The following is a 115,343-nucleotide window of genomic DNA, read 5'->3' on the forward strand; positions in this document are numbered from 1 at the left end:
AAAAAGAGTGGGCAGAATACCTATTCAAAGATGGCTCTATGATTGGTCTGAACAAAGACATTCTTTGCCAATACGTTGAATACATTACCAACATACGTATGCAAGCGGTTGGTCTAGGTACTGCTTATCCAGAAGCAACATCGAACCCAATCCCATGGATCAACGCATGGTTATCTTCAGATAACGTACAAGTTGCTCCACAAGAAGCTGAAATCAGTTCTTACCTAGTTGGTCAAATCGACAACGAAGTAAAAGCTGACGACTTTGAAGGATTTGAGCTGTAATGCCAACAATCAAAATCAACAAGCTGACTTCGATTGAATCTAACCCGTCGAACACTCTATTGGAAACAATGGAACAAGCGGGCTTAGAACCAGAATACAACTGCCGAGATGGGCACTGTGGCGCTTGTCGTTGCACGTTGGATTCTGGTGAAGTTGAGTACGTTGGTTTTGCTATGGCTTACACACAAGGCGATGAAATTTTGCCATGCATCTGCAAAGCAAAAACCGACTTGTCGCTGAGTAACGTGATTCATAGAAGTAAGAACAAGCGCGCCTAACCCACTCGACTTGTTTCGAATCGCGTGAATTCTACGGGCAATTCGAAAGCTTAACGAAGTACAGACTGAAAAGGGGCCGCCTCCTCTAAGAGTGCAGCCCCTTTTTTACTTGTTCTGTATTAACCTTGGTCAAATAGAGTTTGGTTAACAACAAGAGCGTCTTACGTGATGTTAGCTGAAGGGATGAACATATCCTTCATGCGTTTTAATGAAGAGTAGTCGCCAAACATAGGTTTATTGTCTAGGTGTCTTCTCAGCATATCTGCCGCAACGGTTTTGATTATAGTTCGTGCGTCTTCACGATTGTACTGGCGATAGAACTCAAGCACTTGGCCCCACTCACCCGCTTCGCTCGACAGTGCAATGCTGAATGTATTACCTTCTAACTTGCCCGTCACCAAAGCTAATTCAGTGCCACACTTTTCTCTTGTTGCGCCCGCCAATGCAAACGTAGCGGCTAATGGGTCACTCTTTTCGAGTTCATTATCTTTTGGTTCCGCCATGACCCAAGAGTGCCCAAAACAATCTTCAACCTGTTCATTCGATTGTAGCCAAGCCGACAATGCGCCTTTGGTCGACACTTCAGACACAGATAACGTCTTCTTTTTCTCAGCCATGATGTGTCCAATATGGTCAATCATCGGCTCATCAACGCTCACTACATTACTCTCTAACAGCTTGTACACCATTTGTAGCAGCTTAACGCGCGTTTCTAAGCTTGACTTAGGCCCAAACAATTTAATCTCAATGAACGGCAAGTAAGAGCGATAACCCAACTCATAGCCTTCAGGCAGTTTCAATTGATCCAACACATCAGAGATACCCGACTCAGATAAGCCAAAGGTAAATAACCGACTGCATTCAGAGGCAACCACTTGAGGATAAGCACGCGACAGATCAGGCAGGATTTCAAAGGTCACCATACGCTTGAATTCACTCGGAACACCCGGCGTAAAATAGAACGTCGCATCGTTGATCTTCAGCTTGAAGCCACATGCAGTGCCAACAGGGTTATCAACAATCTCGGAGCTTGCTGGCAACAAGGCTTGTTTAAGGTTGCTGTCGGGCATCGGCATACCACGTCCAGAAAACATCTCTTCCAGGCGATCTAGCCATTCAGAGAATATGACTAATTTCTGCTCTGACGCTGCTGCTGCGGCCGCCGCACTCATGTCATCCGTTGTCGGGCCTAAACCACCATTAACAATAACCACATCATAGTTAAAGCTCAGCATCAGCAGTTCTTCAACAAGAGAATTCATTTGATCACCCACGGTTGAACGCTTAATAAGCGCAAAACCATGCTGATAAAACTCAGCAGACATCCAAGCTGCGTTTGTATCTACAATGTCTCCATGAAGAACTTCTTCACCTGTGCTTAACATTGCGATTTTCGTCATATTTCTATCCCTTGTTGTAATAAAAAGACACTGCACTATTTACAAACTGGTCTATGGTTGAATTTGCAGCAATTCGTCTTTTCACTAATATTAATAATGTTAAACCTAAGGTTTTCTTAGGAAAAGCTATAAATTATTAATTCCCTAAATCAGGCATTTAATAGATAATTGTGACCCTGATCAATTCCAAACTTTCTCATGGAGACCCTTGTGGCCAAATCACCGCTACTAGCAAAGGTTACTGCCGCATTTTCAATGCTAATGTCAGTTAACTTGGTTGCAAGCCAATACGACTTCGACCAGCCAATCAGCCTTTCTTACTCGGATGAATGTGCACAAGATTACTGTTTTAATGACAACTTGTACACCTATAAGCCTAGTACCAATTACACACTGAGCGAATCGAGTGATGAGTACGACTTCTCAATCCAACAACCAAAACACATGTTGGTGAGTCAGGAGAAAGATTGGGATTACCTAATGGGTCAAACCTACACCATTCTTGGCTTAAGTGTCGCGACGGTGGGTCTAATGACTCTACTCCCTGAGAGTATTACTAAGTGGGATGATGACCAACGTGATATCAGCTCATTAGGTAAAAAGTGGAAAGATAACGTTTCTGAGGGCCCAGTATGGGACCGTGACGAACACTTCCTAAACTACGTAATGCACCCATATTTTGGTGGTGTTTACTACACCGCAGCTCGACACGCAGGTTACGACGAGTTTGAGTCATTCTTATACTCTTGGACTATGTCGACGTTCTTCTGGGAATACGGCGTAGAAGCATTTGCTGAAGTACCTTCATGGCAAGATATCTTCATCACACCTTTCTTCGGTGCGGTTGTCGGTGAAATGATGCTAGAAGCAGAACAAGATATCATAGCTTCAGGTGGCGAAGTGATGGGCTCTCAAACCATGGGTGATGTGTCGCTATTCTTCCTTAACCCTGTTGGCCATATTCACTACTGGGTAAGTGATGCATGGGGCGGTGACGCAGAAGTGAACCTGAATACTAACCCTTGGTGGGATAACAAAGACGCTGCACGTTTTGCTTACGATGCTGGCGCACCATACGATTCTCAGTTTGTTGGTATGAACTTCAAAGTAACGTTCTAAATCGGCTTTCTTATTACTGTTCTCTAAGTTACTGCCCACAAATAATAACGACAACTCTTCTAAAAAACGGCTCTCTAGCCGTTTTTTTTGTGCCCTACTCTTCATTCTCTTTTTTGCATCGAAGCTTAGTTTCAAAAATTGACGTAGGTCAAACATTGTTCGATGTAAACTTCTACACTGAAATTAAAGAATTTTATCGCGTGATATCAAACATTTAATTAGTAACGATTAATAGAGATTTTGGGGGCTGATATGAACAGTACATTTATCGTAAACTTCATCGGAAAAGCATCACCTGCAACAATCAAGCAACTTGCTGCGGTTACTCACGAAAACGACGGGAAATGGCTCATCAGTAAAGTGAACTTTATTGAAGACCAAGTCGCAGGCGTACTCAAGGTTCAACTTCCAGCCATCAACGAATCAATTGTCAAAGAAGCTTTCAGCGCCAATGCTGACTTGATCGTACAGTTTGTTGATTCAGACCATACTCACAACGCACAAGACACAATACATCACCTACGACTCGACTCTAACGACCGAGCTGGTATCGTGAATGAAGTAACACACGTGTTAGACAGACAAGGCATCAGCATTCTAGATATGGATTGTCACCGCGTGTTTATCGCCGGAGGCGGTGGTGTTAGCTCTAGTTTATTTACTTCCAAGATTGCCGTTAAGATACCAATCGAAGTTTTGATTGATGATGTCGTCAACGAATTGGAAACACTAAGCGAAGATACTCGAGTGATGATTGAGAACTAACAGATAGCACTTAACTTCTATCTTTACTGTTTTCTCTGCTGAACAGTTATCTAAAAACAAAAAAGAGCAGCTCATCGGCTGCTCTTTTTATTATTCTGAAACTATGACTCAGTTACTTGACTGACCACTGCGACAGAGAACGCTTGAAGTCTTCATAGCCAAACTCATTCAGCTTTTGAATTTCGCTATTGCTGCGCTCGCAATAGATCGATGGCATCTTCAAACCATTGAACCAGTTCAGTTTCACCATGGTGTAACCTGCACTGTCCAACAGGTGAAGCTTTTGACCAATCTTCAACGGTTCATCAAAGCTTGCTTCGCAGAACTGATCGCCCGCAAGGCATGAACACGAACCAATCACATAGTCATGGTTACCGTTTTCAGAAGCTTCCAATACCGACGCTGGTTCATTGTAGATAAGCGTATCAAGACGGTGTGCTTCAGTTGCTGAATCCACAATCGCCGTTTTCTTCACGTTCTCAACAATATCAACCACTGTCACAACTAAATCAGTTGTTTTAGTAATGATGGCTTCACCCGGCTCAAGGTACATCTGCACGCCGTGCTTTTCAGAGAAGGCTTTCAGCGCAAGACCCAGTTTCTCGATGTCATAACCCGGCCATGTGAAGAACACACCCCCGCCCATGCTCACCCAGTCCAACTTATCTAAGTGCTCACCAAACTGTTCTGAGATTGAATCAAGCAGGCCGGTAAATGCATCGACGTCTTTATTCTCGCAGTTCATGTGGAACATCACACCATTGATCTCATCGAAGATCTCAGGCTTGATGTGGTCAGCTTGCACACCCAAACGAGAATATTGACGTGCTGGATTAGCCAAGTCTTGTCCTGCGTAGCTCACACCCGGATTTAAACGTAAACCCAGCGAAGCCTTACCTTCAACAATATGACGGTACGCCGTGAACTGGCTTTGTGAATTGAAGATCATCTTGTCGCAGATATCCGCTACTTCTCTCACGTCATCTTCGCTGTAACCCACACTGTAAGCGTGCGTTTCACCACCAAAGGTTTCGTGGCCAAGTTTCACTTCGTATGGACCAGAGCTTGTCGTGCCATCGAGGTAAGGTTTGATGATGTCAAACACACCCCATGTCGAGAAACACTTCAGTGCTAATACCAACTTCACACCTGAAATCTCTTTCAGCTGCTTAGCTACCTCTAAATTCGCAATCAACTTGTCTTCATTGATCATGAAATAAGGCGTTTTTAGTTCGTTGTTTTGCATGTTAATACCTTGCGGCCCTCGAGTTCACGAAGGCACATGATAATCGAACAAAGCCGACACTAATGCGTCGGCTGAAATTATACGTTCTTGTCAATCATATGACTTTGGATGCAATTCGCAGAACTTTGCCTTTGTAGCTAGGACATCGCGCGGAGTTTACGAATGTAAATGAGCACGATGGGCAACGCGACAAGAGCAAAGAACCAGAAATTACTTCAAAGTATGGATCAGAGGTAAACCGGCTGTCGGCTCTAGCTCTTGAACATGCCAATCGAGACCGATCTCAGGCATCGTTGCTAGGAACGGGTCTGGGTTTAGCTGTTCCATGTTGAATACGCCTTTATCAGCCCACTCGCCACGGAAGAACTGAAGTGAAGCCGTAATCGCTGGTACACCGGTTGTGTAAGAGATCGCTTGATGCTCTACGTCTTCGTAAGCCACTTCGTGGTTTGCGTTATTGTAGATGAATACGCTGCGCTCTTTACCGTCTTTCTTACCTTGAACCCAAGTACCGATACACGTTAAACCTGTGTAACCCGGAGCTAGAGAGGTTGGATCTGGCAGTAGTGCTTTAAGAACATGAAGAGGCTGAACCACAGTGCCATCGTGCAGTGTTAGCAGATCTGGACTTAGAAGGCCGATATCACGCATGCAGTTGAAGTAGTTCAGGTATGCATCACCAAAGCCCATCCAGAATTCGATACGCTTAGCTGGGATGAATTCCTTCATTGAACGAACTTCATCGTGTGCCATTGAGTACACTTTATGAGATCCACAGTTCGGGAATTCAAACTCAAGCATACGAGAGTGACAAGGGACTTGTTTCCACTCTTCATTTTCCCAGTAGAAAGAGTCACCTTGGATCTCAAGCATGTTAGTTTCTGGGTCAAAGTTTGTCGCAAACTTCTTACCATGGTCGCCAGCATTCACGTCCATTACATCAATTGAGTCAATCTCATCGAACAAGTGCTTAACCGCGTACGCTGCAAAGATTGATACCACACCTGGATCAAAACCAGCACCAAGAATACCTGTGATGCCCGCTTCAGCGAACTTCTCACGGTAGCCCCACTGCCAATCGTAAGCTTGTGGTACTTGTTGGCCTTCAGAACATAGGTCAACGGCTACCGATGTATCTAGGTAAGATACTTTCGATTGGTAACACGCTTCCATGATCGCCATGTTTACCCAAGGTGGACCAGCGTTGATCACTAGATCAGGCTTAACTTCTTTAATCAAAGCAACAAGCGCATCAACATCGTCAGCATCTACTGAACGTGCTTCTAGTTTCTTAGTTGAATCTTTAAGGTTATTTTTACCTCTGATAGATTCGATGATTTTTTCACATTTCGCGATTGTGCGCGAAGCGATTGTGATATCACCCAGTACTTCGTTATTTTGTGCTGCTTTATGTGCAACAACCCAACCAACGCCGCCTGCACCAATTTGTAGAATAGCCATAGTTTTAATTACCCTTGTTGTTCTGCTAGCTCAATAGCTAAAGTTTGAATTTTGTTAATTAAAGATTTGAAGTCTGATGTCGTTAAGCACGGATTCAAGATAGTAAATTTCAACGCGCTTTTACCATCAACGACCGTTTCGCCAAGTACTGCAACGCCACGAGTCAGCGCCTCCAGTCTTAACGTTTGATTCAGTTTGTCTAAATCAATAGCGCAGGTTGCTGATTGCCCATTGCTAGGCACCGAACGGAACAGCACAGTCGAAAGAGACGGCTCAGCAAGTAACTCAAAATCGTCATGCTTCTGAATCAGATCGGCGACCTCAAGCGTCTGCTCTAGAAGATGGTCGTACATATCACCCAGTTGCTTTGCTCCAACACTTTGCATCGTCATGAAGACTTTCAGTGCATCGAAACGCTTGGTGGTAGCGATAGACTTATCGACTAGATTTGGCAGCTCATCGTGCTCGCGATTCAAGTAGTCTGCGTGATGCAGTAGGTACTTAAAGTTCGCTTTGTCTTTTAGCAGCACAGCACCACAACTGATGGTTTGGAAGAACAACTTGTGGAAGTCGACACTCACTGAGTCCGCTTTTTCGATGCCTTTCAGACGAGCTTTATGGCTACTTAAGATAAGTGCGCCACCGTAAGCACTGTCAACATGGAACCAAAGGCCTTGTTGGTTGGCGATGTCAGCAATCGCTTCAAGATCATCAATAGCACCGTGATCGGTAGTACCCGCAGTACCAACCACAGCAAAAGGAATCAACCCTTGAGCTTTAAGTGCTGTCACTTCTGCGTCTAGCAAATCTGGCTTTATGGTGCCATTTGCATTGGTATTAACACAACAAACTGCCGCTTCGCCTAGCCCTAGTAGAGAAGCGGACTTTTGAACCGTGAAGTGAGATTTATTTGAACATAAGATACGAAGCTTACTTGCGTATTCTGGTAAGCCAAACTTTTGGATTGAGTGGCCATTGTGCTGATCTGCAACCCAGTCTCTCGCAAGCAATAAGCCCATTAGGTTACTTTGTGTGCCACCGCTTGTGAAAACACCGTCAGCTTGTTCACCAAGTTGGTATTTCTCACACATCCAATCAACCACTCGCTGTTCAACATAAGTCGCTGCAGATGCTTGGTCCCATGAATCCATTGATTGATTCAACGCCGCAATAATCGATTCCGCAGCTACCGATGCCATAAGAGGAGGAGTATGAAGGTGTGCAATACAGTCTGGGTGTTGCACGAAGATAGAGTTTGCAGCGACAAGGTCAGCAGTGCTATCTACGACGTCAACCAAAGCGTGTTGGTTGTTGTCTAGATCGACAGCCTTGATTGCAGCCTCTAGCACTTTTGGCTCTAGGCCTGAGTATGGCGTTTCAACCTGCTCGAAAACGGCTTTCATCGCCTGAGTGGTTTGGTTCATCACGTTAGCAAACTCGTCGCTACCGCCTAAACCTGTCTGGATGAAATGCTTGTTCCATTCCTGATTTGATTCTTTGCTTTGTGTTTGGTCTTGTTGTAAACCACCACCCGCTGCGATGATGGCTTCTTCCATCACGCACAGTGCAAAGTCTATCTGTTCTAAAGAGATAATCATTGGTGGCAAGAATCGAATCACTGAGCCATCACGACCGCCCTTTTCGACCATCAAGCCGCGCTCTAACGCCGCTCGTTGAACCGCTAGAGTTAGTTCGCCGTCTGACTGCGGCTCGCCAAATTTATTGAGTTCACCATTGGCTTTCTTGATCTCAGCGCCAAGCATAAGCCCTTTACCACGAACTTCAGCAATACAACTCACACGAGATTGAATCTTCTCTAGTCCATGACGTAAATATTGGCCAGCAATGTTTGCGTGCTCAACTAAGCCATCTCGCTCGATGATTTCCAACGCTTTAGCGCCAGACACCATTGCCAACTGGTTACCACGGAAAGTACCCGTGTGCTCACCCGCTTTCCATGTATCGATACTCTTATCGAATACAAGCAGTGACATTGGTAGTCCACCGCCAATCGCTTTAGACAAACATAAGATATCAGGGTTAACGCCTGACTCTTCAAAAGCAAATCGATGACCTGTTTTGCCGACACCACATTGGATTTCATCAAAGATCAGTAGGATGCCGTGTTCATCACAAATGCGACGTAAACCTTGCAACCAAGAAGCAGGCGCCGGAATTACACCGCCCTCACCTTGCACAGGCTCAACGATCATCGCAGCCGGTTTCATGATGCCAGATTCGTCGTCATTCAACATACGTTCGATGTAACGAATGCTTGCGTTGGCACCGGCTTCACCACCAATGCCAAACGGGCAGCGAAGGTTATAAGGGAAAGGCATGAAATGTACGTCAGACATTAAGCCGCTGCGACGTTCTTTAGTGCCAAGGTTACCCATCATGCCCATGGTGCCGTTGGTCATACCATGGTAAGCACCACGGAAAGCAAACATGATGTTTCGACCTGTGGTTTGTTTAGCAAGTTTGATCGCTGCTTCCACAGCATCAGCGCCAGACGGGCCACAGAATTGAAGAACCGAGTTCGTTGAAAAGTCTGTAGGGAGAAACGCTTTAACTCGCTTGATAAACGTCTCTTTTGCTTGAGTCGTTATATCAAGAGTCTGGTATGGCAAACCTGAATCGAGTTGGTCTTTAAGTGCTTGGTTAATTTCAGGGTGGTTGTAACCCAAAGAAAGTGTACCCGCACCGGCTAAGCAATCTAAAAATAGTTGTCCACGAGTATCTTCAACCAAGGCACCACATGCTCGCTTGATAGCAATTGGTAGGCGTCTTGGGTATGAACGAACATCCGATTCGTGCTGCTCTTGCTCAAGCAAAATAGCATCAGGTGTTAGGTCATAGGTACCCTCAACGATAGGAACCATAGTTGAAAATGAATTTGCGATAGTGTTGATATCGACTTCAAAGGCGGTAGTCATAAAAATTCCCTTGAATATGTTCATACTCACCTCTATCAAACGCAAATACGCCCAGCCCTCTTGATTAACAAGAGTTCTTAATGAAATACGCATATTGTCTAGAAATGAGATATAGCTGTACGCCCGCATAAGTCAAACGACGAATACGAAATTAAGCTGCCTTAAGACAGTGAGAAATTGTTAGCGCGAGCTCAAGGTTCAGTAATGCTACTGTTTTGAAGAATTGGACATTTTTGCAGGATCGGGCAGCTGTGAGGAGCTGGGCCCTTTGGAAATGCAGAGCTGATTAGCAATGTTGTAGTTAGTCTGTTCAATGTTGGGTTTCCCATTAGCATGGCGAATTGCGCCATAAGTATCCCGTCTATCAGCTAAAGGCTAGCTGATACCTACCCTACGTAATGTCCCAATCAGCAAGAATGGTCACTACGCGTATCCCCCAGAAGCAATCACGGCTCTTTTTAAGCATCGTCATTCCGAGATTGCGCGGGAAAATAACATAAAGTGAAATGAACGATCAATAGTTTTTAATAATCGCTGGATAAATAGCAGCGGTGACTGACATATTACTGAAAATATCGTCAACTTAATCTTTAGGTAAGGAGCTGGCTCATAAGGATCCCTACATCATGTCGTTGTATTGCTTTATTCAAGAAGTTGTCTGATGTAATAGGTTAAACACTATTTAATCAGCAGACGGTAAGTAGGTCCCCGGCTCGTTCATCCCTCCTCGCCCACGAGGATGACGACGTGGGTATACAAGCGTTGTTAGTGAGGCTTTGAGACCTTAGCATCCTTTCGTCACTTCTTAGTACGAGGAACGAGTTCATAGGGAGCCTCATAGTTAACGCCCCTTAAAAGCGAACAACTTAATAAGATGACAGGCCACTGAGCACAAACGTCATTCCCTAGCGCGAGAGACGAGTTTATAGGCAATCTCGCTTTAAAAAGCTAAGTAATATCAACGAACTTGATAGCGACATTTTGAGATAGAAAGAAAGTTTGGGTGTGCGTTCAAACAGAAAGAGGAATAACTCGTAAAAAGCAGAATAGCAGAAACCAAAAAGCCCGGACATTTCTGTTCGGGCTTTTTAATTTGGAGCGATACATCGGGTTCGAACCGATGACCTCAACCTTGGCAAGGTTGCGCTCTACCAACTGAGCTAGTATCGCATTTGCTACATCCGTTAATGCGTAGACTTTAATAGATGGTGCCCCGGGCCGGACTTGAACCGGCACAGCGCGAACGCCGAGGGATTTTAAATCCCTTGTGTCTACCAATTCCACCACCAGGGCACGCAATTCTTTATTGCGATGCCGATTACTGAAAAGTAAAACACCATCTTAATGCTGACGCCAATCAACATTACAAAATTTGGAGCGATACATCGGGTTCGAACCGATGACCTCAACCTTGGCAAGGTTGCGCTCTACCAACTGAGCTAGTATCGCATTTTCATTACTCTTCTAAACGAAAGATATAATGGAGGCGCCTCCCGGAGTCGAACCGAGGTCCACGGATTTGCAATCCGCTGCATAGCCACTCTGCCAAGGCGCCTTAGTAACTCCAATCAGATCACTTATTGCTATCCTCTTGGGTACGGGATGCATTTTACGGATTCGAGCGTTTGAGTCAATATTATTTTTGTATTTTTAATTCGTTTGAATAGATTTCATACGAAACGGGCTAAATAGCTGACTTTGTGTGCAAAGCACTTTGTGAACAGGCTATTCAAAGGAGATCTATATCACATTAGATACCCACTATTGATAACTTAATCTTAGGTTAAAGACTAAAAAAGCGAGCCTCAGCTCGCTTCTTCATCAATGGTGTTTTTCGTCTAACAAATCATCTTTGGCGGCCATCAAGTATTGCGCCATTGACCAGTAAGTAAGGACAGTTGCAACATAGAGTGCAATGTAACCTACCCACACCATCCAGTCGTCGTATCGCCAGATAAGTACCCAAAGAGCGAACATCTGAGAAACGGTTTTCACTTTACCAACCCAAGATACCGCAACGCTCGCACGTTTGCCGATTTCAGCCATCCATTCACGAAGCGCCGAGATGATAATTTCACGACCAATCATGGTCACCGCAGGAATAGTCACCCAGATCGAGTGGTAGTGCTCGGTAACTAAGATAAGTGCAGTAGCAACCAGCACTTTATCCGCTACAGGGTCAATAAAGGCACCGAAGCGAGACGTTTGCCCGAGTTTACGAGCCAACATGCCATCTAGCCAGTCAGTAAAACCCGCTACCCAAAACACCATAGCAGCAGCAAAAGGAGCCCATTCATAAGGTAGGTAAAAAACAACAACGAATACTGGGATTAAAAATAGTCTCAGTAAGGACAAAATGTTAGGTATATTCAAACGCATATTATTAGGCTCTTATCAATTGCGCTTTAATGGTGCGGGATTTTTACTATTGTTTCAATGCTTGATAAATGTTTTCTGCCAAAGAATGACTAATGCCCGGCACTTTGGCTATTTCTTCGACAGTTGCACGCTTAAGTTCTTGTAAGCCACCCATATATTTCAACAAAGATTGACGACGTTTCGGCCCTACCCCTTCAATTCCTTCTAAAGCGCTGGTTCGGCGAGTTTTACCTCGTTTCGCTCTGTGCCCTGCTATCGCGTGATTATGACTTTCATCACGGATGTGCTGGATAAGGTGCAACGCTGGTGCATCGCTTGGTAAGTTAAATTCCTCACCTTCAAGAGTAACTAAGGTTTCTAAACCCGGCTTACGGGTCACACCTTTCGCGATACCCATCATTCTTGGTCGAAATGGCCAATCCCCCCAATATTGAGAAACAATCTCGTGAGCGCGATTCAGTTGCCCCTTGCCACCATCGATAAAGATGATATCTGGGATCTTATCGACATCGAGTTGTTTGGAATACCGTTTCTCAAGAGCCTGAGCCATCGCCGCGTAATCATCACCTCCAGTAATTCCGGTGATGTTGTAACGACGGTATTCGGGTTTAACAGGGCCTTCCTGATTGAATACCACACAAGACGCTATCGTACTTTCACCCATGGTATGACTGATATCAAAACATTCCATCCGTTTAATCACATCCATCGACAATACTTCTTGCAGCTCTTTGAAGCGCTGATTGATAGTCATCTTATGATTAATCTTGGTGGTAATTGCCGTTAGCGCGTTGGTATTCGACAATTTGAGATAACGCCCTCGAGTGCCAGAAGGATTAGTATTGAAGTGAATCTTACGACCTGCAACTTCACACAAAGCTTCTTGAATCGGAGTGACATCCTCCATCAAATCGGCATTAAGAATTAAACGCGTAGGGATGGTTCTTGCTTCATTATGCGCCAAATAATATTGACTTAAAAAGCTCGAAAAGACCTCTTCTCGCACCGTATTGTTGGGAATTTTAGGGAAATGGCTTCGACTGCCCAAGACTTTACCTTGGCGAATCATCAAGATATGGATACAAGCAACGCCATTCTCTTGGGCAAATCCGAGAACGTCCATATCTTCCATAGAATCGTCAGATACGTACTGTTGCTCTTGTACACGTCGAATCGCTTGGATTTGATCGCGGAAAGCAGCAGCTTGTTCAAAGCGAAGCTCTCGACTTGCCTTGTCCATCTTGTCGATGAGCGTTTCAAGTACGAGTTTATCCTTCCCTTGAAGGAACAAACGAACATAGTCGATAAGCTCGCTGTACTCTTCATCAGAGATAATAGAGCTAACACAAGGCGCAGCACAACGACCAATCTGGTACATCAAACACGGGCGTGTTCTGTTCGCATAAACCGTGTCTTCACACTGACGAGCAGGAAAAATCTTTTGGATGAGGTGTAGCGTCTCACGCACAGCGCCGGAATCAGGGTAAGGACCAAAGTATTCACCCTTTTTCTTCTTAGCACCACGATGCATCGACAGACGAGGATGCTTGTGACCGCTAATAAAAATATAAGGGTACGACTTATCATCACGCAGAAGTACGTTGTATTTCGGTAAGTACTGCTTGATGTAGTTATGCTCAAGGATAAGAGCTTCTGTTTCCGTGTGCGTTACAGTGACATCGATTTTGTCGATATTGCTGACTAAAGCGCGTGTTTTTTCACTGTCGACTTTTTTACGGAAATAACTGGAAAGGCGTTTTTTAAGGTTCTTAGCTTTACCGACATAGATAACAACAGCCTCGGCGTTATACATCCGATAAACGCCGGGCTGTTCTGTTACTGTCTTAAGGAATGAGACTGAGTCAAACAAGTTGGTCACTATAAGATCTCAGAGTTAAAGGGTCTCAGTATCTAACATTCCATGTCTAATCGCTAAATGCGTAAGCTCTACATCACCGCTGATGTCTAGTTTACTGAACAGTCGGTAGCGGTAGCTGTTAACTGTTTTAGGACTTAGATTGAGTTGTTCTGAAATATCCGTCACTTTCTGACCTTTGGTAATCATCATCATGATTTGAAGTTCACGTTCAGATAGATCAGCGAATGGATTCTCAGACGCAGGCGAGAATTGGCTTAAAGCCATCTGCTGCGCAATTTCTGGTGAAATGTATCGTTGGCCACTATTAACCACTCGAATAGCATTTACCATCTCGTCCGGACCTGCACCTTTAGTAAGGTAACCTGCAGCTCCAGCTTGCATCACTTTAGTTGGAAACGGATTTTCCGTATGAACAGTTAAAACGATGATTTTAACATCAGGGTTGAAACGCAAGATTTTCTTGGTTGCTTCTAAGCCACCAATACCAGGCATATTCATATCCATCAAAATAACGTCAGTATTATTAGTACGACACCATTTTGCAGCATCTTCACCGCTTTCAGCTTCCCCTGCTACGTTCATTCCACGGACGTCTTCAATAATACGTCGTATCCCTGTGCGAACCAGCTCGTGATCATCTACAAGGAAAACATTTATCAAACTTGTATCTCCACACTATTAATTGGCTCTGCAACCACTGTGTCGTTTCATCTATTTGAAACAATTAAACAAAGGAACAACGGGTCGCAGCATTGTGTATATCTTAACTCAATTACTAAATAAAATCTCTGTTGAATATGTGTCGAAACACTAACTTTAGCAAGTACTTATTTATAAATAAGCCAACTAAAACAACAAGCTTTAGGTAAAAATCAACTAGTTAAAACAACACCCAATAAAATTACACAAGATAAAGAGATTTTCAATACCATTGAATCTCGATTCATTACAATTTCACTCTTTTGCTTATTAAGTCCCGTTATTCTTCTCCAATTCTCAAAATATAGAGACTATTTTTGTTTGCTGTTGTGCGTGATGAGGCGCTAGATGGTAGTATTCCGCTCTCCATTTCAATAGGTTACTACATTGGATATTCAGCAAGGCTTTGTACTCACAAGACAAGCGCGAGACTTTTCAGGGCGCACACAAATCGACTTGTGGTTAAGCACCCCTAAAGGCCCTACGCTACTGACTATTCAAAACGAAAAGCCTGTCTTTTTTGTTGCTCAATCTGATATCGAAACGTGCCAATCTATTGCCGATAAAGAGGCCATAGATTGTCAGTTTAAGCCTTTAGAGCTAGCAACATTTGACCAAACCCCTTTAGCCGCTTGTTACACTTCCTTATCGAGAAGCAGCTTCGGGTTAGCTCAAGCCTTTAACGGTCAAGAGATCCAAACCTTTGAAAGTGATATTCGACTGGCCGATCGTTTCTTGATGGAGCGCTTTATCAAAGGCAGTATCGAATTCACAGGCTCTATCACCCCAAAAAGACAGCATCGCAGAGTATCGAACGCAAAATGTCGAGCTGGCGATTACTTGCCAAACTTGTCTGTGGTTTCGCTTGATATTGAGTGTTCGGAAAAAGGTGTGCTTTATTCCATCGGCCTAGACAGTCCAATGGATAGCCGAGTGATAATGATTGGCGAACCACAAAAATCAGACACCACTATCCAATGGGTTGCCAACGAGAAAGCGCTGCTTGAAGCTATGATTGCGTGGTTCTCCGAGTTTGACCCGGACATCATCATCGGTTGGAATGTCATTGATTTCGACTTTAGGTTGCTGCACAAACGTTCAGAATGGAACGAAGTGAAACTCAGTATTGGTCGCGACAATCAACCGAGCTTCTTTCGCAGCTCCGCACAAAATCAGCAGGGCTTCATTACCATTCCTGGTCGCGTGGTTTTAGATGGTATCGATATGCTTAAAACAGCAACCTACCATTTCCGGTCATGGTCTCTTGAGTCCGTGTCACAAGAGTTGCTGGGCGAAGGCAAAGACATTCATAATGTTCATGACCGCATGGATGAAATCAATCGAATGTTTAAGTTCGATAAACCTTCACTTGCCAAGTACAACCTTCAAGACTGTGTGCTAGTAAATCGAATCTTCGAACACACTCACCTACTCGATTTTGCTATTGAACGCTCTCGCTTAACTGGGGTTGAACTTGATCGCGTTGGCGGCTCTGTCGCTGCGTTTACTAACTTATACATGCCTCAGATACACCGAGCGGGTTACGTCGCGCCTAATTTAGAGCCCGAAAACTGGATCGCAAGCCCCGGTGGTTATGTGATGGATTCGATTCCCAACCTTTATGACTCGGTTTTGGTGCTCGATTTTAAGAGCCTTTACCCATCGATCATTCGCTCTTTCTTGATTGATCCGATGGGCCTGATTGAAGGGCTAAAATTAGAGTTAGGCTCTGAAGAAGACCAAGCAGTGGCTGGGTTTCGTGGCGGTCAATTCCACCGCTCTAAGCACTTTTTACCAGAGATGATCGAAAACCTCTGGGCAGCGCGTGATGTCGCAAAGAAAAACAACGAGAAAGCTTTTTCTCAGGCGATTAAGATCATCATGAACTCTTTCTATGGCGTGCTAGGTTCTTCTGGTTGTCGTTTCTTTGATACTCGCTTGGCATCCTCTATCACCATGCGTGGGCATGAGATCATGAAGCAAACCAAGGTTCTGATCGAAGATAAAGGGTATCAAGTGATCTACGGGGATACCGATTCAACTTTCGTGTCTCTTAATGGCAGTTTTGAGCAAGAACAAGCAGACGAGATTGGTCACTCCCTTGTGGCTTACATCAACGACTGGTGGACGAATCACCTGAAAGAGGTCTACAACCTCACCTCGATACTTGAATTGGAATACGAGACCCATTACCGCAAGTTTCTAATGCCGACCATTCGAGGCTCTGAGACAGGATCGAAGAAACGTTATGCAGGCTTAATCAATCAAGGTGACCAAGAGAAGATCATTTTTAAAGGCCTTGAAAGTGCACGAACCGATTGGACGCCCCTTGCACAACAGTTCCAACAAACCTTGTATGAGATGGTCTTTCACGACCAAGATCCAAGTGATTATGTTAGACAGTTTGTCGATGAAACATCCGCGGGCAAACACGATGACCTACTGGTTTATCAAAAGCGCTTGCGCCGTAAGTTGCATGAATACCAGAAGAACATTCCGCCACAGGTTCGCGCTGCTAGATTAGCCGATGAGATCAATGCTCAGCTCGGTCGCCCGCTTCAATACCAAAACAAAGGGCGTATTGAATATTTGATTACGCTGAGTGGCCCCGAGCCCAAGGAGTATTTGAAGAGTGGCATCGATTATCAACATTACATCGACAAGCAGATTAAACCGGTCGCAGAAGCTATTTTGCCGTTTATAGGACTGGATTTTGAAAGAGTCAGCGGGCAGCAGCTAGGTCTGTTCTAGATTGAGTCCTCTTTTCGAGGCGACATTAGACTCGAGATATCTATTAAAACTCGAGCCAGACATAAAAACGAAAAAAGCAGAGGAGTGCTTAACTCGCTCTGCTTTTTCATATCAACGGATAGCTTACGAAGCCCTATCCGATTCGAAACTCAGTTTTCTGATACTGCTTAACCAGCCATTCACCAAAGCCATCAAGAATACCTATCACTGAACGTTTTGGAATCGCACGCCCAGACAGCAAAATACCCAACCTTTGAATCTCGACTTCTTTCTCTGGATGATATCTCAAGAACTGTTGACCGCACTCCATAGGTGCGTCGAACCAATTCTTGTCTCGGTACATAACCAAAGAATAACTGGCTCGCAGAAGCTTCTTGGCAATAATCACTTGCGCGGCGACTTGCTGTTCTGGCGTAGTTGCTCGGGCAATCTTATTACGATAAACCGCTAACCAATTTTCAGCGTCCATATTCCAGTGTTTGGCAATTTCCCAACTCGTTTCAAAATCGCCATAACAGTCTGATAAATCTTCACCATGCACACACACAGCTAAATGCTTGAGCATGAAGCCCCACGTAAAGATATTGTCGAAATCAACTATCTCGCTCACCAAGGTGGTTTTGATCGCCACTTGAGTGACCTGAGGGAAGCTCTTTTGGAAGCGCCATTTGATGGTATTCAGCAGCGTGGTTCGTTGATCTGGGAAAGAACGATGGGTAACCACAACCACATCTAGATTCGAGCGACCGACAACGGCTTGCTTGCGTGCCACACTGCCATAAACATAGACACTGTGCAGATTAGAACCTAACCCACCTTTTAGAAAGGTAATCAGATCGTTAACCACAGGTTGAAATTCAGGTTGAAATTCAGGTTGAAATGGCTGTGTTGGGTCAATAACAGGTAGCTGCATAGGTCGTTTCGGTAAATAAAATAATGATTTAACTGTCTCTCTATGATCGCTTAGGTGACTTTATGATTCAAGCTATTCCTATTTATAGCGTCTACGAGATATAATCACCGGATAGACCCAATAAGGACAAACACAAAATGCCTAGAGCAAGTGAGATTAAAAAAGGTTTTGCGATCAATGTTGATGGCAAAACAGTACTCGTTAAAGATATCGAAGTAACAACACCAGGTGGCCGTGGCGGTCAAAAGATTTACCGCTTCCGTGGTCACGATGTAGCAACTGGCGTTAAAACAGAAGTTCGTCACAAGGCTGACGAAATCGTTGAAACGATCGACGTAACCAAGCGTGCAGTAATGTTCTCTTACGTTGATGGCAATGAGTACATCTTCATGGATAACGAAGATTACACACAATTCATCTTCAACGGTGAAATGATCGAAGACGAACTGCTGTTCATCAACGAAGATACGCAAGGTATGTACGCGATTCTTATCGACGGTACTGCGGCGACTCTTGAGCTACCAACTTCAGTTGAGCTAGTAATCGAAGAAACAGACCCTTCAATCAAAGGTGCTTCTGCTTCTGCTCGTACTAAACCAGCTCGTCTGTCTACAGGCCTTACTGTTCAAGTTCCTGAGTACATTGCAACTGGCGACAAAGTTGTTGTGAACACAGCTGAACGTAAATACATGAACCGCGCAAGCTAAGATACTGATTATGACCGAAGCTAACAACCTAATGTCTTACGACGACGCAATTGACACTGCATACGACATCTTTCTAGAGATGGCTGCTGATAATCTTGAACCTGCAGACGTGATCTTATTCACGGCTCAGTTTGAAGATCGTGGCGCTGCAGAACTTGTTGAAACTGGTGACGATTGGGTTGAACATGTTGGCTTTGAAGTCGACAAAGAGATCTACGCTGAAGTACGCATTGGTCTTGTAAATGAAGCTGATGATGTCTTAGATGACGTATTCGCTCGTCTGCTGATCAGCCGTGACCCTGAACACAAGTTCTGTCACATGTTGTGGAAACGCGACTAGGCTCTTCTTAAACCAGCTCAGAGTACTGAGCTGGTTTTCTTACGACTTCATAGCCTCATCACTTTACCAAACTGCAACTCTACAAAATTATGACCAAAGCAAAGACAGATACCCTATCCAAAGGCTATGCCTGTGTTGGATTAGTAAATCCCAAAACCCCTGAAAATGTTGGCTCAGTAATGCGAGCAGCTGGTTGCTATGGAGCAAACTCTGTATTTTATACTGGCACCCGTTATGACCACGCTCGACAGTTTCATACCGACACCAAAGAAAAGCACCTTGAGTTGCCATTAATTGGTGTTGAAGATCTTAAAGATATTATTCCTGTTGGCTGCGTGCCCATCGCGGTTGATTTGATAGAAGGCGCTAAGCCTCTGCCTGATTATAAGCACCCACCTCGTGCTTTTTATATCTTCGGCCCTGAAGATGGGACTCTGAAAAAAGAGATCACTGACTTCTGTCGTGAAACCATCTACGTTCCGACTAATGGCTGCATGAACCTTGCTGCCGCGGTCAATGTTATTTTGTATGACCGCATGGCGAAGGGTGACAACTTCTCGAATCATTTGAAAGTGACCTAATATCAATCGTAGCGAGTCAGCCGATCTGGCTAAGCACTTCCACATGATTTGAACTGCGCCATATTCAAGAATCGAGTAGGAGGAGGCCTCGCAGCCTCCGTCCTCTCACACCACCGTACAAGCGTGGGTCGCATACGGCGGTTCCGAATATACTTTCAGTGACTCGTACCCATCTCTTAATGAGTACAGCCCCAACCCCTCGAACCATTTTATTGGCATGGCGTGATTAACCTGTGGCGTTAAAGCTAGATGCCACCAACCCTTATCTGACATCGCTAGCTTCCACGCATTACGCTCCGTTACACCTTGTCGCTGTAACCATGTCGCTATGCTGTGTCTGCGTTTGCGCTGCTTTAGTCGGTAGCACCTTAGTCTACGCCGTATCCATTCATCTAAGCGCTGCATTGCACTTTTACGAACAGGAAGCTTGAAGTAGTGTTGCCATCCTCTTAGATATTGAGTTAACTCCGTGATTATCACCTGTAACTCTCGTCCTCGATTTCGCTTCGTTATCTGACGTACTCGCTTCTTCATTTGAGCTTGTGCCGTCTTCGATATCCCGATTGTTCCGTCTATCTGGAAGCGATGGCTTAGGTAAGTTCGCTTTGTCACTCTCGTTGCTGCACTTTTCTTACGGTTTACCGTCAGCTTTAGTTTCTGCTCCAAGAACTCCGTTATCGACTCTTTGACTCGATGAGCGGCTTCCTCACTACGCACGTAGATTTGACAGTCATCTGCATATCGACAGAACTTATGCCCTCTACGCTCTAACTCTTTATCCAGTTCATCTAATACAATATTTGATAGTAGCGGAGATAATGGCCCACCCTGGGGTGTGCCTCGTTGTCTCTGCTCAACTAGTCCATGTCGCATTATGCCTACCTGTAGGTATGACCTAATTAGCTTTAACACGCGTTTATCAGCAATATCTTGTGACAGCCTGTGCATTAGCCTATCGTGATTCACTGTATCGAAGTATTTTGCTAGGTCTATATCTACTACATAACCTCGACCCTCTCGGATGTAGCGACTGGCGGCCGCCAATGCATGGTGCGCACTGCGGTTGGGTCTAAACCCGTAACTATTGTCGGAGAACTTCGGCTCATAGATACATGACAGCACTGATGTGATTGCCTGTTGGACTACCCTATCAAGGACTGTTGGGATACCTAATTGCCTTACGCCACCACTAGCTTTGGGGATTTCTACACCAAGAACAGATTGAGGTTGATAGCTTCCATCCAGAAGAATCTGGCGAAGCTCTTGCCCGTTTGATGCCTGTCGAAGTCTTGAGATAGTGGCGTTGATGTCGAGCTTGTCGACTCCTGCACACCCTTTGTTCTTCTTCACGCGTCTAAGAGCTTGATTCAAATTGGTTGAAGAGCAAATTTGCTCCATCAACGAAGTTGAGGTCACCAAGACTCGCCCTCCTGTCTACGCCGACCATGCTTGTCATTCTTCGTATCCATGAGCTTTACTTGCGGTATTGCCCTTTGGGACGTAGAGATGAGTTTCATCTTGCTATGACTCCACATGATTGAGTGTCTAGTGACTGCTTCTTGATATATTCAGTTCAGGCCTTCCTTTGAGTTGTACATTCTCAAAGTACTATGCCTTCTGCTGACTTCTTATTGTCCATCACACAACATCACTGCTGTATTAGTCTCTATTGAGACAAACAATAAGATCTCCCGAGGTAAGGCGTTGTTCTTTCCCTTGGCTGTGCCTGATTTACCACTACACACTTCCCGTCGAGGCATTGGACTATTCTATCTATGGCTAGGTTGCCCAAGTTGTAATGGCCTACTATCAGATTTCTGTTCGTCACAACCAAGTTTTGCCATTTGCTTCCTTCAGATTTCACCTCACGGTGAACACCCTTGCATAGGCTAACGGTTCTCGCTCGACTGAGCCCGTAGAGGACTTTCACCTCCTAGATCAACGCCATGCTCGGCGCACCATAAAAAAAACCTGCTAAATTAGCAGGTTTTTTTGTATTCGAAACGTTGGATTAAGCTTCAGAATCCACGTAATTACTTACGTGATCTTGGCTTAGCCGGTTTAGCCGGGCGTCCGTTGTTCAGTTTAGGCTTTTTGGTAGACTGAGGTTTACCATTGGTCGCTGGAGCACTACGACCTGAATCAGGTGTTGTTGTACCGCGAGTTGCAGGCTTCTTACGCTTAGTCTGGTTACTACGGCCTTTAGGAGCATTTGCGCGCTCTTCGTGACGCTTAACAGCACGACGAATTTTCTGGCTACGAGAACGCTCACGCTTACGAGAAGTGTTTGCAGGATCAAGATCCAACAGAGTCTCTTTTTCTGGTTGAAGTTCAACAAGCTCACGCAAGTAGTTTACTTCTTGAAGATCTAGCTCTTTCCAACCGCCACGAGGCAGTTTCTTATCAAGGTAGATATCACCGTAACGTACACGTTTCAGACGGCTTACTGTTGTTTCTTGTGATTCCCAAAGACGACGAACCTCACGGTTACGACCTTCATTAATTGCTACGTAGAAAGTATGGTTCATACCTTCACCGCCAGCGTAAACCACATCTTCGAAACGAGCCATACCATCTTCAAGTTGAACGCCACGAGTCACGTTCTTAACTTTTTGCTCGGTTACTTCACCAAATACACGTACTAGGTACTCACGCTCAACCTGACGGCTTGGGTGCATTAGGCGGTTAGCTAGTTCACCATCGGTTGTGAACAACAGTAGGCCTGATGTGTTTGCATCAAGACGACCAACTGAAATCCAACGAGAACCACGGATCTTAGGTAGACGATCGAAAACAGTACGGCGACCTTCAGGATCGTGACGAGTACAAAGCTCACCTTCAGGTTTGTAGTAAGCAAGTACACGACAAACCACTTCTTCAGAGGCTTTGCCTGTAATTGTGTGGCCATCGATACGGATCACTGAGTTCTCGTCTTCAAGACGCTCACCCAATTTCGCAACTTGACCGTTAACACTTACACGACCAGATTTGATTAAACCTTCTAGTTCACGACGAGAACCGTGACCAGCTCGCGCTAAAACCTTCTGTAATTTTTCGCTCATTTACTCTTTTCTACCTAATTGTCGTCTTCACAGACGTCGAATGAATTTTTCGCGACCAAATCGCGGTCGCGTATTATCGCAAATAACCTGCCAAAAAGCACTTGTTATTTACTCTGGCAGGTTTGCTGTTTCGTTACAGACTGTTAATCAGTAACGCTATTATTCAAACGGCGCTGGATCACCGGCACCACGACGTAAAACAACGGCGTCATCGTCACTGAAGTCAATAACCGTAGTAGGTTGCTCACCTAAGTAGCCGCCATTCAAAATGACATCAACCGCATGCTCTAAGCTGTCACGAATTTCTTCAGGATCCGATTCAGTTGTCTCGTTACCCGGAAGAATCAGAGACGTCGACATCAATGGCTCGCCCATTGCTTCTAGAAGGTCTAGGGCAATTTTGTTGTCCGGTACACGAATACCGATCGTTTTACGCTTAGCGTTCATCAAACGCTTTGGCACTTCTTTTGTTGCTTTGAAAATAAACGTGTAAGCACCTGGCGTGTGCGCCTTAAGCAGACGGAAAGCCACGTTATCTACTCGTGCATACAGTGACAACTCAGAAAGATCACGGCATAACAAAGTGAAATTGTGCTTATCATCGATTCGACGAATTTTACAGATGCGTTCGAGTGCTTGTTTATTTTCAAGCTGACAACCCAGTGCATAACCTGAATCTGTTGGATAAACCACAACGCCGCCATTGCGAATAATCGCAACCGCTTGAGTAATTAAGCGCGCTTGTGGGTTATCTGGGTGTACATAAAAAAACTGGCTCATTGTTGATCCTCGTTATCGAATCTCTCGACTCTATCATCAGAAGGAGCTGGTTCACCTAAAGACTATTCAGATGGTGAAACCGTTTGAAACTCCCAATCTTTCCATACTTCTTCGACCCCAGAAGGTAGCCAGAGATTACGTCCAAGCTCCATCCATGGGGATGGGTAATGGAAGTCGCTGCCTTGGGAGGCTAATAGTTTGTATTGTATAGCATAATCCGCAAGTGTGCGTCTTTCTTGTTGTGCTTGCTGAGGTTGAGCCACTTCCATAGCGTCACCATTTGCTTCAACAAATGCAGCGAGAAGGCGTTTAACCCACTTGGCGGTAAGGCCATATCGCGCAGGGTGAGCTAATACCGCTTGACCACCAGCCGCATGAATAGCCGTGACAGCATCACTCATTGAGCACCATGTTGGCGGCACATAACCTGGATTGTTGCGCGTAAGAAACTTTTTAAACACCTGCTGCATGGTTTTCGCGTAGCCATTGTCGACTAACCATTTCGCAAAGTGTGCTCGAGTAATTGGTGCATCACCTGCAATCAACTTAACCTCTTCTAACACACCTTCACGGGTCGCTTTCTCAAGACGTTGAGCAATCATCTCTGCACGTCCGACACGGTGTTGCTTCTGTTGTTCAATTAACGCTTTCAATTCTGGTGATTCAGGATCGACGTTTAACCCAACAATATGGATATCTTTGTTTTGCCAAACGGTTGAGATCTCGATGCCGTTAATCAACTGAATAGGAAGATTGTTATCAGCAATATAGCTGCGTGCTTCTGCAAGTCCATCAGTCGTATCATGATCTGTAATCGCTAACGCTTCGATGTTAAAGCCTAGCGCTCGGTCAATCAGTTCAGGTGGAGTAAGTCGGCCATCTGAGGCTGTTGTATGACTATGTAGATCAATTCTCATATATTCTTTTTCATTGTTTTCAATTTTTATCGTTATATTTGTGTCAACGCACTTGACCTGCAAGCGCAAAACTAGTTAACTAGTACACAAATACGAAGTATCACATTTGATAGGTTCACTATGTTACAAGAATTTAACCAAAACCATAAAGATAAAGTTTTAGAACTTTCTTCAGTAGAAGCAAGTTCAGAGCTTAATTGGTGGCGCACTTGGACAAGTTCTTGGTGGGCCAACGTGTACTTCTAATTAAACAGTTTGTTTATAAAAAAGTTATCACTAAGCCCGCTTTCATAGCGGGCTTTTTAATTTGTCGAACATCTCACATTCAACTGACTAACAAATCAACGAATTGACCATATTCTAGATTGGGTGAACGTTATCTTTATGCGACTATGTACGGCAGGAAATTTAAAGAATCATAAAGGAGGTCTTGTGAACAAGGCCATTGAAATCAAAAAGCTGGGAACCATTGAGGTCATCAATTCTTCCGTTCCTTACTCGCAAGATCCAACCAGTGTTTTTCATACTCTGTGTGAAAACAAAACAGACAGTCTGTTGTTGGAATCTGCTGAGATTGAATCTAAACAGAACCTAACAAGCCTACTCCTTATCGACTCTGCTGTTCGCATCGTATGTCGCGGACATGAAGTAACCTTTCAAGCGTTGACTCAAAATGGTCAAGCGCTAATCGAACACCTAGCTCAAAACGTTAAAACAGAGATCAAATCTGACCTTACGGATAACGTATTGACGCTGACTTTTGTCGAACCAAGCAACGAATTAGACGAAGATTCACGTTTAAGAGAAGCGTCTTCATTCGATGCACTGCGTTTGGTTCAACACAGCTTTGAGCAAGACGCGGATAACAAACACGCGTTATTCATGGCTGGCCTATTCGCTTACGACATCGTGGCGAACTTTGAACCGCTAGGCGATGCTGAAGCGACCAACAACTGCCCTGACTTTGTTTTCTACGTTGCCGAGACTCTATTACGTTTCGACCACCAAGAAAACGAGGGCCTACTTCACGCGAGCTTGTTTGCTCAAGATGAAAGCATCAAAGCTCAATTAACTGAGCGCCTAGCCGACATTCAAACACAGTGTCAGTCATTGAAAGCCATCACAGAAGTTACGCCGCTCGACAACGTTGACGCAGTACCAAGCGTTTCAGATGAAGACTTCTGCCAAACGGTTCGTGATTTAAAAGAGTACGTCGTTAAAGGCGATGTGTTCCAAGTAGTTCCTTCACGCCGCTTTACGCTACCTTGCCCTGCTCCACTGGCGGCTTACAAAGAACTCAAGCAAAGTAATCCAAGCCCTTACATGTTCTACATGCAAGACGAGCTGTTTACTCTGTTTGGTGCTTCTCCAGAAAGTGCACTGAAGTACGAAACTGAAACCAACCAAATCGAAATTTACCCAATTGCTGGTACTCGTCGTCGCGGTAAACGCCCGAATGGTCAAATTGATTTCGACCTAGATAGCCGTATCGAACTTGAACTGCGTACCGACAAGAAAGAAAACGCTGAACACATGATGCTGGTAGACCTAGCACGTAACGATGTGGCACGTATTGCAGAAGCTGGCACTCGCCACGTAGCAGACTTGCTGAAAGTTGATCGCTACAGTCATGTGATGCACTTGGTTTCTCGTGTGGTTGGTCAACTACGTGAAGACTTAGATGCCCTACACGCTTACCAAGCTTGTATGAACATGGGTACGCTAACAGGCGCACCAAAAATCCGTGCAATGCAGCTTATTCGTGACGTAGAAAAAACACGTCGTGGTAGCTACGGCGGTGCAGTTGGTTACCTAACTGGTGAAGGCACGTTAGATACTTGTATCGTGATTCGCTCTGCTTACGTTGAAGATGGCGTGGCACAAGTACAAGCGGGCGCAGGTGTGGTATTCGACTCAGACCCACAAGCAGAAGCTGATGAAACTCGCGGCAAAGCTCAAGCGGTCATCTCAGCAATTCAAGCTGCACATACTAAAAACCTAACAAGTAATAAGGAGTCGTAATTATGGCTGATATTGTATTCATCGATAACTTCGACTCGTTCACATACAACCTTGTAGACCAGTTTCGTTCATTAGGTCACAGCGTAAAAATTTACCGTAACAACATTCCTGCAAAGGTCGTTGAAGCGGCGATCAACGAATTAGATAACCCGGTTGCACTGCTTTCACCCGGCCCTGGCGCTCCAGCAGATGCGGGTTGCATGCCAGAGCTGATTCAGCTGCTAAAAGGCAAAGTGCCAATGATTGGTATTTGCTTAGGCCACCAAGCGATTGTTGAAGCCTACGGTGGCACCGTTGCAGGCGCTGGCGAAATCATTCATGGTAAGGTGTCGATGATGGAACACCAAAATCATGCGACTTACCAAGGCTTACCTTCGCCGCTGGCTATCGCTCGCTACCACTCTTTAGTAGCAACGCATGTATCTGATAGCTTAACAGTGACCGCTGAAGTCGATGATTTGGTAATGTCTGTGGTTCAAGAACAAGACAAGGTTTGTGGATTCCAATTCCACCCTGAATCAATTATGACGACCTACGGTGCAACGCTTCTGGCGAACGCTATCGAATGGGCTCTTGAGAAACCTATTCATTTAGAGAAAAGCTCTCCCCTTGAGAAGACAGGAATATAGGAAACGATCATGGAACAGATTAATAAACTTTACGAACAGCAGTCTCTTACTCAAGAAGAAAGCCAACAGTTATTTGATGTGATCATCAAGGGTGAGCTAGACCCAATCTTGATGGCTTCAGCGCTGACTGCACTAAAAATCAAAGGCGAAACGCCTGATGAAATCGCTGGCGCGGCGAAAGCACTGCTTGCAAATGCAAACCCGTTCCCGCGCCCTGATTACGATTTTGCAGACATCGTAGGTACAGGTGGCGACGGTCACAACACCATTAATATCTCGACAACTTCTGCATTTGTTGCCGCAGCGTGTGGTTTAAAAGTCGCGAAGCACGGTAACCGCAGTGTATCGAGCAAATCAGGCTCTTCTGACCTACTGGATTCGTTTGGCATCAACCTAGCGATGACCGCGGAAGACACTCGTACGGCTGTCGATGAGCTTGGCGTAGCATTCCTATTTGCTCCGCAATACCACGGTGGCGTGCGTCACGCGATGCCTGTTCGTCAAACTATGAAAACACGTACTATCTTCAACATCCTTGGCCCACTGATTAACCCTGCTCGCCCTAACATCGAGCTAATGGGTGTTTACAGCAAAGAGCTAGTACGCCCTATCGCGGAAACCATGCTGCAAATGGGCATGAAGCGTGCTGCCGTTGTGCACGGTAGCGGCCTTGATGAAGTGGCTATTCATGGCGAAACCATCGTTGCTGAAATCAAAGACGGCGCAATTCACGAATACACTGTGACACCGGCAGACTTTGGTTTGAACACTCACCCTCTTGAAGCAATCAAGGGCGGCGAGCCAGAAGAGAACAAAGCCATCACAACCGATATCCTAACGGGTAAAGGCACTGAAGCCCAAGTTGGCGCAGTAGCCGTGAACGTTGCTCTATTGATGCGTCTATTTGGTCACGAAGACCTAAAAGTCAACGCACAGCAAGCAATTGACGCGATGAACTCTGGCAAAGCGTACAAGCTTGTGCAAAAGCTTGCTGCACACGCTTAACGAACGACGAATTGAGACAAAGAACATGACACAGACTACCGATAAATTGTCGACCCACGTTTCAGTCAAAGAAGCTGAAATGGCGGAAGTATTAGCAAAAATCGTTCGTGATAAATACCAATGGGTTGAAGAGCGTAAGCAAACTCAACCGTTGGACGAGTTTAAAGCAGCGTTAACCGCAACAGACCGCAGCTTTTATGATGCTCTGAGCGGTGAACAAACGGTTTTCATCACTGAATGTAAGAAGGCATCACCGTCAAAAGGTTTAATCCGTGACGAGTTTGATTTGGACTACATTGCATCGGTTTACAACCACCACGCCAACGCGATTTCAGTGCTGACAGACGAGAAGTACTTCCAAGGTGACTTTGAGTTTTTACCTAAGGTTCGCAGCATTGCTAAGCAGCCTATCCTGTGTAAAGACTTCATGGTTGATACCTACCAAGTTTACTTAGCTCGTCACTACTCAGCTGACGCAATTTTGCTAATGCTATCGGTATTAGATGACGAAGAATACAAAGCACTTGCTGACGTCGCTCACTCGCTAAATATGGGTGTACTAACCGAAGTCAGCAACGAAGAAGAACTTCATCGCGCTGTCGCTTTAAAAGCAAAAGTGATCGGTATTAATAACCGTAACCTACGTGACCTTTCGACTAATTTGAACCGTACCAAAGAGTTGGCTCCGCTGATTCGCGAACTGGCTCCAAACGCAGTCGTGATTTCAGAGTCTGGCATCTACACACATCAACAAGTTCGTGACCTTTCAACATTTGCAGATGGCTTCCTAATCGGTAGCTCTCTGATGGCTGAAAAGAACCTAGAGCTTGCGGTGCGTAAAGTGACACTCGGTGAAAACAAGGTGTGTGGTTTAACTCACTCTGACGATGCAGCAAAGGCTTATCAAGCCGGTGCAGTATTCGGTGGTCTGATTTTCGTTGAAGCATCTAAGCGTCATGTTGATATCGAAGCAGCTCGTTTAACCATGAGCGGCGCACCTTTGAACTACGTGGGTGTGTTCCAAAATCATAGCGTAACTGACGTTGCGAAAACGGTTTCTGAGCTAGGTTTATTTGCGGTGCAACTGCACGGTGATGAGTCTCAAGCATTTGTCGATGAACTAAAACAATCTCTACCTGAACACGTTGAGATTTGGAAAGCTTACGGTGTGGCTTGCAGTGCTGAAAACGGCGCTGAAAACGGCGCTGAAAACGGTGCTAAAAGCACGCTACCAGAATTACTGAAAAGCAACGTGACTCGTCACCTGCTAGATACTAAAGTGGGTTCTCAAACGGGTGGTACAGGTCAAGCGTTCGATTGGAGCCTAATCAACAACCAAAGCGCAATCATGTTGGCGGGTGGCCTAAAACCAGACAATGCTAACCAAGCCGCTAAGTTAGGTTGTTTAGGATTAGACCTAAACTCTGGTGTTGAATCGGCTCCAGGTAAAAAAGACGCAGACAAACTGCAACGCGCTTTTGCCGCGATTCGTAATTACTAGTCTGGCTTCTAGAGCTTAAGAGCTAGAACTTAAAACCTAGAGCCTAGAAACTAGAAAGCGGAAACTAAAAACATATTAGTGAGCTTTGCCTTTGCGAAGCTCAAACAAGATTAAATGACTTGGTGTGAATACACATCGATAGAATTGAAGGAATAACACAATGGCTAAACTCGATGCCTACTTCGGTGAATACGGTGGTCAATACGTACCGCAGATCCTAGTACCAGCACTAGACCAACTAGAACAAGCATTTATCGATGCACAAGCCGATCCTGAGTTCCGCAGTGAATTCATGACGCTTCTACAAGAGTACGCAGGTCGTCCAACAGCACTAACGCTGGCTCGTAACCTTACTAAAGGTACAAAAACCAAACTGTACCTAAAGCGTGAAGATCTACTTCACGGCGGCGCACACAAGACAAACCAAGTACTTGGTCAAGCGCTGCTTGCTAAACGTATGGGTAAGCAAGAAATCATCGCTGAAACAGGCGCAGGCCAACACGGCGTTGCAACTGCTCTAGCGTGTGCTCTATTAGGGCTTAAGTGTCGCGTTTACATGGGAGCAAAAGACGTTGAACGTCAAAGCCCGAACGTGTTCCGCATGAAGCTAATGGGCGCAGAGGTTATCCCTGTTCATTCAGGTTCTTCAACGCTAAAAGACGCATGTAATGAAGCGCTACGTGACTGGTCTGCAACTTACGAAGAAGCACACTACCTACTGGGTACTGCGGCTGGCCCTCACCCATTCCCAACCATCGTTCGTGATTTCCAACGCATGATTGGTGAAGAAACAAAGAACCAAATCCTAGCTCGTGAAGGTCGCCTTCCAGATGCGGTTATCGCTTGTGTCGGCGGTGGTTCAAACGCTATCGGTATGTTCGCTGACTTCATTGAAGAAGAGTCTGTTCGCCTAATCGGTGTAGAGCCTGCTGGTAAAGGTATTGATACCGACCAACACGGCGCGCCGCTTAAACACGGTAAAACGGGTATCTTCTTTGGTATGAAAGCACCATTAATGCAAGATGAGAACGGCCAAGTAGAAGAGTCTTACTCTGTTTCTGCGGGTCTAGACTTCCCATCAGTGGGTCCTCAACACGCGCACCTAAATGCCATTGGCCGTGCTGAATACGACAACGTGACCGATGACGAAGCGCTAGAAGCGTTCCAATTGATTGCACGTAAAGAAGGTATTATCGCAGCGCTAGAGTCATCTCATGCTTTGGCTCATGCAGTTAAAATGGCTCACGATGCCCCAGAAAAAGAACAGCTATTAGTGGTTAATCTATCTGGTCGTGGTGATAAAGATATCTTCTCTGTACACGACATTCTTAAAGAGAAAGGAGCATTATAATGGATCGCTATCAATCACTCTTCACTCGCTTAGCTGAAAAGAATCAGGGCGCATTTGTACCATTCTTAACGGTTGGCGATCCTAACCCTGAGCAGTCTCTTAAGATCATGGAAACGCTCGTTGATGCGGGTGCTGATGCACTTGAGCTTGGTATCCCATTCTCAGATCCACTTGCTGATGGTCCAACAATCCAAGGCGCAAACATTCGTGCTTTAGATTCTAAAGTAACGCCAGATGTGTGTTTTGATCTTATTGGTCAAATTCGCGCTAAATACCCAGGGCTGCCAATCGGCCTACTGATGTACGCGAACTTGGTTTACGCACGTGGTATCGAGAACTTCTACGAACGTTGTGCAAAAGCAGGTATCGATTCAGTATTGATTGCTGATGTACCAACCAACGAAAGCGGTGAGTTTGTTGCTGCAGCGAAGAAGTTTGGTATTCACCCAATCTTTATAGCTCCGCCAACAGCGACCGATGAAACACTTCAGTCAGTATCTGAGTTAGGTGGTGGCTACACTTACCTACTTTCTCGCTCAGGCGTAACGGGTGCAGAAACAAAAGCAAACATGCCTGTGACAGCCCTACTTGATCGTTTGAACAAGTTTGATGCGCCACCAGCACTGCTTGGTTTCGGTATATCTGCTCCTGAACAAGTGAAAGAAGCGATTGTAGCTGGCGCTGCAGGTGCTATCTCTGGCTCAGCGGTTGTGAAAATCATTGAAAACAACGTTGAACAACCAAAAGCAATGCTTAAAGCACTTGCTGAGTTTGTTACGCCAATGAAAGCGGCAACGCAGAAGTAACGGCTAGTAATATCATTGGTCATTAAATAGAACCAGCGATTCAAATACTCTAAGGCTCCACAACTGTGGAGCCTTTTTTATTGCTTTTCATTTGAGCCAATCACTCATCGGCTTTCATTGCTTTCTTGATTGCAGCCTCATTGAGCGTCGCTTTGATCGGGTCGGTTATCTTCTCCACTAGATCGATGGGCATTGGGAAGATGATGGTGGAGGTTCTTTCGTTAGCCACCTCGGTTAGCGTTTGCATATATCGCAATTGAATGGCGTTAGGCGCTTGATTCAGTACTTCGGCCGCTTCACGTAATTTGCTCGATGCTTCTAACTCACCTGTCGCATGTATTACCTTGGCTCGACGAGAGCGTTCCGCCTCGGCTTGTTTAGCAAGAGCACGCACCATACTGTCATCCAGATCAACATGCTTGATCTCGACATTGGCAATCTTGATCCCCCAGTTATCGGTGTGTTGATCCAAGATAGCTTGTAAGTCTCTATTGAGTTCTTCACGCTCAGACAACAGCTCATCCAATTCATTCTGACCGAGAACCGAACGAAGTGTTGTTTGTGACAGTTGGCTGGTCGCTTCAAGATAGTTCTCAACGTTGTTGATCGCCATCTTCGGATCCAGCACTCGGAAATACACCACGGCATTTACCTTGACCGACACGTTATCGCGTGTGATCAAATCTTGTGTTGGTACATCCAAAACGATAGTTCGTAGATCCACTCGCACGATTTGTTGGATAAAAGGAATGATGATAATTAACCCCGGCCCTTTCACACCGTAAAAGCGCCCGAGGAAAAACACCACTGCACGCTCGTACTCGCGCAGCACTCTGAACATGCTGGCTATCAACAAGATAACGAGCACAATAACAATACCTATAGTGTGTATAAACATAACCGCCCCCTAATGGTAACGATGGCTAAGCAATTAATAACCCAATCAAGTTTGTACTAGCACCCCACGCTAACAGTCCGTGCTAGACAGATTTCGATGATGTATCATCGGGCAACGCTTCAACATCCAAAGAGAGCCCAGTCAACTTGGTGACTCTGATGATCTGCCCCGCTTGCAGTTCACTCGCGCATTTGGCTTGCCAGATCTCACCTTCGACCAATACTCGACCGGCTCCAGGGAAACCGCTTACCACTTTGCCTGTGTCGCCAACAACCGCTTCCATCCCCGTAGTCACTGGCTTGCTTCTCACTCGGACTAGCATTGAAATTGTTACGACGATAAAGGCGACAGAGAACAAACTGATTCCAATAATTAACGGTAATGCGATTTGGTAACCCGGAACCTCAGTGTCCATCAGCATGATTGAGCCCAATGTAAATGCGGCAACGCCACCCAAACCGAAAATACCAAAGCTTGGGCTAAAGGCCTCTGCCACCATTAAGGCAATTCCCAATAGAATTAAGGCAAGGCCCGCGTAGCTCACTGGCAGCATTTGCAAGGAATACATGGCGAGTAGCAAGCAAATACCCCCTAAGACACCCGGTAAACCAACGCCGGGGTTATAGAACTCAAGAAGCAAGCCATAGATACCGATGAGCATCAGAATGTAGGCGACATTTGGATTTGTGATCACCGAAAGCAGGCTTAAGCGCCAATCTTGCTCTCGCTCGACAAAAGCCACCTCACTGAGCTGAATTTCCTGACTGACACCATTGATTGTGATGGTGCGTCTATTACTCAACTCAACCAATTGCTGTAGGTCGCTCGCGATGAAATCAATCACATTAAGCGTGAGCGCATTGTCCGAATCCAAGCTTGCTGCTTCTCTTACCGCCTTCTCTGCCCACTCTTCATTACGATTTTGTAGCTTAGCCAAACTTACGATATAAGCCGCTGCATCATTAATGACTTTCTTTTCCATCGCGGTGGTGGCTTTCACCTGATCAGAGTTTTGTGGCTCTTGAGTACTTTCATTGGCCGTAGAAGTGTCGTCGTCTTTGTTGGTATCATCTTGAGGGGATAAAGGATTTGAAGGCGCTTTACCACCACCGAGAGAAACAGGGGTAGCTGCACCTAAGTTGGTACCAGGGGCCATCGAAGCAATGTGGCTGGCTAGCAAGATATACGTCCCCGCGCTCGCAGCACGTGAGCCAGCCGGCCCCACCCATGTAGCGACAGGAATAGGCGATGTCGTTATCGCTCTAATGATGTCTCGCATCGACGTATCTAAACCGCCGGGCGTGTTCATTTTCAATATGATGAGCTTAGCTTGCTCATCATGAGCTTGTTCTATCTCTCTGGTGAGGTAGTCACTCGTTGCCGGTCCAATAACACCATTAATCTCAATAACCCAAACATCATCAGCCTGAGCTAAGGCAGAACTAAAGAGCAGAAGAAACGCAAATAAGCACTTTGATATAAAAGTCATGCACCTTCTCCTTACAACTGAGATGCTAGATTGACGTTTTATTCAAGCGTAGAAGTAACATCTTGGTAATAAATAGATACCTTAAGCATAGTTCAGGCTAAATTTAGCACAACCAACATCTCATCTTACCCCTCCCAGTTTTGTATAAAAAGCACTCGCCAATTAAGAATAAATGTTAATAAAGATGAGTTAACAGAATTCCACCAAAAGCATTCACAAAACCACACCGATCAAACCTTTTATAAATTAAACAAATAACGTATCAGCCAAAAACAAAAAGCAAACGTTTGCCCTGGTATAAAAAACACCTCATAGCGATTCAGCTCCGGTTTTTAAGAGACTTTCACCTCCGCTCATATTGATAAATGTAAAGGATACGTGTAAAACTCTTCGCGAAATATTTATCCAATGGTACATCGTACATTGGTGAGTAATTCTGGGATTTTTATATTTAGTAGCACAGAGGTTATGGAAGTGTTAAAAGAAAAGAGTTTATTAAGCAACATCGGCATTCAAGTCGTTATTGCAATGATCATCGGGACCGTAGTCGGCGCGATGATGGGTGACAGCGCAACAATGTTCGCTCCACTGGGTGCTATCTTCATCAACTTGATCAAGATGCTGGTTATTCCTCTAGTCGCGGTTGCCCTAATTTCAGGTGCTGCTGGTCTAGGTAATAGCTCATCGGCAGGTAAAGTCGGTATCACTACACTGGGTTACTTTGCACTAACGTCTGCACTTGCTGTAGCACTAGCGCTTGTAATGGGTGAAGTTTTCGAACCGGGTCGTGGTATCGATGTTTCTGGCGTTGAAGGCATGTTCTCTTCAGAATACGCTGCGAAAGGCGAGCTTCCAACGTTCTGGGCAACCATCACTGGCATGATCCCTACCAACGTTTTCCAATCATTGAATGAAGCAAACATTCTGCAAATTCTCGTTTTCTGCTTGTTCTTTGGTATTGCGATTTCTAAACAAGCAAAAGAGAAGCGTGACCCTATCATCAACGGTGTAAATGCTATCGTTGACGCTATGGTATGGATGATCAACAAAGTTATGATCATTGCACCACTTGGCGTATTCGGCCTAATGGCTGAAGCTGTAGGTACGTTTGGTTTTGGCGCGCTTATGGTTGTGTTCAAACTGTTCGTTGTTTACATCGCTGCGATTCTTATCTTCGGCTTTGTTGCTTACCCACTGATGATTCAAATCTTCACTAAGACTTCAGCTAAGAAGTTCCTAGTTGCAATGAAGAAACCTCAAGCGGTTGCACTATCAACAGCATCTTCAATGGCGACACTACCAGTAACAATGGAAACAGTAGAGAAAGAACTTGGTGTTCGTAACTCTACCGCTTCATTCGTTCTGCCTTTGGGCGCGACGATCAACATGTCTGGTAACGCAATCTACTACGGCCTAGTGGCTATCTTCTTCGCACAACTGTTCAACATCGACCTTTCTATGGGCGCTTACGTTGCTATCATCGTAACCTCTACGCTAGGTGCTGTTGGTCAAGCGGGAGTTCCGGGTCCTTCTTTCCTAGTGGTTGCCGTTCTTCTAGCCGCTGGTATCCCTATTGAAGGTCTACCTCTGCTGTTCGCTCTAGACCGTATCTTCGACATGATTCGTACTGCTCTAAACATCACTGGTGATGCAGCATGTGCAGTAATCGTTGATTCTCTAATCAAAGACGAAGAACAAGAAGCTGAGCTACAAAAGCAGCAAGCTTAAAGACTAAACGCTAAGTTGATGGTTGATGGTTGATGGTTGATGGTTGATTATTGATTGAATTGATACCACTGACATAAACGAAAAAATCCGAGAGCTTCACAGCCCTTGGATTTTTCGTTTTTAGTGATTTAGTTTTAGGCGTTAGACGAATTACAAATCAGCACCATAAATATCAAACGTGCACTACTTAACAGCAATTTTGTCGTAAGTACCGTTGGCTCTGATCTCTTCAATCGCGTTGTTGAATTGTTTCGCCAGTTTTGAATCCTGCTTTCTTAACGCTAATGCCGTGCCTTTGTCAATGTAGGCTTTGTCGGTCACTGCTTTGCCTTTGAATTCAAAATCCTCTCCTTCTTTCTTGTCTAAGAAAGCGAGTGACAGTTGACCGGAGTTACCAAACGTTAGATCTAAACGACCATTCTGCATATCAAGATAGACTTCGTCTTGTCCTGTGTAACGATCGTGAATCGTACCTTGCTGCACACCAATATTTTTACCCGCTAGGCCGGCCTCATCAATGCTAAATTCTGCGCTCTTAGCCGCAACAAACACAGCTGGTGTTTGGTAATACTTATCTGTGAACAAGATTTTGCGCTTACGCTCTTCGGTAATACGCATCGAAGCCAAGCCAACAATCGATTGTTAGCCAACTCTTGTTCAACGAACAAGTCGCGCCAGTCTGCCAAGCACAAAGTATTAAACCCAGTCACCTTGCCAGCGGTTCCTCTTCTCTAATCAAGCCACACAAGCTTGCTCAATACACATGGCTACACGCCAATAACGAACAAAGTGATTGGCTAGTCGGTTAGAGGTTAGCGGCTATCAAATTGCCAATTGAAAAACATTAAAGCTTCATTCATTAGTCATAATGAAAATTTCACCATTATCAAAATAAAACTATTTTGCGCCAACTACGTATTGGTTTTTAAAGAATAGAACGTACATTCCTGTAACTAGGGCGTGTTGATCTTTGCTGTACATTCCGTGTTCAACAATACATCGGTAGCCACATTAACATGAATGCCAGTGATAACATGCTGGCATAATTCCTTTCTAGCTTGTCATATCTACTTGAAATAGCTCGATAATGCTTAATTCTCCCAAAGGCATTTTCGACCAAGTGACGATACTTGTATAGACACCAATCCATACTGTCTTTGTCTATATCTTGTCCGTAATTGCGTTTAGCAATTACTGTTTCTCCGCCACGTTCCTTAACAAAAGTACGGAAAGGTTCGCTGTCATATCCTTTATCACAAACGATGGTATTAACTTCATCGAGTTGCTCAACTAAGCTTTCGGCATGCACTATATCGTGGCGTTGTCCCTCTGATAAATCAAAGCAAATCGGCAGGCCACCACTATCTACAGCTAAGTGAATTTTGGTTGAGTTGCCCCCGCGACTTTTTCCTATTTGCTCTGAACTTTCAGTAGCTGCACCTGTACTATGCTGATGCGCTCTAACTATAGAGCCATCAAGAAATACCCATTCAAAGTCAGCCATGCTAGATAAGCTTTTGAAAAGATTATCTAAAATCCCTTTCTTTGACCAAAGATTAAATCGTCTGTAAACGGTACTCCACTCTCCGAACTCAGAGGGTAGATCTCGCCAAGGAATACCTGTTCTCATTCGATAAAGTATTCCTTCAAATGTCATTCGATGTTCAGTTTTATCGTAAATACGACCTGTACTTTTCATAACTTGGAGTAGCAGTTCCCAGCGAATATCAGTTAGCATTGTTCTTGGCATGGTATTGGTTATGGTTTTACTTTTGGCGAAGCAAATTATAACTCTTTACCATGCTGTTCAAAAAACACTCACGAAAGATCAACACGCCCTAGTTGAAAAGAAAATTAATTCGACTTTTTATCTCAGAAACTCTATTCCAACGAACAAAATGGCATTCTAATTGCTTTGTCATAGATGACCCAACCAATATGCAGTAGATTGCAACCATATAACTGCAGCTTGTCACCGAGGATAGGCTATGACCTTACAAAGACATACATACTACGGCTTAATTCACCATGGAATTAAGACCTTACTAATCGATAGAATTGGTCACTTCACTGAGCGTGAGTACCACGAGTACCTTGACCTGACGACGGGCAAGTCGACTTGTTTTGCGATGAGTGAGCAAGAGCTTGAAAATACCTTGGACAGTCTGAAGAGTGAGGGCTATCTTGAGGACATCAAGAAATTGATCCCCCGATACCAAACATCGTCCATGCAGTAACAGGAGTTACACACCATTAGTTTTGCAGTCAATTGTCTCGGGCTATTTAGCATCGAGGCAATTTTGGTTAGACTGTCTGCAACTCAACTAACTGGATACTCAGTGCCACATGAAGCAAATCCTTGATTTCATTCCTCTCATCATTTTCTTTGCGCTGTATAAGATGTACGACATCTACACAGCTACAGGCGCATTGATTGTTGCTTCCGCAGTACAAATCGTTTTGACGTACATTATCTACAAGAAAGTAGAGAAAATGCAGATCATCACATTCTTGATGGTTGCCGTATTTGGTGGCATGACCATCTTTTTGCATGATGACAACTTCATAAAATGGAAAGTAACCATCGTTTATGCGCTATTCGCTATCGGCCTGACTGTCAGTCACCTAATGGGAAAATCAGCGATTAAAGGCATGTTGGGTAAAGAGATCTCTCTTCCTGAAACGGTATGGGGCAAGATCAACTGGGCTTGGGCTCTGTTCTTCACATTGTGTGCGATCCTCAATGTTTACGTTGCTTTTAACCTACCATTGGATGTGTGGGTCAACTTCAAAGTGTTTGGCCTACTGATCGCTACTTTTGCATTTACCTTGCTAACGAGGGTTTATATTTATAAGCATTTACCAAAAGATCAGCAGAAAGAGTTAACGGATAAAAATACCGACGAGAAATAACCCTTAGGGATGAGTCCTCACCCCCTTTTTGATACAATTATTATTAATATGCAATTTAACAGTGGCCAATGATACTCGTGATCATTGGCCACTGATTGTTTGGGTTCGGTAAATACGTTAAAAATACGACCACCACGAGTCACATAAACACATCTATTTTAATTCAAAACAATCAATACCATTAAGAGTACAACAATGACTATTCAATCAACTTTGAACCCGATTGGTTCTTTACTTCTTCGCACCTTGGCAATGCCCTCTGATACCAATGCAGCAGGTCAAATATTCGGTGGTTGGATAATGTCTCAACTGGATCTGGCTGGCGGCATACTTGCGAAAGAAATCTCAAACGGAAAAATAGTCACCGTGTCAGTATCAAGCATCGAATTCAAACAGCCAGTGTCGGTTGGCGATGTGGTCTGTGTTTATGGCGACTGCACCAATATTGGCCGCAGCTCGATGAATATCGACCTAGAGGTATGGGTTAAGCCGGTACTTGATCACGGCATAGGCGATCGTTACAAGGTATGTGGCGCGACATTCAACTACGTTGCTGTTGACGAAAGCGGTAAACCTCGCCCAATCAACAAATAGTCCTTCGACGACCTTATCTATCTCAAAGGTCTTTAGTCATTTCGATTAAAAATGCTAAAGATCTTCTCACTCTGCCGCACCATTTCACAATTTCTTATCATTAGCTCTTCCAATACCCATTAGTTCGCGTAAATTAGCCAGATAAATAATTTAATCGCTCTAATTCAGTGAAGTAACATAAGGATATCTCAACATGTGGTACGTGATTTTTTCTCAAGACGTCGAAAACTCATTAGAAAAACGCCTAAGTGTTCGCCCACAACATCTAGAACGCCTACAAACACTTCACGATGAAGGTCGACTTCTAACAGCAGGTCCAATGCCAGCTATCGATTCAGATAACCCTGGTGAAGCGGGTTTCACTGGTTCTACTGTAATTGCTGAGTTCAACTCTTTAGAAGACGCACAAGCATGGGCTGACGCAGACCCGTACATTGATGCTGGTGTCTACCAAAATGTCATCGTAAAACCATTCAAGAAAGTATTTTAACGTGAAAAAATGGATTATTGGCTCACTAGCGCTGGCTCTGCTTGCAGGCTGTGCTTCAAGTGAGCAAGACCAACAAAGACAACTCGAGATGATGGCGCAGCACCGTGCTGGCGTTTTATCAGCAGGCCTACCAATTGAGTATGGTCCACTGTCAGTGATGCGAGTACTCGCAAAAAACACCGTGATTGAAATCATGATGATCTACAACCAAGACGCTAAAGGTGCGAAGCCTTTAAAACAAGTTGTCGATATGAGTTTGAATAGCTACTGCACTAATTCAGAAGTAAGAGCAAACCTAGACATGGGCTTGGCTTACAACATCAAAATTCGTAACACTCGCGGACAATTGATGGTTGAGAAGCTGATCAGCAAAGATACATGCCAGAGCAGCAGCTAGATTTGATATTCGAACAAGCATTAAACAAAAAGGCCTCGCATTTGCGAGGCCTTTTTTGTGGTTCATCGTGGATTAGAGCGTAATCAAACCCCAGTGTTAGTTATGCTTAAGCTTCTGTGGCTTCCCACTCTTTACGCAGTGTCTTAGTCGCCGACACAAGGTTTTCTGCAAAATATTCCACCATGTCATTACGCTCAGCTTCACCATGGACAAGCACATCTAAATCAAGGGCTTGACCGCATCCGAAATGTGGCCTTTGAATTTGCATAGGCTTGTACATTCCAGTTACGATTTCTTAGCTCGCTACCAATCTGCTTAAGCTCAGATTGGTCGATTTCACCGCGCCAGTATTTCTCGAGCGTGAATTTAAGTTCGCGTTTTTCACCAATGCGTGGGTAGCCAATAATATGCGTTGTTGTCGTCATGAGTCTGTTCCTTATCCGATAATTTTAATTTCCGGTCAGACTGCCTTTGATGATGTCACTCTCCCATAAAGGCGTCTGGATGACTAAACTATCGCCTTGATCCGATCTATGGACAACGTCAAATATTCATCTTGTTTATTAATAATATTCATCTTGAATAAACCAAAGATGAGTAGTTTAAATCCATCTGGACATCTAGACGTTTACAAAAGATCAAAAACACCGTAGGGTGATTATTAAGAAATATTGAATTGGCTTAGGGAATATGAGGAATACTCATGATAGAGCTTAAACACCTTCGAACATTGACCACCTTGAGAGACAGTGGCTCGCTTACAGCCACTGCGACCTCTCTTCATCTGACTCAGTCGGCGCTTTCTCACCAATTGAAAGACCTTGAGGCTCGCATTGGCGGTCAGCTTTTCCTTCGTAAAACTAAGCCCGTAAAATTCACCTCTGAAGGTGAGATCTTGCTTAAGCTCGCAGATGAGATACAACCAAGAATCGCTAAAGCGGAGAACGAACTCGCGAGTCTGAAAGAGGATGTGAATGGTCGATTGCACATGGCGATCGAATGTCACTCCTGCTTCCAATGGTTAATGCCAGCTTTGAAGGAGTACCAAGTTGCCTGGCCAAGCGTGACGCTCGATTTCTCATCAGGCTTTGGCTTTGAACCTCTGCCGGCTTTGATGGCTGGAGAATTGGACTTGGTGATCACCTCAGACATTCAGCCGCGTTCAGAGGTCCACTATGAGCCACTTTTCGATTTCGAAATGCGTTTGATCACCGCCATTAACTCACCTTTAGCAGAAAAGCCAAGCATAGAACCACAAGATCTTAGCGATATCACGATGCTCTCTTATCCTGTTCAAAAACAGCGTCTTGATGTTGTGAAGCACTTTTTACAACCGGCAGGCATAGAGCCGAAGAAATGGAAACAGGCAGATAACACATTAATGTTGGTACAAATGGTATCAGCCGGTCTAGGGGTTGCAGCCTTACCAAATTGGGCGATCAGTGAATTTTCGAGACAAGGGTTAATTGCCAGTAAACCATTAGGTAAAGGGCTGTCAAGACGACTGTTTGCGGCGGTAAGAAACTCTGAGAAAGACAAGCCTTACCTAAAAGCTTTCTTTAGCACTGCAAGGCAGCAGAGTAAGAGTCACTTAGATGGGATTGAGGTCGTTTAACGGTATTGATTGTTAAGTTAAATGAGCCTGCGTTCCACCTTAGATGCAAGCTTAAAAAGTAAGCGCCAGATACAAAAAAGTCACAGATAATCTGTGACTTTTTTCTCAGCATCAATTCAGTATTAACTAGCGTGGACGATACTTAATTGAATACGAGCGATGATGCGCCAATTCAAGCTTATCTTGGATAAGACTTGAACTGATTAGTCAGTGGATCGTATTGATAGCCAAGTATATCCAGCTTACCGACGACACTTTCTATATCCATTTCATACATGCTGACCAACTCTTCAAAGCTATCACATTCCAAACGAAGCTTTTCGTTGACGATCCCGAGCAAAATAATGCTATCGAAACTTTTAACGTTGCTTAAATCCATCCTGAACTCCTAACGAACACACGATTAGAATTAAGTTTAGAACGCTTACCAGCCGCATGCTTAAAAACAGACCACACTTCTTTCGCTACCACTGCTCTAATCAAATAAAAGTTTCGAGATCTCGACAGCCTCTTACAACGCCCAAACCGGTGTTAAGCCAATCACTGACGCTAATAACATCAGCAATGCTATCGTTAACTGCAGCTTCTCAGGTGTTTTGACAAACAGCAAATGCCAACACCAAACCACGATAGAAGAGATAAGCAAAGCAAAGCTAAACAACAAGGTAGAGATAACAGGTTCTAGTTGGGCTTCAGAAAGTGAATAAACGTTAATCACGGTCGCCAACACCACCAGCATACCACTTAATACGCCCACAACAGGCAGAACGCGGTGAAATGCTTGTAAGCGCGTTCTTGCGATAGTTAGCAGTAAATGTCCGAAAGAAGCACCCAGTAGAGCCACTAGCAACACAGTCGCAATAATACCAACCGGGTTTACCTGTTCGCTTGCTTGAATAGCGACGTATGACAGCGCCAAACCACACGCAAGATACATCACCCAGATAGGGCCTGAGTCACGTGTCTTCTTAGTTTGAACTTGAGAATAGAAATAGAAGATAGCGAATACGATCAGAAACGCTTCAATTCTTAATGAAGCAACAGCAAGCCAAAGCACGCCAATTGCAGGTAACATCTTGTGAATACGGCCACGTTGACCAGGGCAAATATCACCCTTCACTAAGATTAAAGTTAAGATCAGTTGGGCTCCTAATAGCATGGGAGCAAATTGTACTAATAATGATTCGACCATTGTGGATCTACTTATTCAGACTTATTTTCGCGAATAATATCAAAAACTGCTGTGAACACTAATCAAAATCACAAATTAGCGACGTTATTCAAGGCTTCAACTACGCTGTTGCATGGGGTGCCGGGTGCTGGTTAACGACTGAATCCGAAAAACATCAGAACTAACAGGGGTATGTTCTACTGGCTAGTCTAGGCTCATGCCGCTATAATTCCCGCCTCAAAAATCAGAGGTTGAAATATGTACAGCGATATCACTCCTATTCACGAACACAAAAAATACTGGGCCGAGTGCTACGGAACAGCACCCTTTTTGCCTACCAGTAGAAAGGAGATGGATGCTCTTGGATGGGATAGCTGTGATATTATTATTGTAACTGGTGACGCTTATGTCGATCACCCGAGCTTTGGTATGGCTATCATTGGCCGCTTGCTTGAAGCTCAAGGTTTCCGCGTGGGCATCATTGCCCAACCAAAGTGGGACAGTAAAGATGCCTTCATGGAACTCGGTAGACCTAACCTATTCTTCGGCATCACAGCGGGTAACATGGACTCCATGATCAACCGCTATACCTCTGATCGCAAACTTCGTCACGACGATGCCTACACACCAAACAATGAAGGTGGTAAGCGTCCTGACCGTGCAACTCTGATTTATTCTCAACGTTGTCGTGAAGCCTACAAAGGCACACCAATCGTTCTAGGTGGTATTGAAGCAAGCTTACGTCGCGTTGCGCACTACGACTACTGGTCTGATAAAGTTCGTCGCTCTGTCTTGTTTGATGCAAAAGCAGACATCCTTCTTTTCGGTAACGCCGAGCGTGCACTGGTTGAAGTGGCACATCGCATTGCTGACGGCGAAGACATGTCAACGCTGACAAACATTCGTGGCACAGCAATCAACCTGCCTGCAGCGCCTGAAGGTTACAAAATTATCGATTCTTCTCGTATCGAAAAACCGAACAAAGCCTACGTTCCGGTTAACCCGTACGAAGTAGAAACACAGTGTGATACCAAGAAAGACGAAAAAGAAGAAGTAAAGGCGCAGCCTATTACTATTCGCCCTTCTCGTCACGACGCAAAAACAACCGCAGTTCGTATCCCTGGTTTCGAAAAGCTAAATAACGACCGCATTCTTTACGCTCACGCTAGCCGTATTCTGCACCTAGAGACTAACCCGTATTCAGGTCGTGCTCTTATTCAACGTCACGGTGACCGCGAGCTGTGGGTAAACCAAGCCCCAATTCCTCTTGCAACTGAAGAGATGGATTACGTGTTTGGCCTTGCGTACAAGCGTGTTCCCCACCCAATGTATGGCAAAGCAAATATTCCTGCATACGACATGATCAAAACTTCGGTTAACATCATGCGTGGTTGTTTTGGTGGTTGTTCTTTCTGTTCAATCACAGAGCACGAAGGTCGTATCATTCAGAACCGTTCGAAAGAATCGATCCTGGATGAAATCGAAGACATTAAAGATAAAGTACCTGGCTTTACCGGTACTATTTCTGACTTGGGTGGCCCAACAGCGAACATGTATCGCTTAGGTTGTTCTGATCCTAAAGCTGAAATTAACTGTCGTCGCCCATCATGTGTGTTCCCTAAAATCTGTGAAAAACTGAACACAGACCACCAACACACTATTGACCTTTACCGCTCTGCGAGGAAGGTTCCGGGCATCAAGAAAGTAATGATCGCATCAGGTGTTCGTTATGACCTTGCGATTGAGTCTCCAGAATACGTACGTGAGCTTGTGACTCACCACGTTGGTGGTTACTTGAAGATCGCTCCAGAGCATACTGAAAAAGGCCCTCTGGATCTGATGATGAAGCCGGGCATGGGCACTTACGATCGTTTCAAAGAGATGTTCGAGAAGTACAGCGCTGAAGCAGGTAAGAAACAGTATCTAATTCCTTACTTCATCTCTGCTCACCCAGGCACGGAAGACGAAGACATGCTTAACCTTGCATTGTGGCTGAAAAAGCATAACTACGAGTGTGACCAAGTACAGAACTTCTACCCATCGCCAATGTGCAATGCTACGTCGATGTACTACTCAGAGACCAACCCTCTGAAGCGCGTGAAATACAAAAAGCGTGAAGATGTTCCAGTGCCTAAAGGCGATCGTCAACGTCGTCTGCATAAAGCATTGCTTCGTTACCACGATCCAGAAAACTGGAAAATCATCCGTGAAGCGCTAATCAGCATGGGCAAAAAACATCTAATTGGTGACAAAGCGAACTGCTTAGTACCAGAAGAAGATTTTGAAGCTCAGACACCGGCACAGCGTCGTAAGTCTGGTCGTCACGGCTCACAACGTTTCGCAACTAAGCACAGTAAAGCTCAACCGGGTCTTGGAGGCGAAAGCCCACGTAACCATTCTAAGCCTGGTGGCAATAAGCCTAAACCGGGTAGTAAGAAGCCAACAGGCAGCCAAAGCAACGGTAATCAGGGCAACGGGAAGCAGAACGGTAATGGTAATAAACCAGCGACTGGCTTCATCAAAAAAGCCCCTGCTAGCCAGCAATCGCAAGGTAGTGGCGGCGGAAATGGCAAGCCAAACCGCAACAAAGCGGGCAATGGTCAAGGTGTTAAACCTGCTAGTAACGGAAAGAATCGCCAGCGCGCAACACAACGTTAATATAGCGAGACATTGACTTCGCTATCGTAAAAACACAAAGCGCATTAGCTGCGCTTTGTGTTTGGAAGATATTCCAAGCCGTTTACATAAACAGACCTATGAACGCTGCCACTGGTCAGGATAATGGATGATGTTATGGAAAACCGCTTGTTCAGTTCCGATGTTCTTGTATCCATGAAGTTGTTCGGCATTAAAACGCACCGCTTGTCCCGGGCTCAATTCATACCAGTCATCATCGAAGAACACCGCCATACAACCTGAGATACACAAGATATGCTCAATCACTCCGGTACTGTGTGGTTCAGAAAAGTGCTCATAGTCCTCTGCTAGCCCAAGCTCATAAACTTCAAAACCTAACGATGGTTCAAAAGGAAAAACAACACTTACCGAGAAGCCCTTATTCAGGCTTTCATCGCGCAGTTCATTAGCGTCTCGGAACAAGCTCACCAGTTCATCACTAGAGCAAGACAGAATCAAACTCGAGAATGAAACGTTCAAGCCCGTGGCGATTTGCCATAGCTTCGAGACGGTTGGGCTCGATTCACCACGTTCAATCTGTCCTAGCATCGCTTTGCTGACACCAGTCGCCTTTGCGGTCGCGTCAAGGCTCCACCCTTTCTCTTTACGAATTCGTTTTAGGTTGTGGCTGACTTGCAACTCATTTTGACCACTCAAACTCTCTTTTAGGTCAAAGCTAGCTTCTACATTCATGTTCTTCGGCATGTTTCGTTCATCTACCTACTTAAGTTTGCTCGCGACTAAAATTACTACGAACAAAATTTATACAAATAGCACTTGTGCGCTATAACGCACAGATGCTAAGCTGAGTTCTATGTATGTTATAACGCACAACGAGAGTAGTTAGTATGGGTCAGATTAAATTTTCTCACATCAGTACTGGTTTTATTGCAGTATTTATCGGTTATGCGAGTGCGGCGGCGATCATCTTCCAAGCTGCAACCAGTGCGGGAGCAAGCCAACAACAGATTGCTTCATGGTTTTGGGCGCTTGGGATTGGTATGGGCGCGTCGACGATTCTATTGTCGTGGCGATACAAACAACCGGTAGTGACCGCTTGGTCGACACCGGGCGCTGCGCTACTTATCACCTCTTTGGACGGGCTCAACGTAGAGCAGGCCGTGGCTATCTTCCTGTTTAGTTCACTGCTGATCACGATTACGGGTCTAACTGGCATCTTTGACACGCTGCTTAAACGAATACCCACATCAATTGCCTCTGCGATGCTGGCTGGTGTGTTGTGGATGTTTGGAATTGGAATTTTCACCTCTCTGTCTCAAGAGGCCATTATCATCGGCACCATGTTAGCTGCGTATATTTTTGCTAAGCCTAAGTTTGGTAATCTGCTGATTCCTTTTATCTTACTGCTTGCCGTCATAATGAGTAGCGTTGCCGGAAAGCTCGATTTATCAGATGTGAACTTAACGCTGACTCAGCCTATGTTCATCACGCCCGATTTTGATTTGGCGTCTCTGTTGAGTGCTGGGATTCCGTTATTTGTGGTGACAATGGCATCACAGAACCTGCCTGGGTTCGCGGTATTGAAAGCCAATGGTTATAACCCACCAGCGTCACGAATTATCACCACGACAGGCGTTACCGGTTTGTTGCTAGCTCCCTTTGGTGGTTTTGCCTTTAACTTGGCAGCACTGACAGGGGCAATATGCATGAGTCCTAACGCTGACCCAAATCCGAAAAGTCGTTACAAAGCAGCATTAGCGATGGGTGGTTTCTATTTGTTGGCGGGGGTATTAGGCACAACCTTTGTTTCTCTATTTTCATCGGTTCCGCAAGCCATCATTATTACCATTGCGGGGTTAGCCTTATTACCGACACTTGCGAACAGCCTGACGACAGCACTTGCTGATGACACACACACAGAAGCGGCATTGATCACCTTTATGCTGACTGCCTCTGGGATTAATTTTGCTGGCGTTGGCAGCGCATTTTGGGGACTGTGTTTGGGTTTAGTCTGTTACGGTATAAAAAATTGGCAGTTAAAAGCGGCTCAAGCAAAGCAGGCTCAACCTACACAAGCGAACGAAAGCAAAGAACAGAGTTAGAATTACCAATCGTCTAAATAGTCAATGTTCAATAAAAAAGGCAAGTCATGGGATGACTTGCCTTTCTCTTTCTTGTCTAACGGGTAAAGACCCAATATTGACTAAACAGATAGTTAGTGACCATGCCTACCAAGATACCAACCGCCATAGCAATAAATACTGCCCCAGTAAACGCGGGTAGTCGTTCCGTCATCAGCTTAAAGCACAGTAAATTAGGTACTGCCGATATCGACGCTGAGAACATGAACTTTTGCCACTGGATCAGTTTTTCAGACCAATTCCCCTGCCCTTTGAACCCAAAAGTCAGCACACGATTACCAAACCAGGTTGTCGTTGCAGCAGCAATGAAGGAGCCAATTCGCGCAGTCATTAAAGGCAACCCAATAACGTAATGGAGCAATACAAACACTAGGGCGTGTTGATCTTTGCTGTACATTCCGTGTTCAACAATACATCGGTAGCCACATTAACATGAATGCCAGTGATAACATGCTGGCATAATTCCTTTCTAGCTTGTCATATCTACTTGAAATAGCTCGATAATGCTTAATTCTCCCAAAGGCATTTTCGACCAAGTGACGATACTTGTATAGACACCAATCCATACTGTCTTTGTCTATATCTTGTCCGTAATTGCGTTTAGCAATTACTGTTTCTCCGCCACGTTCCTTAACAAAATTACGGAAAGGTTCGCTGTCATATCCTTTATCACAAACGATGGTATTAACTTCATCGAGTTGCTCAACTAAGCTTTCGGCATGCACTATATCGTGGCGTTGTCCCTCTGATAAATCAAAGCAAATCGGCAGGCCACCACTATCTACAGCTAAGTGAATTTTGGTTGAGTTGCCCCCGCGACTTTTTCCTATTTGCTCTGAACTTTCAGTAGCTGCACCTGTACTATGCTGATGCGCTCTAACTATAGAGCCATCAAGAAATACCCATTCAAAGTCAGCCATGCTAGATAAGCTTTTGAAAAGATTATCTAAAATCCCTTTCTTTGACCAAAGATTAAATCGTCTGTAAACGGTACTCCACTCTCCGAACTCAGAGGGTAGATCTCGCCAAGGAATACCTGTTCTCATTCGATAAAGTATTCCTTCAAATGTCATTCGATGTTCAGTTTTATCGTAAATACGACCTGTACTTTTCATAACTTGGAGTAGCAGTTCCCAGCGAATATCAGTTAGCATTGTTCTTGGCATGGTATTGGTTATGGTTTTACTTTTGGCGAAGCAAATTATAACTCTTTACCATGCTGTTCAAAAAACACTCACGAAAGATCAACACGCCCTAAGCAATCAACAACAAACCCGCCAACACCAACCACAGCAAACCGAACCATCTTGTGATGGGACTGAAGCCTTTGGTTGTGTGTCTGGAGCTTGTTATTGATCATTCGCAGCCCTGAGTTAACGCCGAACATCACTTTCACTTCGAATGTGACTCAACGACAAATTTGGTTTGATATTGTGGCTATGACAACTGAATAAAGCGCGCTTTGTTTTCACCGTCGGCTCCAAAATACACGTCAACGCATTGTCTTTAATCTTGGTTTCCACTTCCGCTCTTTTACCAATCAGGTAGAACTTGTCGATGCCGTCAAGTTGCTCGATATCAAGTAACTTCTTCGCTTGCCCATGGCTATAAAATTGCCCTGAAAACGGTCGTTTTCCTACATAAAAACTCGGTGATGAATCCGTGATCTGTTCGAAGATGATACGATCACTTTTCTCGTTCGCCTTACCTAAGTTCAAGTAAACCATCGCTATCATCAGCAACACTGGAAGAACCAAGGCCACGCTCGAAAACCACTTCTTATCTTTTTCCACCACAAGTATAGCAACCAACAAACCAAGGGCTGGAATACCCGGTAGAACGTACGCTGGGAGAATGTTGCCCGCCATAGTGAAAAGGATCAGAGGCGAAATCAGCCAGCACACAAGGAATGAAAACAAGCCGCGATTTTCAGTATTAATTTCTGCAATTTTCTTACGGCGAACAAACGCTAGTATAGGTAATACAATCGACCAAGGCGCAGCGGCTTGAATCCAGAATACCCAGATCATGCCTCATGTTTCATCATGAGCGGATCCGTACAGATCCCCTTCCCAACCACTCACGACAAAACGCTTAAAGTGTTCTCCAACAATAAAGTAGTCAATGAAACCCGGTGTCGCCATTTCTGCCATGATGTACCAAGGCAGAGCGATCGCTAACATCACACCTAAGCCAGACAACAATGGGAAACGTTGCCAAAGCGCTTTGAAAGCACCAAAGAAACCGTGTTGTAATACCAACCATGGAAATACTGCGATGCCCATGATGACAATCGCTACAGGCCCTTTTGCAAGCAACCCTAGCGCTAAACCAATAAAGCCAACGTAACCCCAATTTCTATTGGTCTTCGCATTCCCTTCTCTCTTCCGACCCTCTCCTCCTAGCCAACATAGATAGAAACCTAACATGGCAATGGTCATCGCTAAGGTTAACGCGATGTCTGTCATCACAGCACCCGCAGCAATAGAGAAAATACCGCATGTCGCCAACACTACCGCGGTAACCAACGCACTTTGGCCAGTTCGCTTCGCCATGTAAGCCGTCAACAAAATCGTTACGACACCCGCTAACCAATGAGGTGCACGAACGGCAAATTCACTCAAGCCGAACAACTCAATACCCGCAGCACTCATCCATGTAAACAGCGGTGGCTTACCCCAGAAAGGAATACCATAATCAAACTGAGGCGTTAACCAATTCCCTGTTTCCACCATCAGACGTGCCATTTCGCCATAACGCGCTTCTGTGGTGTCCATTAACGGGTAAGTCGCCAGAGATAAAAGCCTTAAAACTAATGCAAAAGCCAACAAATACCATAGGTGCGTTCTGTTCAGGCTCATGCTGACTCCTCTAATTTAAAATGTGTTTTTAATGCAGGTGTATCGACCACCGATTGGATCAGATACAAAGGACGATTCTTGGTTTCAATGAAAATACGACCTATGTACTCACCCATTAAACCAATACTCAGGAGTTGAATACCGCCAAGGGCAAGTTGTACGACCATCATTGACGGGTAACCCGTGATAGGCTCACCAAACATGATGGTTTTGAAAACGATAACTATGCCATATACGAAAGCAGTCAGCGCGACTAGGCCACCCAGTGCTGTGGCGATGCGCAGCGGGCGAATCGAGAACGAAGTAATGCCATCCATCGCCAATCCGATGAGCTTGAGATAGTTCCATTTCGTTTCACCGCAGAAACGAGCATCACGCTTAAATTGGAGTGTCGCTTGTCGGAAACCCGGCCATGAAAAAATGCCTTTCATGTAACGGTTACGTTCTGGAAGTTGATTGATATGATCGACGACTTCACGGCTCAGCAGTCTGAAATCGCCAACATTCTCAGGCACATCGATCTTCGCAGCCACGTTCATAACTTTGTAAAAGCTTGCCGCTGAAAACTTTTTAAACCACGTTTCACCATCACGCTTGCTGCGCTGCATATTGACCACGTCGTAGCCTTCGCGCCATTTGGCGATCATTTGCGGAATCAACTCAGGTGGATCTTGTAAGTCAGCGTCTAGCAAAATCACCGCTTGTCCACGACAGTGCTCAAGGCCTGCGCTCATCGCTGACTCTTTACCAAAGTTACGGCTTAAACCAATAACAGAAATCGAGCTGTTGATTGAAGTGAATGAACTCACCAAGTACAAGCTGTTGTCTTTGCTGCCATCGTCGACATAAACAATCTCGCTCGTGATCGGTAAGCTATCGAGAACCTTAGTGAGGAGAGTTAAACTCTTCCAACACCTCTTGTTCATCGTAGAAAGGCACAATGATAGACAGAGAAACTGCAGGGTTGATCTGCGATGTAGATATCTTAGGGCGGCTGATATGAAGTTCAGACATAATACGTTCTTCTATTTTTTAATCTGAGGCCAATCTACCCTCCCATAAGGGCACGAATGTACTTTGTTAATTTGATGTAAACAAAACCGAAGCTCTGTAATCTTTGTCCCATACCGCTTTATTCATCTTCCTGGGTACTGACAAGTTCCCTTCGGATTTTCTAAACAAGTTCTGAACAAAACGTCTGCAACAAGCCATATTTAGTGCTGAATCTCCAGCATAAATACATTGTTCATCTTCTTTGAAAATAACGTCCAACGCCCAGTGCTGCTGGTTCTCGATGTGCCAGTGTTTTCTGGTCGCTTGTAAGGCTAACTCTAACGACAAGTGATCTGTGCAAATATAATACGATGTTTCATAACTTCCTTTCCCTTTGACACTTCTATCTCTCACCACTGCAACAACACTTTTAACGACAGACCACTTTTCTCTGAGTGCTTCACTGAAGGCTGCTGGGAGAACGTAAACCTCACGAACCTCTTTTCTGCCATGCCCTTTATCTTCGGTGATGTATGACTCTTGTTTATCTTCAGGCAAAGACCAATAGTCTTGGAATTGTGCATCCACTTCTGCAAGCAAACTGGGCTGATTCAGTTTGACTTGCACTAAGAAATCGCCACCTTTATCAACCACTTTATTCAGAGTTTCAACCTGACAATGCAGGGCATCAGCCGTTAATAGACATCCTTTTATATCTAAAGTATCTAACAGGTTTTTTATCGCTGTTAGCTCCGTCCCTTTGCCTTTACAGGGTTGATGTGTGAGGGTCAAACCTTCATCAACATCGAATGCCGAGACCATATAAAGGGGGTTATCTTGTTTGTTTGCTTTAGCACCTTTTAGTACCTTCCCGTCAACACTGATGATAGGTTGAGCATGCCTCTCTCTATGCAAATTAACCCAGCCCACCATAGCTTCTAAGAGTGTTTCAGGAACAATAGTCCTCATAATTGCTGCAATATTATGACGAGTAGGAAGGCCATTTTCGTAGGGGAAATACTCACGTAACCAGTCGATATTTCCTTCACCAAAATCCTTGATATCCGTCCACTTGTTTTGACCACAAAGCATGGCTGTTATGACAACAAAAGCGACTTCTATAACAGGGTAGACTTGGTTGATGTGCGAACGGGTATCTTTCACTTTTTTTAGCTGTTCAATGATAATCATGCGAGTTTCTCATATTTTTTATTTCATGATCTGATCGTGACTATCAGGAAAAGTTCCAATTGAAAATAAAGTTATTTATTTTCAATAACTAAAGTTCGATCCCGCCCTTACCCTCCCATAAGTGAAAGTTATGTTATTGACATATTTTTCACGCTCACTCAGGATAATGTTACTGTCAATTTCTGTATGAGAATCAAAATGAAACGAGTTCTATTAGTCGAAGATAACCGTGAAATCGCAGGTGTCTTGTTTGATTATTTTGAGTGTATTGGCATGGAACTCGATTACGCGGACAACGGTGAACTTGGCTTGCAACTTGCGTTGGAAAACTCATTTGATATCATCATATTGGATCTGATGTTGCCAAGAATGGACGGCCTCACGGTTTGCAATAAACTGCGAGACCAAGGCAACGCAACACCTATTTTGATGTTGACCGCCTTAGATAGCCGCGAAGATACGCTAAAAGGCTTTGAACACGGTGCCGATGATTATCTTACCAAGCCTTTTGATTTGGATATTCTAGAAGCAAGAATGAGCGCGTTAGTCCGTCGTTACCGCGGAAAAATGGCCTGTTCTAAGCTTCAGTTCAGTGAACTCACCATCGACCAAAAAACTCGTAAAGCTTACCGCCAAGACAAGCTTCTTGCGCTAAACCCAACCACTTACACCATACTTGAGATGCTTTGCCAAAATGCACCTGAAGTGGTCACTCGCGAAGATATTTCCTACAAGCTATGGGAAGAAGACAAGCCCAACAACGATGTGTTACGCAGTCACATCTATCAATTGCGTAATCAACTCGACAAACCTTTCGACACGCAAATGTTGATTACTGTGCCTAAAGTAGGATTCCGTTTGGAGTCATCGAATTGATCTTCAACGTTCTGACAAGCACTAAAACTCTAACTGGTCGCTTAGCGGTTTTCTTTGGGTTAATGGCCGTGATTGTATCTGCATTCGTCTATGTGGTCTTTATATCCGCACTGTTTTTGTCTGAAGATCGCGTCGGCGAGAGACGAATCCTAATAGACCGTAATTACGCCGTTAGCCTATTTCAAGCTGGGGAGAGTGGCGCACTAAGAATCGATGAGCTGACCACTGCCTATAATGACCCATCAATCGTGCCTAGAGAATACTAAAACTTATCGAAGGGCGAGAAAACTTTCTTGGCGAAGTTGGTCAAGAACCAAACTCGCGTATGGTCTATGTCGGTGAATATACAGACCATGGTAAAACCTACCCTATTATTCTCCTCGCAGAAATAGACCTTATCGAGCTAGACCAAACAGAATCAGTGTATGCAACAATGCTTATTCTCACATTGCTCTTTATCCTGATTTTTTGTTTTGGTTCGCTACTTTATCGATTATCTAAGCGGCTTATTGAACCATTTAACTCCCTCTCTACACAACTTGAATCGAATAAGATCAACCTCAATGAAGAGTTTGAAGTGAGTGACGATGCTGCGATTGAATTTCGCCAACTGACCGATCAACTCAATCAATATCGTCAAGAAATCAACTCTCTACTCAAGCGCGAACAAGCCTTTGCACGCTATTCAAGCCACGAGTTAAGAACACCGCTGACCGTTGCTCGCGGAGCGAATAAGCTACTCCTTCGTAGTGAAACAACTGAGTTTCAATCTCGCCAGGTTGAGCGTATCGATGACGCCATTGTTCAGATGTCTGAAATGGTCGATGCCCTACTTGGTCTCGTTCGTTATGAAAGAAACAGTGATGATGCACCGCTACGCTTATTTAGTCAGCAAGAGCTAGAGACGATCGTTTCAAAAAACTCTTTACAAGCAGACGAGAAGGAAGTCGAGATAACCTTACAAGTTCAATCAGAACCCACCATTCAAGCCACCAGCGCGATCATGAATATGTTGGTCGGAAACTTGTTGAGAAATGCGATTGCAGCAACCAATAGTGGCACTGTAACCATCACCCTCTCCCAAGACAATCTTTTGATTGAGGACCAAGGCGAAGGCTTTCAGGAACAATACAATCCAAATGGTCATGGGGTAGGCTTGTTGATTGTCGATGACTTGTGTCAGCGCTTCCATTGGGACTTTGAATTGTTCAATCGCAGCTGTGGTGGCTGCACCGCGAAAATTGCCTTTCAGAACGATTCACCCTTGCCCATATCAGACCAGATAAACTCGTAGTACTAAACTCAATATCCACCGAAAACTTGATTTAGGTGGTTTACAGAGCTCGCTCGCTACTAGATACTCATTGGTCCTATTTGATTTAAAAATGCTGGCTCTTTAGTCAGCATTTTATCTAAGTGCGATGAAACTAAATAATAGCCCTGTAACTCAGCATCAATACAACGATCACACCTTTTTCTTAAAGCGTGACGACCAGCTTCACTCCCACTTTTGCGGCAACAAAGCCCGAAAATTCATGAAGCTGTTGGAAGACGAACATCCAGAAACCACCACCTTGATCAGTTATGGTTCTGCGCAAGCGAACTCTCTGTTCTCACTATCCGCACTCGCAGAGATTAAAGGCTGGACGCTTGAGTTTTACGTAGACCACCTTCCTCAATGGCTACAAGAACGTCCTATCGGTAATTACCGTGGTGCGATTGACCTTGGAGCTAAGGTTATCTCAACCAGAGAGATGGGCTCGGCACTTCATCCACAAGAGTATATTGAGCAAGTAAGGCAACCAGACTCCCACTGTATTGTTTTGCCAGAAGGTGGCCGCTCTCAGCTTTCTGAGTATGGTGTTAAGCAACTGGCGATGGAGATACTCAGCTGGACTCGCTTCGAAAACAAACACGATTTTGTGGTTGTACTACCCGCTGGTACAGGTAGCACATCGCTGTATCTTCATAAGCATTTAAAGTTGCACAACATCCCTGTATTAACCTGCGCTTGTGTCGGTGGCAGTGACTATCTTACGCAACAATTTAATGAGCTTGGTGAATCCGATCATCCACAGATATTACCGCTCAGAACCAAGCACCACTTTGGTAAGTTGTATCAGCAGGATTATAAAACTTGGTTGGATCTACAAGAGCAAACCGACATTGAATTTGACCTGCTGTATGATCCTTTGATGTGGCAATGCTTGGAACAATGGCAACAAGAGAACCCAACCAAAACCATCATCTACATCCATCAAGGTGGCATCTTAGGTAACGAGTCGATGTTGCCGCGCTATCAGCGTAAATATCCAGATATGTGCAGCAGCACGACCAACGCTTCTTGGTAACTGTTCTCCTTACTTCTCACTCAAGTTACTTGAATTTCCGTTTTCTCAAAACACCGCCAAACAGCCATCACACTTCATAAGTGATGGTTGTTTAACGTATTTCACCTTCATTTTTCACCTCTACTCTTACATTTAAAATTAGAGACAGAAATCTGGCGAGAATCATCGCGTTATCTATACTTTCGATTGGAACGTCATTGTCATCGAAAGGAATAACACATGCGAACACTCACTACGCTAAGCTTGTTTTCAGTTTTACTGCCCTTCTCTGCAATTTCGGGAGAAAACGTTACTTATCAAGTCGACGGTATGGACTACGAAGGTTATTGGAGTGAAGCCAGTGATCAAGCGCCTTTGGTGCTGCTAGTGCATGATTGGGACGGCTTAACCGATTACGAAAAGAAGCGTTCCGAGATGCTCAACGAACTCGGTTACAACGTGTTCGCCATCGACCTATTTGGTAAAGGCATCCGCCCAACCGAAGCGAAAGACAAAAAACAACACACCGGTGACTTGTATAAAGACAGAGAAAAAATGCGCGCGCTACTTAATGCAGGAGCAATTGAAGCGAAAAGGCTTGGCGGTAACTTAGATAATAACGTGATGATGGGCTATTGTTTTGGCGGCGCTGCTGTTTTAGAAGCTGCACGTGCAGGTATCCCTTCGAAAGCTTATGTCACTTTCGATGGTGGTTTATCAACACCGAAAGGCCAAGATTACTCTCAGACTAAAGCTCCTATCGTCGTATTCCATGGCACAGCAGATTCGGTGATTTCAATGCAAGATTTTGGTAACCTCGCCGCTCAACTTGAAACGACCAAGGTTCCTCATGAAATGGTCACCTACAGTGGTGCTCCACACGCATTTACCGTGTTCGGATCAAATAATTATCAACAGGAAGCAGACCAAAAATCATGAGATCGCTTTACTCATGTGTTAGAAACTACGACCCGATAAGCCAATCAGCCCATCAGCCCATCAGCCCATGCTTAATGATAAACGTGGGCTGATCCGTATAACCAAGTATTTGGATGAACTACATGTAACGGTGGATACTCAAGTCGTCTGCTTTTATATCGCAATCAGAGCCACTGACCACACTAGCTAACAGCTTTCCTGAACCACATGCCATCGTCCAGCCCAACGTCCCGTGGCCAGTATTAGTAAACAAATTCTTGATGGGTGTTTTTCCGATAATAGGTGTTCCATCTGGCGTCATTGGTCTTAGTCCTGTCCAGTACTCTGCCTTAGAAAAATCCCCTGCTTGAGGAAAGAGGTCTTTGATCACCATATCAATCGTGGATTTGCGTTTTTCTGGAATGAGATAATCAAAACCAGCAAGCTCTGCTGTTCCAGCAATACGAATACGATCATCGAAACGAGTCATCGCCACCTTATAGGTTTCATCCATTACGGTAGAGGTCGGTGACTTATCGGCATTAACGATCGGTAGTGTTAGTGAATAACCTTTGACTGGATAAACCGGGATAGACAAGTCGACTTGCCTCAGCAAATCACGAGAATAACTGCCCGAAGCAACCACGTAAGCGTCCGCTTTGAGTTCACCTTGGGTTGTAGTAATACTCTCAATGGTTTGATGTTTATGATTGAGCCTCACTACTTCGGTATCAAACAAAAACTGAACGCCAAGTTGCTTCGCTTTTTCAGTCAAGGTTAAACAGAACTGATGACAATCACCGGTTTCATCGTGTGGTAAATACAGGCACCCACCAGCTTATCTTTAACGTCAGCTAAACCCGGTTCTATGGATAAGCACTGCTCAACATCAAACAGCGAATGCTCAATTCCGCTTTCTTTGAGAAGCTTCATATCTTGCTGAATAAAATCCAATTGCTTCTCGCTTCGAAACACTTGCAGTGTCCCTTTCTGTCTACCTTCATAAGCCAGTTCTTCAATGGTTCTCAGGTGGGACAGACAATCACGACTGTAATTTGCCACTCTCAACATGCGAGATTTATTCTGTGCGTATTTGGCTTCATTGCAATTGGCGAGCATCTTAGTCACCCAAGAAACCAATTCAGGGGAAAGTGACGGTTTAACTTTTAATGGCGCATGCTCTTGGGTGAGCCACTTCATCGCTTTTAAAGGGATTCCGGGGGCGGCCCATGGAGAAGAATAGCCGTAAGAGATTTGGCCAGCATTCGCAAAACTGGTTTCCTTACCACTGCTATCTTGACGATCGATAACCGTCACCGAGTGACCCTCTTTCGCCAAATACCAAGCACTGGTCAACCCAATAACACCACTACCAATAACGATAACTTCCACTGCATCCACCTTTTATGTCACGCAACATTCTTGTAACTTTCGGACACTTTATTGAGCGAACATTGACTTAACAAGACAGTTAGCGTTGATAAAAAGTCATCATTTACAATTAAAAGAAATACTCGGGATTACAAAACGATAGCGTGGGCATCGCTACGTAAAAAAGACGTGTTCTCCATTAAGAAATCAAGGAAGGTTTCAGCCTGAATACTCAGCTCTCTTCCTTTCAAAGATTGCACCTTAACAGTCGCTTTAGATAATACCTCGAGTGCCGTTGGCACGACTTCTATGCGGCCTGATTTTATCTCTTCAAGAACCGTCAGCTTAGGCATAAAAGTGACGCCAAGCCCCGCAACAACAAAGTTAGTCAGCGCAGTAACCGAGTTGGTTTGTAATTTAGGTTGGAGAATAAAATGCGACATTTGCTCAGCATGTTTTACTAACCGTCCCATACCGGTCGAAGTGTCTATTAAAGCCAGCGATACATCTTTGATTTCTTGCAGCGTCACTGGCGTCTCTTTCATTGTTAGAAAGTGCCCTTTTGGAGCGATAAGTTCTAGTGGGTGACTGCGTTCCACATGCGTTCGTAGTTTTGGATGCGGTGCTGCTGCGTAAGTGATAGCAAAATCGATCTGCTGATCTTCAAGCATCTTAACCGCATCCAAAGCACCGGCTATTTCTATCGACAAGTTGATGTCCGGATATCGGGTCATAAAGGTCTGCATCGGCTCAGACACTAAATTGGTGATAAACCCTTCACCAATCGCAATACTGACGCTACCACCGGTCAGATTTTTAAGCTTGGTCAATTGAGTTAATACTGCAGCCTCACCTCTTATAATAGTGCGATAGTGATTCAACAACTCGTTTCCCGCTTCCGTTAAATAAGACAGGCGATTATTACGCTCCCACACCTTCATCTCAACCTGATCTTCAAGTTGAGAGAGCATACGACTCACTGCTGCAGGATCAACATTCAACATCTTCGACGCTTTACGTAACGAACCGTATTTCGATAAAGCATTAAGGTATTCCAGCGCGCGGATATTAAAGTGATGCATTCAACTTCCTTGTGATTCAAGTGACACTAAGAACAAGCGTCTCATAAATTCGGCATTAGCCTATATTCCAATTTGACAAGATAGAGCTTGCGCTCATCAACTTGTGCACCGAGTCACTTCAAGACTATGGTTGATCAGCTATTCAGTATGTTTTGTTTGTTCCAAATAAGACAAAGGCGACAACTTTCGTTATCGCCTTTGTCCTGCCCATTGTTGATTGCTGTTTGCTGACTAAAAATGAGTAACGACTATTTCAACGCCAATAATTTATCTGTGAACTCAGCAAAGCCATATCCACCTGGTTTCTGCATCACAACAACCGGATGATGCGATAACTTCGTCCAATAGTGCTCAATGTTCGCCACACCAACACTGAAAGGTAGGGCTTCAAACATAAACTGATCATTCATAGAATCGCCAACATAACAGGCATGTTGGATCATCTCTTCATAAGACAACCCTTTCTCTTTTAAAAAGGCCGTTGAAGTGGCTCTTTTCGAGTGCTCACCATACCAAGCATTAATGTGAATAGAGCTTGCTGTTGCATGTGCGCCTAGCGCGTGAATCTTAGAGACAATCTCTTCAATAATGGCATCGTCGACTTTAAGACGATTTTGACCGATATCGATCGCAACCTCACACAAGCGATAAGACTGATCCAGTGTTAAACTGAGCTCTGGGTAATCACTCAAAATAGCTAATACTTGTTCTTTAAGCTTACTCTGATTGGCACTAATTTCTGGCAAAGGGATATCAGAACGCAATGTCAGATAACCATTTTTCTTTTCCATAATAAACGCACCATTCTCGCCAAGAACTACATCAACAGGCCACAGCTGAGCAATATGATCACACCAACCAGCGCAGGCACCCGTTACAGCCACTACCTTTTTCCCCGCATCTCTTAGCGCTTTCAAGGCCACTAATGTTTCTGGTGGCAACTGTCCCTGCCAAGTTAAGGTATCGTCGACATCTGTCAGTACCCAATCAATGCTTTTCCAATTTTGGTCTAAATCATTCGTTACCGAATTCATTTCTACACCCTCAAATATAAACTAACTTATTAGTGTTAAAGTAAATTCGGTAAAAACATCACTAAACTTTCAGAGAAAGTCAGCAACATCAACACCGACAATAAAGCGAGTAGCAAAGGTACTACTTCTTTTACAAAGTCGACCATACGAACCTTCAAGATAGAACACACAGTAAACATCATCGAACCGAACGGTGGCGTTACACCACCAATCATAATATTAACGATCACGATAATCCCGAAGTGAACCGGGTTTACGCCTAAGTTAAGCACGGCCGGAAGCAGCAATGGCGTTAAGATGATCATTGCGGCGCCACCCTCAATGAACATGCCGACCACTAGCAACAGTACGTTAATCAACAACAGTAAGACTAACTTGTTGTCGGTAAGCTCAATCAAAGCAGAAGCAACATTGTGTGGGATCTGCTCTAGCGTCATGTAGTAACCAAATACCATAGCTCCGATAATGATGAACATAACGCTACTGGTGCCCTGCACCGTCTCACGCATGATGAGGGGGATGTGTTTCAAACCCAGTTGACGATAAACAAAAAAACCAATAATCGAACAAAGCAATACGGCAATTGCACCCGCTTCGGTAGGCGTAAACAAACCAAAACGCATGCCCAAAATAATACCAAAGGGAATCAGCAAAGCAGGAATCGCTTTTAAAAAGTAATGAAAACGCTCTTTGGCAGAAGCTGGCTCAGAACGTGAAGGCTTATAACGACGCTTACGAGCAATAAACGCAATAGTCACCATTAGGGACAACGCCATCAAAAATGCAGGCACATATCCCGCAATAAACATCTGATGAACGGAGACATTCGCCAACAGAGCGAAGATAATTAAGTTAATACCCGGTGGAATAACTGGGCTGATACTTGATGATGCCGCAGTTACAGCCGCCGTGAATGGCAGATCATAGCCACGCTTGGTCATTTCAGGAGCAAGAATCTTCGATTGCATCGCCGCATCCGCATTTGCAGAACCAGAGATGCCGCCCATTAACGTACTCAGCGCCACATTAACCTGCGCCAGGCCACCCGTTTTGTGACCAATCATTGAGTCTGCAAACGCCAACAAGCTTTTACTGATCCCCGCATAATTCATCACCGAACCAACCATGATAAAGAACGGAATGGCCAACAATGGAAATGACTCTGTTGAGCTAATAAAGCGCTGCATTACCAAACTGACGGGAATCGAGTCATTAATAAAAAGAAAGTACACCATTGCCGATGCGATCAATGAAAACGCAATGGGTATATTCAATAGAAACAGAACAAAAAGAATGAGGATTGGAAGATAGCTTTCCATTAATCGTACCTACTTAAAAGAGCGCTTTAGAGAAGCGATATCGCTGACGATGAATCGAACCGTGTGGATTGCCATCAATGAAAAACAAAGTAACAGCACACCATTGATAGCAAAATATGACATGCCCATCACTGGCGTTACCTTGTTGGATAACATCAGGTATTGATAACTCAGAACAGCCATCAAGATGTTCAGAGCCAGTAGGAAGAAGGAAACACATAACCTAAATGGGATTTTTGCTTTTTCTGGCAGCATGGCGACCACCACATCAACACCCATGTGAAGCTTGTGTTTATAGCAGGAACTAATGCCTAAATAGACAGCCCATATGAAGCAAATAACCGAGAGTTCTTCGCTCCAAGGGACAACAAATCCAAACCCATAACGCAAAACAACGTTAATAATAACCACTAAAACGGTAATAGAAATAGAAATAGAGGCGAGGATTTCTTCAATATTTTTCAATAAAAACAAGAGACTTCTCCAATGAAATACCCAACATCACGCCGGTTACTTCAGGAATAAAACGGCCTGAAGGAAATCAGGCCGTCTTCATTAACAAATTAATCTACATTCGCACAATTACTGTGCTGCTCGAATCGTGTCCAACTCTTTCATGATCGTTGCGTGTATACCTTCGCTCCATGTTGGGAATTGGTTGTACACGTCAGCTGTCAACTCATTGAACTCATCCGAGTTCACTTCATTAAACGTAACGCCTAGCTCTTCAAGTTTCTGCGTGTATTCAACATCAAGCTTAACCAGCTCTGTAGTGTTAGATTCCGCGCCGGCTTCTAGCTCTTCATTGATGATTTGCTGCTGCTCTGGCGTAAACTTGTCCCAAAGAGTCGGTGAAATGTAGATACCAACCGTGCCTAGGAAGTGTTTAGTCAAAGACATATTCTTCGCTACTTCATAGATTTTGGTTGAGTACATCGTTAAAATCGAACCTTCAAGGCCGTCAACAACTCCTTGTTGAACACCTGCATAGGTTTCTGGGAATGGCAGAGAAGCTGGAGCCGCGCCCATTGCTGAAAGTGTGCTAATGAACAACTGGCTTTGCGGAACACGAATGCGCATCCCTTTCATATCTTCAGAGTTCACTATTTCTTTATTAGTGATCATGTGACGGAAGCCAAACATGTAGTCTGCATTCAGTACTTTAATGCCTTTCTCTTCAGCTTTAGCTTTCAAACCCGCAACAAATTCCGTATCCATCATCGCTAAATATTCATCATACGTGTTGTACAACATTGGGCCTGCCAGTGCAGCGAAGTCTGGTACGTAATCACCTAGGTAGGTTAAATCCTCAACGGCAATCCAGTTTGCGCCGTTAACGACTTGCTCCAAGTTGTCTTTATAAACCGGTAATTGACCACCTGGGAAAACTTTAATATTTACTGAACCTTCGGTTCTTTCGCGTATTTTATCGGTCGCTTTAATGAGTTCTTGGGTTAACAGCTCGTTTTGAGTGAACACAAGGCTCATATTGATATTGATCGGCTCGTCTTTATCGTCCGTTCCGTCCTTGTCAGCTTCACCACAACCAACAAGTAACGTTGCCGCCATAATTACTGTACCTAATAGCTTTTTCATTTTTTAATCACCTTATCGTGGCTATCTTTTCTAAATATAAAGGGGGTTATTAAGTTTTCGTAGAGTATGTAAGTGAATTATTACATTCATATGAACATTTATCTTAACCACATGAACACATTGAGGATAAGGTCTCACTATTGTATAAACTCTAACCGACTTCTTTTAACCAGTTCTCAGTTAAAATGGGTTGATATAGCCTATCGATAATAAATCTGTAATAAAATAGAGCTAACGTCCCCTAAATTTTCAAATGAACATCGAGAGAACATTATGATTACAGGCCACCGCGGTGCCGCTTCTTTAGCACCAGAAAATACGTTAGTCAGTATTGAGCAAGCAGCGAAAGCAGGAGCAGACTGGGTTGAAATTGATGCCCAACTCAGTGCCGACGGTATCCCTATGGTTTTTCATGATAAAACGGTGAACCGCTGCACTAATGGGACTGGTAATATTGCAGACTTAGATCTCTCTGCGCTCAAAGCTTTAGACGCAGGCAGTTGGTTTGGTAGTGAGTTTGTAGGAACCTCGATTCCGACGTTAAGTGAAGCGCTAGACAAGTGCCTCGAACTCGGTCTTACTCTGAATCTTGAGATCAAGATATATGACGATAAAGCAATAAAACCTTTAGTCGACCAAGTTGTTGCTCTGATAAAGCAAAAGGACTTCCCTAGTGAAAAACTGTTAATATCAAGCTTCAAAAAAGAGGCATTAAGTCTATGCCAAGAGTTAATGCCCGAAGTTAGACGAGGGTTTATCTGCGAAGTATGGAATGATTTCAGCCTTGAATCACTCCAGCAACTCGACTTATACAGCATTCATATTGACCACAGAATACTTGATGAACAGACCGCCAAAGCAATCAAGGCTTCAGGCGCAATATTGAAAATATGGACGCTGAACGACCCCAAATTAGCGAGCAAATATCTCAACCTAGGTGTTGATAACATCATCACCGACGTACCCAATAAATTTTAGTGAGCTTCTATGGAATTGAACCACCGCCAAAAACAAATACTCGCGACGCTTAAAGCAAATCAAGATGTGCAGATCGATCATCTAGCAGAGCTATTTTCGGTCACTACTCAAACCATTCGTCGTGACGTAAACGACTTATGCGAGCAAGGTTTAGCGCGAAGAGTTCACGGAGGCGTGAGCTTACCGACAACGCTGACCAACACCAGTTATCGATTCCGTGCTGGCGTTGAATCAGAAATGAAAGACAGTATCGCCATGGCCGTTGCAGACGCAATTCCTGAAGGTTCAACGGTAATGATGGGCATTGGCACAACTGTCACTCGTATCGCGCAGTACTTATTAGCGAAGCCAGCATTACGAGTGATCACCAATAACCTGCAAGTCGCTCGAATCCTCGAAGCAAACGAGCAGATTGAAGTGTACTTAGCAGGCGGTTTATTTCGAAGAGAACATCAAGACATGGTGGGAAGTAGCGTAGTCCACTTCTTCTCAGATTTTGAAGCCGACATTGGCATTTGTGGTTGTGGTTCAGTAACAGACAGCCATTTCGCCATGGAACATGAACAAGTTGAAGCCGACCTTTCAAAATCAATCATCAAAAACAGCCGCGAAAGTTGGCTTGTTGCAGATGCCAGTAAATGGGGCCGTTTTGCTGCTCTCAAGGTGGCATCGCTGGAGCAGTTTGATCGTATATACACCAATAACAGCCAGTTACCTTCGGAACTCAATGTAAACTTAGTGGAAGATAATGAAGCCAATGCTTGAAGACAACAAAGCCTTTCAAAATACCGATCAATCTATGCAAACAAGTTTAAGCATCAAGCGTTAGGCTCGGTCGGATCAGGTCATAAACACAAGCAAGTTCATTGCTGAATTCAAACTGTTTGTTGATGATGCCGCCCGCCATGTGAGGGTGTCCGCCACCAAAACCGACCCCTTTTTCGTTTAGGGCCCTTCTAACTATCTTCGCTACATTGTTTTTAGAACATTCTGAACGAAGAGAAATAAAGGTTTTCTCTTTGTTCCTCGCTGAGAGTACAACGATATCGAGCTCATCAACGCTTAGCAGGAAGTCTCCTAATACACCAAGCATATTTTTAGGACAACCTTCTGGGAGAACAGCAAACGCTGCATTTTTCTCGCGACGTAAACTATCGAGCATTGAATAGAAAAGTTTCAACTCATGAAACTCTACTTGATTACGACAAATCTTATTGACCACATCATTGTTGGCTTTAGCTTGAAGATACAACAGTGCTTTCAGGTCCGCAGTCCCTACCCCTCGGGTAAAGTTTGCAGTATCAAAACTCACACCAACCAGCAGCGCGGTCGCAATATTCTGTGGCATCTGCAGAGAAAAATAGCGATAGTACTCAACCATCATAGTTGCTGTTGAGCCATAATTTGGGCGTATATCGGAATACCATACAAAATCAGGTGCTTTCACTTGATGGTGGTCGATCACTCCCACCTCAAGCCCCGGAAAGTCGATAACATTTTTCTCACCAATACAGCCATCAACAATAATAATCTTGTCATCCGGTTGTAGTTTTAAATCTTTTGGCTGATAGATTGGAATCTCTAGCCAATCTATTAAGTTCCTAAGTGAGACTCGATCTATATAACCATGAAACGTAATATATGGGCGCAACCCTTTATTTTTTAATAAGTATGCTAGGGCGTATGCGGAAGAAATCGCATCATGATCCGGGAAGTCATGAGCTTGAATAATGATTCTGTTGTCACCCTTAAGCCGTTCTAGAAAGCTTTCGAACTTTAAATTTGCCATAATCCCACTGCTAATAAAGTTCTAGCTTCGTAAAAAGCTAGAACTGATGTGTTAATGGTTAACTCTTATTAATTAAACGATATTCTGTGTTAGACAAAATAGCTTCTTCTAAAGCCCCCACACCTAACGTACTGTAACCATAGAAATTAGGCTTCGCATTCAAACGTAAAGACTGTACGCTCTTTACGACATGCTCATCCATAGTCAGCGAGTCAACAACTTCAGAAAGCAATTTCCTATTGTTTTTTGTCATAGGTGCAATGAATTCACTAGCACCGCTGATTGAAGAATATAAGTAGCCAAACTCACCGCCGTTATTTTCTTCAATATAATAATTTCCGGTTCTAGCGAACGACGCTCGAATTTCATTAACACTTTCAATGGTATTAAAAGGTTGATTGAAAAACTCCGAACCACCTGCATGTTCTAATGTTTCAGGAGCAAAACCTTCATCTGGAAATACAAGATAAGCAACAATGGCATTATCTCTACTAATAGATGAAAGAATAAAGTTATCGTCTTTGTAGTATTTGATAACGTCATCGCCAGTTGAACGCTTGATATAAACGGGGGCACCAAATGTCTGATCTAATATTTCAGCTGATGAGCGGATATACACTTTTTCAAGCTTTCTGTGTGACGGAATATCAGTCATTTGTGAAAGACCAAAATCAACCATCTTTTCGATCGCATCAAAGCTATCGTTAAAACCACCCAAGGCAATTGAGACTACAGACAACAAACCAATAGTGCGCGCTAAATTTCCTTTACTTTGAGCTTCTAACAACGATTCTTGGTTATCTTGAAGCTCTTTTAATTCGTCTTTAATTTCTTTTTGAACATCATTGTTCTTATCTTTAGGCATCATAAACCTTTAATCTCTTCAATTTTATCCATCAATACATCTTTGCCGTCTTCAGCTCGTTCTTGTACTCGTTCAAAAGTATCTGTATCCATTATATTTTTAATTTCATCGCTGTAATTAAGACCTAGGTAAATACCAATAGCGATGAAAAATAAAGCAAAAATCTTAAACATTGTTACTCTCAACAAACTCTAAAAAGGGATCAAAGCACACGCCTTTCCATGTGCTTGCTACAAGTCTCATTTATATAGTGCGATACGGCTGTTCACTTTCTTCAAATAATTTTTTGTTTCATCGTATGGCAACTTCGCAATCAATTGGTTGTACACTTCTTCAGGGGTCATCTTATTTATCACTTTAGATGCTTTGCCAATGCTAGTTGAGCGGTCTTTGTTAAACGCACGGGCAACGTTTCCCGCACCGGTGTTGTAAGCCGCAATCATGCAATACAAACGACTTTGGTCATTCTCGATCTTACGTAAATATTTACTATTTAAGATATCTAAATAAGCAGTACCAGTTTCAACGTTGATGACGGGTTGATAAAGATCTGAAGCCTTCATTGGCGCATCTATATTTCGAACTTGTTTATTTACATCATGTCCCGCGCTGGTCGGAACAACTTGCATCAGACCAAATGCCGGTACATGAGATTTAGCATCTGGGCGGAAAGCAGACTCAGAGTGCATGATCGCCATAATCAATGCTGCATCTATTTCCCAGTTCTTGCTTTCTTTCTCTGCGAGAGGTGTATATTTGCTCGCACGAGATTTCAAACTGTTTTCAGGAAGCTTCACTTTGTAACTGATCACTTTTTTCGGCTTAGCCGGGGCCGCCGCAACGTCAACGGCTGGCTTAGGCTTTACCACTTGTGGCTGTGGCGCTTTTTCGACGACTTTTTCCACAACTTTTGGCGGATGCTTTTCTGTTGGCGCGGGCTCTAGCTTGTCAACTTCTTTTGATACTTCAACCTTTTCAGCTGGCTTTACGATCTCAACTTCTGGCTCTGGTCGTTTAACCTCAATACCATGTTTGGCACGCATTTCGTCATACAGCTTGGTTTGCGCCGCAATACGTTCCTGAGCTGTTGCCAGTAGTGCCATTTTCTTGTTATGAGCACGCTGGTAAATGAAAGAGTCTGGAATACCAGTATCAGATAAAATCAATCGCTCGGCTTGCACATCCAACTCATTCATCTGGCTTTGCGTCTGCTGGATAACGAAGTTTTTCTCTTCTTGCTCTTTCTCCAAAGAGTAAAGCACCGCGTGGTCTTCTGCTTTAAGCTCCGCTAGCTCAACGTTTTGACCAGCAACCTCAACCGGAATGTTTTTAACAAGCGCTTTAATCTCTTCTGGGCTGCTATCTTCATCCACCAATACAGATACTGTTGCAGTATTGGTTTCGTAATCGACTGAAGTTTTCACCTGATCGTCTTGAGAGTAATCCACCTGCTTGGTTTGAGATGAAACCTCCCCCTCACCCCATGTCTTGATTAGATCGGTTCTGCGCTCATCGAGGTTGTTAGTATATTCATCACGCCAAGCTTCGTACTCATCCAAATAAGCATTAACGTAAGCATGAAACTCTTTGATTTTGTCTTCTTGAGACAGGCTTGCTTTGGCAACAGCATTGTTTAGCTGCTGCTTTTGTTCTTCTGACACAGCAAATGCCTGAGAACTAATAGCAGCCGAAATAACTACAGCTAACACGGTCTTATTGATAATTTTATACATAGTTCACTCCCAGAGTGTATAGAGACAAAAGGCCACTCAAATGGCGGCCTTTTTCACTAATACTAATCGCGGTTCCGTTCGCGGTTATTTTTTCAATGCCTCGAACGCCGCCGCAAGGTCTGCTGCCGCTTTCTCATTGTTGAATTGATCCCACAAAGAAGAGTCTTCACCACCAACTTCATCAATTACTTTGTTCATATTCGCATCGTATGCAGCTTGGTCCATACCGACTAGAACGTACAGGCCACCCGTTGGGCTTGCTTGGCTTACGATAATGCGGCTGTTAGTAAGCGTTTTATTCACGACTGTCTTAGTGATGTTCTCGAATGTCTCTTGAACATCTTCAGTCACTAGCGTTACACCCTCTGTTGCCGATGTAGAAGTCACACCTTCTGTAGCCGCTTGGAATAGGTTGCTCACGTCAGTTTCAAACTCAGCTGCAAGGTTTACACGAGCATCATTGACTGCGACTTTTCGCATAACGCTCATACCAGCTACACTCTTCTTGGAGTAGCCTTTTGCCGCTGCAGCGATATCGCTTGGTATCACGTCACAAATCCAACCCGGCGCAGATACGGTAGGTGCATCTGGGAAAGTACATGGAGCGAAGTTTTGCGCTTCCTTAACCGTCGCGTTGTTGCTCTGACAGCCAGCTAGAACTGCTACTAGTGCAGTTGCAATAAGTAGTTTTTTCATAAATTAAAATTCGTTCTTTAAGTTTTCGACATGACATGATGGATCCAACAGAGGGCAGTCAATGCTTGATGCATCTACCTTACTGATTGTTCCTTTCTTAACTTTCAGTGATACTTCTTCATCAATTACCACCCAAGAATACTTGTTAGTTACAGCATTTAGCTCATTATTTACAACGTAGCCTTCACCGATTGGGTGTATTTCAGTTTCGCCTTCCATAGATTTCATAGCGTTAGAGAACAAAATATCTGCGCCTGGTTTAATCTTCTGGTTTTTACCCATCGCAATGCGTACTTGTGTGCCCGCCTCACATTGACGCATCTCAAGAACAGGTGCACTTGCCGCTAGCATTTTGTTAAGTTCGGTAGAGTAATTGACCGCTTCTGCTGCTGCTTTAGCCGCCATGGAGCCATAAGTCGCGTTACTAACAGGACAACGTGAATTATTTGTTTCCGTAGAGGAATACTCGTCTCCTTCAAGCTTGATTCGCTTAACAACTTCCATACTTGGCAGTACAACAACTTTTGCTACCGCTTCTACGTCAAAGTCGTAGCTACATGAAGGCGCGATTTCCACTGTTTCGCCATCATCGTTTTTATATGTGCGGCGCTCGCTAAACGATGTACTTAGGTCAGCGTGTGTAACCTCCGTAATAATCGCGTAATCGGCGATTGGTACACCTTTAGTGCTTAGGCGACCGCTCTGCTCGGCCAGTTTAATTTCACCTTTTACTTTGTTGGCAATTTTGCGATCAACAAGGTTTGCACCTGTCTCGTCAATCTGTGTCTCTATTGCATTTCGCATTGCTGACTGGACTTTTTTCGAAGCAGAGTTTTCAAAATCAATGTCGACAGGAAGAACAACAACCTTCATATTTTCTGAAGATGGGATTTGAATTTCAGCAGTTTCAATATCTACACGCGTATCAGGAGTACAAACAACATCTTCCTTGATAACACAGCCAGTTAAACCAGTGATTACAGCACTAGCCATTAACGTTTTCTTTAACATATATTCTCTCCCGAATATGTTTATTTTATTTTTCTAGGACTAGAGGTTCGCTATTTAATTAAGCCCAGCGCAGTCCAAATCCCTTTCTCTTTTATTTGCTCATCAAAGTGGCGAGCAGCCCCTTCGTCGGCATATTTGTAGCTAGTTACAGAGTTTCCTGTAGAGATGATTTCACTACGAGACACTGTTTTAGATTTCTTATTTACAATTTTGACACTAGAGACCAAGGTTGAAATATACGCGTCTCCGACTTTGTTTCTTCGACGCTCAGAATCCACTTTCAACACATGAGTTTGGTTTTTGTTCTTTGAAGTTGAGGTCGCGATATTGAACTCTGATAACTGGTTCCCCAGCAGTTCAATTGCTTTTCTTGACTCTCTATCTGAAGAGAGACGGATGTTAATTTGGCTGCTTAGTTTTTGGTGTGTAATAGCCAGCTGTTCGATTGCGCTGATGTCAGCTTTATAACTAGGCTTCAGAGATGAAAGCATTGCGATACGCACAGAAGCATCGTGTTCAGTTTGATAAACACTGCGATTGTCTAACCACCAAAGTAATTTATCTTCGTGAGAAAGCGCATCAAGTTCGATTTGAGATTTACGGTTTAGATCTTTTATTTCGCGAATCAACTGTTGAGTCACGAGTGACTTTTTCACTCTTACTTCGACAAACGCACCAAGATCATTCTCTTCCATTTGTACATATTCGATACCATTTAAGGTCAAGGATTCAGTCTTAGTATTAACTTTGTTATCAACTAGACTATTTGAAAAACCCTTACCATTGGTTTCTCGAACGGTGTCTCTCATGTAAAAAGACGACTCGACTTGAGTCCATAACTTTTCGTTGATGTTGTTTACAGCAATTTTTTTAGCATGAGATAGAGTTCGCGCTTGAGAAACTGCATAAATGTACTCGTCACTGTCTACTTTAGACTTTAGATACCATTCAGGTTTTGTAGATTGACAGCCAGAAAGAACAAGCAACGCGAATAGCGCTATGAAAAAGCGAACTATTTTTTTATTTGAAGACATTTGGAACCAACATCGAAAAAGTTTGTCTCAATCTTATATCCTCAAAATTAAACATTCAAACGACCAAATTTATAGTTCGATTCATTTCCGAGTTGAATATATTAAATTTCCATTGATTTCACGCATCAAACTTATACAAAACCCCGTTAATTAACAAGAAAGACAATACAAAGCATTGATTTTTAGACGGTTGATATAAATTATAAATTACACAATAACCCTATATTTTTCATTAATAAAAACGTGAACAAAGTCTTAAAAAAACCGAATTTCAGTTCAAAAAAAACACATAATCTCGACTAAAAAGTAATATTTATTCAATAAAAGTGAGATACTGATCTCAATGATAAATTTGACATTAACAGCAGATTTTGGCCTCTACCCTAAATAAAGATACCAGACAGACACTCGAAAATATTAAATTCCGTTAATCACAATAATGTTAATAAATCACTATCGCGCGGTATTTACAGGAATTAGCTGTCTATTTTTCATGCCAATACTGATAAAAATGAAAATAAGGTCTAATTAAATGGATATCAGAAATATAGGTCATTAGCGGATAAATAGGAGGGGAAGTAGATCTTGTGGGAAGATAAATTATTGTCAGTTTCTATTTAAATCGAACCAAGAAACCAAATAAAACACCAACAGACAATGAATCCTTATTAAAAATAACCTTCATAGACAGAAAGTACAGATACCACCTTAAGGGTAGTTTCACTTTTGTCCATGAAGGGTTTGAGTCTGTCTGACTATTTTATCGCAAGTAACTTGTCCGTAAACTCGGCAAAACCATATCCGCCAGGTTGAGTCATCACAACGACTGGATGGTGTTCAAAGCGTTGCCAATAATGCTGAATATTGGCGACCCCAACACTGTTGGGCAAAATTTCAAACATATATTGGTCGTTCATCGAGTCACCAACATAGCAACTACGCTCAAGTATCTCTTGGTCAGATAATCCCTTCTCCTTAAGAAAAGCGGTTGATGTGGCCTTCTTAGAGTGCTCACCATACCAAGCATTAATGTGAATAGAGCTTGCTGTAGCGTGAGCACCTAATACGTGAATCTTAGAGACAATCTCTTCAATAATGGCATCGTCGACTTTTGGGCGATTTTGACCGATATCGATCGCAACCTCACACAAACGGTAAGACTGGTCCAGCGTTAGACTGAGCTCTGGATAATCGCTTAAAATAGCTAAGACTTGTTCTTTCAGCTTACTCTGATTGGCACTGACTTTTGGCAAAGGAACATCAGAACGCAATGTCAGATAGCCATTTCTCTTTTCCATAATGAACGCGCCATTCTCGCCGAGAACCGCATCAACCGGCCACAGCTGAGCAATATGATCACACCACCCTGCACATGCGCCCGTTACCGCAACTACTTTTTTCCCTGAATCACGCAGCTTGCTTAACGCAATCAAGGTTTCAGGAGGCAATTGACCTTGCCACGTTAAGGTGTCATCCACATCGGTTAACACCCAATCTACCTTTTTCCAATTTTGGTTCAATTCATTCGATACCGAATTCATTTCTACACCTCTAAACAATCAATCACTAAACAGTGTTAAAGCAAATTCGGTAAAAACATCACCCAACTTTTGAGTTGAAGAAAATAGCTCTTAATTAGCGCTACATACCAACAAAGAAACTGATCACTAACGCGTTGATCAAATCAACAAAGAATCCACACACTAATGGCACCACAATGAACGCTTGTGGGCTCGCACCGTAGCGATGAGTCACGGCAGTCATGTTTACAATCGCTGTTGCAGTCGAACCTAAAGTGATGCCTCCGAAGCCAGAACATATCACCACTGAATCGTAGTTTCTTCCCATCAAGTAATAAACGACAAACACTTAAATAGCAGCGAAAGTAGAATTTGGATGCTCATGACCACAGAGATATAGCCAAACAGCCCGTCAAGATCCCAAATGCGGAGTCCCATTAATGCCATGGTTAAAAATATGCCCAGGCAGATATCGGAGATCATTGCCAACCCTTTCCGACCTTGGGCAATTTTTTCTTATGTGCGACGCTTCTTGAACAAAGCCCGACCAACGTTTCCGATTAAGATACCTGCGATTAAACAGCTTACGAATAGAGGCAGTTTTAAGCCCATTGATTCAATAACTTCACTCAAGCTATAACCTAGCATAAGTGTCAGGTTTAAAATTAACCATGCCCATAAAACACCGTAGTGGCTGAGCTCAGTTTTGGTTTCACTCTCTTGGAATGCACCAACCGTTACCTCTTCTTCATTTGAAGGGCTCACTTTATGTTTATTGAGAAGGTAGTTGGCAATCGGACCACCGATGACACAAGCTGCGATTAAACCAACCGTGTTGGAGGCCACACCAAGCTCTAGCGCGTTAGAAATACAAACTCTTCCACGAACATTGGCGCCCAAGCTAGGGTTTTTCCGACACCGCCAATCAAGCTAATTGAGCCCGACAACAAACCCGCTTTCGCATCCATACCAAAACCCGATGCGACAGCCATACCCACCACGTTTTGAAGAACGATAAAAGTCGACGCCAAACAGAGCAGGGTAAACAGCGGCCGCCCACCTTTTACTAGCGTCTTAATGTCTGCTGAAGCCCAATACCAGCAAAAAAGTAGAGAAGCAGAAAGTCTCTCACATCAAGGCTAAAGGTGATTTCGATTTCAAAGAGATAGTAGAGCGCAGCGACGATAGCAGCACAAACAAAGCCACCAATAACTGGCTCTGGTAGTGAATACTTCCTCAATACTTCCTCAATACTTCAGATCGCTCGATTAAGCCTTTACCAATGAACAGTAATGAGATTTCAATGGTAAAGGAGAGCATTGGAGAAACGAGGGTTTCTGTCATGATGAGATAGATTCCTAAGAGTTAAGATTATTCATAATGTTGCTTACTCTAAATCTTGTAGATTCATGACAATAAATCAAGCGTTTATCGGTGACATCAATCGCTAATCTGGATCAAAATGCTTCAACATAAACAGTGGGGGAGACGAACACAAAAAGGATTTGAGAAAGTAATGTTTCGAAAGGAAGAAGGATATAAAAATTTAGGTGCCCAAAAACGAGAAAACCCCAGCATTTCAGCTGGGGTTTAGAATAGTGGTGGAAGGATGGGGATTTGAACCCCAGATACGCTATAAACGTATACTCGCTTTCCAGGCGAGCGCCTTAAGCCACTCAGCCATCCTTCCACAAATTGCGTTGAGTTCGTCACTCAACGAGGCGCTACTTTATTGATTCTGCTTGCTTTGGTCAAGGGGCATTATCAAAAAAAGTGCCTTTTTAAGTTCGTTCGATTACAAATTAACTCATTAGATCAAAAACAAACCAAATTCGATGCTGTCTCTATTCTTAAGCTTGTTGATAGTAACCTGGAACTCTAAACCACTTACGGCACATATCTAAGAAGTAACCGTACATTACACCCATCCCGCAAGAGATCATCGCGTTACTGGTTACCGCAGTCACGATCTGGTCACTTGACGCACCAACAGCTAACAAAATACCAGCATACACTGGAGACTGGAATAACACGTAAGCCATTAAGTCAGAGAGGTTTTTCATCAACGAGCTTTGTGAAAGTTTTGCACCATTACGCAAGAACCAATCACGGAACACGCCGTAAGGCCATGCAATCGCAATGTTCACCGGAATCGACAGCGTTCGAGAAGCCAGAGATTGCTCGAACGTCATACCAGAGATGAACACTTCTACGATCATGCCGGAGATAAAACAGAAAACTACCATAGCAAATGTATCCGCCGCTGCGTTACGAATACAAAATGGACCACGAGACTTCATTTAGCATCAAACCTAAAATATATCACTACCTATTTAGTGATTTAGCAACATATAAACAAGGCACTTTCACGCCCTACCAGATAATGTCGCTATTAAAACACAACATTAGCAGTCATACATTTCAAATTAAAAATAAAGTTGTAATTTAACAACCAAAAACCACTTAAAAAGCAGTTACTTCCACCAAAAAATCTTATAAAGGTCAAATAACAGACAATTAGTTATTGGTTTTCTGTAATTAAATAACATCTAAGCCATAGGTAAATTGACAGTAATGATATTGATGATATCTTGAGAAGGAGGCTCTCCAAGAGATACCTGTTCTAGTGCCTTATCAACTTGATAGGTAAGTTCAGCATTGTTCATAGACTTGACGTGAACACGCAGACTCTCTAACGCAAATCGAATCAACTCTAGATTATTGTCTTCAAGTGCTACGTAAAGCGTGACCAGGAGTTCTTCTGTATTGTCTTTGTATCGTAAGTCAGGTTTAGGCAACGAGCGACTTTGGCTTTTTTCCTCATGAAAATGTGCTTTGTGCACATTTCCGTTATGGCTGTCTAATCCATGTTTTTCTAGACCATGACCTTCTCTTTCATGACTGGCTTGATCATGGTTGTTTTCGTGATTAGCACTATCACTTTGTTTATTATCGCTCTCTTCCTCGTGGAACTGGTAAAGCTTGTTTGAATAACGGAATAAAGCGTCATCAAGCTCTCGTTCATCGATTGGTTTTGCAATAATGTAATCCACACCGGCGCCGAGCATACGTTCACGAGTCTCTTTGAACACATCAGCAGTACAACCAAATATCAAGACTGATGAAACATCGCCAATTAGAGCACGAATCGCGGTTATTGATTCCACACCGTCCATCACTGGCATGTGGTTATCCATCAACACCAAATCAAAATGTTCTGCAACGACGGCTTGTATGGCAAGCTCACCGTTTTCAACGCTTTTACACTTGAATCCTTTAGTGTTCATGAATGTTTCAATGATGATTGTATTGGTCCGGTTATCTTCCACAATCAGCACTTTCAAGCCAGAGTAATCTAACTTCTTATGAGGCAAGCTCTCTATCTCGCCAGGCTGACAGGGTTGAATCTTTAGTCGAACATCAAAGCTCGTGCCTATCCCTTCTTCACTGGTGACTATAATACTGCCACCCATCAGCTTGGCGATTTTCTTTACAATCGCCAAGCCAAGGCCTGTACCGCCAAAACGCCTTGTTGTTGACGACTCTGCTTGTTCAAAAGGCTTGAAAATACGCTTTTGAGCTTCTTTGGAGATTCCAATGCCAGTATCGCGAACTCGAATACTGAGGTAGGTATCACTCCCTTCTACGACTTCTTTGAAATATACCTCAACAAAGCCTCTAGAAGTGAACTTAACGGCGTTGTTCAGTAGATTAAACAAGATTTGGCGCAAGCGTGCTTTGTCCGAGAAGTACCAACGACCAGAAGGCACCTCAGAATACACTTTGAATTGAAGCCCTTTCTCGGAAGACAATGTGTAGTAGACACTATTAATACTGCCGATGATCGAATCAAGCGGGAATCGAGTTTCATCCAAATCTAACCTGCCCTGCTCGATTTTTGAAAAATCTAATATCTCATTGAGCAAAGTCATCATATGATCGCCCGAATCATACAAGCTCTTAAGATGCTTCTCTTGTTCAGAATTTAGCGGCGTTTTGAGCAGGATCTGAGCGGTACCCAATACCCCATTCATTGGAGTACGGATTTCATGTGACAGGGTCGCGAGGAAAGCAGTTTTAGCATTGGTTGATGCCTGAGCTTTGACCTTTTCCGCTTCGAGGTAAATGGTCTTTTCGTTGAAGGTTTTAATCAAGTGGCCGATTTCATCATCACTTGAATAATCAACATCAATGATTTCACCTGCTTTCGAACCATCGACCTTAGCGGCAATGGTGGTTATCGGGCTAATCAAATAGCGGTTCAATAAGTAATAACCAGCCATTACACAAAGTAGTAATAGCGGCACAATACCGCCCTCAATACTCATCACTTGGCGAAAGACTTCATCTGCCACACGTGACTTTGAGTTAACCACATCGACTTGCCAACCGAATTCGCCAAATTGGCTACTACTGATGTAGATCCCTTCAACGAGATTGAAGTTATAGGAAACCAACACTTGGTTGAGTTTATCTCTCAGAGTAATACCAAGGTTGTACTCTGCTGCATGATTTTTGATGAAACCCAATAGTTCTTCAAGGGAAAGATCCACGGTCGCAACGCCAGCAAAGGTGCCATAGTAATAGTAAGGAGAAGAAGCTGTGATCATTCGAACGTGTGTGTATGGGTCGATATACACATCACTCCACGAGATAGTTCCCTTTGGCTTGTCTACGACAGACGTATACCAATATTCTTCATGATAAGGGGCGCTTTTAGGATTGTTATAAGAAAACAGTTGGTCAATCGTGCCATCGTCGGCTTTGTTGAAAAAATAGCTGTTAAGAAGCTTTTTAGAATCCAACACATAAGGTTCAGGCCAAATACCAGCGCTGACGATCGTATCATCACTCGCCGCCAACATCGACTTAAACAACGGGATGACATCGCTACCATTGCGATATGTTTGAGCGAAACTAACCAAACTATCAACAAATCCTTGAGAGCTACTGAGGGGCTCTGTAATCAATGCGGACAACAGCTCCGTACGCAAGTCGAGGTTTTGTTGTAATTTAGCTCGCACAGGGGATTCTACGACGTAATACGTCACGCTGCCGACAATGGCAATAAACATTGCAAGGTATAACCCAAGCGCTACCATGCTTTTTTTCTTAAGGGATGACCGTATCTGCATAATTTTTTGTTGTTTTCTTTTCTGTTAAACCTAGTGTTTATCACCAACGACATCAAGCCTTTTTAGATTGAAGCTTGATTGGCACAAGTTCATTGGTACTATAAGCACAAATATGTTCCCTTTTACGGTACCTCACTTTGACCTTACAAGATATTCTTGCGCTTCCAGAGTTGGAAGGAAAGCTAATCACAGAAAACAAAACCATGGGGTTTGTCACTGCAATGGCTGCGGCGCCTAATGTGTTAACACCGCATGAGTGGCTACCGTTCCTTTGGGGTGGTGAAGAAGTCGCTCCATTTATGGATGGTGAACAACTTGAAAGCTACATTGAAGTTATCATCTCTCTTTGGAATAAAACACGTCCTGAACTAATCGAAGGCACGTGGGTTTGGCCTGAAGATTGCCAACTGGACGATGCAGAAGTGGTGAATACCGCAGCTCGTGATTTCTGTGAAGGCTTGCTTCAAGGCTGGCAGATCGCTCGTGACGACTGGGAAACACTGATGCCTGAAGACAGCGAAGACAACGCGCTCGTCGGTGGTGTGTTACTTTCACTGAGCATGCTTTACGATCCAGAAACGTCAATCGCGACACTGGCAGAGCAAGGTATTGAAGACCTAGAGCAATTCGAAGAGATCTTCAACGCTGTTCCTGTAATGCTTTGTGGACTAACGCAGCGCGGCATCGCATTGGCAGAAGCGCAGTAACCTCTGCCAAAGAAACAAGCTCGGCAAAAGAATGAGCTCGACTCGCTCAACCGAACGATAACAAAAAGGCCTCACGATGAGGCCTTATTTAGATCTGAAGGATTGGTGTTAGTTTAAAAACCTTTCCAATCGAAGTGATCGATTCGTTCATCGGCAATATAAAACAACTTAGTCCCACTGCTTACAACTTGATCAAGTTCTGGGTTAAGTTCAATTCCACGACCCGTATCAATCGCGATCAACGTCGCTTGATACTTCTCTTTAAACACAGAGAAAATAGGCGCAACGGTCACAGGCTCGGCGTTTTCAGGGAAGTACGTTGAATACTGTGTCATGCCTCTTGTGGAGCTTAATAACTCTTGATGAAGCGCACTAGAACCTGGGTCAACAGCAGCTTTAGCCAGCATTTCCGCACCAACAGCAGGAATACATTCTGAATTGGGACAATGCTTATGCAATAAGTCGCTTAATGCTTCATCTTTAAAGTAAACCAAAAGGTGCGCCTTAGGGTTTCTGTTCGCACAGTAGAGCGCCGCAGATAAAGTAATGTCATCTTCAGGGTTATCAATCAGAATACAACTGGCTGACTCGATGCCCGTTTTCTCCATCTCTTTGCCATCCGTGTAGCTATTCACTTTAACGAATTTGATTTCACCAGGTAGCGGGTTCTCAATGTCTGAACGAGTACATAATACGATTGGTCGCTTGCCCGTTTCTTCATGCTGCAACATACGAATGAGATGAATGGTTCTTTGCTCATTCCATCCAAGCATCAAAATGTGGTTGTCCACTCTAACTCTCCTTTTTCCTAGCAAGCCTGCTCGCCAATATTCAACACCTTCTGTCGCCACTTTACCGAGTAGTGCGGCGAAAAGGCTCAACCCGCCTGGAATCACAAATAAAATAACGATCCACTGCCCCGCTACCGTGATCGGTGATAAATCACCATAACCAACTGTAGAAGCCGTTACCACCAAATAGTAAGCGAATACGGTAACCGAACTGGTTAAATCTGTTTCACCCGCCAAATACAGCATCGACCACGATAAAAACACGTAGCCGAGGAAAGTAAACAGTAGGTTTTTACCATTCAAAACAAAGATATTCGCTTTGACCCAACGTTTGAGTTGTAACCAGATTATCATTAGAGCCTCTAATCCATTCCTCTTAGTTACATGCTAGAAAAAATAAATGATATCAACAAGATATATCATCAAAAAAAGATACATATGAACAATATTGATATAGATAGCCAATATTCAGATACAAAAAAACCAGCACGTGGCTGGTTTTTCTATTAATGGTAAAAGCAAAATAGTAATCAAGCTGGACTACTTATATCATCACGACAACGAAATTAAGCGTTGCCTTTAACCTGTAGGTTAAGCTGTTCAGCAAAATCTAGCATGCGGTTCAATGGGATAAGAGACTTAACTCGTAATTCGTCAGAAACGAAAATTTCATGTTGCTTACCACCATGCGTAAGTGCGTTTTCAATCGCTTGAAGGCCATTCATTGCCATCCAAGGACAGTGTGCACAGCTACGACAAGTAGCACCAGCGCCCGCTGTTGGTGCTTCAATCAGTTCTTTTTCAGGAACCAATTGCTGCATCTTGAAGAAAATACCTTTGTCTGTCGCGACAATCATCTGTGGATGCGGTAGTTCTTTCGCTTTCTTGATCAGCTGGCTAGTAGAACCCACAGCATCAGCCAGCTCAACAACACTTGCTGGTGATTCTGGATGAACCAAAATAGCCGCTTCTGGGTAGACCGATTTCATTTTCTTCAAAGCATCCGCTGAGAATTCATCATGAACGATACACTCACCTTGCCAAAGCAACATGTCAGCGCCCGTTTGATTTGCGATGTAAGAACCTAGGTGGCGGTCTGGCCCCCAAATAATGGGTTTGTCTTCAGCGTCTAGGCTTTCAACGATTTCTAAAGCGATGCTCGACGTAACTACCCAGTCTGCACGAGCTTTAACAGCGGCAGAGGTGTTCGCGTATACAACCACGGTGTGGTCGGGGTGAGCATCACAAAATTCTGTAAATTTGTCAGCAGGGCAACCAAGATCAAGTGAACATTCAGCTTCAAGCGTTGGCATTAGAATGCGCTTTTCAGGCGTAAGAATCTTCGCGGACTCACCCATAAAACGAACACCAGCGATGATCAAAGTGCTTGCTGAATGACGGTTACCGAACTTAGCCATTTCTAAAGAGTCGCCAACGAAACCACCAGTCTCTTCAGCCAGAGCCTGAATTTCAGGATCCGTGTAGTAGTGTGCAATTAGAACTGCATCTTTTTCTTGAAGTAGTTTTTTGATGTTCGCGATGTGGGCCTGTTTCTGAGCGTCGCTCAATGGAACTGGCTTCAGCGGAAACGGGTAAACTGTATCGATTTTATCTAGTATATGACTCATTGCTCTTGCTCTACGCAACTTCTTCCGAGGATTAGAGTATTCTACACAGGACAGCGATGAGGATCAAAAAGGATTGGTTGCAAGCGGTGACTAGCTAATGCTCAAAATACATAAACAAGGTGATGCGTTGGCTTCACAAAGCGGCGAAGTAAATATTAAAAGGAAGTGAACAAGTATAAAAAAGAGGTACCTGAGCACCTCTATTTTGTTTATAAGTGAGTTTTAGCCACTTTTGCCGAAGCACTGTTTGGGTACTCGGTAACGACTTGTTGGTAGTATTTCTTTGCTTGCGTTGCGTTATTGTTGCGCGCAGCAATGTCACCAAGCTTAACCAGCGCATCTGCTCGCTTGTTTGAGTCTTTGTACGACACAACAGCGGCAAAGCTCTTCACGGCTTCTTTATCTTGCTTCTTAGCGAAATAAAGCTGACCTAACCAGTAATGTGAGTTAGGTGTGAAGGTAGAATCTGGGAAGTCTTTTTGAAACTTTTGGAATGCTGCGATAGCACCCGTGTAGTCTCGTTGCTTTAGAATCATATCTACAGCATTTTGATAAGCGGTTTGCTCATCGACATCAGTACTGAACGTACCAGAAGCATCTTTAGAGCCTTCGCTCGCTGCCACTGCTACCGTTGCCGTTCCTGCTGCTTTAACCTCACCTCTTACACGATCCAGTTCAATGAACAGTTCACGTTGGCGCTCTAGCATTTGCTTCATATCGTAACTGTTTCGTTCCAGCTCACCACGAAGTTCACTGATCTCCAGTGCCATGTCGTCGATTTGCTGCTGCAATTGAAGCTGAACGAGGTTGCGATTTTGAAGCAGGCGTTCTAAACGCTCAATATCTGATTCGTTAGATGCAGACGCTGCTCGAGAGGGAGATGATGAATTGGTTGCGGTGCTATTGAGATCGGATACTGGAGCTGGTGCAGCGAACGCGATGTTCGCTGCACTTGCCAGTAACGAAAGCAAAATGACTCGCTTTGTGTTACCGAACATGAGGCAATTCCTCAATTATATAGCCTACTAAAATTAGTAAACTAGTACTGCGCGACGGTTTTTAGCGTACACATCTTCAGATTGACCTAGAAGAAGTGGTTTCTCTTCACCGTAGCTTACGATAGAGATTTGGTCTGCTTGAACACCTAGAGCTTGTAGGTATTTCGCTACAGCTTGTGCACGACGCTCGCCAAGTGCGATGTTGTACTCAGGAGTACCGCGTTCGTCAGCGTGACCTTCGATAGTAACGTTCATGTCAACGTTATTGCTTAGGTAAGCTGCGTGAGCTGCTAGAATTTCTTCGTAGTCGCCAGCGATAGTAGAGTTATCGAATGCAAAGTAGATTGTTTGAGTTTCGCGTAGCGCTTGCTCTTTAAGCTCTTGCTCAGACAGTTGAGCGTTAGCATCAATTGGCGTTACAACAGTTGTGTCTACGTTGCCTTCTGAACCTGAAGTTGTTTGGTTGCTTTCAGTACCTGAAGTTGCAGATGTTGCTTCATCAGTTGAGCTACACGCCGTTACTGCCATCACTGGTAGTGCAATCATCAAGCCTTTAAGAACTTTGTTAAGTTGCATATTTTTTTCCTTACGTTATCAAACTTAGTTTCTACAGCGACTAAGTGCTATAGATAGTTAATTGCCACAATAGTTAACACTATCAATAGCTAAAAGAATGTATCACTTTAACTAGAGGAACGGTGACCATGCAGGCGCTCTTACACGTCCGTTGGTTGCCGGTAATCTAGCTTTGAAACGACCATCGATAGAAACCATCGATAATACGTTTGTTTTGTTGTAGATAGAGCTATAGATAACCATACCTCCATTCGGCGCAATGCTTGGAGATTCATCTAACAGAGTTTTTGTTAGCACCTGAACTGCACCGGTTTCCAAATCTTGCTTAGCCAAGTTAAAGCCTGAATTGCTGCGATTCACCATGATAAGGAATCGACCATCAGGAGTAATCTGGCCACCTAAGTTTTGGCTACCTTGCCAAGTAATACGAGAAGTCGAATTATTGGACAAATTTACATTATAAATCTGAGGTTTACCACCACGATCCGATGTGAAAATAAGAGACTTGCCATCTGGGTGCCAGAACGGTTCAGTATTATTAGAACGTCCGCGGGTAATTTGAGTCAGCTTACGACTAGCAAGGTCAAGTGTGTACACTTGAAGGCTGCCTGTTTTCGACAATACCAATGCCAATGTCTTACCATCTGGCGAGAATCTTGGCGCGCCATTGTGACGAGGGTATGACGTCACCTTCTCACGTTCACCGGTGTAAATATTCATAATGAATATTTCAGCTTGGCCATTTTGGAAGCTTACATAGGCAAGCTTCTTACCGTCTGGAGACCATGCTGGAGACATAAGAGGTTGCTTAGAACGAAGTACTAAACGCTCATTGAAACCATCGTAGTCAGCAACACGAAGTTGGTATGGGTACTTGTCTTTGTCGTTCACAACTACGTAAGAGATACGAGTTAAAAACGCACCTTTCTCACCGGTCAGCTCTTCATGCACTAAATCAGAAATACGGTGCGCGTACTCTCTCAAACGTTTGCCCGGAACCGTCGCTTTCTTGTTGAACAAAACGTGGTCTTTAGAAAGTACCAGTTGACCTTCATCACTTAGCGCGCGGCTTTGCCCTTTGGTCAGCTGGCCCCGAACAATGTCGATCAGCTGATAATTGACAACGTATTGCCCTTCAGCATTTTTAGTAATGCTACCGGTTAGTAATGAATCAACGCCTAAGTTAGTCCAAGCATCAAAGTCGACCTCTGTTTCACTGTAAGGCGTTTGAGGCATTTTGCTCGTTGCAACTGGGCTAAATTTACCACTGCGCTGTAAGTCAGAAGCGATAACCGCTGATACATCGTGTGGTAATGGGCCTGCGCCTTCCCAACGGAAAGGGACAATAGCGATAGGTCGTGCAGAGTTAATACCGTCTGTAATAACCAGCTCCAGCGCTGCATGTGCAAACTGGCTGCTTGTCGCTATTACGAAAACAAAACTCAGTAATAGTTTTTTTAACACAAGTTCGTCCTTTTACTCTGGTGATACCGTTAAGTTGATGTCTTTCAGTGATTTCACAATGTCTGGGTCTTTAGGCAATGGATAAGATTGCACTTGTGCCACGGCACGCTTGGTTGCTGCGCACAAACTGCTGTCTCCATCCAAAATACTCAAGCTTCCCAGAATCGCATTCGAACCCGTTGGAATGAGCTTAAGGTTCACTCGACATGAGCGTCCTCTATAGCTGTCTTCTAACAATAAGTTCTGTTGAATAAGCTGAGTATAAATCGCACCGTAACGCTGTGCTTCATCACTAATAAATTGTTGTTTAGCTGAAGAGTTTTGAGTCGACTCAGTTTCAAGCCCAGCAAAGATATCGTTCAATGCTGCCTCTTGTTGTTTGCGCTCTTTCTCGGCTCTTGCAGCAGCTTCTTTTGCTTTACGGGCTTTCTCCGCTGCTGCTGCCGCTTCTTTCTCTTTCGCTATACGCTGCTTTTCAGCACGTTCAGCGGCTTCTTTTTCTTTACGAGCTTTGTCTGCTGCCTCTTTCGCGGCTTTTTCTTTTGCCACGCGTTCTTGTTCCGCTTTGGCGACAGCCGCTTCTTTGGCCTTGCGTTCTTTCTCTGCCTTAACCACAGCAGCTTCTTTTAGCTTACGATCAGCTTCTGCTTTCGCGGCTTTCTTTTGTTCTGTCTTTAAACGAGCCTCTTCGACTTTACGTTGTTTCTCTTTTTCAACTCGGCGTTTTTCAGCTTCTCGTGTCGCTTTCGCTTCTTTGGCTTGTTTTTCTTTCAGCTTGCGGATGTTTTCTTCTTCCGCTTTACGATTCTTTTCGAGTCGCTCGCTTTCGCGACGTAACTTGTCTAACCGTTCTTGTTCTTTCTTACCCGCAGCTTCTCTTTGTTGACGAATCTGTTGGGCTTGCTTGCGAACTAATTGAGGGTCAATCACGACCGCCTGAACTATCTGTCCCGTAGGCTTAGGTTCTGACATCGTGAAGTCTGCTCCCCAAATAAGAGCGACGAATAGAATGACATGCAGCCCGATTGAAATTAGAAGCGGCGTTTTGAAATTATTGGATTTTTTATTATTCGCTTTCATGAATGCTACGGAGCTATTCCCTTATATCCGTTAAAAGGCCAACCTTTGGCACACCTGCACGGCTTAATTCATCAAGTAATAAAACAACTTCAGCGTAAGGCGTTGCGGCATCACCGCCGACCGCCACTGGAGAGTTAGGATTCAGAGACAATTCCGCTTTAACTCGAACAATAATGTCTTCAATTGACAGGCCTCGTTGAACTTCTTCATCGTTAACGCTCAAGCCAAGCTCACCATCTTTGTTCACTTCAACGATAATAAAGCTCGCGTTCTCGTCACCCAGTAAATCTTGAGCTGATTTAGCCGTTGAAGCCTTTGGCAATTCAACATCAACACCTTGTGTGACGAATGGTGAGGTCACCATAAAAATAATCAGCAAAACAAGCATAACGTCGATGTAAGGTACAACGTTAATCTCTGCCGTCATTTTGCGTTTTTTAGGTTGGTATCCAGCCATCAATTATTCCCTGCCAGCCATCGCTTGACGGTGAAGAATACTGTGGAACTCTTCAGAGAAAGTCGCGTAGTTATGTTCGAGTTTACCGACTCGGCTACTGAAGCGGTTGTACGCCATTACGGCTGGAATTGCAGCAAATAGCCCCATTGCTGTTGCAATCAGTGCTTCTGCAATACCAGGTGCAACCATAGCGAGTGTCGCTTGCTTCACTTCGCCTAGTGCTATGAATGAATGCATGATGCCCCACACCGTACCAAAAAGGCCAATATAAGGACTGATAGAACCGACGGTCGCTAGGAAAGGCAAATTGGTTTCTAGCTCATCAACTTCACGGGCTACCGCTACGCGCATTGCACGGCCAGTGCCCTCCATAATGAAGTCAGGAGATGTTGCATTCGATTTACGAAGGCGAGCAAACTCAGTAAAGCCTGCGTAGAAGATTTCTTCAGTACCAGAAAGCTCGTCTTTGCGCTTATTGCTCTCTTGGTAAAGTTTTGCGAGATCAATGCCTGACCAGAACTTATCTTCAAATACGTCAGTTTGTTTAGAAGCTTGAGATAATACTTTACTTCTTTTTATGATCATTGCCCAAGAAACAACAGACATGCCCATAAGAATCAGCATGACCATCTTAACTAGTAAGCTAGCTTCTAATATTAGGCCTAAGATTGAGATTTCAGCAGTCACTATTCGTTAGCTCCGTGAGAATAAATGTTGGCATTGCTTTGGGTTTCATTTTTTGATTATCGATACATGCTACCTTAACCATTGCTTTACACAATGCCTTGCCATCAGGATTTACGATCTCTTGACAGAAGACCAAGGTTGCTCGCTTCAACTCGTCAATATTTGTAATGACTTGTAAAGAATCATCAAGGCGTGCACCTTGAATAAAATCGATGTCTATATGTCGGATTACAAAACCGATGTTTTGTTCGAATAGAACTTGCTGAGAAACACCAATTGAACGTAACATCTCAGTTCGAGCACGCTCAAAGAACTTAAGATAGTTGGCATGATATACAACCCCACCAGCATCGGTGTCTTCGTAATACACTGTCACTGGCCAAGTAAATGGCTTAGATAATCCCTGCAATTTGCTACCACAATCCAAAACGATAAAGATCTCACTATAACCTAACTCCTTATCATTAATAGTATATCGCTGTGAATTTTTTGATTTAATAGACGAAAAAAAAGGCCATCTGTATAAGATAACCTCTTTTAGGCTAAAAACCCAACAATCATAAAGATTCACGTCGTTATGAACCTAAATCTTCTGCCTTTTATAAAAGGCGCAACACCGTCAGGTAGAACAAGATTGTGAGTGAAACGTATGGGCTAAACAGTAGCTGCCACATCCAAGCTCTAGGCTTAAACCCGATACCGTAAACCATGCTTGAGCACACTGCCCAAATAAACATTGGCCCGATGATCGCGTTAAAACCACCGATGCTTGTCGCATACGCTTCAGGATCCCACATCACTAAACCAACATGCATGAAACCCAATACGAGGGATAAAGCTCTTAACAGAGCCTTATCCATTGGTTGATGCAGTTTAGCGATTTGCTCCGCGAGATTACTCACTGTCTTTATCCATCATTTCTGAATGCTCTAACCATAGAGCATTGATGATGCCGAATGCACATGCTAGAAGTACACCCAAAATCCATGCGAAATACCACATAAAATTTCTCCTAAGTTATTTAACTTCTAGCTTAGTAAGCTGAAACGTCGTTATCTTCGATGTGTTTCTTATCTAGACGACCGAACATTTTGTAATATGTCCAAGTCGTGTAGCCAAGAATCACAGGAACCATTACCGCCGCAACTCCGGTCATAAGACCAAGCGTTAGCTCACTCGCTGTTGAATCCCACATAGTCAAACTATGACTCGGGTTCAGGCTTGATGGCATTACGAATGGGAACATTGCAAAACCAGCTGTTAAAATAACACCAGCGTTAGATAGGCTTGAGAACAAGAATGCGAAACCAGCACGCTCAAAGCGAGATGCAATCACAGCAAGCAGTGGCATTATTACACCAAGGATCGGCGCAGCCCACATTGCTGGATACGTTTCGAAGTTTGTCATCCAAGCACCAACTTGAAGTGATACTTCTTTGTTTAGTGGGTTTGAATCAGCAAACGTGTCCAGCGTGCTAGTGATTACGTAGCCTTCAATAGACTGAACCCAGAAGCCACCAATAATGAACAGAGCAATAGCAATTAGGCCAGTGATCTGAGCAACGTTACGAGCGCGACTGTGCAATTCTTCTGTGGTCTTCATTTGAAGCCATGTTGCACCTTGCATCACGAACAACATCAGAGCCAACACACCACAAAGCAATGCAAATGGGTTAAGCAGAGCGAAGAACGTACCATGATACTTAGACATCATAAATTCGTTTAGTTCAAATGGAACACCTTGTAGTAGGTTACCAAATGCCACACCGAAAATGATTGGTGGTACTGTGCCACTAAAGCAAAGTGCGTAGTCCCAAGTTTTACGCCATTTTGGATCTTCAATCTTAGAGCGGTAATCAAGAGCGAGTGGTCGTAACCAAAGCGCTGCTAATGTTGCGTACATTGCGAAGTAGAAACCAGAAAACGACGTTGCGTAAACCAGTGGCCATGCAGCAAACAATGCACCACCCGCAGTGATAAGCCAAACTTGGTTACCATCCCAGTGAGGGGCAATCGTGTTTAGCATAATACGACGTTCCGTGTCGCTCTTACCGATAACAGGAGAAAGGGCTGCAACACCCATATCGAAGCCATCAGTTACGGCGAAACCAACCAGTAGAACACCGATCAATACCCACCAAATAAGTCGTAAGCTTTCGTAATCAAACATAATATTCTCTCACTTATACTTCGACTGAACGGCTAACTTTGTCTTCAACAGAGTTGTCGTTTTGCTCGAAGTGGTAACGGCCTGTCTTTAAGCTACTTGGACCCTTACGTGCGAATTTCAGCATTAGGTAAACTTCAGCAATCAAGAACACTGTGTACAGTGCAAGAATTGCGAATAGAGAAGTCCAAAGCTGTTCAATAGTCAGTGCTGATGCAGCCACATTAACCGGTAGGATTTCACCAACCGCCCAAGGCTGACGACCAAACTCAGCAACGAACCAACCTGCTTCAATCGCAATCCAAGGTAGTGGGATTGAAAATAGCGCCGCTTTAAGTACCCATGGTTTCTGTTCGATCTTCTGACGGCATGTTTGGATAAATGATGCACCAAAAACGAACAACATAATAAACCCGCAACCAACCATAATACGGAATGCGCTAAACAATGGCCACACTGTTGGGATTGAATCGTCCGCCGCCATTTGGATTTGGTCTTCTGTTGCGTCAACAACATTGTCTGTGTAGCGTTTTAGAAGTAGTCCGTAACCTAAATCACCTTTAACTTCGTCAAACGCACTTATATTTACCTCAGACTTATCACCTGCGCGAAGCTTTTCAAGTAGCTCGTATGCATACATACCCGTACGTATACGTTCAACATGCTGTTCACGTAGATCGTGTAGGCCTGTTACTTGCTCATCAAACGAACGTGTTGCAATGATACCCATTACGTAAGGGATCTTAATTGCGTAATCGGTGTTCATAGTTTCTTGGTTTGGGACACCAAATAAAGTGAATGCAGCCGGCGCCGGCTCTGTGTGCCATTCTGCTTCAACTGCAGCTAGTTTTACCTTTTGAACTTCACCTAACTCGTACCCAGATTCATCACCCAAAATAATCGTTGATAAAATAGCAGCCATACCGAAAGATGCTGCAATCGCAAATGAACGACGAGCGAACGCGACATCACGGCCTTTAAGTAGATAATATGAACTGATACCCAGTATAAACATGGCACCACACGTGTAACCAGAAGCTACTGTGTGCACAAACTTAACTTGTGCTACGGGATTAAATACAACTTCAGCAAAACTCACCATTTCCATACGCATGGTTTCGAAGTTGAATTCTGCGCCTACTGGATTTTGCATCCAGCCGTTCGCTATAAGAATCCAAAGTGCAGAGAAGTTAGAACCAAGTGCCACTAGCCAAGTTACCGCTAAATGCTGACGTTTTGACAGTCTGTCCCAACCGAAGAAGAAAAGGCCAACAAAAGTAGACTCTAGGAAAAATGCAACGAGCGCTTCAATAGCCAGCGGAGCACCGAAGATGTCTCCAACGTAGTGAGAATAGTAAGACCAGTTAGTGCCGAACTGGAACTCCATGGTTAAGCCTGTCGCTACACCAAGAGCAAAGTTAATACCAAACAATTTACCCCAGAACTTAGTCATGTCCTTGTAAATTTGCTTGCCCGTCATTACATAAACTGACTCCATAATGGCAAGTAGAAATGCCATACCTAAAGTCAGTGGAACAAATAGGAAGTGATACATCGCTGTAAATGCAAATTGCAATCGCGACAGATCAACAACATCAATCATGGTAACTCCTTTGTGTCGGCTGAAAGACACTTGTATGATTATTCACCGCAAAATCTATGTTAAAACAATTTGTGTAATTGTTATTACAAATTGAAATTTGTAGCAAAAACGTACCGTTATAGTTAGATTATTGTTAAGCATGAGCTAATATAGCTGGCGCTGATATTACTAGTAAAATCAGTATGTTTCAAAAGGTTTATGGGAGAAGCCTGCGTTGATTTGTATCAAATTTATTCGAGCAAATTAGAGTTATTTTTGTACAATTATGATTAAAATCACACCAATTCTGCTTGCCTTGATAACAGCGCATGATATCTGTGACAAAAGATCAGCACTGCCTCAACATACGAATTACAACTGCCTATAAAGCATTAACAAATTATATGACAACTTATTTCATTTTTTGTTGCCCAAATCTAACCTGCAATCAAAGTTTTCATTTTTGAATCGCCCTTTTTGCCTTTTTACCGACTCGCTCAAAAAGTCGTTATTCAGTAAAAAGCAAAAAATCCCAGCGCTTATGCAACTGAGATCTTTAGAAATGAATAAGTTAACGATTAGAAGGCTTGTCTACTCCGAAGTGTAAATACGCTCTGTCGGTAGCAATTCGACCTCTTGGTGTTCTTTGCAGATAACCCTGCTGAATCAAATACGGTTCCAATACATCTTCAATCGTATCTCTTTCTTCACCAATCGCGGCTGCCATGTTGTCGATACCGACCGGACCACCACCAAACTTCTCCATAATCGCAAGTAGAAGCTTTCTATCCATGTAGTCAAAGCCTTTGGCATCAACGTCCAACATGTTGAGTGCCTTATCCGCCACGTCTGGGCAAATATGTCCGTCGGCTTTCACTTCCGCATAATCTCGTACACGGCGTAATAAACGGTTCGCGATACGCGGTGTACCACGAGCACGACGAGCAATTTCTAATGCTCCATCCGACTCCAATGAAAGTCCAAGGCAATCTGCGCTGCGCTGAACGATGTTTTGAAGGTCTTCAACCTTGTAGTACTCAAGACGCTGAGTAATACCAAAACGGTCACGTAATGGCGATGTAAGTGAGCCAGCACGAGTGGTTGCGCCAATCAAAGTAAAAGGAGGAAGGTCGATCTTAATAGAGCGAGCCGCAGGGCCTTCACCAATCATGATATCTAATTGGTAATCTTCCATTGCTGGATACAGAACCTCTTCAACCACAGGGCTTAATCGGTGGATCTCATCAATGAAAAGCACATCGTTTTCTTCGAGGTTGGTTAATAGCGCGGCTAAGTCGCCCGCTTTTTCTAAAACCGGACCAGAAGTCGTACGGATGCTCACATCCATTTCATTGGCTACAATGTTCGCCAACGTGGTTTTACCTAAACCGGGAGGGCCAAAAATCAACAGATGATCCAGAGCTTCATTTCGCATTTGAGCGGCTTGAATGAAAATCTCCATCTGGTTACGAACGTGGTCCTGACCTTGATAGTCGGCTAGCGCCTTTGGACGTATTGCACGGTCGATAATATCTTCATCTTTAAAGACCGGATTATCCGGCGCAATCAGGCGATCGGCTTCAATCATAAATTCTGTTATTCCTAACTCTGCTATTCCTGACTCTGCGCTTCTTGATTCTGTGTAAAGGCAAAGTGAATGGGTCTATTTTGTAGAACAAGTATATGAGGTATTAAACCATCGACTTCAGTGCTTCGCGAATCAATTTTTCGCTGGTCATGCCATCTTTAGCCACTTGAGCAACAACTTTAGAAGCTTGAGTCGGTTTATAACCCAACGCAAGTAGTGCGCTTACGGCTTCTTCTTCAGCGTCGTGAACCGCTGGCATCGAGTCTATTGGCGCTGTATCCGTTGCAGGCGTAAACAGATCACCTGCACCCCACCCTTTCAGGCGGTCTTTCATTTCAACAACCAGACGCTCTGCCGTTTTCTTACCAACGCCCGGCAGTTTAACCAGTGTTGAGATATCTTCACGCTCAACGCTTTGAACGAATTGGCTTGCCGTCATTCCAGAAAGGATACCAAGACCAAGTTTAGGGCCGACACCATTCGCTTTAATTACTTCACGGAACAAAGCACGCTCTTTAACAGTGTTAAAACCATAAAGTAGTTGAGCATCTTCACGTACCACAAAATGAGTGTAGATAATTGCTTCTTCGCCTACGTTTGGTAACTCATAAAAACAGCTCATTGGCATTTGTACTTCATAACCAACACCACTGACTTCAATCAATAATTCTGGTGGCTGTTTTTCTATTAATGTACCGCGGAGACGTCCGATCACAATTCACTCTCTTGATGGAATTTAATTTGAGGGACAGAATATAAAAGAACTGGATACTTATCCAGTTCTTTGTGTTTTGTGAAGTGAATTTTTTAGGCTTGCTTGGCTTGCGAGACCACGCTATTCAAGCTCGCGACCAGTTCTTTAACCGAAGTCACATGGCCTGTTAGCTCAGAACCATAATTAGCCACTAAACCTGACACCGATTTAGTTTCCGCCACACTTTTCGCCACTTCTGAACTGGCCAGATCGAGCTCTTTCAACGAGTCCATCTGCATTGCCATAATATTGGTGAGCTGATTAACATCGGTTGATATGGTTTGAACCTCAGAGATAATACCGTTCATCTCGCTTGCGGTGGTTTCGATGATTGCTCTGCCGTGTTCAACTTCTTCTTTACTACGGTCTAACAACGTTCGAATTTCTATCGCCGAATGACTGCTTTTCGCCGATAGCTCTCTCACTTGATCGGCCACCACAGCAAAGCCTCGTCCCTGTTCACCTGCACGCGCAGCTTCAATTGCCGCGTTGAGAGCCAATAAGTTGGTTTGCTCTGCAACCGAGGTAATCAAATCAGCGACTTTCATGATTTCTTGATTGCTTTGAATGATCTGACTGATCGCATCGGTTGAAGCTTCTAATGACTCTGAGCTCTTTTGCGCTTTGGTTCCCACCGCTTCACTACGATCTTTCAGTTCACCCACAAATGAATTAGATTCTTCGATGCCTTGAGTCATTTGATGAAGTTGTTGACTCATCTCTTCTGCCGCACTCGCCTGAGATTCACAATTAACATTCAACACTTCAACTTGAGCATGCAAGTCTTGTGACTGCTGATCCAAATGAACCGAAACACCTTGTAAGCTCTCTGAATTCGAATTGGCTTGGTCGAGCACGATAGAGAGTCGGCCTTCGCTCTGTGTTGCTTGGTTAGCAACGTGTTGGCTTTCTGAAATCGCCTCCTCTGCCATTTCGATTGCCACCTCTTTTTGCTTAGCGGTAAAAGCTTGAGCAATGCAAATAACCACCAAGGGCATGATCACGCCAGACCAAGTTTCAACCACTACCGCATCAGGGGTTAACTCAAGCAGGGGAAATGCAAATCCATTGAGATGTGCTGAAGTCATCACCAGTGACACTCCGATAACCAGCCCGCTCCACACCAAAGCCACAATTCGTGTTCCTGATAAGAAAAAAGCGACCACTAACAAAGGCACCCAATAAGCTTGCGTGGAAGACACAACTCCACCGCTTTGATAAATGATGTTCAACGCGTGGACCGCCATACCGACAAAACCAAAGTTAAGTGCGAGGCTCGGCTTACTCGTCACACGGAGTAGAAGTGCTGAGATCAGTTCAAATACGATAAGAAATACAGATGTGGCGACCAGGAGTTGCTCTTCGTGCTTAGCCCACTTGATTAAGCTATAGACACCCACGAAGAATGCGATAAAAGTAAAGAGTAATAAGATATCGGCTTGTCTGACTTCGTTGTTACTCCACCCTTTACTTTTGGGTAGAAACAGCGCGCGCCACAGCTTGATTGGGTTCATCAGTGATCATCCTTGATTAACTTGTAAGACCTCCGACCAATGTTAGTAACATGTTAAATGATACGCAATGTTATTATCTGGGTTATGTTCGAAAGATCTCATTTCATCAAGGATTTAGCGGCGTATTGTATTGATATGAGCCAAACCGGCCGTGAGGCTCATCAATAGCATAAGTTTAAAAGGCAGAATATTAGGAACTAACAATAGAATGAGATTTAACGGTAACGCCCTTTTCTTGCTCCTGTGGCTTTACCTGCGAGTGCGACCAAGGTTTTATTAGTGTTAGCGTGAGTGATCGCTACGCCTAGAGCATCGGCTGCATCGGCTTGAGGCTTAGCGGGTAGTTTGAGCATGCTCATCACCATATTCTGAACCATAGACTTATCAGAGCCACCGTTACCTGTCACCGCTTGTTTGATCAAACGAGCCGCATATTCATGGACAGGCAAGTCAGCATTCACCGCAGCTACTATTGCACTGCCACGCGCTTGGCCCAGTTTAAGTGCTGAGTCGGCATTCTTCGCCATGAACACTTGTTCGATCGCGAATACGTCAGGCTGAAACTGAGTAATGATCTCACTCACGCCCGCATAGATCTGTTTTAGTCGACCTGGCAATTCTTTTTCGGAAGTGCGAATACAACCACTACCTAAGTAATATAGATGGCGACCATTTTGACGAATCACGCCATAGCCGGTAATGCGAGAGCCAGGGTCAATCCCTAGGATAATAGACATAACTTCAACACTGATTATTTATACATGCTTTATGAGCTTAGTATATCGAACACAAAAAAAAATGCCCGTCAAATTAACGGGCATTTCGTTGTTCTGCGAAAGAAAAAGTTCTAACAAAAACTAAGTTTTGTTGAAAGCTTAAGTGTTATTTAAGACTGAAGCTCTATCGAAAACTCACTGCTTGATTAGAAAATTGAGCTTAATCGCTTAATTAGTCTTCTTTCTTCGCTAAGTTAACAGTGATTGCAAGCTCTTCCAGTGATGCTGGGTTTGCTAGGCTTGGCGCATCTGTTAATAGACATGCTGCAGCTGTTGTTTTCGGGAATGCGATAACGTCACGGATGTTCTCTGTACCACAAAGAAGCATTGCTAAACGGTCAAGACCGAATGCTAGACCTGCGTGTGGTGGCGTACCGTACTTAAGCGCTTCAAGTAGGAAACCGAACTTCTCTTGCTGTTCTTTCGCTTCGATACCTAGGATACCGAATACAGCCGTTTGCATTTCTGCGCTGTGGATACGTACAGAACCGCCGCCTACTTCGTAGCCGTTGATTACCATGTCGTATGCATCAGAGTTAGCTGCTGCTGGGTTCGCTTTTAGCTCTTCCGCACTCACACCTAGTGGTGATGTGAATGGGTGGTGCATTGCATGAAGGTTGCCTTCGCCATCTTCTTCGAACATTGGGAAATCAATAACCCAAAGAGGAGCCCACGCTTTCTTATCTGTTAGCTCTAAGTCATCACCTAGCTTGATACGAAGTGCGCCCATTGCTTCAGCAACGATGTTCGCTTTATCTGCACCAAATAGGATGATATCGCCAGATTCAGCTTGAGTGCGCTCAAGAAGACCGTTGATTACGTCTTCGTTTAGGAACTTAGCAACTGGAGATTGGATACCTTCCATGCCAGCAGCACGGTCGTTAACCTTCATCCAAGCTAGACCTTTCGCGCCGTAGATACCTACGTGCTCTGCGTAACCGTCGATTTGCTTACGAGTCAGCTTAGCGCCACCCGGTACACGGATTACTGCTACGCGACCTTTTTCATCGTTTGCAGGACCAGAGAATACTTTAAACTCAACATCTTTCAGTAAGTCAGCAACGTCTACGAGTTCTAGTGGGTTACGTAGATCTGGCTTATCAGAACCGAAACGACGAATCGCTTCAGAGAATGGCATTACTGGGAATTGACCTAGTTCAACATCTAGAAGCTCTTTCCACATATCGTGAACGAGCTTTTCAGTGATGTTACGTACTTCTTGAGAAGGCAGGAATGATGTTTCGATATCGATCTGAGTAAATTCAGGCTGACGGTCAGCACGTAAATCTTCATCACGGAAACATTTAACGATTTGGTAGTAACGGTCAAAACCAGACATCATCAGCAGTTGCTTGAACAGCTGAGGAGATTGAGGAAGTGCGTAGAAGCTACCTTTATGAACACGGCTTGGTACTAGGTAGTCACGAGCGCCTTCAGGTGTCGCTTTAGTTAGTACTGGTGTTTCGATGTCTAGGAATAGGTTCTCGTCTAGGAAACGACGAACGAAGCTAGATGCACGTGCACGAAGCTTAATACGATCGCTCATTTCTGGACGACGAAGATCGATGTAACGGTACTTAAGACGCTGTTCTTCAGAGTTAGTTTGGTTGAAATCCAGTGGAAGCGCTTCTGAACGGTTAATGATCTCAAGGCCAGTTGCGTAAAGCTCAACTTCACCCGTCGCCATATCTTTATTTACTTGGCTGTCCGGACGAACACGTACTTCACCAGTAAACTTGATACAGAATTCATTACGCAGTTGGTTAGCGATCGGGAAGATATCTTTCATATCTGGATCGACAACAACCTGAACGACGCCTTCACGATCTCGCATATCGATAAAGATAAGACCGCCTAAATCACGGCGACGGTTTACCCAGCCGCACAATTCTACAGTTTGTCCCGCCAGGGACTTGCTCAGGTTACCACAGTAATGGGTACGCATAATGAATTTCCCAATCTCTTAATTATTTACTAGTTTCCAAGCTGTCAGTGGTCATTCCACACAACAGAGCAAAGGAACATTTATACGCGGAAACTCGCTTAAAATCGACCTTCCACATTCGAATTTATTATGTTTTATCTGGCTTTGCTGCTTTTTAGCCCATCAAGTGCGCAAAGATTCATCAAAACCGAAAAAATTGCGTTAATTATATCTCGAAAGTACCTTAATCGGCAAAAGTCTCGTACAGTAGTTTTTCGTTTCAACTTAAAAATTTTTTGTGATGACTAATAGCGTAATAACTAACGGTGTAATGACGATGGAAACTTTACCTTTAAGACTTGGATTAACGATGTGGTCTCATTCTGAATGGCAAAGTCAGTTCTATGGTAAAGGAACAAAACCTGCTGAGCGCTTAGAAAAATACACCCAAGTTTTTCATACCGTCGAAGGCAACACGACTTTCTATGCGATACCCAGCGTCTCAACGGTCAATAACTGGAAAGCCGCGAGTCACGATGATTTCAAGTTTACTTTTAAGCTGCCTAAGTTCATCACCCATCAGCAGTACTTAAAACATTGCCAAGCCGAACTCAAAGAATTTCTGCTCACCATGTCGCCACTGCATAGCCGCATTGGCCAGTGGACCATTCAATTACCCCACAGCTTCGAACCCAGCATGCTCCCTGCCCTACAAAAATTTTGCACCTTGTTTCCCAAAGACATGCAGCTCGGGATTGAAGTTCGTCACCTTGGTTTCTTTAATAAAGGCGATGCCGAAAAACGTTTCAATCATTGGTTAATAGAAGAAGGAATCGATCGCATCATCATGGATAGCCGCCCTGTTTTCTCCGCGCCACCAACCACAGAAGCGGTGATCGACGCACATCAAAAGAAACCACGCGTTCCGGTTCATGCCATCGCGACGGCAAACAATCCCATGGTTCGTTTTATCGGTCATCCAGATCAAGAACCCAATCTGGCTTTCTTTAAACCTTGGTTTGCGAAATTACCGACTTGGATAAATGAAGGAAAACAACCTTATTTAATGATCCACACCCCAGACAACAATCACGCACCTGAGCTTGCGATTGCTATCTATAAGCAATTACAGACGCAAGTTGCTGAACACACACAGATAACCTTGCCTAATTTGGCGGAGTTTCCGGCTCAAAAAGGCGAACATCAAATCTCGATGTTTTGATAGTAAACAACCACTAACACACGTTCACTTTCATCAATCTCAGTTTTCGTGACACAAGCAATTTTTTTACGTAAAATACGTCCCCTTTTATTTGGTACGAATTCTGTGCCAATTACGCTGACTGTCGAGAGAGAATCCAATGAGCAACAAAGACAATATCTTTTCCGCGCCCATTGATAAAATTGGTGATTTCACCTTTGATGCAAGGGTTGCTGAAGTATTTCCAGATATGATCCAACGCTCGGTTCCTGGATATAGCAATATCATCTCTGCTATTGGCATGTTAGCTGAACGCTTCGTAAAACCGCACTCAAACATCTACGACTTGGGTTGCTCTCTTGGCGCCGCTACGTTGTCGATGCGCCGCCACATCCAGCAAGAAGGCTGTACGATTTTTGCTGTCGATAATTCGGAAGCCATGGTTGAGCGCTGTAAGCTGCATGTAAACGCCTACCGAAGCGATACGCCAGTCGAAGTCATCGAAGCTGATATCCGTGAAATCGAGATTAAAGACGCTTCAGTTGTTGTGTTGAACTTCACCTTACAGTTTTTATCACCTGACGACCGCTACGCTCTGCTTGAAAAGATCCATGCGGGCTTACGTCCGGGCGGTATTTTGATTCTGTCAGAAAAGTTTGTGTTTGAAGATGAAAGTTCAAATGAACTGCTTATCGATCTGCACCATGATTTCAAGCGTGCAAACGGATACAGCGAGCTTGAAGTCAGCCAGAAACGCAGCGCTATCGAAAATGTGATGCGTCCAGATTCAATTCCAGTTCATAAGCAGCGTTTTGAAAAGATTGGCTTCTCAAGTAGCGAAGTGTGGTTCCAATGCTTCAACTTCGGTTCGATGTTTGCGATTAAATAGCGCTGAGCCACAATTGGCTAAAGTCTGAAGCTTTCATACTTTAGCCTTTAATTTCCTGTGTTATAGCGATAAGGCTGTACACATTATGAATTCCACAACGGTTAATATTATTCATGTTTAATTTTGCTCACTTTTATCAACTCATTGCCCAAGACACTCGCCTACAGCCGTGGCTCAATGTTCTTCCTCAACAGCTGACGGATTGGCAAAATGCAGAGCACGGTGACTTTGACCGTTGGTTACGTGCACTGAATAAGATACCGCAAAGCGTGCCTGATCAAGTTGATTTAAAGAACTCTGTGACTATCGGCAGCAGCACACCATTTCAAACAGGTGAACTTAAAAAGCTAGAGAGCCTATTAAAGACATTCCACCCTTGGCGTAAAGGTCCTTATACCGTTCATGACATTCATATTGATACAGAATGGCGCAGCGATTGGAAATGGGACCGTGTACTTCCGCATATCTCACCGCTTAAAAACCGTTCAGTACTCGATGTAGGTTGCGGTAATGGCTACCACATGTGGCGTATGTTAGGGGAAGGTGCTCGTTTGACCGTCGGTATCGACCCGTCGCACCTTTTCCTTGTTCAATTCGAAGCTATCCGTAAGTTGATGGGCGATGACCAACGCGCTCACCTTTTACCTTTAGGTATTGAACAGCTGCCAAAACTGGAAGCTTACGATACTGTATTCAGCATGGGTGTGCTTTACCACCGCCGTTCACCGCTTGATCATTTAATCCAATTGAAAGACCAATTGGTATCTGGTGGCGAATTGGTGCTTGAAACGTTAGTGATTGAAGGTGACGAAAACGCTGTTCTTGTGCCTGTTGACCGCTACGCGCAAATGAGAAACGTGTACTTTTTCCCATCTGCTTGCGCACTGAAACGCTGGCTTGAACAAGTTGGGTTTGAAGACGTTCGCATCGTTGATGAAAATGTTACGACGGTTGGCGAACAACGTACAACAGAATGGATGACACATAACTCTCTGCCAGACTACTTAGACCCGAATGATCCAAGTAAAACCGTTGAAGGTCACCCAGCACCGAGACGTGCCGTTCTTGTGGCGACAAAACCTTAAATTCATTGTCCGTAAGCTATTGTTCTGGTGAGCACCAAATAATAGCTTTTGGTAGCAATGAAGCCATCACACCTGTCGCAGTAAACTTTGACTTAAAAGCGCGTAAATTGAACAAAAATTGACTTATGTTTAATAAGTGAGCTATTTCAATTGGCGATAACTGGCGTAGCGCTCACATAGCGAATCAATATGACCAGACTCTTACATTAGGATGCTTCACGCATCCTTTTTTGTAGGCTAAACTTCTAAATAGTATGAACTATTCTCTAATTTCCAAAGGTTTTTTTATGTTTAAGCGATTATCGCCAATTGTGGCGGTTGGTTTGCTCTCTGGCTGTACCCTCACCAACGGTGCGGCCTACCACCAAGAAACTCTCGACGCTATTGCCCGCTCAGAGACAAACATCGCAAATAAGGTTCAAAACCTTGAACTGCAAGTCAGCAATCAAAGTGATTATATAGAAAGCTTAGAAGACGAGATCATCACCCTTTCTAGCCAATTAGATGTTCACCTCACGAGCATGGAACACAAAGTTATTGAACAGCTAGAGGAAGAAGAATCTGTGGCAGTGACAACCCAACCTATCGCTCCTACATCACAACCGACCATCCTTGGTGGAATCGAAAAAGTATCCATAGATTCTATCAACCAAAGCTTTGATGCACGTGTTGATACCGGCGCAACAACCTCTTCTTTAAATGCTGTAGACATCAAAGAATTCGAGCGTAACGGTAAAGACTGGGTGAAGTTCCACTTAGCAGATAAAGCACAATCACCAGAAGACCAGAAATGGATTGAAGCACCCGTTGTACGTTTTGTGAAAATCCGCCAATCAACCAATGATCAGACAGAACGTAGAGCTGTGATTGAATTATGGGTGAAAGTTGGAAAAATCCATGAAAAAGCGCAATTTACATTGGCGGATCGCTCTCAAATGAGTCACCCTGTATTACTAGGGCGCGAATTTATCAAAGACATAGCGCTAGTAGATGTAAGTAAAAAATACGTACAAACGGAAGTTAAATAACAATAGTAGGGTAAGCTATGACGTCAAGAATTCCATTTTATATCTCAATTTTCCTACTCATCGTAGCAGGGATAACACTGAGTATGTTCAGACATACAACCTACGGTGTACCCTGGACTCCAGGCGAAACTAATCAGGTTTGGGACATTGAAGCTCGTATCGAATTCAATGCAGTTGGTAAAGAAGCAAAAGTTTCACTAGCCGCACCTCACACACAGTCTAACTTTACACTTATCGGCGAGTCAGCTTCATCACCAGGCTACGGTATTTCATACTTGAATACAGATTCAGGTCGCCGTGCTGAGTGGTCAATTCGTCATGCAAATGGCCCGCAAACCATCTACTACAAGACACAGTTCTTAGTCGATAGCCAAGCGAACGTCACCTCAACACCTCCAGAAGGTGAAGTGGCTCAACCAAGCTTTGACGGCCCTGAAGAAGCTGCAGCTCTTGCTTTGATTGACAGAGCAACCAAGCGTTCAGCAGACAACATCACCTTTACTCGTGAGTTAATCAAAACGCTTAACGATCCAGACAGCCAAAACTCAGCGCTGATTCTGAATAACATGACTAAAGTAGAAGCGATACACAAGCTACTTTCTGCCGCTAAGATCCACAACAAAGTCGTCGGTGTTATTGAGCTGGAAGACGGACGTCGTCGCCAATCAATCCAACATATGAACCAAATTTGGGATAATAGCCAGTGGGTTCTATTCTCTCCTGAATCTAGCGAGCAACAAGTTCAACCAAACCTGCTCATCTGGGACGAATCAAATGTCTCTCTATTAGATGTAGTGGGTGGCCAGAACAGTAAAGTTCACTTCTCGATGATTGCTCAGGAAATCTCACCAACAGAAGCAACCAGCAGTAAAGTCTCTGCCGATCAACTGTTGAACCTGTCGATCCACAGCCTACCGTTAGAAGAGCAAGCGATGTTTAAAACCATCATGCTGATTCCAATTGGTGCGCTAATCGTTGTGTTCCTGCGAGTTATCATCGGTCTTAAGACTTCTGGTACGTTCATGCCCGTTCTGATTGCCGTGGCATTCGTTCAAACGCAGTTGGTGACAGGTATTGTTGGCTTCCTACTGATTGTTGGTACTGGTCTTGTAATTCGAAGTTACTTATCCAAACTTAACCTCTTGCTCGTAGCCAGGATATCCGCTGTAATTATTACGGTAATTATGATTATCTCGATATTTACTGTAGTCGCATTTAAAATCGGACTCACCGAAGGCCTATCTATTACGTTCTTCCCAATGATTATCTTGTCTTGGACTATCGAACGTATGTCTATCCTTTGGGAAGAAGAAGGCGCGAAAGAAGTTGTACTACAAGGTGGCGGCTCACTATTTACCGCGGTACTAGTTTACTTAGGTATGACTAACCCGTTCATTCAACACTTAACGTTCAACTTTATTGGTTTGCAGCTTGTTATTCTAGCGACTATCTTGCTACTAGGTAACTACACAGGCTACCGTCTAACCGAGCTTCGTCGCTTTAAACCGCTAGCGGAGGACTAAGTTATGTTTGATAAATTTACTTCACCGTTTAAGTTGAAAGACAAAGGCATAATGGGAATGAACAAGCGTAACCATAGTTATATTGGTCGCTATAATGATCGTTCCAAGTATCCACTCGTTGATGACAAGCTTAAAACTAAGATTATTGCTGAACAGGCTGGTGCAACCGTACCAAAGTTGATTGGCGTAATTGGTCACCAAGCTGAAGTAAAAACAATTCATAAAATGGTTAAAGAGTGGCCTGGCTTTGTTATTAAGCCAGCGCAAGGAAGTGGCGGTAAAGGCATCCTTGTCGTGATCTCTCATAAAGATGGGGTTTACACCAAACCATCGGGTTCAACCATTAACGAAGAAGACGTAGAGCGTCACATAAGTAATGCTCTCGCCGGTCTTTTCTCACTAGGTGGTAAGAACGACGTAGCTGTGGTTGAAAACCTCATCAAGTTTGATGAGTGTTTCGAAGGCTTCAGTTACGAAGGCGTGCCAGATGTACGAATCATCGTATTTAAAGGCTACCCTGTGATTGCGATGATGCGTCTTTCTACTTCAGCTTCTGACGGTAAGGCAAACTTGCACCAAGGTGCTGTGGGCGTCGGTATTTGCATCGCGACCGGAAAAGCCGTTCGTGCAGTTCAGTTTGACCAACCAGTCACTCATCACCCAGATACAGGGAAAGAGTTAGCCGCACTTCAAGTGCCGCATTGGGAAAAACTACTGACTCTTGCATCAAGCGCTTGGGAAATGACAGGACTTGGCTACATGGGTACTGACATGGTTTTAGACCAAGAAGAAGGCCCTATGGTACTGGAGCTTAATGCTCGTCCTGGATTGGCAATACAGATTGCAAATGGCGTAGGTTTACTACCTCGTTTGCATCATATTGAAAATCTAGGCGTACCCGCTGAATACCCAAAAGCTGCAGAGCGCGTTGCCTACGCGGCTAAGCAATTTGGTGTTCACGGTAGCGAAATTGTACCAAGCTAATCGAAATTAAGATCTCACCAAGTTAACCTTGGTCGACAAGTAAGTAATTCGATAACTAATCGAGTTCAATAGAAAGCCGCATAACTCTGAGAGTTACGCGGCTTTTTTGTTAGATTCAAGGTAAAAAAAAGCCCCTAATGATTAGGGGCTTTGAATAAATATCATAGAGTCGCTTTCGAGCTTATAGCTGCGCTATCAAGGTTATAACTCGGCTATCAAAGTTATTGATCAATTTCTTCGAGAAGCTCTTGCACCGGAGATGCCGGCTTGTTTTGAGCAAAGCCTCTTAGGCCAACAACGTGTACATGTTCGTGGTCTTTAAATACCTTACGAACCAGTTTGTAGGTTGTACCTTTCTCTGGGCTAATGTTCTCTGGCGCAGCAATCAGAAGCTGCATGCCTAGGCGGTCACACAGTTCAAACAGCGTAGAGATTGACTTAGAATCCAGACGTGCTGCTTCATCAAGGAACAACAAGCGACATGGAACGATGTCTTTACTACGAAGTCGACGAGACTCTTCTTCCCAGCTCTGAATAACCATCAACAGGATTGACTGACCAGTACCGATCGCCTCACCCGTAGACAGCGCGCCCGATTCCGCTTGTAACCAACCATCTGAACCACGGTTAACTTCAACACTCAGCTCTAGGTAGTTACGGTAATCCAGTAACTCTTCACCGAGAACTTGTGGGGAACGTTGACCCATATCGATATGTGGATTCACACGTTGGAACAGTTTCGCCATCGCTTCAGAGAAAGTAAAACGAGTACTTTCAAACAAGTCTTTGTGCTGCTCTTGTTGAGTTGCGAGGCCTGATAATAAGATCTCGTGGCTTTCACGGATCTTAACGTTCAAACGCACGCCCTTAACCTGACCAAAGTAGATATTCGACAAACCTTGGTTCAGCATTCGAATACGGTTCTGCTCACGCTGAATCGTTTTCTTGATGATGCTTGCTACCGATTCAGAGCTGATCGCTAAGCGGTTTTCACGCTGCGTCAATTCCTCTGTTAGACGAGCAAGTTCAACTTCCATCTCTTCGATTGCTTCAACTGGATCATCCGTATGAATGATGTCTTGGCGAATACGCTCACGAAGGTGTTGATAAACCGCAATGTAGAACAGAACTTTACGCTCTGGATGCGCGTTGTCTTCAGATAGACGCAGCGAATCACGAAGGTCTTCATTGTCAGACACAGCCAAACGCAGTGCACCCAATGATTTATCCGACATAGAGCGAAGCTCGCCTGCCGTTAGATAAGCCAGTTCACGTTTATGCAGACGACGTTCAACATCATTCTCACGTGCTAAACGAAGTACTGAACACCAACCCGCTTTCGCTGCAACAACGAAGGTACGAAGCTCGGTGTACTCTTTCTGTACTTTCTTAAGACGCTTAGCCAGTGCTTTCATCTCAAGTTCAGTTGACGTAATGGTACGCTCGTATTCACTCTTACGACCACGTGAAGTATGCAAACGCTCATGCAGTTCGTCACGACGACGCACAGCACGTTCTTCAGCGCCTTCATCAGCATTTACGCCAAACTCTTGAAGCTCTTGTTTGAACTCTTGAACCGTTTCTTGTTTCGCTTGATGTGAGCTCTTCAGTGCTGCCAATACTTGGTTGTACTGGTTCGTCTGTTCACGAGCTTGCTTCAAGCCATCACGGCCCTTGGTTCTTTCTTGTTCTGCTTGAACCAACTTCGCTTTCAATTGCTCACTCAGTTCGCTGCTCTTGTTAAGCAGGTCTACAGAATCCGCGTAAGCAAAGTAGTGACGACGTTCGATTAAGTCAGACAGAGCAAACACTTTACCCTTCAAGCTTTGTAGAGCTTGGTCTGCTTGTTGGTATTGCGCTTCCAGTGCCTCGAACTGTTCTGGGTCAGCATCGAGTGCTGAAACGATCTGATCGAGCGAAGCCAATGCTTTACCGTGGTGGTTCAGGTACGACTTCGCTTCGCTCAAGCGCTCGAGTTGCGCTTCCAATTCAGCAAGACGCTCAACCAATGTTTCGTCTTCTAAAATACGAACCATTGGTGCTAGTTTGTCTAATGCACCGATTGCCTGCTTGCTTTGTCGAAGTTGGCTGCGTTGCTGTTGTTCTTTAGAGTCTAGCTCTGCCAGAGAACGGACAATTTGGTTACGCTTATACCGAATAGACGCTAGCGCCTGCTCTGGATCAGCGTTAAACGCAACGTGTAGGTGTGTAGCAACAAAGCTATTGAATGCTTGGTATAGGCGATTCAATTTCTGCGAATCAAACGCAGCTTTCGCATGGTTCTCCACAACCACATCACGCTCTTCACGCAATTTCTCTAAACGTTGCTCACGAGCCGCACGTCCAAACAGAGGGATCTCAGGGAAACGAGAATAACGCATCTGGCGATCGTTCAGCTGAACACACACCGCACCTTCGAGTTCATCAGCATTGAATGAGCTATCATCAAACGCATCGACATCGCCTTCAAGGATGTAAAGGTCGTCTGGGCAATCTTCAAGATCCACCAGCTTCTCTTTAATACCATCAAGATCTGACACAACAATCGCGTGACGCGCTGGGCCATACATCGCACTGAAATACGGTGCATCACCAATGGTAATGTCGTCGTAGATCTCAGAAAGCAACACGCCACCCAGAGTATCCGCAAGGCCTTTCAGTCGAGGATCGTTAGAACCGCCCGGAGACGCTAAGCGTTCAATCTCTTGCTCAAGTTCAGCACGGCGAGTTGCTAACTGATCTTTTGCTACTGATTGAGACTTTTCGGCTTCGAGCACTTGTTGCATTTGAGTCATCACCGCTTGACTATTTTCTAGCTCAGTATCCGTTTGATCTCTTAATGTCTCAAGCGCGTCGTTGGCCGTGATCCATGCTGGAGCAATTGACTCCAGTTTTTGAATCTCTTGATCGTGATTTTGTTGAACACGACGTTGCTCACTCTTCGCTTCACGCAGTTCTTCTTGAGCGTACTCAAGCGATTCGATCTGCATAGCATGACGCTCGCGTTCTTCATCAAAGATCGCTTCATCTGTGAGTAATACGTTGTGTTGCTTTTGGTATTCGGTCGCTAGCTCTTTAGCTTGACGCTGTTGCGCTACATCACGAGCCATATCACGGTGCTGTGCACGCCACTGCTGTTCGTTTTCGACAACGTGTTTTGCGTTACGGCCTTTCTCTAATACTTGTTTAGCGCTGTGAGAAGCGTTTTTACGCTCTACATCGCAAACGATGCTTTTAACAAGAGAAAGCGCTTTGTCGAACTGCGCAGAGGCAGCTGAAGACATGTCTAGCTTATGTTTAGTAGACAGTAGCGTTTGAGTGCTTGATCCTTCTTGTGCTTTTAGCTCAGAAACCAGAGTTAATGCGCTTTCTGCGGTAATCGATTCATCACCGAGTAGCTGCTTGGTTTTTTCTAACGCTTGAACTGCTTGTTGGTATTGCAACGCTCGAGTCTGCTGAACATCCAACGCTTGTTGGTAGTCAGCAAGCTGAGTTTTCAGGCTATCCACTTCTTCTTCAGTAATGGTTGCCTGCTCTTCCGCTAGAAGTACTCGTTCTTGAGCTTCTTCAACTACCATCATCTGCTCTTCTAGACGCTCATTAAGCTCTTCTAGATCTTCGCTATAGCGAGCAATTTTCTCTTGCTGACGAAGTGCAGTTTGAACCAACTGAAGATGATCCGAAGCCGCTTGATAATCTTGCTCAAGTGCAGACTCTTGATCAACCAACTGCTCGAGCTCTTCTTGAACTCGGTTCAACAGGTTATTTTGATTAAGCAAGGTTTCACGTGAGCCAAACAATTCACCACGGAACTTCATGGTTTGATCAAGCTTATTACGGCGATCGTTGGCATGGCGCATGTAGTCTGCTGCCACGTAATTGGTCGATTCGGTGATCAAGTGCTTGAACAAGTCACGATCCGACTGAGTCGTTTTGATCGCTTCAAGTGTCATGCGGTTTTCGCGAAGTGCTGATTCCATATCTTGGAACGCTTTCTTCACACCACCATTTTGTGGCAGAAGGTAATCACGCAGTGAACGCGTAATTGCACTTGAGATACCACCATAAAGTGATGCTTCAATCAGGCGGTAGAATTTAGAACGGTCGCTGCTGTTACGCAGTTTTTTCGGCACAACACCGTACTCAAACATTTGAGCGTGATAATCGACAATCGAAGAGAAGGCTTTGAAGTGCGCGCCTTCGTATTGTGCAACTGCCGCTTTTACGTCGTTTAACTGACATACGCGAGCATGACTGTCTGAAACGTTCTGAATCAACACATCAGTTGGTTTCACGTCGCTTGGAAGGCCTTGGATAACAAACGGTTTGATGTCTACTTTCTTGTCACGACCTGCTACTTGCTGCAGTTTTACCGCGAACAATAGGCGTTGATTACGAGAGTTCACCACATCTAACGCAGCATAACATGCACCAGGCTGAAGCTTGCCGTAAAGGCCTTTATCACGAGAAGACTGTGAGCTGCCTGCTTCCGTTGTATTACGGAAGTGCAGAAGGCTTTGGTCAGGAATGAGTGCCGTGATGAATGCCGCCATGGTGGTAGACTTACCCGCACCGTTACCGCCAGAAAGCGTTGTAACCAATCCATCGATATCAAAAGTACGTGCAAAGAAGCCGTTCCAGTTGATCATGGTTAATGATTGATACTTACCTCTTTCAATCATGCATCACCTTCTACTTTGTTCTGTTCGCCAAGATTTGATTCGTCATCAAAGTCGGCTTGATCGTTAAAAATGTCTTGCTGACCGTTTTCGTCTACATCTAGTTCCGATACAGCTTCCGCTTGTTCTTCATTTAGCAAGCTGCCTTGGTTAGGCTCTTGGGTATGAACCACAGCTTCACCATCACGGATTAGACGCAACTGAGCTTCTTTCATGTCGTCGCCAACACGAACATCAGCACCAAAACGGAATACCGCTTCACTGATTCGGAACTTGCCCGTTTCACCAATCGCAATCAGCATGCCGATACGACGTAAACGACGTAAAGATGTGCGTACTTTTTCAAAGAGCTTTTCTTTGTCCAAGTCAGAACAAGACGCTCGGTTCGTCGCTAGTTTCATGAGTTTTTTCTCATCGGCTAGCGAAATCAGCTCATCAAATAGCTCTTGATTTGTAAAGATACCCTCGTGAGCTAAACGCTCTGGGCTTAGGTATAAGAAACACAATACCTTGCCGACGAGCATATCGAGCTCAGACAAAACACTCCGACTAATCAAAGACGTAGAACGCGGGCGCAGATAGAAAAAACCTTCAGGCGCTTTCACGAGTTCCGTGTTGTAGCGTTGGTAAAAATGCTGAAGTTCCACTTCGAAATCAGAAAGCAACGCGTGGTTGTCTAGGTCTTCTGTTGAAATATGCTTGCCTGAACGCAGCATGCTGTCTAGCGCAGGGAACAGCGGGTTCGCTATCGCTTTTACCAGTTTCTCTGGCATGTAATCATCAGTACTTGTTAATGACATTTGCTTGTACCTTTGCACCGAAATCGTTGATTGCCTGCCAATCCGGCTGAATAGCCTGATAGTCAGACGCTGAGTAACCTAAGCGCACAGCTTGGTCGACAACAATTCTGGCTAAATCAAAATGGTGTGTGCGAGGGTGTGCTGCGAGATAATCGCGTAACACAAGACCAAGATCAATTGGCGCACCTTGCTGTTTGTGAGCTTTTAACATCTCTGCAATTCGGTCTGAAAGCAGGTCGTTCACTTGCTCGAATTCTTCGTACTCTACTTCCATCGGTGCTTGCCCCATCACTTCGTCATCACGAAGCACCAAGGCTTCATCACGAAGATCGGTCAGCTTTTCAGCATCGGCATAAGTCAGTAACCAAGGTGCATCAAAGTAGTCGGTAACCGACTGACGCAAGCGTTGGCTAAAGGCACGGTTTTTATCCATATCAATCGCGGTACGGATAAATTTATGTACGTGGCGGTCATAACCGATCCATAAGTCGATCGCCTGTTGGCCCCAACTTGTGATTCGATCGAGTTTCATTTGCAAACCAAACAAGGTTTCGCCTACGAACTCAAGTTCATCATCACCGTACACAATTTCTTGAATATCGAGGATCTGGGTTTGTAGTTCGTCGCCGGCCGCTTGCAAGGTGTCTTGCAATTCTTTTAGCGTGGCTGAGGTTTCCGATAGCAAAGACTCACAGTTATTGATCGCTTCTCGCCAATCTTTATTAAGAAGATCGGCGATTTGCTGTTTGACGGTTTGTTGCTGCTCGTCCATCACACGCTGGTTTAAATCGATCTGATCGAAGATCTCACCCACTGAATATTTCAAAACGCCATAAACGTTCTTTTGCCAGTGACCAGGTGTTCCACCTCTTTGCGCAGCTTCAATCGCTTTAGCCATCTCATCTGCAACCATCGAAAGTTGAATCGACAGTTTTAACTTAGAGAATTGACGGTGACGTAAGTAATAATCTGAAATTCCGATCGCAAGTGGAGAAAGACGGTAAATACTCGCACCGTCGGTAACCTCACTAGTAAAACGACTGATCAGTTTTTGTTTAACCAACTCGTTGATAGCGTTGTTTGCACGGAATGCAGACGCTTCACCGGTATCTTCAAACAGACGAGTGACAATGGTAAATGCATCGTGTAATTCACCTTCACCTAGCTCTTCATCGAACCTTTCATTGCTTAGCACAGCGATAGCAATCAAAAATGCTAAACGTTCTGGCGGCAAGTTTAATGAAAAGTCATGCTGCTTGACCCAGCCTACCAACTCATCAATTGGCTGCTCTTCGGCAGTTTGAGTCATTTCACTCATTGTGGTTCCTGTTACTGTTTTTCGAAATATCGAACATGTTAGATATTACGTCTATTTCTTTATGACGCGGGCTTCTTACGATTGCATAGCGCATGTTGTGGCTTCTTTTACCACATTCACCGCTGTTATTGCGCAGGTTTTTGAGCCCAAACGTGAATATAACGGCCTAGCGACAGATATGGCTCTTGGCGACACAGCTGTTTTTCTAGTCCCAATACATCTTCAAATTGGTAATCGCCCATGTACTCCATATTACCTATGTAGTCACTAAAGGAGCGAATGCCTGATTTACCACAGATTTCTAGACCAGCGTCTTCTATCCATTGATAAACTTCTTCTGGCTTCAAGCCCTTTTGTGGTTGCAGCTTAAACCGTTTTCGATGTGGCATCCCATTCAATACATGAGGAATGTTGCCACAAATCACATTTTTCAGGACTAATCCGTGGTGGTTGTAAAACATTATCGAGGCAACGCCACCGGGTTTTACTTGTTCTAGTAATAAATCAAGTGCCTCTCTAGGATCTGCGAGCCATTCCATTACGGCATGAAACATCACAAAGTCAACTTGGCCTTCAAGGTGCTCTGCTACTTTTTGTACCGGAGAATGAATGAACCGATACTGCTCTAACAAACCCGCTTCGCTGATACTTTCTTCTGCAAGCTTAAGCATCTCAGAAGAGAGATCACACAGAGAAACGTTATGCCCTAACGCAGCTATTTTTTGCGACATCTGTGCAAGACCGCCTCCGGCATCAAGAACATGCAGAGGTGAGGCTGATTGTTCAAATTTGCTCAAAGCTTGTTCTAAATCTTCCCATACGATGATCTGACGGATCTCTCCTTTGTCAGAGCCGTAAATATTTTTTGCAAATTTGTGGGCAATATCGTCGAAATTACGGTCTTCAGTCACGGCTACTTGAGTTATTATGTCCTATCGTGCCTGCTATTCTGTCACAGGAATTTCAGGAATAAAGAGGCGATGTCTCTTTTTACTACTAAGTGATGTTTTTTCGGACTATTCGGATATGTTTGAGCTGAAAAAAGTAGTGTCTTCGCTATTGATGCCACTGCCAGCAATGTTAATTCTCGCTTTTCTGGGTTTAGCCCTAGTGATGTTTACTACTAAAAGGAAGACTGGTTGCCTAATTACCCTTTCAGCCCTCTGTAGTATTTTCCTAATCGCTTTCCAACCAGTTTCTAGTCAACTTTTAATGCCAATGGAAAGGCAACACACCGCATTTTTGCCCGTAGACGACACCATCGACTACGTTATGGTTCTTGGAAGTGGTCACGTCGTCGATGATCAAATTCCACCAACATCAGAACTTAGTCGCACAGGGCTCATGCGTTTAAGTGAAGGCATTCGTATTCTTCGCCTTTACCCTGGTGCAAAACTCATTTTGTCTGGCTACGGTGCAGGCACTGAAGTGAGCAACGCAAGAATGATGGCCAAAGTAGCGTTAGCCTTGGGCGTAGCAAAACCCGATATCATTCTGCTTGAAACCGCTAAAGACACGTGGGAAGAGGCGCGCCAAGCGGCCGCATTCGTTAAAAATAAAAATATGGTGTTAGTAACATCGGCGAGCCACATGACTCGCGCATTGAATGAATTCCATGCGGCAGGTATGAAGCCATTACCCGCACCAACCAACTACCTTGCACAAGAAGGCATTGTTGAACCTTGGAATAAGTACATGCCTAAAGCGCTCTATCTTGAACAGACAGAACGTTACTGGTACGAAACAATGGGGTTAGTTTGGCAAAGTCTCCGTGATTGGCTAGACACAAGCAATGACAATATCGAAGAACCTTCGGTTATCCCTGAGCCTTCTATTTTAGAAGAGGACGATGGTGTAGCTTCTGCTGCGCAGTCTTAATGAGAGTTCTTGATTTCAAGTATCTACTTTAGTGTCACTGCTTTTATATAACGACTTTCGAGCCACTCATGAATCGTCAAGAAAGCGATAAGCGATAAGCGATAAGCGATAAAACGCAAATAAAAAGCCGAGACATCAATGATGTCTCGGCTTTTTTACGTTCAAATTTTGTTGCTGACTAGAACTCCCGAAGAGAATCAGTCACCAGCAAACATGTAACCTTCACCGTGAACCGTCACAAAGATTTGTGGGTTCTTAGGGTCAAACTCCATCTTCGCACGCATGCGACGGATTAACACGTCGATGGTTCGGTCATTTGGAGCATCCACTCGGTGGCTGATCATGTTCAAAATACGTTCACGACTTAGCACTTGGTTAGGGTAAGAAGAAAGCGCAACGAGCAGCTCATATTCTGCTTTAGTCAGCTTAACTGGCTCACCGTTTTTACTTAAAGCACGACGAGGGATATCAAACGTCCACTCACCAAAACGAACCACAGATTCGTCTTCTGCTTCAACTGCCGCACCCACCGCTGTTTTACGAGCAGCAGCAATACGCCAAAGTAAGTTTTTAACTCGAACTAATAACTCGCGCAGTTCGATGGGTTTAGTAACATAATCGTCTGCGCCCATTTCTAGGCCTACAATTTTGTCGATGCTATCCGTGCGTCCAGTAACTAAAATAATCCCAATGTCCGATTGACTGCGTAATTCGCGAGTTAGCATCAATCCATCTTCGCCTGGTAAGTTGATGTCTAGCATAATGAGGTCAACGTTGTTTTCTTCCAACACGTTTCTCATTTGAGCGCCGCTTTCCGCTTCACTCACTGTGTAACCTTCGTTTTGGAAATATCCAACCAGCTTACTGCGGGTTACCACATCATCTTCTACGACTAATACGTGATAGCTCATCTACACCACTTTTCTTATTTAATAGTTTCAGTAACCATTCTATTCATAACTAGTAACAATTCTAGTGGTACAGCAGATAAAAGCGAGAAACATGAATCTTTTTTGATACAAGACAATCTAAAACCTTGCTATTTACCGTCCATCGCAATTCAATATAGGCATTACGACTAACGAGTCACTTTGCGTTTAGCAAATAACCTTGTTATTGAGCCTTGGTGTGCTTATGCCCAAATGATTTCACGATGCTTGGGTATATAAACATCACAAGACTAAATCAGGATCTATGAAATGAAAGATACGAAAGCATTCAACGAACAAAGAGCTGAAATATACTGGTGGCTATCAAGCTTGTTCGCTAAAGAGCTCACACAAGAAGAACTCGATCACTACCATTCTGTTGAGATTCGTTCTTTTCTGACTGGTTTAGGCGAAAACGAAACACTTAAGCCTGCGATTGACACTCTGGTAGACGCATTGAACCGTCTACAAACACGTGAAGATGCCCAACTAGAACTGTCTGCTGACTTCTGCGATCTATTCTTAAAGACAGATAAACATGGTGCTCTACCTTACGCTTCAATGTATATCGGCAAAACGGGTCTGTTAAACGACAAGCCAGCTAAAGACATGGAAGATATCATGGCTAAGCACAACTTGGTGGTAAACCAAGATCTGAAAGAGCCAGCAGACCACATTGCTATCGAACTTGATTTCCTTGGTAATCTCATCATCCGTTCAAATGAAACTGAGCTTGAAGAAGAATTAGAAAAATCGTTCGCTGTTCAACAACAGTTTATTGAACAACAACTTCTTACTTGGGTACCAAAGTTCAACGCTAGATGTCGTGAGATCGATTCATTCGGTTTCTATGCATCGATTGCCTCTCTTCTCGTTGCCTTCTGTAATCTGGACACTCAGTATTTAGCGGGTGAATAAGATTCGCTGATGATTAAGTAAACAAATTCAATAGAATGTGACAATTCACCCAGATTTCTGGGTGAATTTTATTGCGAGTAATTTCTAGTCAGTCTAAAATTGTGACCGCAAACGATAAAATATGAAACATTCACGAAATGCTATGCTTATTTAAGTTCAGAGCATTTCGGTGTTAAGACAAGCCGCTCAATAGCGGTTTTTTGTTTTTTAGCACTTTAATACCCCAAAGAGCCCTACAAATTTAAGCTCTTAGTTAGGTAGCTTAACGGCTGCTTTATTCCGTACTTGGGAAAGTAGCTTCTATAATAGGATAAAACCATGGCCACTATAAAAGATGTCGCTCGCTTAGCAGGCGTATCAACTACCACCGTTTCTCACGTAATCAACAAAACACGTTTTGTTGCAGAAGCGACTCAAGAGAAAGTAAACAAAGCCGTAGACGAATTAAACTACGCGCCAAGTGCTGTTGCTCGTAGCTTGAAATGCAATTCAACACGTACTATCGGCATGCTAGTGACTCAATCAACAAACCTTTTCTTCTCGGAAGTGATCGATGGTGTTGAAAGCTACTGCTACCGTCAAGGTTACACTTTGATTCTGTGTAACACAGGTGGTATCTATGAGAAGCAACGTGACTACATTCGAATGCTTGCAGAAAAACGTGTAGATGGCATCTTGGTTATGTGTTCTGACTTAACAGAAGAACTTCGTGGCATGTTAGATCGCCATGCTGATATCCCAAAAGTTGTCATGGATTGGGGCCCTGAAACCTCTCAGGCTGATAAGATCATCGATAACTCTGAAGAAGGCGGCTATCTAGCAACCAAATACCTGCTAGAACGTGGTCACACAAAGATTGCTTGTTTAAGTGGCCACTTAGACAAAGCAGCATGTGTAGAACGCATCGCGGGTTACAAACGCGCACTCAATGAAGCGAAGGTCGAAACCGACGAAAAGCTCATCATTGAAGGTAACTTCGAGTGTGATACCGCTGTACTTGCGGCTGATAAAATTGCTCAGATGGAAGATCGCCCTACCGCTGTGTTCTGTTTTAACGACACAATGGCACTTGGCCTAATGAGTCGCCTGCAACAGCAAGACATTCGCATTCCTGAAGATATTTCGGTTATCGGTTACGACAACATTGAACTTGCAGAATACTTCTCTCCACCATTGACAACGGTTCACCAACCTAAGCGTCG

General features: G+C 44.1%; 99 protein-coding genes, 5 tRNA genes, 9 pseudogenes and 1 other annotated feature (2 of these 114 running past the window's edge). Of the genes and pseudogenes, 41 read left to right on the forward strand and 72 right to left on the reverse strand.

Annotated elements, in window-relative coordinates; translation table 11 throughout:
• Together nrdB and yfaE are read left to right on the forward strand one after the other, a co-directional pair.
• Positions 1–284 carry the 3' end of a class Ia ribonucleoside-diphosphate reductase subunit beta gene (gene nrdB / locus ACMAZD_RS10765; RefSeq protein ID WP_435247221.1) on the forward strand. The gene continues 850 nt to the left of window position 1, outside the view, so only the last 284 of its 1,134 coding nucleotides appear in the window; its start codon lies off the left edge, out of view; its stop codon occupies positions 282–284.
• Positions 284–562 (forward strand): class I ribonucleotide reductase maintenance protein YfaE, encoded by a 279-nt coding sequence (gene yfaE / locus ACMAZD_RS10770; RefSeq protein ID WP_435247222.1) that lies wholly within the window; start codon positions 284–286, stop codon positions 560–562. The genes nrdB and yfaE overlap by 1 nt, the downstream gene beginning before the upstream one ends.
• A gap of 161 nt (positions 563–723) precedes the next feature.
• Here yfaE and ACMAZD_RS10775 read toward each other — a convergent pair whose 3' ends face one another.
• A complete protein-coding gene (locus ACMAZD_RS10775; RefSeq protein ID WP_435247223.1) occupies positions 724–1,962 on the reverse strand; it encodes a CinA family nicotinamide mononucleotide deamidase-related protein in 1,239 nt (412 codons plus the stop codon).
• 210 nt (positions 1,963–2,172) lie between these two features.
• Between ACMAZD_RS10775 and ACMAZD_RS10780 the strand changes: the two genes are divergently transcribed.
• On the forward strand, positions 2,173–3,081 hold the full coding sequence (locus ACMAZD_RS10780) for a DUF3943 domain-containing protein (RefSeq protein ID WP_435247224.1): 909 nt from the start codon (positions 2,173–2,175) through the stop codon (positions 3,079–3,081).
• Positions 3,082–3,333: 252 nt separating this feature from the next.
• A complete protein-coding gene (locus ACMAZD_RS10785) occupies positions 3,334–3,846 on the forward strand; it encodes a glycine cleavage system protein R (protein WP_435247225.1) in 513 nt (170 codons plus the stop codon).
• 112 nt (positions 3,847–3,958) lie between these two features.
• Here ACMAZD_RS10785 and nspC read toward each other — a convergent pair whose 3' ends face one another.
• The 10 genes from nspC to uvrY form a co-directional block, all read right to left on the reverse strand.
• On the reverse strand, positions 3,959–5,092 hold the full coding sequence (gene nspC, locus ACMAZD_RS10790; RefSeq protein WP_435247226.1) for a carboxynorspermidine decarboxylase: 1,134 nt from the start codon (positions 5,090–5,092) through the stop codon (positions 3,959–3,961).
• Positions 5,093–5,302: 210 nt separating this feature from the next.
• A complete protein-coding gene (locus ACMAZD_RS10795) occupies positions 5,303–6,553 on the reverse strand; it encodes a carboxynorspermidine synthase (protein ID WP_435247227.1) in 1,251 nt (416 codons plus the stop codon).
• Between the two features lie 8 nt (positions 6,554–6,561).
• Positions 6,562–9,513 carry a pyridoxal phosphate-dependent class III aminotransferase gene (locus ACMAZD_RS10800; RefSeq protein WP_435247228.1) on the reverse strand — a complete coding sequence of 984 codons (2,952 nt, stop codon included), beginning with the start codon at positions 9,511–9,513 and terminating at the stop codon, positions 6,562–6,564.
• 1,070 nt (positions 9,514–10,583) lie between these two features.
• Positions 10,584–10,659, reverse strand: a tRNA-Gly gene (locus tag ACMAZD_RS10805).
• 36 nt (positions 10,660–10,695) lie between these two features.
• A tRNA-Leu gene (locus ACMAZD_RS10810) sits at positions 10,696–10,782 on the reverse strand.
• Between the two features lie 80 nt (positions 10,783–10,862).
• Positions 10,863–10,938 (reverse strand) — tRNA-Gly (locus ACMAZD_RS10815).
• Positions 10,939–10,970: 32 nt separating this feature from the next.
• Positions 10,971–11,044, reverse strand: a tRNA-Cys gene (locus tag ACMAZD_RS10820).
• Between the two features lie 266 nt (positions 11,045–11,310).
• On the reverse strand, positions 11,311–11,868 hold the full coding sequence (pgsA, locus tag ACMAZD_RS10825; protein WP_012604331.1) for a CDP-diacylglycerol--glycerol-3-phosphate 3-phosphatidyltransferase: 558 nt from the start codon (positions 11,866–11,868) through the stop codon (positions 11,311–11,313).
• Positions 11,869–11,914: 46 nt separating this feature from the next.
• Entirely contained in the window at positions 11,915–13,747 is a 1,833-nt protein-coding gene (gene uvrC / locus ACMAZD_RS10830) for an excinuclease ABC subunit UvrC (RefSeq protein ID WP_029223550.1), read from the reverse strand.
• A gap of 15 nt (positions 13,748–13,762) precedes the next feature.
• A complete protein-coding gene (uvrY, locus tag ACMAZD_RS10835) occupies positions 13,763–14,407 on the reverse strand; it encodes a UvrY/SirA/GacA family response regulator transcription factor (RefSeq protein WP_004729778.1) in 645 nt (214 codons plus the stop codon).
• 426 nt (positions 14,408–14,833) lie between these two features.
• On the opposite strand from uvrY, the gene ACMAZD_RS10840 reads away from it, so the two are divergent.
• On the forward strand, positions 14,834–17,197 hold the full coding sequence (locus ACMAZD_RS10840) for a DNA polymerase II (RefSeq protein ID WP_102269434.1): 2,364 nt from the start codon (positions 14,834–14,836) through the stop codon (positions 17,195–17,197).
• A gap of 133 nt (positions 17,198–17,330) precedes the next feature.
• Here the strand turns inward: ACMAZD_RS10840 and ACMAZD_RS10845 are convergent, their stop codons facing one another.
• Complete coding sequence (locus ACMAZD_RS10845) at positions 17,331–18,110, reverse strand: nucleotidyltransferase domain-containing protein (RefSeq protein WP_435247229.1); 780 nt, start codon at positions 18,108–18,110, stop codon at positions 17,331–17,333.
• 137 nt (positions 18,111–18,247) lie between these two features.
• Between ACMAZD_RS10845 and efpL the strand changes: the two genes are divergently transcribed.
• The 3 genes from efpL (at position 18,248) to ACMAZD_RS10860 (ending at position 19,738) form a co-directional block, all read left to right on the forward strand.
• Positions 18,248–18,817 carry an elongation factor P-like protein EfpL gene (gene efpL / locus ACMAZD_RS10850; RefSeq protein ID WP_009848748.1) on the forward strand — a complete coding sequence of 190 codons (570 nt, stop codon included), beginning with the start codon at positions 18,248–18,250 and terminating at the stop codon, positions 18,815–18,817.
• A gap of 10 nt (positions 18,818–18,827) precedes the next feature.
• Positions 18,828–19,157 carry an HI1450 family dsDNA-mimic protein gene (locus tag ACMAZD_RS10855; protein ID WP_017108380.1) on the forward strand — a complete coding sequence of 110 codons (330 nt, stop codon included), beginning with the start codon at positions 18,828–18,830 and terminating at the stop codon, positions 19,155–19,157.
• A gap of 89 nt (positions 19,158–19,246) precedes the next feature.
• On the forward strand, positions 19,247–19,738 hold the full coding sequence (locus tag ACMAZD_RS10860) for an RNA methyltransferase (RefSeq protein ID WP_004729783.1): 492 nt from the start codon (positions 19,247–19,249) through the stop codon (positions 19,736–19,738).
• Between the two features lie 105 nt (positions 19,739–19,843).
• Here the strand turns inward: ACMAZD_RS10860 and ltrA are convergent, their stop codons facing one another.
• From ltrA to rnm, 4 genes are all read right to left on the reverse strand, one after another.
• A complete protein-coding gene (ltrA, locus tag ACMAZD_RS10865; protein ID WP_435249364.1) occupies positions 19,844–21,136 on the reverse strand; it encodes a group II intron reverse transcriptase/maturase in 1,293 nt (430 codons plus the stop codon).
• A 635-nt stretch (positions 21,137–21,771) separates the two neighbouring features.
• Positions 21,772–22,800, reverse strand: a complete 1,029-nt coding sequence (gene rluB, locus ACMAZD_RS10870; protein ID WP_017104066.1) for a 23S rRNA pseudouridine(2605) synthase RluB — start codon at positions 22,798–22,800, stop codon at positions 21,772–21,774.
• A gap of 159 nt (positions 22,801–22,959) precedes the next feature.
• A complete protein-coding gene (locus ACMAZD_RS10875) occupies positions 22,960–23,580 on the reverse strand; it encodes an L-threonylcarbamoyladenylate synthase (protein WP_009848751.1) in 621 nt (206 codons plus the stop codon).
• Positions 23,581–23,642: 62 nt separating this feature from the next.
• Positions 23,643–24,497 carry an RNase RNM gene (gene rnm / locus ACMAZD_RS10880; protein ID WP_009848752.1) on the reverse strand — a complete coding sequence of 285 codons (855 nt, stop codon included), beginning with the start codon at positions 24,495–24,497 and terminating at the stop codon, positions 23,643–23,645.
• Positions 24,498–24,617: 120 nt separating this feature from the next.
• On the opposite strand from rnm, the gene ACMAZD_RS10885 reads away from it, so the two are divergent.
• From ACMAZD_RS10885 to trpA, 7 genes are all read left to right on the forward strand, one after another.
• Entirely contained in the window at positions 24,618–24,743 is a 126-nt protein-coding gene (locus ACMAZD_RS10885) for a trp operon leader peptide (RefSeq protein WP_009848753.1), read from the forward strand.
• Positions 24,690–24,804 (forward strand) — a sequence feature (Trp leader region). (Overlaps the previous gene by 54 nt.)
• 125 nt (positions 24,805–24,929) lie before the next feature.
• Complete coding sequence (locus ACMAZD_RS10890) at positions 24,930–26,519, forward strand: anthranilate synthase component 1 (protein WP_122046347.1); 1,590 nt, start codon at positions 24,930–24,932, stop codon at positions 26,517–26,519.
• Positions 26,520–26,521: 2 nt separating this feature from the next.
• Positions 26,522–27,148, forward strand: a complete 627-nt coding sequence (locus tag ACMAZD_RS10895) for an aminodeoxychorismate/anthranilate synthase component II (protein WP_017108377.1) — start codon at positions 26,522–26,524, stop codon at positions 27,146–27,148.
• Between the two features lie 9 nt (positions 27,149–27,157).
• Complete coding sequence (gene trpD / locus ACMAZD_RS10900; protein ID WP_435247230.1) at positions 27,158–28,153, forward strand: anthranilate phosphoribosyltransferase; 996 nt, start codon at positions 27,158–27,160, stop codon at positions 28,151–28,153.
• 25 nt (positions 28,154–28,178) lie between these two features.
• The gene (trpCF, locus tag ACMAZD_RS10905) at positions 28,179–29,654 is read left to right on the forward strand and encodes a bifunctional indole-3-glycerol-phosphate synthase TrpC/phosphoribosylanthranilate isomerase TrpF (protein WP_435247231.1); all 1,476 of its coding nucleotides are present in this window, start codon (positions 28,179–28,181) and stop codon (positions 29,652–29,654) included.
• Positions 29,655–29,814: 160 nt separating this feature from the next.
• Entirely contained in the window at positions 29,815–31,005 is a 1,191-nt protein-coding gene (gene trpB, locus ACMAZD_RS10910; RefSeq protein WP_435247232.1) for a tryptophan synthase subunit beta, read from the forward strand.
• Entirely contained in the window at positions 31,005–31,811 is an 807-nt protein-coding gene (trpA, locus tag ACMAZD_RS10915) for a tryptophan synthase subunit alpha (RefSeq protein WP_435247233.1), read from the forward strand. The genes trpB and trpA overlap by 1 nt, the downstream gene beginning before the upstream one ends.
• Positions 31,812–31,911: 100 nt before the next feature.
• Here the strand turns inward: trpA and ACMAZD_RS10920 are convergent, their stop codons facing one another.
• Positions 31,912–32,709 carry a slipin family protein gene (locus ACMAZD_RS10920; protein ID WP_435247234.1) on the reverse strand — a complete coding sequence of 266 codons (798 nt, stop codon included), beginning with the start codon at positions 32,707–32,709 and terminating at the stop codon, positions 31,912–31,914.
• An 82-nt stretch (positions 32,710–32,791) separates the two neighbouring features.
• Positions 32,792–34,198 carry an NfeD family protein gene (locus ACMAZD_RS10925; RefSeq protein ID WP_435247235.1) on the reverse strand — a complete coding sequence of 469 codons (1,407 nt, stop codon included), beginning with the start codon at positions 34,196–34,198 and terminating at the stop codon, positions 32,792–32,794.
• A gap of 468 nt (positions 34,199–34,666) precedes the next feature.
• Here ACMAZD_RS10925 and ACMAZD_RS10930 point away from each other — a divergent pair, with 468 nt between their 5' ends.
• Positions 34,667–35,926 carry a dicarboxylate/amino acid:cation symporter gene (locus tag ACMAZD_RS10930; protein WP_435247236.1) on the forward strand — a complete coding sequence of 420 codons (1,260 nt, stop codon included), beginning with the start codon at positions 34,667–34,669 and terminating at the stop codon, positions 35,924–35,926.
• 183 nt (positions 35,927–36,109) lie between these two features.
• Here ACMAZD_RS10930 and ACMAZD_RS10935 read toward each other — a convergent pair.
• Positions 36,110–36,568 (reverse strand): annotated as a pseudogene (locus tag ACMAZD_RS10935) (transporter substrate-binding domain-containing protein); the annotation flags it as partial.
• Between ACMAZD_RS10935 and ACMAZD_RS10940 the strand changes: the two are divergent.
• Positions 36,538–36,723: pseudogene (locus ACMAZD_RS10940) on the forward strand (transcriptional regulator); the annotation flags it as partial. The pseudogenes ACMAZD_RS10935 and ACMAZD_RS10940 sit on opposite strands and share 31 nt — an antisense overlap.
• A gap of 191 nt (positions 36,724–36,914) precedes the next feature.
• Here ACMAZD_RS10940 and ACMAZD_RS10945 read toward each other — a convergent pair.
• Positions 36,915–37,676: an IS5 family transposase gene (locus ACMAZD_RS10945; protein ID WP_102276546.1), complete on the reverse strand. Its 762-nt coding sequence runs from the start codon at positions 37,674–37,676 to the stop codon at positions 36,915–36,917.
• A 238-nt stretch (positions 37,677–37,914) separates the two neighbouring features.
• Between ACMAZD_RS10945 and ACMAZD_RS10950 the strand changes: the two genes are divergently transcribed.
• The 5 genes from ACMAZD_RS10950 to ACMAZD_RS10970 all read left to right on the forward strand — a co-directional run bounded on the left by ACMAZD_RS10950 (position 37,915) and on the right by ACMAZD_RS10970 (position 40,320).
• The gene (locus ACMAZD_RS10950) at positions 37,915–38,163 is read left to right on the forward strand and encodes a hypothetical protein (RefSeq protein ID WP_435247237.1); all 249 of its coding nucleotides are present in this window, start codon (positions 37,915–37,917) and stop codon (positions 38,161–38,163) included.
• 109 nt (positions 38,164–38,272) lie between these two features.
• A complete protein-coding gene (locus tag ACMAZD_RS10955; RefSeq protein WP_435247238.1) occupies positions 38,273–38,839 on the forward strand; it encodes a septation protein A in 567 nt (188 codons plus the stop codon).
• 195 nt (positions 38,840–39,034) lie between these two features.
• Positions 39,035–39,433: an acyl-CoA thioester hydrolase YciA gene (gene yciA / locus ACMAZD_RS10960; protein ID WP_435247239.1), complete on the forward strand. Its 399-nt coding sequence runs from the start codon at positions 39,035–39,037 to the stop codon at positions 39,431–39,433.
• A gap of 193 nt (positions 39,434–39,626) precedes the next feature.
• Complete coding sequence (locus tag ACMAZD_RS10965) at positions 39,627–39,923, forward strand: YciI family protein (protein WP_004741234.1); 297 nt, start codon at positions 39,627–39,629, stop codon at positions 39,921–39,923.
• A gap of 1 nt (position 39,924) precedes the next feature.
• Positions 39,925–40,320, forward strand: a complete 396-nt coding sequence (locus ACMAZD_RS10970; RefSeq protein WP_435247240.1) for a GspS/AspS pilotin family protein — start codon at positions 39,925–39,927, stop codon at positions 40,318–40,320.
• A 106-nt stretch (positions 40,321–40,426) separates the two neighbouring features.
• Here the strand turns inward: ACMAZD_RS10970 and ACMAZD_RS10975 are convergent, their stop codons facing one another.
• Entirely contained in the window at positions 40,427–40,537 is a 111-nt protein-coding gene (locus ACMAZD_RS10975) for a hypothetical protein (protein WP_435247241.1), read from the reverse strand.
• A 43-nt stretch (positions 40,538–40,580) separates the two neighbouring features.
• Positions 40,581–40,745, reverse strand: a pseudogene (locus ACMAZD_RS10980) (hypothetical protein); the annotation flags it as partial.
• A 278-nt stretch (positions 40,746–41,023) separates the two neighbouring features.
• On the opposite strand from ACMAZD_RS10980, the gene ACMAZD_RS10985 reads away from it, so the two are divergent.
• A complete protein-coding gene (locus ACMAZD_RS10985) occupies positions 41,024–41,935 on the forward strand; it encodes a LysR substrate-binding domain-containing protein (protein WP_435247242.1) in 912 nt (303 codons plus the stop codon).
• Between the two features lie 178 nt (positions 41,936–42,113).
• Here the strand turns inward: ACMAZD_RS10985 and ACMAZD_RS10990 are convergent, their stop codons facing one another.
• Both ACMAZD_RS10990 and ACMAZD_RS10995 read right to left on the reverse strand, forming a co-directional pair.
• A complete protein-coding gene (locus tag ACMAZD_RS10990; RefSeq protein WP_435247243.1) occupies positions 42,114–42,314 on the reverse strand; it encodes a DUF4250 domain-containing protein in 201 nt (66 codons plus the stop codon).
• Between the two features lie 132 nt (positions 42,315–42,446).
• On the reverse strand, positions 42,447–43,127 hold the full coding sequence (locus tag ACMAZD_RS10995) for a hypothetical protein (protein WP_065111093.1): 681 nt from the start codon (positions 43,125–43,127) through the stop codon (positions 42,447–42,449).
• Positions 43,128–43,364: 237 nt separating this feature from the next.
• On the opposite strand from ACMAZD_RS10995, the gene ACMAZD_RS11000 reads away from it, so the two are divergent.
• The gene (locus ACMAZD_RS11000; protein ID WP_435247244.1) at positions 43,365–45,764 is read left to right on the forward strand and encodes a YgiQ family radical SAM protein; all 2,400 of its coding nucleotides are present in this window, start codon (positions 43,365–43,367) and stop codon (positions 45,762–45,764) included.
• Positions 45,765–45,860: 96 nt separating this feature from the next.
• On the opposite strand, the gene ACMAZD_RS11005 is transcribed toward ACMAZD_RS11000, so the two are convergent.
• On the reverse strand, positions 45,861–46,487 hold the full coding sequence (locus tag ACMAZD_RS11005) for a helix-turn-helix domain-containing protein (protein ID WP_435247245.1): 627 nt from the start codon (positions 46,485–46,487) through the stop codon (positions 45,861–45,863).
• Between the two features lie 143 nt (positions 46,488–46,630).
• Between ACMAZD_RS11005 and ACMAZD_RS11010 the strand changes: the two genes are divergently transcribed.
• The gene (locus tag ACMAZD_RS11010; RefSeq protein WP_435247246.1) at positions 46,631–47,845 is read left to right on the forward strand and encodes a benzoate/H(+) symporter BenE family transporter; all 1,215 of its coding nucleotides are present in this window, start codon (positions 46,631–46,633) and stop codon (positions 47,843–47,845) included.
• Positions 47,846–47,921: 76 nt separating this feature from the next.
• Here ACMAZD_RS11010 and ACMAZD_RS11015 read toward each other — a convergent pair whose 3' ends face one another.
• The 6 genes and pseudogenes from ACMAZD_RS11015 to ACMAZD_RS11040 all read right to left on the reverse strand — a co-directional run bounded on the left by ACMAZD_RS11015 (position 47,922) and on the right by ACMAZD_RS11040 (position 52,929).
• Positions 47,922–48,281, reverse strand: coding sequence for a GtrA family protein (locus ACMAZD_RS11015; protein ID WP_435247247.1), 360 nt, complete (start codon positions 48,279–48,281; stop codon positions 47,922–47,924).
• Between the two features lie 7 nt (positions 48,282–48,288).
• Complete coding sequence (locus ACMAZD_RS11020; protein WP_435247248.1) at positions 48,289–49,050, reverse strand: IS5 family transposase; 762 nt, start codon at positions 49,048–49,050, stop codon at positions 48,289–48,291.
• Positions 49,051–49,139: 89 nt separating this feature from the next.
• A pseudogene (locus ACMAZD_RS11025) lies at positions 49,140–49,271 on the reverse strand (GtrA family protein); the annotation flags it as partial.
• Positions 49,258–50,745: pseudogene (locus ACMAZD_RS11030) on the reverse strand (ArnT family glycosyltransferase). The pseudogenes ACMAZD_RS11025 and ACMAZD_RS11030, both read right to left, overlap by 14 nt.
• Positions 50,742–51,759 (reverse strand): annotated as a pseudogene (locus ACMAZD_RS11035) (glycosyltransferase family 2 protein). Before ACMAZD_RS11035 ends, ACMAZD_RS11030 begins: the two co-directional pseudogenes overlap by 4 nt.
• 66 nt (positions 51,760–51,825) lie before the next feature.
• On the reverse strand, positions 51,826–52,929 hold the full coding sequence (locus ACMAZD_RS11040) for an ISAs1 family transposase (RefSeq protein ID WP_435247249.1): 1,104 nt from the start codon (positions 52,927–52,929) through the stop codon (positions 51,826–51,828).
• A gap of 198 nt (positions 52,930–53,127) precedes the next feature.
• Between ACMAZD_RS11040 and ACMAZD_RS11045 the strand changes: the two genes are divergently transcribed.
• The 4 genes and pseudogenes from ACMAZD_RS11045 (at position 53,128) to ACMAZD_RS11060 (ending at position 57,074) form a co-directional block, all read left to right on the forward strand.
• On the forward strand, positions 53,128–53,805 hold the full coding sequence (locus tag ACMAZD_RS11045) for a response regulator transcription factor (RefSeq protein ID WP_435247250.1): 678 nt from the start codon (positions 53,128–53,130) through the stop codon (positions 53,803–53,805).
• A pseudogene (locus tag ACMAZD_RS11050) lies at positions 53,802–55,099 on the forward strand (sensor histidine kinase). Before ACMAZD_RS11045 ends, ACMAZD_RS11050 begins: the two are co-directional and overlap by 4 nt.
• Before the next feature lie 127 nt (positions 55,100–55,226).
• Complete coding sequence (locus tag ACMAZD_RS11055) at positions 55,227–56,156, forward strand: 1-aminocyclopropane-1-carboxylate deaminase/D-cysteine desulfhydrase (RefSeq protein ID WP_435247251.1); 930 nt, start codon at positions 55,227–55,229, stop codon at positions 56,154–56,156.
• Positions 56,157–56,375: 219 nt separating this feature from the next.
• Positions 56,376–57,074: a dienelactone hydrolase family protein gene (locus ACMAZD_RS11060; RefSeq protein WP_435247252.1), complete on the forward strand. Its 699-nt coding sequence runs from the start codon at positions 56,376–56,378 to the stop codon at positions 57,072–57,074.
• Positions 57,075–57,192: 118 nt separating this feature from the next.
• On the opposite strand, the pseudogene ACMAZD_RS11065 reads toward ACMAZD_RS11060, so the two are convergent.
• From ACMAZD_RS11065 to ACMAZD_RS11090, 6 genes and pseudogenes are all read right to left on the reverse strand, one after another.
• Positions 57,193–58,445, reverse strand: a pseudogene (locus ACMAZD_RS11065) (D-amino acid dehydrogenase).
• 128 nt (positions 58,446–58,573) lie between these two features.
• Positions 58,574–59,506 carry a LysR family transcriptional regulator gene (locus tag ACMAZD_RS11070; RefSeq protein ID WP_435247253.1) on the reverse strand — a complete coding sequence of 311 codons (933 nt, stop codon included), beginning with the start codon at positions 59,504–59,506 and terminating at the stop codon, positions 58,574–58,576.
• Between the two features lie 248 nt (positions 59,507–59,754).
• Positions 59,755–60,540: an HAD family hydrolase gene (locus tag ACMAZD_RS11075; RefSeq protein ID WP_435247254.1), complete on the reverse strand. Its 786-nt coding sequence runs from the start codon at positions 60,538–60,540 to the stop codon at positions 59,755–59,757.
• 35 nt (positions 60,541–60,575) lie between these two features.
• On the reverse strand, positions 60,576–61,859 hold the full coding sequence (locus ACMAZD_RS11080) for a TRAP transporter large permease (RefSeq protein WP_435247255.1): 1,284 nt from the start codon (positions 61,857–61,859) through the stop codon (positions 60,576–60,578).
• 9 nt (positions 61,860–61,868) lie between these two features.
• On the reverse strand, positions 61,869–62,333 hold the full coding sequence (locus ACMAZD_RS11085; RefSeq protein WP_435247256.1) for a TRAP transporter small permease: 465 nt from the start codon (positions 62,331–62,333) through the stop codon (positions 61,869–61,871).
• Between the two features lie 108 nt (positions 62,334–62,441).
• Complete coding sequence (locus tag ACMAZD_RS11090) at positions 62,442–63,455, reverse strand: C4-dicarboxylate TRAP transporter substrate-binding protein (protein ID WP_435247257.1); 1,014 nt, start codon at positions 63,453–63,455, stop codon at positions 62,442–62,444.
• Positions 63,456–63,728: 273 nt separating this feature from the next.
• Between ACMAZD_RS11090 and ACMAZD_RS11095 the strand changes: the two genes are divergently transcribed.
• Complete coding sequence (locus tag ACMAZD_RS11095) at positions 63,729–64,433, forward strand: glycerophosphoryl diester phosphodiesterase (protein ID WP_435247258.1); 705 nt, start codon at positions 63,729–63,731, stop codon at positions 64,431–64,433.
• A 9-nt stretch (positions 64,434–64,442) separates the two neighbouring features.
• Positions 64,443–65,198, forward strand: a complete 756-nt coding sequence (locus ACMAZD_RS11100) for a DeoR/GlpR family DNA-binding transcription regulator (RefSeq protein ID WP_435247259.1) — start codon at positions 64,443–64,445, stop codon at positions 65,196–65,198.
• 46 nt (positions 65,199–65,244) lie between these two features.
• On the opposite strand, the gene ACMAZD_RS11105 is transcribed toward ACMAZD_RS11100, so the two are convergent.
• The 12 genes and pseudogenes from ACMAZD_RS11105 to ACMAZD_RS11160 all read right to left on the reverse strand — a co-directional run bounded on the left by ACMAZD_RS11105 (position 65,245) and on the right by ACMAZD_RS11160 (position 78,216).
• On the reverse strand, positions 65,245–66,222 hold the full coding sequence (locus tag ACMAZD_RS11105) for a DHH family phosphoesterase (RefSeq protein WP_435247260.1): 978 nt from the start codon (positions 66,220–66,222) through the stop codon (positions 65,245–65,247).
• 58 nt (positions 66,223–66,280) lie between these two features.
• Entirely contained in the window at positions 66,281–67,090 is an 810-nt protein-coding gene (locus ACMAZD_RS11110; protein ID WP_435247261.1) for an ETEC_3214 domain-containing protein, read from the reverse strand.
• The gene (locus tag ACMAZD_RS11115; protein ID WP_435247262.1) at positions 67,087–67,260 is read right to left on the reverse strand and encodes a hypothetical protein; all 174 of its coding nucleotides are present in this window, start codon (positions 67,258–67,260) and stop codon (positions 67,087–67,089) included. The genes ACMAZD_RS11110 and ACMAZD_RS11115 overlap by 4 nt, the downstream gene beginning before the upstream one ends.
• A gap of 66 nt (positions 67,261–67,326) precedes the next feature.
• Complete coding sequence (locus ACMAZD_RS11120) at positions 67,327–68,820, reverse strand: transglycosylase SLT domain-containing protein (protein WP_435247263.1); 1,494 nt, start codon at positions 68,818–68,820, stop codon at positions 67,327–67,329.
• 84 nt (positions 68,821–68,904) lie between these two features.
• Positions 68,905–69,516, reverse strand: coding sequence for a hypothetical protein (locus ACMAZD_RS11125; protein WP_435247264.1), 612 nt, complete (start codon positions 69,514–69,516; stop codon positions 68,905–68,907).
• A 3-nt stretch (positions 69,517–69,519) separates the two neighbouring features.
• Positions 69,520–70,527, reverse strand: a complete 1,008-nt coding sequence (locus ACMAZD_RS11130; RefSeq protein WP_435247265.1) for a hypothetical protein — start codon at positions 70,525–70,527, stop codon at positions 69,520–69,522.
• A gap of 50 nt (positions 70,528–70,577) precedes the next feature.
• Complete coding sequence (locus ACMAZD_RS11135) at positions 70,578–71,561, reverse strand: LPP20 family lipoprotein (protein WP_435247266.1); 984 nt, start codon at positions 71,559–71,561, stop codon at positions 70,578–70,580.
• A 755-nt stretch (positions 71,562–72,316) separates the two neighbouring features.
• A complete protein-coding gene (locus ACMAZD_RS11140; RefSeq protein ID WP_435247267.1) occupies positions 72,317–73,102 on the reverse strand; it encodes an HAD-IIB family hydrolase in 786 nt (261 codons plus the stop codon).
• 100 nt (positions 73,103–73,202) lie between these two features.
• Positions 73,203–74,425, reverse strand: a pseudogene (gltS, locus tag ACMAZD_RS11145) (sodium/glutamate symporter).
• A 255-nt stretch (positions 74,426–74,680) separates the two neighbouring features.
• Positions 74,681–74,771: transfer RNA gene (locus ACMAZD_RS11150), tRNA-Ser, on the reverse strand.
• A 160-nt stretch (positions 74,772–74,931) separates the two neighbouring features.
• Positions 74,932–75,381 (reverse strand): L-alanine exporter AlaE, encoded by a 450-nt coding sequence (locus ACMAZD_RS11155; protein WP_435247268.1) that lies wholly within the window; start codon positions 75,379–75,381, stop codon positions 74,932–74,934.
• Positions 75,382–75,630: 249 nt separating this feature from the next.
• The gene (locus ACMAZD_RS11160) at positions 75,631–78,216 is read right to left on the reverse strand and encodes an ATP-binding protein (RefSeq protein ID WP_435247269.1); all 2,586 of its coding nucleotides are present in this window, start codon (positions 78,214–78,216) and stop codon (positions 75,631–75,633) included.
• Between the two features lie 137 nt (positions 78,217–78,353).
• Here ACMAZD_RS11160 and ACMAZD_RS11165 point away from each other — a divergent pair, with 137 nt between their 5' ends.
• The gene (locus tag ACMAZD_RS11165; RefSeq protein WP_435247270.1) at positions 78,354–78,923 is read left to right on the forward strand and encodes a UPF0149 family protein; all 570 of its coding nucleotides are present in this window, start codon (positions 78,354–78,356) and stop codon (positions 78,921–78,923) included.
• Between the two features lie 113 nt (positions 78,924–79,036).
• Here ACMAZD_RS11165 and ACMAZD_RS11170 read toward each other — a convergent pair whose 3' ends face one another.
• The 18 genes from ACMAZD_RS11170 to aspS form a co-directional block, all read right to left on the reverse strand.
• Positions 79,037–80,068 (reverse strand): potassium channel family protein, encoded by a 1,032-nt coding sequence (locus tag ACMAZD_RS11170; RefSeq protein WP_435247271.1) that lies wholly within the window; start codon positions 80,066–80,068, stop codon positions 79,037–79,039.
• Positions 80,069–80,280: 212 nt separating this feature from the next.
• A complete protein-coding gene (gene nadA / locus ACMAZD_RS11175) occupies positions 80,281–81,342 on the reverse strand; it encodes a quinolinate synthase NadA (RefSeq protein WP_435247272.1) in 1,062 nt (353 codons plus the stop codon).
• 209 nt (positions 81,343–81,551) lie between these two features.
• Positions 81,552–82,340: a tol-pal system protein YbgF gene (ybgF, locus tag ACMAZD_RS11180; RefSeq protein ID WP_435247273.1), complete on the reverse strand. Its 789-nt coding sequence runs from the start codon at positions 82,338–82,340 to the stop codon at positions 81,552–81,554.
• Between the two features lie 33 nt (positions 82,341–82,373).
• Positions 82,374–82,916, reverse strand: a complete 543-nt coding sequence (pal, locus tag ACMAZD_RS11185) for a peptidoglycan-associated lipoprotein Pal (protein WP_004736484.1) — start codon at positions 82,914–82,916, stop codon at positions 82,374–82,376.
• A gap of 111 nt (positions 82,917–83,027) precedes the next feature.
• Positions 83,028–84,380 carry a Tol-Pal system beta propeller repeat protein TolB gene (gene tolB / locus ACMAZD_RS11190; RefSeq protein ID WP_435247274.1) on the reverse strand — a complete coding sequence of 451 codons (1,353 nt, stop codon included), beginning with the start codon at positions 84,378–84,380 and terminating at the stop codon, positions 83,028–83,030.
• A gap of 12 nt (positions 84,381–84,392) precedes the next feature.
• A complete protein-coding gene (gene tolA, locus ACMAZD_RS11195; protein WP_435247275.1) occupies positions 84,393–85,460 on the reverse strand; it encodes a cell envelope integrity protein TolA in 1,068 nt (355 codons plus the stop codon).
• 13 nt (positions 85,461–85,473) lie between these two features.
• A complete protein-coding gene (gene tolR / locus ACMAZD_RS11200) occupies positions 85,474–85,917 on the reverse strand; it encodes a protein TolR (RefSeq protein ID WP_017105745.1) in 444 nt (147 codons plus the stop codon).
• A 3-nt stretch (positions 85,918–85,920) separates the two neighbouring features.
• Positions 85,921–86,604 carry a protein TolQ gene (gene tolQ, locus ACMAZD_RS11205; RefSeq protein ID WP_435247276.1) on the reverse strand — a complete coding sequence of 228 codons (684 nt, stop codon included), beginning with the start codon at positions 86,602–86,604 and terminating at the stop codon, positions 85,921–85,923.
• Positions 86,594–87,031: a tol-pal system-associated acyl-CoA thioesterase gene (gene ybgC, locus ACMAZD_RS11210; protein WP_435247277.1), complete on the reverse strand. Its 438-nt coding sequence runs from the start codon at positions 87,029–87,031 to the stop codon at positions 86,594–86,596. Before ybgC ends, tolQ begins: the two co-directional genes overlap by 11 nt.
• Before the next feature lie 172 nt (positions 87,032–87,203).
• Entirely contained in the window at positions 87,204–87,506 is a 303-nt protein-coding gene (gene ybgE, locus ACMAZD_RS11215; protein WP_435247278.1) for a cyd operon protein YbgE, read from the reverse strand.
• Positions 87,499–87,606, reverse strand: coding sequence for a cytochrome bd-I oxidase subunit CydX (gene cydX / locus ACMAZD_RS11220; RefSeq protein ID WP_000270284.1), 108 nt, complete (start codon positions 87,604–87,606; stop codon positions 87,499–87,501). The genes ybgE and cydX overlap by 8 nt, the downstream gene beginning before the upstream one ends.
• A gap of 31 nt (positions 87,607–87,637) precedes the next feature.
• Positions 87,638–88,774 (reverse strand): cytochrome d ubiquinol oxidase subunit II, encoded by a 1,137-nt coding sequence (gene cydB, locus ACMAZD_RS11225; RefSeq protein WP_435247279.1) that lies wholly within the window; start codon positions 88,772–88,774, stop codon positions 87,638–87,640.
• 13 nt (positions 88,775–88,787) lie between these two features.
• Positions 88,788–90,374: a cytochrome ubiquinol oxidase subunit I gene (gene cydA / locus ACMAZD_RS11230; protein WP_435247280.1), complete on the reverse strand. Its 1,587-nt coding sequence runs from the start codon at positions 90,372–90,374 to the stop codon at positions 88,788–88,790.
• Positions 90,375–90,924: 550 nt separating this feature from the next.
• Positions 90,925–91,941, reverse strand: a complete 1,017-nt coding sequence (gene ruvB, locus ACMAZD_RS11235) for a Holliday junction branch migration DNA helicase RuvB (RefSeq protein WP_435247281.1) — start codon at positions 91,939–91,941, stop codon at positions 90,925–90,927.
• A gap of 103 nt (positions 91,942–92,044) precedes the next feature.
• Positions 92,045–92,656: a Holliday junction branch migration protein RuvA gene (gene ruvA, locus ACMAZD_RS11240; RefSeq protein ID WP_435247282.1), complete on the reverse strand. Its 612-nt coding sequence runs from the start codon at positions 92,654–92,656 to the stop codon at positions 92,045–92,047.
• Between the two features lie 92 nt (positions 92,657–92,748).
• Positions 92,749–94,209, reverse strand: a complete 1,461-nt coding sequence (locus tag ACMAZD_RS11245; RefSeq protein ID WP_435247283.1) for a methyl-accepting chemotaxis protein — start codon at positions 94,207–94,209, stop codon at positions 92,749–92,751.
• 215 nt (positions 94,210–94,424) lie between these two features.
• Positions 94,425–94,946, reverse strand: a complete 522-nt coding sequence (gene ruvC / locus ACMAZD_RS11250) for a crossover junction endodeoxyribonuclease RuvC (protein WP_435247284.1) — start codon at positions 94,944–94,946, stop codon at positions 94,425–94,427.
• A gap of 211 nt (positions 94,947–95,157) precedes the next feature.
• On the reverse strand, positions 95,158–96,930 hold the full coding sequence (gene aspS / locus ACMAZD_RS11255) for an aspartate--tRNA ligase (protein WP_435247285.1): 1,773 nt from the start codon (positions 96,928–96,930) through the stop codon (positions 95,158–95,160).
• A gap of 316 nt (positions 96,931–97,246) precedes the next feature.
• Between aspS and ACMAZD_RS11260 the strand changes: the two genes are divergently transcribed.
• The 6 genes from ACMAZD_RS11260 to ACMAZD_RS11285 all read left to right on the forward strand — a co-directional run bounded on the left by ACMAZD_RS11260 (position 97,247) and on the right by ACMAZD_RS11285 (position 103,619).
• Positions 97,247–98,131 (forward strand): DUF72 domain-containing protein, encoded by an 885-nt coding sequence (locus ACMAZD_RS11260; RefSeq protein ID WP_435247286.1) that lies wholly within the window; start codon positions 97,247–97,249, stop codon positions 98,129–98,131.
• 139 nt (positions 98,132–98,270) lie between these two features.
• Positions 98,271–98,999, forward strand: coding sequence for a carboxy-S-adenosyl-L-methionine synthase CmoA (cmoA, locus tag ACMAZD_RS11265; protein WP_017105755.1), 729 nt, complete (start codon positions 98,271–98,273; stop codon positions 98,997–98,999).
• Positions 99,000–99,112: 113 nt separating this feature from the next.
• Positions 99,113–100,084, forward strand: a complete 972-nt coding sequence (cmoB, locus tag ACMAZD_RS11270) for a tRNA 5-methoxyuridine(34)/uridine 5-oxyacetic acid(34) synthase CmoB (protein ID WP_435247287.1) — start codon at positions 99,113–99,115, stop codon at positions 100,082–100,084.
• Positions 100,085–100,371: 287 nt separating this feature from the next.
• Positions 100,372–101,112: an ATP-dependent zinc protease family protein gene (locus ACMAZD_RS11275; protein ID WP_435247288.1), complete on the forward strand. Its 741-nt coding sequence runs from the start codon at positions 100,372–100,374 to the stop codon at positions 101,110–101,112.
• Between the two features lie 17 nt (positions 101,113–101,129).
• Entirely contained in the window at positions 101,130–102,635 is a 1,506-nt protein-coding gene (locus ACMAZD_RS11280; protein WP_435247289.1) for an inactive transglutaminase family protein, read from the forward strand.
• A gap of 3 nt (positions 102,636–102,638) precedes the next feature.
• Positions 102,639–103,619: an alpha-L-glutamate ligase-like protein gene (locus ACMAZD_RS11285; RefSeq protein ID WP_435247290.1), complete on the forward strand. Its 981-nt coding sequence runs from the start codon at positions 102,639–102,641 to the stop codon at positions 103,617–103,619.
• Positions 103,620–103,840: 221 nt separating this feature from the next.
• Here the strand turns inward: ACMAZD_RS11285 and mukB are convergent, their stop codons facing one another.
• From mukB to cmoM, 4 genes are all read right to left on the reverse strand, one after another.
• Positions 103,841–108,301, reverse strand: coding sequence for a chromosome partition protein MukB (gene mukB, locus ACMAZD_RS11290; RefSeq protein WP_435247291.1), 4,461 nt, complete (start codon positions 108,299–108,301; stop codon positions 103,841–103,843).
• Entirely contained in the window at positions 108,298–109,098 is an 801-nt protein-coding gene (gene mukE / locus ACMAZD_RS11295) for a chromosome partition protein MukE (protein WP_435247292.1), read from the reverse strand. Before mukE ends, mukB begins: the two co-directional genes overlap by 4 nt.
• Positions 109,079–110,416 carry a chromosome partition protein MukF gene (gene mukF / locus ACMAZD_RS11300; protein ID WP_435247293.1) on the reverse strand — a complete coding sequence of 446 codons (1,338 nt, stop codon included), beginning with the start codon at positions 110,414–110,416 and terminating at the stop codon, positions 109,079–109,081. The genes mukE and mukF overlap by 20 nt, the downstream gene beginning before the upstream one ends.
• Positions 110,417–110,541: 125 nt before the next feature.
• Positions 110,542–111,327, reverse strand: coding sequence for a tRNA uridine 5-oxyacetic acid(34) methyltransferase CmoM (gene cmoM / locus ACMAZD_RS11305; protein ID WP_435247294.1), 786 nt, complete (start codon positions 111,325–111,327; stop codon positions 110,542–110,544).
• 115 nt (positions 111,328–111,442) lie between these two features.
• Here cmoM and elyC point away from each other — a divergent pair, with 115 nt between their 5' ends.
• Positions 111,443–112,294 (forward strand): envelope biogenesis factor ElyC, encoded by an 852-nt coding sequence (gene elyC, locus ACMAZD_RS11310; protein WP_435247295.1) that lies wholly within the window; start codon positions 111,443–111,445, stop codon positions 112,292–112,294.
• 197 nt (positions 112,295–112,491) lie between these two features.
• On the opposite strand, the gene torR is transcribed toward elyC, so the two are convergent.
• Entirely contained in the window at positions 112,492–113,205 is a 714-nt protein-coding gene (torR, locus tag ACMAZD_RS11315) for a two-component system response regulator TorR (protein WP_435247296.1), read from the reverse strand.
• Between the two features lie 288 nt (positions 113,206–113,493).
• Here torR and torD point away from each other — a divergent pair, with 288 nt between their 5' ends.
• Both torD and purR read left to right on the forward strand, forming a co-directional pair.
• The gene (gene torD / locus ACMAZD_RS11320; protein ID WP_435247297.1) at positions 113,494–114,141 is read left to right on the forward strand and encodes a molecular chaperone TorD; all 648 of its coding nucleotides are present in this window, start codon (positions 113,494–113,496) and stop codon (positions 114,139–114,141) included.
• 318 nt (positions 114,142–114,459) lie between these two features.
• Positions 114,460–115,343 carry the 5' portion of an HTH-type transcriptional repressor PurR gene (gene purR / locus ACMAZD_RS11325; RefSeq protein ID WP_435247298.1) on the forward strand. 121 nt of this gene lie beyond the right edge of the window, so only the first 884 of its 1,005 coding nucleotides appear in the window; the start codon lies at positions 114,460–114,462; its stop codon lies beyond the right edge, outside the window.

Origin of the sequence: Vibrio sp. nBUS_14 (genome assembly GCF_051201655.1) — a bacterium.
Lineage (GTDB): Bacteria > Pseudomonadota > Gammaproteobacteria > Enterobacterales > Vibrionaceae > Vibrio.

Excerpts from the sequence above, each read along its gene's own strand:
- ACMAZD_RS11245 (WP_435247283.1), bottom strand. The coding sequence starts at position 94,209 with ATGAACCCAATCAAGCTGTGGCGCGCGCTGTTTCTACCCAAAAGTAAA.
- ACMAZD_RS10895 (WP_017108377.1), top strand. The coding sequence starts at position 26,522 with ATGGCTGATATTGTATTCATCGATAACTTCGACTCGTTCACATACAAC.
- pgsA (WP_012604331.1), bottom strand. The coding sequence starts at position 11,868 with ATGCGTTTGAATATACCTAACATTTTGTCCTTACTGAGACTATTTTTA.
- tolR (WP_017105745.1), bottom strand. The coding sequence starts at position 85,917 with ATGGCTGGATACCAACCTAAAAAACGCAAAATGACGGCAGAGATTAAC.
- ACMAZD_RS11045 (WP_435247250.1), top strand. The coding sequence starts at position 53,128 with ATGAAACGAGTTCTATTAGTCGAAGATAACCGTGAAATCGCAGGTGTC.
- ACMAZD_RS10930 (WP_435247236.1), top strand. The coding sequence starts at position 34,667 with ATGGAAGTGTTAAAAGAAAAGAGTTTATTAAGCAACATCGGCATTCAA.
- ACMAZD_RS10785 (WP_435247225.1), top strand. The coding sequence starts at position 3,334 with ATGAACAGTACATTTATCGTAAACTTCATCGGAAAAGCATCACCTGCA.
- mukF (WP_435247293.1), bottom strand. The coding sequence starts at position 110,416 with ATGAGTGAAATGACTCAAACTGCCGAAGAGCAGCCAATTGATGAGTTG.
- cmoB (WP_435247287.1), top strand. The coding sequence starts at position 99,113 with ATGTTTAATTTTGCTCACTTTTATCAACTCATTGCCCAAGACACTCGC.
- ACMAZD_RS11115 (WP_435247262.1), bottom strand. The coding sequence starts at position 67,260 with ATGTTTAAGATTTTTGCTTTATTTTTCATCGCTATTGGTATTTACCTA.
- ACMAZD_RS10855 (WP_017108380.1), top strand. The coding sequence starts at position 18,828 with ATGACCGAAGCTAACAACCTAATGTCTTACGACGACGCAATTGACACT.
- ACMAZD_RS11080 (WP_435247255.1), bottom strand. The coding sequence starts at position 61,859 with ATGGAAAGCTATCTTCCAATCCTCATTCTTTTTGTTCTGTTTCTATTG.
- ACMAZD_RS10950 (WP_435247237.1), top strand. The coding sequence starts at position 37,915 with ATGACCTTACAAAGACATACATACTACGGCTTAATTCACCATGGAATT.
- ACMAZD_RS10920 (WP_435247234.1), bottom strand. The coding sequence starts at position 32,709 with ATGTTTATACACACTATAGGTATTGTTATTGTGCTCGTTATCTTGTTG.
- rluB (WP_017104066.1), bottom strand. The coding sequence starts at position 22,800 with ATGAGCGAAAAATTACAGAAGGTTTTAGCGCGAGCTGGTCACGGTTCT.
- ACMAZD_RS11170 (WP_435247271.1), bottom strand. The coding sequence starts at position 80,068 with ATGATAATCTGGTTACAACTCAAACGTTGGGTCAAAGCGAATATCTTT.
- ACMAZD_RS10860 (WP_004729783.1), top strand. The coding sequence starts at position 19,247 with ATGACCAAAGCAAAGACAGATACCCTATCCAAAGGCTATGCCTGTGTT.
- ACMAZD_RS10845 (WP_435247229.1), bottom strand. The coding sequence starts at position 18,110 with ATGCAGCTACCTGTTATTGACCCAACACAGCCATTTCAACCTGAATTT.
- ACMAZD_RS11280 (WP_435247289.1), top strand. The coding sequence starts at position 101,130 with ATGACGTCAAGAATTCCATTTTATATCTCAATTTTCCTACTCATCGTA.
- elyC (WP_435247295.1), top strand. The coding sequence starts at position 111,443 with ATGTTTGAGCTGAAAAAAGTAGTGTCTTCGCTATTGATGCCACTGCCA.
- ACMAZD_RS11155 (WP_435247268.1), bottom strand. The coding sequence starts at position 75,381 with ATGAAGTCTCGTGGTCCATTTTGTATTCGTAACGCAGCGGCGGATACA.
- trpA (WP_435247233.1), top strand. The coding sequence starts at position 31,005 with ATGGATCGCTATCAATCACTCTTCACTCGCTTAGCTGAAAAGAATCAG.
- ACMAZD_RS10775 (WP_435247223.1), bottom strand. The coding sequence starts at position 1,962 with ATGACGAAAATCGCAATGTTAAGCACAGGTGAAGAAGTTCTTCATGGA.
- ACMAZD_RS10925 (WP_435247235.1), bottom strand. The coding sequence starts at position 34,198 with ATGACTTTTATATCAAAGTGCTTATTTGCGTTTCTTCTGCTCTTTAGT.
- ACMAZD_RS11100 (WP_435247259.1), top strand. The coding sequence starts at position 64,443 with ATGGAATTGAACCACCGCCAAAAACAAATACTCGCGACGCTTAAAGCA.
- ACMAZD_RS11260 (WP_435247286.1), top strand. The coding sequence starts at position 97,247 with ATGGAAACTTTACCTTTAAGACTTGGATTAACGATGTGGTCTCATTCT.
- ACMAZD_RS11120 (WP_435247263.1), bottom strand. The coding sequence starts at position 68,820 with ATGTATAAAATTATCAATAAGACCGTGTTAGCTGTAGTTATTTCGGCT.
- ACMAZD_RS11010 (WP_435247246.1), top strand. The coding sequence starts at position 46,631 with ATGGGTCAGATTAAATTTTCTCACATCAGTACTGGTTTTATTGCAGTA.
- ACMAZD_RS11040 (WP_435247249.1), bottom strand. The coding sequence starts at position 52,929 with ATGATTATCATTGAACAGCTAAAAAAAGTGAAAGATACCCGTTCGCAC.
- ACMAZD_RS10990 (WP_435247243.1), bottom strand. The coding sequence starts at position 42,314 with ATGGATTTAAGCAACGTTAAAAGTTTCGATAGCATTATTTTGCTCGGG.
- nadA (WP_435247272.1), bottom strand. The coding sequence starts at position 81,342 with ATGAGTCATATACTAGATAAAATCGATACAGTTTACCCGTTTCCGCTG.
- ACMAZD_RS11075 (WP_435247254.1), bottom strand. The coding sequence starts at position 60,540 with ATGAATTCGGTAACGAATGATTTAGACCAAAATTGGAAAAGCATTGAT.
- ACMAZD_RS11275 (WP_435247288.1), top strand. The coding sequence starts at position 100,372 with ATGTTTAAGCGATTATCGCCAATTGTGGCGGTTGGTTTGCTCTCTGGC.
- ACMAZD_RS10800 (WP_435247228.1), bottom strand. The coding sequence starts at position 9,513 with ATGAACATATTCAAGGGAATTTTTATGACTACCGCCTTTGAAGTCGAT.
- ACMAZD_RS11140 (WP_435247267.1), bottom strand. The coding sequence starts at position 73,102 with ATGAATTCGGTATCGAATGAATTGAACCAAAATTGGAAAAAGGTAGAT.
- tolA (WP_435247275.1), bottom strand. The coding sequence starts at position 85,460 with ATGAAAGCGAATAATAAAAAATCCAATAATTTCAAAACGCCGCTTCTA.
- yfaE (WP_435247222.1), top strand. The coding sequence starts at position 284 with ATGCCAACAATCAAAATCAACAAGCTGACTTCGATTGAATCTAACCCG.
- ltrA (WP_435249364.1), bottom strand. The coding sequence starts at position 21,136 with ATGGAGCAAATTTGCTCTTCAACCAATTTGAATCAAGCTCTTAGACGC.
- trpCF (WP_435247231.1), top strand. The coding sequence starts at position 28,179 with ATGACACAGACTACCGATAAATTGTCGACCCACGTTTCAGTCAAAGAA.
- ACMAZD_RS10955 (WP_435247238.1), top strand. The coding sequence starts at position 38,273 with ATGAAGCAAATCCTTGATTTCATTCCTCTCATCATTTTCTTTGCGCTG.
- torR (WP_435247296.1), bottom strand. The coding sequence starts at position 113,205 with ATGAGCTATCACGTATTAGTCGTAGAAGATGATGTGGTAACCCGCAGT.
- ACMAZD_RS10885 (WP_009848753.1), top strand. The coding sequence starts at position 24,618 with ATGTTACAAGAATTTAACCAAAACCATAAAGATAAAGTTTTAGAACTT.
- ACMAZD_RS11135 (WP_435247266.1), bottom strand. The coding sequence starts at position 71,561 with ATGTCTTCAAATAAAAAAATAGTTCGCTTTTTCATAGCGCTATTCGCG.
- nspC (WP_435247226.1), bottom strand. The coding sequence starts at position 5,092 with ATGCAAAACAACGAACTAAAAACGCCTTATTTCATGATCAATGAAGAC.
- mukE (WP_435247292.1), bottom strand. The coding sequence starts at position 109,098 with ATGTCATTAACAAGTACTGATGATTACATGCCAGAGAAACTGGTAAAA.
- ACMAZD_RS11090 (WP_435247257.1), bottom strand. The coding sequence starts at position 63,455 with ATGAAAAAGCTATTAGGTACAGTAATTATGGCGGCAACGTTACTTGTT.
- rnm (WP_009848752.1), bottom strand. The coding sequence starts at position 24,497 with ATGAGAATTGATCTACATAGTCATACAACAGCCTCAGATGGCCGACTT.
- ACMAZD_RS10945 (WP_102276546.1), bottom strand. The coding sequence starts at position 37,676 with ATGCCAAGAACAATGCTAACTGATATTCGCTGGGAACTGCTACTCCAA.
- ACMAZD_RS11125 (WP_435247264.1), bottom strand. The coding sequence starts at position 69,516 with ATGAAAAAACTACTTATTGCAACTGCACTAGTAGCAGTTCTAGCTGGC.
- ACMAZD_RS10995 (WP_065111093.1), bottom strand. The coding sequence starts at position 43,127 with ATGGTCGAATCATTATTAGTACAATTTGCTCCCATGCTATTAGGAGCC.
- ACMAZD_RS11060 (WP_435247252.1), top strand. The coding sequence starts at position 56,376 with ATGCGAACACTCACTACGCTAAGCTTGTTTTCAGTTTTACTGCCCTTC.
- ACMAZD_RS11130 (WP_435247265.1), bottom strand. The coding sequence starts at position 70,527 with ATGTTAAAGAAAACGTTAATGGCTAGTGCTGTAATCACTGGTTTAACT.
- ACMAZD_RS11005 (WP_435247245.1), bottom strand. The coding sequence starts at position 46,487 with ATGCCGAAGAACATGAATGTAGAAGCTAGCTTTGACCTAAAAGAGAGT.
- pal (WP_004736484.1), bottom strand. The coding sequence starts at position 82,916 with ATGCAACTTAACAAAGTTCTTAAAGGCTTGATGATTGCACTACCAGTG.
- cydB (WP_435247279.1), bottom strand. The coding sequence starts at position 88,774 with ATGTTTGATTACGAAAGCTTACGACTTATTTGGTGGGTATTGATCGGT.
- trpD (WP_435247230.1), top strand. The coding sequence starts at position 27,158 with ATGGAACAGATTAATAAACTTTACGAACAGCAGTCTCTTACTCAAGAA.
- mukB (WP_435247291.1), bottom strand. The coding sequence starts at position 108,301 with ATGATTGAAAGAGGTAAGTATCAATCATTAACCATGATCAACTGGAAC.
- ybgF (WP_435247273.1), bottom strand. The coding sequence starts at position 82,340 with ATGTTCGGTAACACAAAGCGAGTCATTTTGCTTTCGTTACTGGCAAGT.
- ACMAZD_RS11070 (WP_435247253.1), bottom strand. The coding sequence starts at position 59,506 with ATGCATCACTTTAATATCCGCGCGCTGGAATACCTTAATGCTTTATCG.
- aspS (WP_435247285.1), bottom strand. The coding sequence starts at position 96,930 with ATGCGTACCCATTACTGTGGTAACCTGAGCAAGTCCCTGGCGGGACAA.
- ACMAZD_RS11015 (WP_435247247.1), bottom strand. The coding sequence starts at position 48,281 with ATGTACAGCAAAGATCAACACGCCCTAGTGTTTGTATTGCTCCATTAC.
- torD (WP_435247297.1), top strand. The coding sequence starts at position 113,494 with ATGAAAGATACGAAAGCATTCAACGAACAAAGAGCTGAAATATACTGG.
- ruvB (WP_435247281.1), bottom strand. The coding sequence starts at position 91,941 with ATGATTGAAGCCGATCGCCTGATTGCGCCGGATAATCCGGTCTTTAAA.
- ACMAZD_RS11160 (WP_435247269.1), bottom strand. The coding sequence starts at position 78,216 with ATGCAGATACGGTCATCCCTTAAGAAAAAAAGCATGGTAGCGCTTGGG.
- ACMAZD_RS10985 (WP_435247242.1), top strand. The coding sequence starts at position 41,024 with ATGATAGAGCTTAAACACCTTCGAACATTGACCACCTTGAGAGACAGT.
- ACMAZD_RS11285 (WP_435247290.1), top strand. The coding sequence starts at position 102,639 with ATGTTTGATAAATTTACTTCACCGTTTAAGTTGAAAGACAAAGGCATA.
- ACMAZD_RS11095 (WP_435247258.1), top strand. The coding sequence starts at position 63,729 with ATGATTACAGGCCACCGCGGTGCCGCTTCTTTAGCACCAGAAAATACG.
- cydA (WP_435247280.1), bottom strand. The coding sequence starts at position 90,374 with ATGATTGATGTTGTTGATCTGTCGCGATTGCAATTTGCATTTACAGCG.
- ACMAZD_RS11000 (WP_435247244.1), top strand. The coding sequence starts at position 43,365 with ATGTACAGCGATATCACTCCTATTCACGAACACAAAAAATACTGGGCC.
- cydX (WP_000270284.1), bottom strand. The coding sequence starts at position 87,606 with ATGTGGTATTTCGCATGGATTTTGGGTGTACTTCTAGCATGTGCATTC.
- ACMAZD_RS11020 (WP_435247248.1), bottom strand. The coding sequence starts at position 49,050 with ATGCCAAGAACAATGCTAACTGATATTCGCTGGGAACTGCTACTCCAA.
- ACMAZD_RS10965 (WP_004741234.1), top strand. The coding sequence starts at position 39,627 with ATGTGGTACGTGATTTTTTCTCAAGACGTCGAAAACTCATTAGAAAAA.
- trpB (WP_435247232.1), top strand. The coding sequence starts at position 29,815 with ATGGCTAAACTCGATGCCTACTTCGGTGAATACGGTGGTCAATACGTA.
- ACMAZD_RS11055 (WP_435247251.1), top strand. The coding sequence starts at position 55,227 with ATGAAACTAAATAATAGCCCTGTAACTCAGCATCAATACAACGATCAC.
- ruvC (WP_435247284.1), bottom strand. The coding sequence starts at position 94,946 with ATGTCTATTATCCTAGGGATTGACCCTGGCTCTCGCATTACCGGCTAT.
- ACMAZD_RS11105 (WP_435247260.1), bottom strand. The coding sequence starts at position 66,222 with ATGGCAAATTTAAAGTTCGAAAGCTTTCTAGAACGGCTTAAGGGTGAC.
- efpL (WP_009848748.1), top strand. The coding sequence starts at position 18,248 with ATGCCTAGAGCAAGTGAGATTAAAAAAGGTTTTGCGATCAATGTTGAT.
- ACMAZD_RS10795 (WP_435247227.1), bottom strand. The coding sequence starts at position 6,553 with ATGGCTATTCTACAAATTGGTGCAGGCGGCGTTGGTTGGGTTGTTGCA.
- yciA (WP_435247239.1), top strand. The coding sequence starts at position 39,035 with ATGACTATTCAATCAACTTTGAACCCGATTGGTTCTTTACTTCTTCGC.
- ACMAZD_RS11110 (WP_435247261.1), bottom strand. The coding sequence starts at position 67,090 with ATGATGCCTAAAGATAAGAACAATGATGTTCAAAAAGAAATTAAAGAC.
- cmoA (WP_017105755.1), top strand. The coding sequence starts at position 98,271 with ATGAGCAACAAAGACAATATCTTTTCCGCGCCCATTGATAAAATTGGT.
- ACMAZD_RS10875 (WP_009848751.1), bottom strand. The coding sequence starts at position 23,580 with ATGAGCCAGTTTTTTTATGTACACCCAGATAACCCACAAGCGCGCTTA.